This window comes from Oceaniglobus roseus (assembly GCF_002869745.1).
In the GTDB taxonomy this organism is placed as follows: domain Bacteria; phylum Pseudomonadota; class Alphaproteobacteria; order Rhodobacterales; family Rhodobacteraceae; genus Oceaniglobus; species Oceaniglobus roseus.
This window is the reverse complement of record NZ_PNOS01000017.1, coordinates 1-81,227: the sequence shown is the minus strand read 5'-3', so window position 1 is coordinate 81,227 and position 81,227 is coordinate 1. Positions and strand designations below refer to the sequence as shown.

The window sequence follows — 81,227 nt, the reverse complement described above, 5'->3', positions numbered from 1 at the left end:
CTTTCGGCGCCGTGGCCGGACACGCGCGGCGGTCAATGGGTCCTGCGGAAGTAACCCGGGCCGGCGCGCGCCGGTGTAGGCGGGGATCCCGGCCATTCCTCAGGGCTCGGTCCAGTAGCGCCGGTTGCTCTCCCACATCTTCTCGCCGATCAGGCAGTCGTAGCCCTGGGGCGTCACTCCGCTGTACTGCGCCTTCTGCGGCACCGCCACGGGCGTGCCGACAAGTTCCAGCACCAGCTTGCGGCGCACGGCCTCGGCGAACTGCGCCCAGTCGGTGACGGGGATCGCGAAGGCGCCGGGCCCGCCGATCACGCAGTTCAGGTAATACTGGTCCAGATCCTCGAGGCTCCAGCGGTCGTAGCGGCCGCCTTCGGTCATCAGCGGCAGTCCGTTGATGATCAGCCCCTGCGCCAGCGCCGCGTCGCGGGCGGGCAGCACCGGCCCGCCCTCGTTGTTCGGCCCGTCGCCGGAGATGTCCATCACCCGCCGCAGGCCCCGGAAGCCGTTGTCGCGCAGGCTGCGCGCGCCGAAGTCGATGGCCCCCGAGAGCGAGGTGCGCCGCATGGTCAGGCTGAAGGTGGCGGTCAGGCTGTCGGCGAAGGCGCGCGCGTCCGCCTCGTCCTCGAGGAGCATCCAGTCCACGACCACCCGCTGCGAATGCGACCCCGCCCATTCGACATAGGAGACCGCGGTGCGCCCGAGGAGTCCGTTTCGCACCGCCTCGATCACCGTCGGCGACAGGATCGCCTCGGCATAGCCGCGCCGCTGGATCTCGAGTTCGGTCGGCGACATCGAGCGGGAGACGTCGACCAGCAGCAGAAGCTCCACGTCCACCTCGACCTCCTGTGCCCGGGCGGGAAAGGCGGCGACCAGCAGGAGGATCATCAGACCGAGAACGCGCATGGCGTCAGGGTGACACAACCCCGACGCCTGTAAAGTCACAGAAAGGTCAGAGAGGCAGAAGGCCGCTCAGAAGCCGACGTCGTCACGCCCGTCGTTCTGCCAGGGTTTCACCAGGTTGCCGAAGCGGGTGAAGCGGCCCTCGAAGGACAGGTCCACCGTGCCGATGGGCCCGTGGCGCTGCTTGCCGATGATCACCTCGGCGCGGCCGTGCAGCCGCTCCATCTCGTCCTGCCAGGCGGCGACCTTTTCCAGTTCGTGATCGCCGGGCTTCTCGCGCTCCTTGTAGTATTCCTCGCGGAACACGAACATCACGACGTCGGCGTCCTGCTCGATCGACCCCGATTCCCGCAGGTCCGAAAGCTGCGGCCGCTTGTCCTCGCGGCTTTCCACCTGGCGGGAGAGCTGCGACAGCGCCACCACGGGGATGTTCAGCTCTTTCGCGATGGCCTTCAGCCCCATGGTGATCTCGGAAATCTCGTTCACCCTGTTCTCGCTGCGACCCGTGCCGCGCACCAGCTGCAGATAGTCCACGAAGAGCGCGTCAAGCCCGTGGGTCCGCTTCAGCCGCCGCGCGCGGGCGGCAAGCTGGGCGATGGGGAGGGCAGGCGTGTCGTCGATGAACAGCGGGCAGGCCTCGAGGTCCTTCGCGGCCTGCACGAAGCGGCGGAACTCCGTCTCGTTCATGTCGCCGCGGCGGATCTGCTCGCTCGGCACCTCGCTCGCCTCGGACAGGATCCGCGCGGCCAGCTGCTCGGCGCTCATCTCCAGCGAGTAGAAGCCGACCACGCCGCCATCCACCGCCCCCTCGGTGCCGTCGGGCAGCCGACCGCGCCGGTAGGCCTTGGCGATGTTGAAGGCGATGTTCGTGGCCAGCGACGTCTTGCCCATCGAAGGCCGCCCGGCGAGGATCAGAAGGTCGGACTTGTGCAGGCCGCCGAGCTTCTTGTCGAGATCGACGAGCCCGGTGGACACGCCCGACAGCCCGCCCTCCCGCTGGTAGGCGGCGTTGGCGACGTTCACCGCATCGGTCACGGCGCGCAGGAAGGACTGGAACCCCTGGTTCGCCTGGCCCGCCTCGCCGAGCTTGTAGAGCCGCTGCTCGGCCTCGACGATCTGCTCCTTCGGCTCGCTCTCCACGTCCACCTTCGCGGCCTTGGCGCTGATGTCGCGGCCGAGGCTGATCAGCTCGCGCCGGATCGCGAGGTCGTGGATCATCTGCGCATAATCCTTCGCCGCGAAGCTCGAGATCGCGGCGCCGGCAAGGCGCATGAGATAGGCGGCGCCGCCCAGTTCCTTCAGCCCCGGATCGTCCTCCATGAAGGCCTTCAGCGTCACCGGCGAGGCCAGCGCGTTCTTCGCGATCCGGCTCGCCGCGATCTCGTAGATGCGGGCGTGGACGGGGTCGTAGAAGTGCGTCTCGTTGATGATCGAGGCGACACGGTCGAAGATGTCGTTGTTGGTGAGGATCGCGCCCAGCAGCTGCTGTTCGGCCTCGATGTTGTGGGGCAGGGCTTCGGCCGCCGCCTCGGCGTCGCGCCCCGTCGCCTCCAGCGCCGCGATCCTGACCGTCGATACCTCGTTCATGCCACTGCCCCCGATTCTGGTCCTGCCCAACGTGTCCGCGGGTCATAGAATCCCGGCCGCGGACCCTGCAAACTGTATGTTTCTGTGGACAAGTCCCGGGGCCGCGCGCACCGCCAGACCTTGCGTCGAATCGGGCGCGGCCGTCAACATCTGCGCCCGGCGGACCACCTGACGTTGCGAAAATGGTGCAGCGTCCCGGCGATGGGGAGGGGCGGAGATCAGTCCTTGCGCCGCGCCTCCTGCCAGGCGCGGGGCTGGCGCAGGAAGGACTCGACCTCCTCCAGGGTGGCGGCGTCGAAACTGCCCTGCGCCCGCGCCTCGGCCAGCACGTCCCACCAGGTGCAGAGGTGATGCAGCCGCACGCCGTGCCCCTCCAGCGTCTCGAGCGTGCCCGGGAAGATGCCGTAGTAGAAGACGACCGCCGTGTGCGCGCAGCTCGCCCCGGTCTCGCGGATCGCGTCGACGAAGGACAGCTTGCTGCCCCCGTCCGTCGCAAGGTCCTCGACCAGCAGCACCCGGTTCCCCTCGGTCATCACGCCCTCGATCCGGGCGTTGCGGCCGTATCCCTTCGGCTTCTTGCGCACGTAGGTCATCGGCAGCGCCAGCCGCTCGGCCATCCAGGCGCCGAAGGGGATGCCGGCCGTCTCGCCGCCCGCCACCACGTCGAAGGCCTCGAACCCCGCGTCGCGCATGACGGTGCAGGCGAGGAAGTCCATCACCGTGCCGCGCACCCGCGGGAACGAGATCAGCTTGCGGCAGTCGACATAGACCGGGGCGGGCAGGCCCGAGGCGAAGATGTAGGGCGTCTCGGCGTTGAAGTTCACCGCGCCGATCTCCAGCAGCATCCGCGCCGTCAACTGTGCCATGTCCTCCCGCGCCGGAAATCCCGTGGGTATCATGCCGTTCTCCATCGTTGCGAACCCGACGCACACGATCGCCCGTCACGCGCCGCGCCCTGTCTTCTTCTTTGCACAAATACTCCCGCCGGAGGCGTCCGCACCCTCAGCCCTCGACACGCCAGTGGAGGGGAAATCCCGGATCGAACATCGTCACGACACCGTCCTCGGTCAGGATGCCGGGCGGATAGCGCACCGGCTCGCCCTTGCTCAGCACGATCCGCGCGTCGTTCGGCTCCACCCGGTAGAAGGCCGCGCCGTGGAGCGAGGTGAAGCCCTCCAGCCGCTCCAGCGCGCCCTCCCGCTCGAACATCTCGGCGAGGATCGACAGGGTGTTCGTCGCGGTGAAGCAGCCCGCGCAGCCGCAGGGCATCAGCTTGGCTGCGTCGAGATGCGGCGCCGAATCGGTGCCGAGGAAGAAGCGCGCCTCGCCCGAGGTCGCCGCGGCGACCAGCGCCTTGCGGTGCACCTCGCGCTTGGCCACCGGCAGGCAATAGTAATGGGGCCGGATGCCGCCCGCGAGGATGTGGTTCCGGTTGATGACCAGGTGATGGGTGGTGATCGTCGCCGCCAGGTCGTCGCCGCCGTCGCGCACGTAGTCGACGGCGTCGGCGGTGGTGATGTGCTCCATCACGACGCGCAGGCCGGGGATGTCGCGGCGGATCGGATCCAGCACCCGCTCGATGAACACGGCCTCGCGGTCGAAGATGTCGACCTCTGGATCCGTCACCTCGCCATGGACGCAGAGGGGCAGGCCGATCTGGGCCATGTTCTCCAGCACGCGGCGGACCTTGGTGAAGTCCTTCACCCCGCTGGCCGAGTTGGTGGTCGCCCCGGCGGGATAGAGCTTCACCGCCGTGACCAGCCCAATCTCCGCCGCCGCGCGCAGGTCGGGCACCTGCGTGTCCTCGGTCAGGTACAGCGTCATCAGCGGCCGGAAGTCCGAACCACGGGGCTTCGCGGCGAGGATTCGGTCGCGGTAGTCGGCGGCGTCGGCGGCGGTCACCACCGGCGGCACGAGGTTCGGCATCACCAGCGCGCGGGCGAAGTGACGGGCGGTTTCCGGCAGCACGGCCTTCAGCATCGCGCCGTCGCGCAGGTGCAGGTGCCAGTCGTCAGGGCGGCGGAGGGTCAGGCGGTCCATGGTCCCCCGCTACACAATGCCCGGGGCGGATTCCAGTGGCCTTTTCGCCGCCGCCTGCCGTTCCGCCCGCCCGCTGCCCAAAAAACGGGCAGCGCCTCCGCCGCCGCCGCCCGCGACGTCGAAGGACACATCGCCGCCCTTGCTGCCCCCCGCGCCGCCCGATTAGCGTGGGGCCGAACGGAGACCCGATGCTCGACAACGCCACGACCGACCTGCCGAAACTCCAGCGCACCCGCGGTGCGGCGCGGGTGCGCCTGGATGCCGCCGGGCTCAGGGACCTGCACCAGAGCGGCTCGGCCAAGGCGATGCTGCCGAAGATGCACGGCGCGCCGCCCGAGGTGGTGTTCCTGAACACCGCGGGCGGGCTGACGGGCGGCGACCGGATGCACTTCGCGCTGAACCTCGGGCCGGGCGCCCGTGCCACCGGCACCACCCAGACGGCCGAGCGCGCCTATGCCGCCCGCGACGAGGTGGCGGAGGTGACGGTGGACCTCGACCTCGGGCGGGGCGCCCGGCTCGACTGGCTGCCGCAGGAGACGATCCTGTTCCAGTCCGCGCGCCTGTCCCGCCGCACCACGGCGCAGCTCGCCGCCGAGGCGACGCTGCTGATGGCCGAGACCGTCGTGCTGGGACGCACCGCCATGGGCGAGACGCTGACGACGCTCGACTTCACCGACCGCCGCCGCGTCCTCAGGCTGGGCCGCCCGGTGCTGATCGAGCCGCTGCGGATCACCGGTGCCGACCTTGCCGCCCGAGGGGCCGCGGGGCTCGACGGGGCTCTCGCGCTGACGACGGTCGCGCTGGTGTCCGAGGGTGCCGAGGATGCGCTCGGGCCGGTGCGCGACATCATCGGCGAGGCTCCGGGCCTCGCCGCCTCCGCCTGGGACGGCAGGCTCATCGTGCGCGCGATGGGGCGCGACGCGCTGGCGCAGAAGCGGCGGATCGCCGCCATCATCGAACGGCTCCGGGGCGCAGCCTTGCCCCGGGTCTGGCAGGTCTGAGAAGAAGAAGGAGCGGGGATGAACCTCTCACCCAGGGAAAAGGACAAGCTGCTGGTCAGCGTCGCCGCGATGGTGGCGCGGGGGCGTCTGCAGAGGGGCGTCAAATTGAACCACCCCGAGGCCATCGCGCTGATCACGGACTATGTCGTCGAGGGCGCCCGCGACGGGCGCAGCGTGGCCGATCTGATGGAGGCGGGGGCCCATGTCGTTACCGCCGATCAGTGCATGGAGGGGATCGCGTCGATGATTCACGATGTCCAGGTCGAGGCAACCTTTCCCGACGGCACGAAGTTGGTCACCGTACACCATCCGATCCGCTGACCGGATGGAGAGAGCAAAGGAGCACACCCGTGAAACCGATCCTCGACGTCCTCAAGGCCATCCTGAGCGGCCCCGCACCCCAGCCCGTCCGCATCCCGATCCCGGTGAAGGTGCGCCGGTGAGAAACGGACGCCCGCGGGCGGCCCGCCCATGCCTCGCGTGAGCCATGGAGCTGCCGCCCGCGGGCCCGCTGAGCGACCGCGACTTCCGTTTCGCGGCCCAGCAGTACGCGCAGTATTTCGCGCGGATCACCGGGATGCAGTCCGAGCGCGAGGTCTGGATCCGGCACTCGGTCATCGCCACCTTCGCCTTCTTCGGCTGGATCGCGGTGAACCGGGACAACGTCACCGACACCTTCATGCTGGACATGGTGCAGGTCCAGCTGATCTATTTCCTGCCGCTCGCCTTCAACCTGGGCGGCGGCCTGCGCTTCTTCTTCATCCAGCGCGACATCAACCGCCATACCGATTTCCTGGTGGCGATGGAGCGCGACATCCTCGCCCTGCCGCCCGGCCTGGCCGAGGCGGCCCATGGGCGCGGCATCCGCGACCGCCACTGGCACGCCCCCTCGATCTGCTACTGGGTCGCGATCTGCCTTCTGTCGGGCCTCGCCGGGGCGGTCCTGAGCTTTCACATCCAGTTCTGAGGAGAGGCCGATGATCCCCGGCGAAGTGATGACCATGGCGGGTGAGATCACCCTGAACGCAGGCGCCGCGGCGATCGAGCTCGACGTCGCCAACACCGGGGACCGGCCGGTGCAGGTCGGCAGCCACTACCATTTCGCCGAGACGAACCGCGCGCTCGACTTCGACCGGGAGGCGGCGCGCGGCATGCGGCTGGACATCGCGGCGGGCACCGCCGTACGCTTCGAGCCGGGCCAGACCCGTTCCGTGCGGCTGGTCTCCTATGGCGGGCGGCGCCGCGTCATCGGGTTCAACCAGGCGGTGATGGGCGATCTCTGACGCCTTCACGCCGCCGCAACAGGGGAGTGAGAGACCATGTGCGATGCCTGCGTGATCGGTGCGGTGAAGGAGCGAATGCTCAGCCGCCGCGACTTCTTCCGTGCCTCCGCCGCCGTCGGCGCCACCGCCGCCGTGGGCGGCCTGATCTCGGCGCCCCCGGCGCTTGCCGCGGGCCACGGCAGCGTCATGGACCTGACCCACACGCTCGATGCCGATTTCCCGACCTTCTTCGGCGTCCCCGGCATCTCGATGAACAAGAAGTTCAGCTTCGACAAGGACGGCTTCAACCTCTACGAGATGACGATCAACGAGCATACGGCGACCCACATCGACGCGCCGCTGCACTTCTCGGCCGACGGCATCTCGGTGGACGAGATCCCGGTCGGCAACCTCGTCGCGCCGCTCTGCAAGGTCGACGTGGCCGCGAAGGCGGCCGAGAACGCCGATTACCAGCTCACGCCCGACGACCTGAAGGCCTGGACCGACGCCAACGGCGAGATTCCGGACGGCGCGGTGGTCGCGCTCTATTCCGGCTGGGCCGAGAAGCTGGGGAGCGACGCCTTCGCGGGCCGCGACGGCGAGGGCAAGCTGCACTTCCCTGGCTTCCACCCCGAGGCGACGGCGATGCTGCTGGAGACCGGGGCAGGGGCCATCGCCGTCGACACCCTGTCGCTCGACCACGGACCCTCGCCCGACTTCGCGACCCACTATGCCTGGCTGCCAGCGGGGCGCTACGGGATCGAGTGCCTCGCGGGCCTGGCCGATCTTCCGTCGGCGGGCGCCACGATCATCGTCGGCGCGCCGAAGCACCGCGGCGGCACCGGCGGCCCGGCCCGCATCTTCGCGATGGTCTGATGGGACGGGTGGTGACCCTTGCGGCGGGCCTCGCGCTCGCCGCCCCGCTCGCCGCCGCCGCCGAGGACTGCGCGCGGTATCAGACGCAACTCGACATCAACATGTGCACCATGGGCAACTGGGAGGTGTCGGATGCCGAGCTGAACAGCGTCTGGAAACGCCTGAAACCGCGGGCCGATGCCGCGGGCTGGGGGCAGGCGCTGCTGGACGAGCAGCGGGCCTGGCTCAAGCGGCGCGACGCGAAATGCGAATCCGAGCGCGACGATTTCGCCGGCGGCTCCATCGCACCGACGATCTACTGGAGCTGCATGGACGACATGACCCGCGCCCGCACCGCCCAGCTGAGGGCGATGTTCTGATGGCCACCCTCCCGCTGCTGGACGATGCCGACCTGTCTCCCGAGGCAAGGGCCGTCTTCGACGACATCCGCGCCACCCGCGGCAGCGATTTCGTCAACAACTTCTGGCGCGCGCTGGCCCACGATCCGGCGCTGCTGAAGGCGACGTGGGAGCGGCTGAAGACGGTGATGGGGCCGGGCACGCTCGATCCGCTGACGAAGGAGCTGGTCTACATGGCGGTGTCGATCACCAACAGCTGTCCCTATTGCGCCCATTCCCACACCGCCGCGGCGAAGGCGAAGGGCATGACCGAAGCGCAGTACGGCGAATTCCTGGCCGTGCTCGCCATGGCGAGCCAGACCAACGCGCTGGCCACGGCGTTGCAGGTGAAGGTCGACGATGCCTTCCTGGCCTAGCCTCTGCCTCGCGATCCTCCTGCCGCTCGCGGCGACGGCGCAGATCTCGACGCCCGAGCCGCCGCCGGCACCGCTTCAGCCCCTCGCGCCCCCCTCGGCGCTGTTTCCGCCCGGTCCGCCACCGGACGGGCAGCCGCCTGCGATCAACCGCTGCGGCGCCCTGCCGACCCAGATGGAGGCGACCGCCTGCGCCGACCGGGCCTACCGCGATGCCGATGCGGCGCTGAACGCCGCCTACAGGGCGGCCATGGCGACGGCCGAGAGGCTCGGCACCACCAACGGCGTCGCCGCCACGACGATGCTGCGGGACGCGCAGCGCGCCTGGATCCCGTTCCGCGACGCCGCCTGCGCCGCCGAGGCGCAGCTTGGGGCAGGGGGGACGATCATGGGCCAGCTCACGCTCGAATGCCTCGCCCGCCTGACCCTTGCGCGCACCGACGACCTGCGCCTGTTCGCGGCCGGTCTGTGAGCGGAGCGCTTGAAATTCCGGCACTGCTTCCATCGCATGTCCCCATGCCGTGGAACCCCCTTGCCGCCGCCGCGTTCGGAGACGATGCTGCGCCGCAGCAAGCGGATGCGCCCGCCTTCGGCCCCGGCCCCAGGCAGCGCACCCATGCTCCAGACAAGGTGTGCCCGATGCCCCGAAATGCCCGATGCGCCAACCTCTTCTCCGCCTGGTTCAATACCGCCCGGATGCTCTCCGAGGCGCAGACCGTGATCGCCTACCGGATGCTCGGCATGGCCGGGCTCTGGGCCGTCGCGCCGTCCGAGAACCACCGGATGCTGGCCGAGAAGGCCCCGGCGCTGATGGCCTCCTCCTTCGCCGCGACGCAGGCGATGATGGCGGGCAAGCGGCCCGACCAGATCCTCGACGCCGCGGTGAGGCCGCTCGGCCAGAAGACCCGCGCCAACGCCCGCCGCCTGTCCCTCCGGGGGCCCACCCACCGCTGACCCGACGAAGGAGCCGCCATGCCCGCCACGATCTCCCGCGCGACCTATGCCGACATGTACGGCCCCACCACCGGCGACAGGGTCCGGCTGGCCGACACCGACCTCGTCATCGAGGTCGAGCGTGACCTGACCACCTACGGCGAGGAGGTGAAGTTCGGCGGCGGCAAGGTGATCCGCGACGGCATGGGCCAGTCCCAGGCGACCCGGGCGGACGGCGCCATGGACACCGTCATCACCAACGCGCTGATCGTCGACCACACCGGCATCTACAAGGCCGACGTGGGCCTGCGCGACGGGCGGATCGCGAAGATCGGCAAGGCGGGCAATCCCGACACCCAAGGAGGCGTCGACATCGTCATCGGCCCCGGCACCGAGGCCATCGCGGGCGAGGGGCGGATCCTGACCGCGGGGGGCTTCGACAGCCACATCCACTTCATCTGCCCGCAGCAGATCGAGGACGCGCTGCACTCGGGCGTGACCACCATGCTCGGCGGCGGCACCGGACCCGCCCACGGCACGCTTGCCACGACCTGCACTCCGGGGCCCTGGCACATCTCGCGGATGCTCCAGGCGGTGGACTCGGTGCCGATGAACCTCGGCTTCTCGGGCAAGGGCAACGCCTCGGACCCTGCCGCGCTGGTCGAGATGGTGAAGGCCGGGGCCTGTTCCATGAAGCTGCACGAGGACTGGGGAACCACCCCCGGCGCCATCGACTGCTGCCTCTCGGTCGCCGACGACATGGACGTGCAGGTGATGATCCACACCGACACGCTGAACGAATCGGGCTTCGTCGAAAACACCATCGCCGCCATCGGGGGCCGCACGATCCACGCCTTCCACACCGAAGGGGCCGGCGGGGGCCATGCGCCCGACATCATCAAGGTCTGCGGTCTGCCGAACGTGATCCCGAGTTCGACCAACCCCACGCGCCCCTACACGGTGAACACGCTGGAAGAGCATCTGGACATGCTCATGGTCTGCCACCACCTCGACCGCTCGATCCCCGAGGACGTGTCCTTCGCCGAAAGCCGCATCCGCAAGGAAACCATCGCGGCCGAGGACATCCTGCACGACGTGGGTGCCTTCTCGATCATCGCGTCGGATTCGCAGGCCATGGGCCGGGTGGGCGAGGTGCTGATCCGCACCTGGCAGACCGCCGACAAGATGAAGAAGCAGCGGGGGCGCCTGCCCGAGGAACAGGGCGACAACGACAACGTGCGGGTGAAGCGCTACATCGCCAAATACACGATCAACCCCGCCATCGCCCACGGCGTCTCGCGCCACATCGGCAGCGTCGAGGTTGGCAAGCGCGCCGACCTCTGCCTCTGGAATCCCGCCTTCTTCGGCGTGAAGCCCGAGATGGTGCTGATGGGCGGCATGATCGTCTGCGCCCAGATGGGCGATCCCAACGCCTCGATCCCGACGCCCCAGCCCGTCTATTCCCGCCCGATGTTCGGCGCCATGGGCCGCGCCGTCGATCACTGCGCCGTCACCTTCGTCTCGGCGGCGGCCGAGGCGGAGGGCGTGCGCGGGGCGCTCGGGCTGAACAAGCAGACCCTCGCGGTCGAGAACACCCGCAGCATCGGCAAGGCCGACATGGTGATGAACAGCGCCACGCCCGAGATCGAGGTGAATCCCGAGACCTACGAGGTGCGTGCCAATGGCGAGCTTCTGACCTGCGAGCCCGCCACCGTGCTGCCCATGGCGCAGCGGTACTTCCTGTTCTGACGTCATGGAGCGCGGAACGGCACATCCTCGGGCGGCGACCGCGGCCCTTGCCCGGACAATGGGCGGAACTGGAATGAACAACTTCAAAGCCTTGCACGCCATGCAATGCCGCGATGCAGCATCGGGTGTACTCATGTCAGCAACACTGTCCTACCTTGAGGCCAACGGAAGCAGAGGCTTCACAGGCCGCAAGGAGCAGTTCAATGACCTACACCGCACACGCCCCGCACGCCCATGCCCATGCCCATGCCGACGCGCCGCGTCTCGGCGTCCTGGGCTGGATCAGGACTCTCGGTCAGAGCTTCGGCACCGCCGTCATGCTGTCCCAGCAGATGCGCGCCCGTCAGGCGCTGATCCAGACGCTGCACGGCAAGGACGATGCCGAGCTGAAGGCCCTGGGCATCAGCCGCGACGGAATCAACGCCCACGTCTACCCCGAGCTTTTCGGGAAGTGATCCGCGCCACGGGGCGGCCGGCATGAGCCAGCTGCCCCGCGCCACCCGCATCGTGCCCGCCCCGGAGAAGGCGCAGGATCACATCGCGCTCGACTACGACGCGCGTTTCCTGCGCCGCAAGCGCCTGACCACGGCCGCCGGGCTGTCGTTCCTGCTGGACCTGCCGGAGACCGTCAGCCTGACGGAAGCGGACGCGCTGGAACTGGACGACGGCACCATCGTCGCCGTCCGTGCCGCCCCCGAGCCGCTGATCGAGATCACCGCCCCCGACCTCGCCCGGCTCGCCTGGCACATCGGCAACCGCCACACCCCCTGCCAGATCGAACAGGATCGCCTGCTGATCCGCGAGGATCACGTGCTGGCCGCGATGCTGGAACGGCTGGGCGCATACCTGCACCGGATCGAGGCGCCGTTCCGGCCCGAAGGCGGGGCCTATGGCCACGGCCGGACGCTCGGCCACGATCACGGGCCGGAACCGGGACACCACCATCACCACCATGACTGACGCGGCGCTGCTGACCCTCACCCAGTGGCTCTCCCCGGCCTTCCCGCTGGGTGCCTTCGCCTATTCCCACGGGCTGGAGCAGGCCGTCGCCGCGGGGCAGGTGACATGCGCCGGCGACCTCGCGCGCTGGCTCGACCGGATCCTGACCTGCGGTGGCGGTCTCGCCGACGCGACGCTCCTTTGCGCCACGCTCCGGGGCGAAGACACGGCGGACACGGCCCGCGCCCTCGCCACCTCCCGCGAACGCCGGGACGAGACCGAGGCCCAGGGCACCGCCTTCGCGCGCACCGTCACCGCCCTCGGCACGCCCGTGCCCGAGGGGCTTGCCCTGCCGGTCGCCGTGGGGATCGCGGCGCGCGGCCTGCCGCTGCGCCCCGAGCGGATCGCCGCCCTCTACCTCCACGCGATGATGGCGAACCTCGTCTCCGCCGCCGTCCGCTTCGTCCCCCTCGGCCAGACCGAGGGGCAGCGGGTGCTGGCCGACCTGCACGCGGCGATCCGCGACACCGCCGCCCGCGCCGCCACACTCGAACTGGACGACATCACCGCCTGCGTCCCCGGCGCCGACCTGGCCGCGATGCTGCACGAAACCCTGCCCGTGAGGATCTTCCGCACATGACCTCCGACCAAGCCACCGCCGCCGCCCCGGCCCGGGCTTCGCACAACGGCCCCCTGCGCGTCGGCATCGGCGGGCCCGTGGGCGCGGGCAAGACGACGCTGACGGCGCACCTGGCGAAGGCACTGTCGCAGGACCTGTCCGTCGCGGTCATCACAAACGACATCTACACCCGCGAGGACGCCGAGTTCCTGATGCGCGCCCAGGTCCTGCCCGCCGAGCGGATCCGCGGGGTCGAGACCGGGGGCTGCCCCCACACGGCGATCCGCGAGGACGCCTCGATCAACCTGGCCGCCGTCGCCGAGCTGCGCGCGGCGCTGCCGGACCTTGACGTGGTGCTGATCGAGAGCGGCGGCGACAACCTGGCGGCCACCTTCAGCCCCGAACTCGCCGACCTCACGATCTATGTCATCGACACCGCGGCGGGCCAGGACATCCCGAGGAAGCGCGGCCCCGGCCTGACCCGCTCGGACCTGCTGGTGGTCAACAAGACCGACCTCGCCCCCCATGTCGGCGTCGACCCGGCGCTGCTGGAGGAGGACACCCGCCGTGCCCGCGGGGCACGGCCCTTTGTCATGGCGTCCCTGCGCGAGGGGCGCGGGGTCGCCGAGATCGTCGCGTTCCTGCGCGCCGAAGGCGGGCTCTGAGCCGCGTCGCCCGGGCGTTGCGCGGGCGGACGGGGCGGGACGCCTCCGGCGGGAGTATCTGGGCAAGGAAGAAGCTGGCAGCGTGCGGCGAGGCCCGCGTCAGGTCGCGGAGCCTCCCGGAGCCCGGTCGACGGGGCGGCTTCGGGCGGGGGGCAGCGTCTGGCCCTGCTCGGCGAGGCGCGCCTCAAGATGTTCCAGCCGCTTGGCGAAACGCTTGCGCCCCGTGCGTTCGGCCACGTTGCGCACCGCCAGCGCCTCGAGCAGCAGGCGGTTCTTCTCGATGAGCCGCGCGGTCAGCCGCCGCAGGTAGGCCGGATCGTCCCGCCGCGCCTTGCGCAGCGTGCCGTAGAACGACGGCCCGTCGAGGCTGCCTTCCATCGCCATGCCGATGATCTCGTCCAGGATGCCGAGCTCGGCCAGGGCGGCGGGGAGCGGCGCGCCGGGATCGCGCACGAACAGCGGTTGCACCCGCTCTCCGGCCACGGCCCCCGCCTGCGCAAGGTCCTGCGGCTGGGCCGGGTCCAGCACCAGGTGCACCGCCGCGGCCACGGCGAGGCTGGCGGTGTCCGGCGCATAGCGGCCGCCGACCTGCGCCCCTTCGGGCAGGCCCAGGCGGGGATCGTCCACCGGACCCGCGCCGTCGAGCCCCACGAGGGGCGCTATGGCGAGGATCCGGCTCATCGGCGCGGCGAGCGCGTAGGACAGCGCGGCATGGCCGCCGCAGCCCTCGCCGTAGAACAGCACGTCGTCGAACTGGTCCAGCAGCGTGCCGTCCACCAGCGCGTCGAAGAAGGTGACGATCTCGGGCGCGCGGAACAGCGAGGGCCGGCGGGAGGTGACGACGAGATGCGACCACGCCATGTCCTCGACCAGCCCGGCAAGGCGCGAGCGGCGGGATTTCAGCGCGATGGCCGGATCCGTCTCGATCTCGAAACTGACCAGCAGGGCGGGGCCCTCGCGGCGGAACGAGACGAAGTGGTCCGGCGTCAGCGCATAGGCGAAGGCGTTGAGCGTATCCACGCTCCCCGGATCGTCGTCGTCGTCATCCTCGTCCAGCAGGTCGCCTTCCGTCTGGTCCATCACGTCTGTCGCTTTCGTTGTCCGGTCTGTCGTCCCGATATGGGGGCGTCGGCGTAGCATCGCACCCTATCCGCCTGTCATTAAGATCAAACTTGGTCATTTTCTGGTTCCGGCGGACTCCCGCCAGAGGCCGGTGCCTAGATCCAGTCGAGGTTGATGTGGCCGAGCCGCGGATCCTCCGAGACGGTCTTGCGCAGGGCGCGGAACCGGTCGCGCAGGTCACGGAACTTGCGCTCGTGGGTCTCGGCGACAAGGCAGCGCACGCCGGCGGACAGATCGCCGCCGACCATCGCCTCGAGGATCTCCAGCTCGGCCCCCTCGATGTCCATCTTCACGAAGGCGACCGGGCCGCGCGCGGCCGACTCGCGGCGCAGGATCTCGAGGAAGTCGAGGCAGGGCACCTCGATCCCGTTCCGCGCGTCGATGGCGCGCCCGCCGTCGAGGATCGTCGACTTGACCGAGGCGCCCTCGGGGTTGGCGTCGAAGTTCTCGGCCCGCATCAGCGTGACGGTGCCCGCCCGTGCCGCCACCGCCGCGTTGACCAGCGTGACGTTCGGGGTGTCGGCGAAGCGCTCGGCCAGGCGGGCGAAGGCGAAGGGGTCGGGTTCGTAGGCGACGACGTCGGCGCCGGTGGCGGCCAGTTGCGCTGTGACCACGCCCATGTTCGCCCCGCAGTCGAGCGCGAGGTCGCCGGGTTTCAGCATCGCGCAGACCCCCCGCAGGAAGCCCTCGGCCCCGGCCTTCCTGAGGTTGCGCTTCTGGCGGCGGATCAGCTTCTGCGCCTGCCGCTCGGCCTTCGAGGCGGGCGCGTCGGCGGCCTCTGCCTCGCCCGTCGCCGGGGTTTCCGTGGCATCCGTCATGGCAGCCTCATGCATAGTGGCCCTGGATGGGCGGGGAATAGGGGGGCGCCTCCAGCGGCTTGCGGCAGGCGTAAAGCAGCATCTGCGGCCCGCTGAACGCCATCTCGCCGCCGCGGTGACGGCCCGTCGGATCGGGGATAGGCACGATCTTGCGGGGGTGGCGGCGGGCGACCACCGACACCTCCAGCATCTCGTAGCCCCGCGCATGGTGCCAGTAGCGCCAAGGCACGTCGGGGCCGGTCTGGAAGAATCCGTGGCCGAACCAGCCGTCGCAGGCGACATAGGACAGCATCACGCCGCCGGGCTTCAGCATCGCATGGCAGCTGTCGAGCGCCTGGGCGATGTAGAAGATGTGCTCGGTCGTGCCGCCGTCGATCACCACGTCGAAGGCCTCGTGCAGGGACGCGGGGACGGGGCGGTTCAGATCGCGGATGTGCTCCGCGCCTTCCTTCGCGGTGAAGTCCATCGCCTGCATCGCGGGATAGCCGAGCGCGGCGAACAGCGTCTCGGTGAAGCCGTCGGGCTGGGTGATCTCCTCCCGGCTCAGCCGGAAGCCGTGAAGCGTCGCCGCGGCGACGAAGCGGTCCAGGGTGCGTTCGGGCATGTGGATCCTCTGCCGCCCCAGGATCAGCCCCGTGCCGGTCGCCGTGACGTGGCGGGCGTTGCGCGCGAGGAACATCGCCGGGATCAGGCTGACGCCCATCTGCACCTCCCCTCACGCCGTTTCGGACCGGTCCTCGGTGTCGGTCAGCCGCCGCACGAAGGGCACGCCCACCTGTTCCCGCAGGATGGCCCGGGCCGTCTTGTGCATCCCGATCTCCTTCAGCACCCCGTTGTTGCGGTAGTGCACGGTGAAGATCGTGCGGTCATCGGGCAGCGGCTCGCCCCTTATCTTGCCGCCCATGATGTAGTGCTGTTCCTCGGGCAGGATGTTCCAGTCGAGCCCGGCCCGCCGGATCGCCACCGGCAGGCTCATCTGGTCGAGGTAGGGGCGGCGGTTCTCCAGTCCCTCGTCCCGGTCGAGCGTCCTGGCCGTGTCGTACCAGACATCCGGGAAGCGCTGCGCCCCGTTCTCCGGAAAGACGACGAGGCCGGCGCTGAAATAGGGCACCACCGGCTCGGTCGAGCGGCGCATGAGGTGCAGCCGTTCCTCGGGCACCGGCATGTCGAAGGCGCCATAGATCCGGTCCCAGATGCTCTGCTCGGCCCAGGTCATCGAGGCCGCCATGGAGCAGGAGACATGGCCCGCCCTGGCGATGTTCTCGGGCACGTTCGGCGCCAGGAACAGGACGTCGGAATCGACGAAGGCGGAAAACTCCGAATCGCGCGGCTGCATCGCGGCGATGATCTTGTTGCCGTGGGGATAGTCGGTGTCCCACATGCCTTCCGTCACCATCGGCCGCAGCTCGGCGCCCATCATCTCGTGCGCCTTCAGCACCGAGGGATGCAACTCGTCCCACCTGTGCGCCGGGCAGTACCCGACCGCCGCCACCTCCGGCCCCCAGGTCTTCCGCAAGGAGGCCAGCAGGGTGCAGGCGAAGATCTGGTAGTTCGGCGGCTCGACGATATAGGCGAAGGTCAGGACCGGACGCGCCATCCGTCAGTCCTCCAGCGCCAGCGCGGGGTCCACCCCGGTCTGCCTCGCCATCCGCCAGGCATAGGAGTTCTCGAGCGGCACGTTCTTGCGCCACCAGGGGCGGGTGCCGTTGGTATAGAGGTGCACCGACAGGGTGTTGTCGGTGATCCAGCCCTCGACCCGGCCGTGGGGGTCGTAGAAGATGTCGTTCAGCTGGAACGGCACCGGGTAGAGGTATTCGGGCGTCATCGCCTTCTCGTAGTCGCCCGTCTGCTGGGCGAACCAGGTGAAGGCCTGCGGTCCGAAGGCCGTCCGCTCGGCGTTGTAGATCTTCACCGCGTGGGGCAGCGATTCGTCCTGGCGCGCCAGCCGCTTCTTCTGGTTCTTGTTAAACCAGGGCGGCGCGGGGGGCAGGTTGTCGTAGTAGTCCAGCAGCGCGTCCATCAGCGCCCCCTGCTGCGGGATCTTCACCACGCCGCAGTTCAGCGCCCCTCGAAACCCGTGCCCGGCATAGATATGGTCGATGTCGTCGGGAAAGGGGCGATGGCAGAAGGCGTCGCAGTCGATCCAGATCTCGTCGGTCTTCCGGATCATCTTGTAGCGGAACACGTTCGACAGGAACGAGGCAGAGGTGGCCGCGACGACCTCGCGGTTGATCTCCATGATGTCGGACGCGGGGCGCACGATCACGCCCTCGGGCACGTTCTCGACCGTGTCTGTGCAGTAGAGCGTCGTCGGATGGCCCTGCTGCACGTGGGACAGCAGGCAGACCTGGTTCAGGTACTGCAGCCGCGTGCCGATCCAGAGCGAGGCGACCGGGCGCCGTTCGGGACTTGCCATTCTTGCCTCTCGATCCGCAGGCCGTGGGAAAAGCCCGCATCGGTTTCTTGTTTTGCCACAACCCTGCCCGAAAGCCCTTGTATTGTCACGGCGGACACGCCGGTTGTCTCCGGCGATCCGACGTTGGTATGGTGAAGAAAAATGAAAATTTCAGGGCAGGGGACCGATATCTTGCAGGCTTCCGCGCCATGAACGTCCGCAGCCATCCGGCCCTGCCGCAGAAGAACGTCAGCCGCCACGGCAAGGTCACGGCCGTGTCGATGATGAAGGACGAGGGGCCCTTCGTCCTCGAATGGGTGGCACATCACCTGACCGTCGGCTTCACCGATCTCGTGGTCTACACCAACGACTGCTCCGACGGCACCGACGACATGCTGATCCGGCTCGAAGAGCTTGGGCTCGCCCATCACCGCCGGAACGTGATTCCGAAGGGGATCAAGCCCCAGCCCTCGGCGATCAAGCACGCGCAGGTCGAACCGCAGGTGACGGACAGCGACTGGGTTCTGGTCTTCGACGCCGACGAGTTCCTGTCGATCCGCCACGGCGACGGCTCGCTCGACGGGCTGATCGACGGGATAGAGGCGCAGGGCGCGAACGGCATGGTCATCACCTGGCGGATCTTCGGATCGGGCGGCGTGGTGGACTGGTCTCGGGACTTCGTGACCGAGCAGTACCTCTGCGCCGCCCCGCCGATGTGGAACAAGGGCTGGGGGGTCAAGACGCTGTTCCGGTTCGACCCCGAAGCATGGAAGCTCGGCATCCACCGCCCGAAGATGAAGAACAAGGTGCTCGACACCGATTATCCGAACACCATCAAGTGGCTGAACGGCTCGGGCCGCGAGATGGAGGCGTATTTCAAGTTCCGCGGCTGGCGCTCGATCGTCAGGACCGTGGGCTACGACTGGGCGCAGATGAACCACTACGCGGTGAAGTCGATCGACAGCTACGCGATCCGCAAGTTCCGCGGTAACGTGAACAACAAGAAGGACAAGTACAACGACGGCTACTGGAGCTTGCAGGACCGCAACGAGGTGCGCGACGAGACGATGCTGCGCTACTCCGACCGCCGCCGCGCGATCTTCGAGGGGCTGCTGACCGACCCCGTGCTGCACCGCCTCCACTTCGCCGCGGTCGAGCGGGCCGAGGCGCGGCTGGCCGAGTTCAAGGGCACGCCCGAATACGACGCCTTCGTCGCGCAACTGAGGGCGGCAAGCGCAGTGCCGATCACCCGGGTCGAGGCCAGGCCGCCGCAGGAGCGCGACCCCGAGAAGATCGCCGCCAAGATGAGCGACGTGGAAAAGCGCGTGGGGCTGGAGCGCGCGGCGGAGAAGGAGAAAACCGCCGAAGCGCGGATGATCGCCCCCGTTGATGCCTACGTGCGGGGGAAGCCGGACCTGTCGCAGTCGCCGCCGATGGAATGGCACCCGAACCACACGATGGAGCTTCCGGCCGATCCGCGCCTCTTCACGCCGCCCGCGCTGCTGAACGTCGAGGCCGGGAAGTTCGAGCGCAACCTGGCACGGAACCTCTCGGGCCTGCTGCCCGAAGGCGCGGTGCTGAGCGAGGTCGGGGCAGGGGTCGGCTTCCTCTCGGGCCACCTGGCGAAGACGCGGCCGGACGTGACGCTTTATGTCCGCGAGCCCGACGAGGCGCTGCACCGCAGCCTGACGGCCATATGGGCCCGGAACGGCATCATTCCCGGCGGTCGGCTGCACCTCTCTGCCGAGCCCCTGGCAGATCCCGCGGCCCTGGCCGACCATGTGACCGGAACCGCCCCCCGGGTCCTGATCCTCGGCGATCCCGCGATCACGCCGGCGCATCTTGCGGCGCTGGCGGCGCCGGTGCCGCCGGTCCTGATCCTGAACGCCCGCCTCTGGTGCGAGGTCTTCGCGCAGCTCGACAGCTTCGAGGCCGTGCTGGCATCGCTCGGCTACCGGACGCGCCTGCCGCTCGACCCGATGCTCTGCGGCGCCTGGACCACCCTGGCGGAGAAGGGCGCATGAGCGCCGCCGTCTCGGTCTTCTTCATCACCGAAGGCGCGCACCTGACAGCCCAGGGCCTGCTGCTTGCCTCCTCCCTGCAGGCCCATAATCCCGGCCGCTACCGGCTGATCGCCTATTGCCCCGACCGTCCCGGCGCGCCCCCCATGCCGGAGGCGGCGCGGGAGGCCTTCTCCCGCCTCGGCTGCGACCTGCGCGCCCTGCAGATCGACGACGCCGCCTGGAAGAAGCCCTATCCCCACGGCAACAAGCTGTTCGCCTGCGCCGCGCCGCGCGAGACCGAAGGGCACGTCTTCCTCGACACGGACATGGTCTGCGTCGCGCCGCTCGATCTCGAGACGCGCCTTCATCCCGGTGCGCTTTCCGTCGTCCCCGAAGGCACCCCGAGCTGGGGCAAGAAGAACGACCGCTGGGACCGGGTTTATGCCCATTTCGACCTTCCCATGCCTGCGGACCGCGTCCGGCTGACCCGCAAGAAGCGGATCGAGTTCCTGCCGTACTTCAACGCGGGCTTCGTCGGATTTCACAGCGATTTTAAGGCGGAGAAGTCCTTTCCTCAGCTCTGGATCGACACCGCGAGGGAGATCGACTGGAACGTGAAGGTGGCGCTGAAGCGCCCCTGGCTCGACCAGATCGCGCTGCCGGTGACGCTGAAACGCTTCGGGCTGGCCTATGAGGTGCTGCCCGACGCCTACAACTTCTCGATCTCGGACCGCGCATTCGAACCCGACGCCAACCCCCTGATCCTGCACTATCATTCCTTCCGCTACGGCCCCCTGTGGCCGCAGTTCAGGGCGGAGATGCAGCGCATGAAGGATACCCTCGGCCCCGCCCGCATGGCCGCGCTGGAGCCGCTTTACAAGGACTACTGGGATCACCCGGACGCAGCGGCATGAGCCGCACCGTGATCGTCACCGCCATGCGCAACGAGGCGCCCCACCTGCTGGAGTGGATCGCCCACCACCGCGCGCTCGGGGTCGAGGATTTCCTTGTCTATTCAAACGATTGCACGGATGGCACCGACACCATCCTGGACCTGCTCGCCGCCGCCGGGATCCTCCACCACGTCCGGAACCAGGTGCCGGAAGGCCGGACGCCCCAGTGGTCCGCCTTGGCCCAGGCCGCGGGCCATCCCCTCTATGCCGAGGCCGAGTGGGTCGCCTGCATCGACTGCGACGAGTTCCTCAATCTCCGCCCGCCTCTCAAGGATTTCTCGGCTCTCATCGCCGCCGCCGATGCCGACGCCATTATCCTGCCCTGGCGCCTTTTCGGCCACAACGGCCATGCCATGCCGCCCGCATCCCTGACCACCGAGGCCTACACCCGAGCGATCCCCGAAAATGCACTCTATCCCGCGCTTTCGCGGTTCTTCAAGACGCTCTACCGTCGCGGGTCATTCGGCAAGCCGGGGGTGCATCGGCCCAAGTCTTTGGTGACGCATGCAAAATGGGTCGACGGCTCGGGCCGGGCGCTGCCGGAGAGTTTCGCCGCGTCGCAGGGCCAGATCATGCTCTGGGGCGGGCCGCTGGCGACCGATCTCGTGCAGCTGAACCACTATTCCGTGCGCTCCGCCGGGGATTTCCTGTTGAAGCGCGCCCGCGGCCTGCCGAACCACACCGACAAGGCAATCGACCTGACCTACTGGGTCGAGCGCAATTTCAACAGCGTTGAGGACACCTCGATCCTCTCCCGGACCGAGGCCACGAAGGCAGAGCTTGACCGGCTCCGCGGCCTGCCGGGCATCGCCGCGGCCGACCATGGGGCCCGTGAAACCGCGCGGACGGAGATCAACCGCCTGCTGTCCGACCCCGAAACGGTGCAATTCTTCGGCCGCCTCCTGCTGGCCGCGGGCAGCGCGCCGCCGCCGCCCGACACGGCGCGGCGGCTGGTGGCGCTCTACCGGAACGCGCTCAGGCCGGAGTGACGTCCAGCCGGGCGAGGCCGTGGAAGTGGTAGATGTCGCCATAGCGCGGCGGCGCCGCCAGCCGCAGCTTCGGGCAGCGGTCGAACAGCACCCTCAGCGCGATCTGCAACTCGAGCCGGGCGAGCGGCGCGCCGACGCAAAAATGCGGCCCCGCGCCGAAGGCCATGTGGGCGGGCGCGCCCGTGGCGAAACGCTCGGGCCGGAACTGCTCCGGCGCATCGTAGACGGCGGGATCGCGGTTCGCTGCGCCGAGCAGGCAGGCCACCCGGTCTCCCCGTGCGAAGGCGTGGCCGAACAGCGTGACCGGCTCATAGACCCAGCGGGTGAACAGGTGCAGCGGCGGATCGAAGCGCAGGATCTCCTCCGCGGTTTCCGCGGCCTTCGCGGGGTCGAAGGCCACGCCGGTCTCCAGCAGCGTCTTCACCCCGTTGCCGAGGCTGTGCACCGTCGCCTCGTGGCCCGCGTTCAGCAGCAGGATGCAGGTCGAGATCATCTCGTCCGGCGAGAGCCGCGCGCCATCCTCCTCGGCCGCGATCAGGTGGGTCAGCAGGTCGTCGGCGGGGCGCGACCGGCGCGCCTCGATATGGGCGCGCAGGAAGCCGGCGAACTCCGCCGCCGCGCGGTCCGCCTCCTCCTCCTCGGCGCGGGTGCGCCCGGCGCGGTACATCGCCACCATCGCGCCCGACCAGGCCAGGAGCTGCGCGCCCATGCTGTCGGGCACGCCGAGCAGCCGGGCAATCACCGTCACCGGCACCGTGCGGGCATAGGCCGACAGAAGCTCGACCTCGCCGCCGAAGCCATCGATCAGCCGGTGGCACAGCGCCTCGATCTCGGGACCGAGGCCCGCGATCCGGCGCGAGGTAAAGGCCCGCAGGACCAGACCGCGCAGCCGGGTGTGGCGGGGCGGCTCCAGCTCCAGCATGGAATGGGCCTCGACGGCATAAAAGGCCTCGGTGTGGGGCGCGACCGGCTCGGCGCATTCGGGCGGCGCCTCGCGTCCCAGCCGACGGTCGCGCATGATGGCGGAGACGGCGGCGTGGCTGGTGGCGGCGGGCAGGCCGTAGTCCTCCCAGAAGACGATATCGCCAAGGCCGCGCGCCCGGTCGTAGGCGGCATAGGGCGACTGGACGAAGGCGGGATCGGCGGGGGACTGGCTGAAGCGTTCCATGCCTCCCCTTAGGACGCGGCGGCGGCGCTGGCAATCGCGCGCCGTGGCCCTAGTCTTGGCCGGACGGACAGGGGAGGCGAGGCATGGAGATTGCGGTGATCGGCGCGGGGCTTGCGGGGCTCGTCGCGGCGCGGCGGCTGGCGGATGCGGGGCAGGAAGTGACCGTCTTCGACAAGAGCCGCGGCCTGGGCGGGCGGCTGGCGAGCCGGCGGCGCGAGGGCTGGGCCTTCGATCACGGTGCGCCGGGTGTCGATCCGGCGGGCAGCGGGCTTTCCGCCTGGCTGGCGGAGGCCGAGGCGGCGGGGGCTGCGGACCCCACGGGCAGCGCGCCGAACACCCACCGCGGCCTGCCGGGGATGAGCGGGCTGGTGAAGCCACTGGCCGAGGGGTTGGAGATCCGGCGCGAGGTGACGGTCGAGCAGGTGCTGACGCAAGGCGCGGGCTTCCGGCTGGTCGCGGCCCATGGGCAGGAGCTGGGCCGGTTCGACCGGGTGATCTCGGCCATTCCGGTGGTGCAGGCGCGCCGGGTGCTGTCGGGCGTCCTTGGCGGCAACGGCGTCGGCGCGCTCGAGTCCGTCGTGATGGATCCCTGCTGGACCCTCATGGCGGGCTGGACGGTGGATCCGAAGCCGAACGCACCCGCCACGGCGGAGCCCTTCGCGGCGATCCTGCGTCAGGACCGCGGCCGCCCGGTCTGGGTCGCCCATGCCAGCCCCGGCTGGAGCCGCGCGCATCTGGAGCAGGAGGCCGAGCGCATCCGCCCGGTGCTGCTGAACGCGCTCATGGCGCAGCTTGGCACCACCACGCTGCCCGCGATCGCCATGGCCCACCGCTGGCGCTTCGCCCGCACCGCGCGTCCGCTGGGCCGGCCGTTCCTCTCCGAAGCGGGGGGCAGGGTTCTGGCCGGGGGCGACTGGGCGCTCGGGCCCCGGGCGGGTCATGCCTGGGCCAGCGGCGCGGCGATGGCCGAGGCGCTGCTGGCGTGAGGGGGCTTCCCGCCGCGCGGACCTTGGGGTAGGCAGCGCGCCATGGCCCTTCCGCTCAAGACATTCGCCGACGCGATGCAGCACGGCTTCGACACCGTGATCGACGTCCGCTCGCCCTCGGAATACGCCGAGGACCACGTGCCCGGCGCGATCTCGCTTCCCGTGCTCAGCGACGCGGAGCGGGCGAAGGTCGGCACGCTCTACAAGCAGGTCAGCGCCTTCGACGCCCGCAAGATCGGCGCCGCGCTGGTGGCCCGCAACGCCGCCGCCCATATCGAGGGACCGCTCGCGCACCACGACGGCGGCTGGCGGCCGCTTGTCTATTGCTGGCGGGGCGGGCAGCGGTCGAACAGCTTCGCCTCCATCCTGACCCAGATCGGTTGGCGGGCCGAGGTGATCGAGGGCGGCTATCGCAGCTACCGCGCCACCGTGAAGGCGATGCTCTACGACGATCCCTTTCCCTGCCCGGTGGTCCTGCTCGACGGCAACACCGGCACGGCGAAGACCGAGCTTCTGCACCTCGCGGCGGCGCGGGGGGTGCAGATCGTCGACCTGGAGGGGCTTGCCAACCACCGCGGCTCTCTCTTCGGCGACCGGGGGGAGCAGCCGGGGCAGAAGGGGTTCGAGACGAGGCTGGCCGAGGTCGTCGCGGGGCTGACCCCCGGCGTGCCGGTGCTGATCGAGGCGGAGTCGAGCAAGGTGGGCCAGCGGATCGTGCCGCCCTCGCTCTGGGCCGCCATGCGCGCCGCGCCGCGGATCGAGATGCAGGCGCCCATGGCGGCGCGCGCCGCCTACCTGCTGCGCGCCTACAACGACTATCCGCCGGGCTCGGTCCGGCTGCACGAGACGCTTGGCGCGCTCCGGCGGCTCCAGGGGGCCGAGCGGGTGGCGCGCTGGCAGAAGATGGCGCAGGAGAACGACCTGCTGACCTTGGCGGCCGAGCTGATGGAGCACCACTACGACCCCCGCTATGGCCGCGAGCGGGGCGAGCCGGTTCGCCTTGGGGTGGTCGAGGCCGGGACGCTGGACGCCCAAGGGCTTGAGCGGGCGGCCGACCGGATCGCGGCGCTGATGCCGAAGGGCTGATCGGCCGCGACTGTCCCGCCGCGCTCAGAGCACGGCGATGAAGGGCGCGCCCTCAACGATCCGCCCGATCCGGACCGCCGCGTATCCCTCCTGCCGGAGCCGTTCCAGAAGCCCCTCGACCGCCTCCTCCGGCACCGCGGCCAGCAGCCCGCCCGCGGTCTGCGGATCGAACAGCAGTTCCGCCTCCGCCCGGTCGGGCAGGGTCATGGCCGAGGCAAGGCCGCGGTTCTGGGGGTGGAGGGTCGAGCGCACGCCCTGCCGCGCAAGCTCGGCCGCGCCGTCCATGAGCGGCATGTCGTCCAGCACCAGCTCGGCCGCGCAGCCCGAGGCGCGCAGGATCCCCATGAGGTGCCCCGCCAGCCCGAACCCCGTGACGTCGGTCATCGCCCGCGCGGACGCCTTCAGCACCCGCGAGGCCGCGCCCTGGCTCTGCTGCATCGCCGCCAGCGCACCGGCGACCCACGGGCCGCGGGCCGCAAGCGCCATCTCGCCCGCAAGGATCGTGCCGCTGCCGATCGGCTTGGTCAGGAGCAGCGCATCGCCGTGTTGCGCGCCCGCCAGCGTCACCGCCCGGTCGGGCAGCCCGGTGACGGTGAAGCCGAGGCTCAGCGCCTCGCCGATCATCGTGTGCCCGCCCGCGATCTCGGCCCCCTCGGCGCGGAAGACGCCGGAGGCGGCGCCCATGATCTCGGCCATCATGTCGGCGTGGATCTCGGGGGCAGCGCGGGGCAGGATCACGGTCGCCAGCGCCGCCTGCGGTTCGGCGCCCATGGCGAAGACGTCGCCAAGGGCGTGGACCGCGGCGATGCGCGACAGCAGCGCCGGATCCTCGGTGAAGGCGCGCAGGTGGTCGGTGGTCAGCACCTGTTTCGCGCCGCCGACGGAGAGGATCGCCGCGTCGTCGCCCGGCGCGCTCTCGACATCGGCGCGGCGCACCGGGGGCAAGGCGGCCAGCGCCTCGCGCAGGCCCGCCTGACCGAGTTTCGAGCCGCAGCCGCCGCACATCGGCTTGCCGCCGTTCAGTGCCGCCTCCATGCCTGCCGCGCGGAAGGCGGGCAGGGCCGGGGGCTTCATCGTCGGCAGGTCGGCAAGGCGGTCCATGAAGGCGCGGTCGATCCGGTCCTTCCAGCGCCACAGCAGCCGCCCTTCGAGGCGCAGGCCGAACTTGTCCGCCACCGCCGCCTTCTCGCCGAGCGAGATCAGCTTGAGGTAATCCCTCTGCGGCCGGTAGGGGCGCGGACTTCCCGCCCCGAGCGCGGCGCAGATGTTGTCGTAGAGCACCGGCGCCTGGCGCACGGCGAAGACGCCCGCCTTGGGCCGCGGCGCGTGGTCCATGTGGGCGCAGTCGCCCACGGCGAAGACGTCGGGATGCTCCACGGTCGCGAGGGTCGGGCCGACGCGCACGAAGCCGTCCTTCAGCGCGACCCCCGTCCGGGCGAGCCACCCGTGGGGCCGCGCCCCGGCGGCGCCGGTGGTGAAGGCGGCGGGGATGCGGCGGCCGTCGGCCAGGGTCAGCCCCCCGGCGTCGAGCCGTTCGACCTTCGCCTCTTCCAGCAGCACGATCCCCATGGCCGCGAGCCGCGCGCGCAGCGCCCGTGCCGCGCCGTCCCCGATCCCCGTCAGCGCCGCCCCGGCCTCGATGACGTGGACCGGCCCGACCCGGCCCGCCGCCTGCCGCGCGCCGTGCACCATGGCCATCGCCAGCTCGACCCCCGCAACCCCGCCGCCGATCACGGCAAGGCCCCGCCCGGCCAGCGCGGGATCGGCGCGCAGGCGGTCGAGGTGGGCGGACCAGCCGCGGGCAAAGGTCTCCAGCGGCTTCGCGGCGGTGGCGTGTTCGGCGAAGCCCGGCAGGTCGGGCATCCCGGAATGGATGCCGATGTCGATCGAGGCGACGTCGAAGCGCAGCCGTCCCCGGCCCGCCACGGTGACATGGCCCGCCTCCGGGTCCATCGCCTCGGCCCGGCCGAGGATCAGCCGGGCGCCCGCGAAGCGCGCGAGGCGGACGAGGTCGATCTCCAGCTCTTCCCGCGTGTAGTGGCCGGCGACGAAGCCCGGCAGCATCCCCGTATAGGGCGCGGTGGGGCCGGGGTTGATGACGGTGACGCGTGTGCCGGGCAGCGGCTTCATCCCCCATCGGCGCAGCAGCAGGGCATGGGCATGGCCGCCGCCGACCAGCAGCAGGTCGCGGGTCAGGGGCAGGAGGGCGGCGGGCATCGGCATGGGCGGCTCGGGTCTTCGGCTACGGGCTGGCGCCTCAGTAGAACGGTTGGCGGCGAAAGGCGAGGCGGTCGGCCCCGTGCGCCCCTGCCCAGGGGCTCAGGGCGCGATCCAGCCGCCCGCGAAGCCGTCCGCGGCGGCGAAGCGGGCGCGGCGGTGGCGGTCTGCGCCGAGGTGCAGCATGTCGATCTCGTCGACCCTGCCGACCAGCACGGCGAAGCGGTCGCGCGAGACGCCGGGCGCATGGTCCTCGGGCGCGGCGAGGGGGGCGCCGGGCGCAGGCTCCCCGCCATAAGCCTTGCGCGCCGCTTCCGGGATCCGTGCCCAGCGGTCGGCCACCGCGTCGCCGGTCAGGATCCGCACCGACAGGCGCAGGCGCAGCTGCACCTTCGGGTCCGGTGCGTAGAACCCCAGCGTGGCAAGGGGATCGCGGGCCAGCTCAGCCACCTTGTCCGAGGCGCTGTCGGTGTGGACCTCGACCTCCGCGAGATCCCGCGCGGCGCGGCGCAGGACGACCCACCGCGCCTCGGCCCCGCCCGCGCGCCCCGCCGTCGCCAGAACGCCCGTGCGGCAGGGCGCAGAGGCGTTGGCAACGCCCTCCTCCAGCAGCCGCCAGGCGCGATCCAGCCAGGCGGCAAGGGCATGCTCAGTCATATCCCGTCATCTCCAGGTAGCCGCGCCCGCCTTCGCTGCCCTCGATCGTCACCGGGCCTTCCCAGTAGGGCACGCTGGTCGCCATCCAGGCGTCGCGGTTCAGGGCGGCGATCGTCACGTCGAGGTCCCGCGCGGGCAGTTCCACCCGCCATTCCACCGGCACGGTGCGCCCCTGCACCGCATGGCGATCAAGCGGCGTCATCCGCAACGCGCCGTCGGGATAGGGGGTCGGGGTGCCGTCCGGCGCGATCCAGGTCGCGGAGGTGAAACCGCCGCTGCCTTCGCGCAGCACGAAGCCCATCAGCTTGGCGCCGCTGTCGAAATGCAGGCTGATCCAGTCCCACCCCTCCTGCGTCGCGTCGAGAAGCTGCGAGGACCATTCCCGGTCGAGCCAGGCCTGCCCCGTCACCTCGACCGCGCCATCCGGCAGCGCCAGCGTGCCGGTGACGCGGTAGAAGGGCTGCGAGTAGTAGCGGCTGGCCTGTCCGCTGGCCGATTTCACCGAATAGCCGCCGTCGCCCTGCGCCACCAGCGGGCCCTCGGCGGCAAGCTGCAGGTCGTAGCCGAAATCCGGCCCCTCGGCGTTCAGGCGCACGTGGTCGATGTCCGGCCCCTGCATCCGCCACTCGTCGATCCAGGCGTCGAAGCCCTTTTCCAGAGACACGCCGGCCTGCCCGGTGCCGCCGCGCCCGCGACGTTCGGCGACGAAGTGGCGCTCGGGGGTGGTGAGGGCGGCGTGGCCCATCCAGCCCTCAGCGCTGCTCCACCCGGGCCCGAGGTCGGCCCCGGGCTTCAGCGCGGTGCGGAACAGCGTCCACTGGATGCCGTAGGGCGTGCCGTCGGCGCCTTCGAGGTTGGCGGTGACGTACCACCATTCGATGCGGAAGCCCGGGTGGGGGCCGTGATCCTTTGGGAAGGCGAAGGGGCCGGGGGCGGGCATGGCATAGCCCTCGGCGGCCTGTCCGAGGTTGGCGAAGCCCTGGGCGCGGGCCTCGGGGACGGCGGCCAGCAACAGGAGGAGCAGGAGGAGGCAGGCACGGTGCAGGGGCCGGAGATTCGTGGCCATGGCGTCATCTCTCATGGGCGAACACCTGCAAGAGCCGCGCCGGGGGGATGCGCGCAATGGAAAGGGCGGGCCAGAGGGCGGCGAGGCCCGCGGCGGCGAGCGAGAGCGCGCCGAGCACGACCCAGTCGGAGGGGAACAGGAACAGCGGCAGCTTCCAGCCGAAGGCGGCGACGTTGATGACCGCGAGCAGCACCCAAGCCAGCAGCAGCCCCACCGGCAGCGCGCAGAGCATCGTCAGCCCCGCCAGCACCAGCGCCCGCACCAGTTCCAGCCGCGCAAGCCCCCGACGGGTGACGCCAAGCGCCCAGACCGGGGCAAGCTGCGGCAGGCGCATGGCCGAGAGCGTCAGCAGCGAGGTCAGGATCGCGAAGCCCGCCACCGCCAGCGTCAGCACGTTGAGCGCGCGGGAGACGGTGAAGGTGCGCTCGAACACCTGGATCGAGAACGCCTTCAGCGCCGCCTGGTCGACGATGTTCTCCGCGGACAATCCGAAGTCCTGCGTCAGCGCGCGGGTCAGCCCGGCCACCTCGCCACGCGGCAGGCGCAGCCCGAAGCGCAGCGCCTCGACCTCGGGGAACCGGTCGCGCAGGGCGTCGAGGCCCATCAGCACCTGGCCCAGCGGATTGCCGTAGTCGGAGTAGACGCCGACGACCGGGGCCCCGGGCCAGCCGGGCAGGGCGATGGTGCCGCCGCTCCAGGTGTCGGTGCGACGGGCGAGCTGTTCGTTGATCAGCACGCCGTCGCCCGCCGCGACCCGGTCCCAGACGTCGGGCAGGCGGTCGATCAGGGGCCAGTTGTCGCGGTAGGTCGGATCGTCGGCGACGCCGTAGATTTCGCCCGGCAGGCCCGCGATCCGGGCGTCGGTGTTCATGATCGGCAGGATCGCCTGCACGCGGGGGGCAAGCCAGCCGGTCAGCCGCTCGGCCTGCTCGGGGTTGTCGGCGGTGACGTAAAGCTCGCTCGCCAGCCGTTGATCCAGCCAGCCGGTGAAGGGCAGCCGGAAGCTCGACACCATGGTGCCGACGCCGATGTTGGCGGCCAGCGCCAGCAGCAGCGCCATCAGCGCCAGCGACAGGCCCGGCAGCTGCTGGCGGGTGTCGGCCCAGAACCACTGCGCCAGGGGCCGCTTCGCCAGCCGCGCGCCGATCCAGAGCGCGCCGTAAAGGACGAGCGGCAACGCCAGCGCCGCGGCGATCAGCAGGGCGCCGAGCATCACGAAAGCGGCGATCAACCCGCTGCCAAGCCATATCGTCAGCCCCGAGAGCGCCGCGAGGCCGAGCGCGGCCAGCCCCTGCCAGACCAGCCCTGCCTCGCTGGCCCTGGCCCAGGCGCGGGGCTGGGCGGGGGCGAGCAGGGGCAGCCGCGCCACTTGCCAGAGCGACGACAGCGCGGCAAGCGCGGTGCCGAGCACGGCGATCCCGAGGCCGGTCAGCCACCAGACCGGGCGGATGCTGAGCGTGCCCTCGACCGAGGCGCCGTAGAGGCCGCGCAGCGTCGCCGCGACGTCCGGGATCAGTGCCGAGGCGACGAGGTAGCCGAGCGCGATCCCCGCGGCCCCGGCGATCAGCGCGAAGACCAGAAGTTCGGCCAGCAGCAGCCAGAGCAGGGTGGCCGCGGGCAGGCCGAGGGCGCGCAGGGTGCGGAACATCGGGCGGCGCTGCTCGAAGGCGAGGCCGATGGTGCCGCGGACGATGAACAGGCCCACGGCGAAGGAGAGCAGGCCGAAGGCGGTGAGGTTCAGGTGGAAGCTGTCGGTCAGCCGCGCCATGTCGGCGCCGGTCTGGGGCTGTTGCAGCGAGAGCCCGGGCGCGACCTCGTCCAGCGGAGGACGGTTCCCCGGCTGGCCGTCGAGCAGGACGAAGCGCGAGAGTTGCCCGTCGAGCCCCAGCAGCGCCTGCGCCGCGGGAATGTCGGCATAGGCGATGCCGGGGGCGACGCCCTCGACCTCGATCAGCGGCGGCAGCTCCGGCCCGCCGATGCGCGCCGCCGTCTCGGGCGAGACGATCAGCCGTCCGGGCAGGCCGAGGAAAGCCGGGTCCAGCGCGTCGCCCGCCGCACCTTCGGGCAGGTCGCCCCCCGGCAGGGTGAAGGGATCGACGCCGAGGATCCGCAGCGACCCGCCCGCGGTCTCCACCCGCCCCTCGACCAGCGGCGTCACCAGCCAGCCGGCGCGGCGCAGCGCCGCGAACAGCGCCTCGTCCATGGGCGTACCGTCGGCCCGGGCGAGCGACGGGCGCGGCGTGGCGCCGAGCGCCCCGGCGGCGCGGTCGTAGCTGGCCCGCGCCTCGGCGTTGATCGCCTGCACCCCGGACCACAGCGCCGTCGCCGTGGCGAGGCCGAGGAGCAGCGTCAGAAGCTGGAACGGCCGCCGCCGCCAGTGCGACAGCAGCGCGACAAGGGCCGCCCGTCTCATGCGCGCCTCATGCCCGGATCGCCCCGCGTTCGAGGTGCAGCTGCCGCTCCATCCGCTGCGCCAGCCGGCTGGAGTGCGTGACCATCAGCAGCGCCGCGCCGGTCTCGGCCACCAGGTCCAGCATCAGGTCCAGCACCCGCTCGCCCGTCTCCTCGTCGAGGTTGCCGGTGGGCTCGTCCGCCAGCACCAGCGCCGGTTTCGCGGCGAGGGTGCGGCCGATGGCGACCCGCTGCTGCTGGCCGCCCGAAAGCTGCTCGGGGTACTTGCGGGCGTGTTCGGCCAGCCCCAGCCGGTCGGTCAGGCGCGCGGACCATGGGGCATCCTCGCGGCCCGCAAGGCGCGCCTGGAAGGCGATGTTGGCCGCGACGGTGAGGGAGGGGATCAGGTTGAACTGCTGGAACACCACGCCCACCTTGCCGCGCCTCAGCGCCGCGCGGCCCCTGTCGTCCTCGGCCGTGACGTCGGTATCGCCGATCACGATGGTGCCGCTGTCGGGCCGGTCGAGTCCCGCGACGAGGTGCAGGAGCGTGCTCTTGCCCGACCCGCTCTCGCCCGTCAGCGCCATGGTCGCGCCGCGCTCGAGCGACAGGCTCACGCCCCGCAGCACCTGCTGCACCTCGCCGCTGGAGCGGAACGTCTTCTTCAGATCGCGAACCTCGAGCACCTGTCACCCCTTGCCTCGTGCCGGCTCACCTAACCCGTTCGCCCCGTGATGGTAGGGGTAGGAGAGGCGCGGGCGCGTGACCGATGGCCGCGCGGCCCTACCGCGCCAGCGCCCGGTACTGTCCGGCGGCAAACACCAGCGGCGTGCCCACGCCGGTGCTGACCCGCAGCACCCGGCCCAGCACGATGGCGTGGTCTCCGCCGTCGTGGACCGCGTGGCGGCGGCATTCGAAGCGGGCGAGGCAGCCCTCGATCAGGGGCGTGCCGTCCGCGCCCTCGATCCAGTCGAGGTGGTCGAAGCGCAGCCCGTCGCGCACGAATCCGTCCGACAGGTGCGCCTGTTCCGAGGACATGACGTGGATCGCGAAATGCTCGGCCTCGACGAAGGCGTCGAAGCGGCGCGAGGCGCGGGCGGGCGACCAGAGCACCAGCGGCGGGTCGAGCGAGACGGAGGCGAAGCTGTTGGCGGTGATCCCGAGGGGGCCGACGGGCGATTGCGTCGTCACCACGGTGACGCCGGTCGCGAACTGGCCGAGCGCATCGCGGAAGGCCCGGGCCGTGTCCGGTCCGGGAACGAACTCTTCGCCGCCCCCGGACATCAGGGAACCTCGTGGCCCAGGGCGTGGGTGTAGAGCTCGAACCAGGTCTGGCGGTCCATCTCGACCTTCCCGGCCTCGCCGAGCGCCTCGATCCGGCCGAGGTTGTTGGTGCCCATCACCGGCAGGATCCGCGCGGGATGCGCGAGCAGCCAGGCGACGGCCACCGCCGCCATGTCGACGTCGTTCTTCTTCGCCAGCGCCGCGAGAGCGGTCCGGAGCTTTCCGTGGCCGCCCTTGCCGGTCATCAGGCTCCCGCCGCCAAGGGGCGACCATGCCATCGGGGCGATCCCGCGCTCCTGCAGGAAGGCGAGGTCGCCGTTCGTGAGAGGCTTGGTGTGGCCGAGGCTGAGCTCGATCTGGTTCGTGACGAGCGGCGTCTTCATCGCCGATTGCAGCAGCGTGAAGTCGTGGGGCCGGAAGTTCGACACGCCGACCGCGCGCACCTTGCCCGACGCCACCAGGTCGTCCAGTGCACCGCCGGTCTCCCCAGGGTCCATGAAGGGATCGGGACGGTGGATCAGCAACAGGTCGATGCGCTCGATCCCCATGAGGCGCAGCGAATGCTCCACGCTCGCCTCGATGTGGGCGCGGGAGGTGTCATAGTGCTTGACCCGCGCCTTCGCGTGACGGCCCGCGGGCGCGACGATGCCGCATTTCGTGACGATCTCGATCCGGTCGCGCAGCTCGGGCGTCAACGCCTTGCCGAGGATCTCTTCCGCCATGTAGCCGCCGTAGATGTCGGCCTGGTCCATGGTGGTGATGCCCTGCTCAAGACAGGCCTCGACCTTGGCGCGGACATGGTCGGGGCCGGTGTCCTTGGCATCGCCCAGTCGCCACATCCCGTAGACGATGCGCGACAGGCTGAGCTCCGGCGTCAGGTCGATGCGGTCGAGATGGGTCATCAGCGGCGGTCTCCTGCCCCGAGGGGGGTCATCGGTGTCTGGTCGGGCACACGCCCGTAGACGTGGGGCAGCGTACAGGTTTTCAAGTGCGGCATCACCCGTTTGCCGAAGGATCTGCATTCGTCAAGGTGGGGATAGCCGGAAAAGATGAAGGCGCGGATGCCCATTTTCCGGTAGCGCTCGATCTTCTCCAGCACCTGTTCCGTCGAACCGACCAGAGCCGCGCCGCAGCCCGAGCGCGCGCGACCGATCCCGGTCCAGAGGTGCGGCTCGACATAGCCGAACCGGTCGGCGAGTTCGCGGGCCTGTCGCTGGTGGGCGACGCCAAGGGAGATGGAATCGTGCGCCCGGTCGCGGATCAGCTTGCCGTAGTCGTCGTCGAGCCTGCTGACGAGGTATTCGGCGTATTCCCGCGCCTCCGCCTCGGTGTCGCGGACGATCATGTGGACGCGCAGACCGTAGTCGAGCGTTCTCCCATGTCTTTCAGCGACCTGATGGACGTCCTTCATGCGCTGCTTCAACTGCTCCTCGGGCTCGGGCCACATGAGGTAGACGTCGCAGTGCTGGCCGCAGAGTTCCAGCGCGTCCGGAGAGTAGCCGCCGAAATAGAGGAGCGGGCCGCCGGTCTGGTAGGGCTTCGCCGGATCGGTGGAAACATCCTTGAAATTATAGACCTGGCCTTCGTAGTTGATGCGGTCCTGCGTCCAGGCCTGCTTCAGGATCTCCACCACCTCGCGCGAGCGCTGGTAGCGGAAGCGGCTTTCGGCCACCTCGCCTGGGAAGTCGGAGGAGATGACGTTGAGCGTCAGCCGTCCTTCAAGCATGTGGTCGAGCGTCGCGACGGTGCGCGCCAGCATGATCGGCTGCATCTCGCCGCAGCGGATCGCGGCCAGCATGTTGATCCGGCTCGTGATCGGCGCGCAGCCCGCGACGAAGGTCAGCGTGTCCTGGCCCACCTGATAGGAGGAGGGGCAGAGGATGTTGCCGAAGCCCTGCGCCTCGGCCTCCTTCAGGATCGCGCTGCAATGCGCCCAGGAGGATTTCAGCGCGGGGTCGGGGACGCCGAGGAACTGGTAGTCGTCCGAGCAGAGCGCGGCGAACCAGGCGATTTCGCTGGCGTCGAGATCGGCGGAGGTCACGGGCACGACGGTCATTCTCTGGCTCCCAGCGGTGCGGCGGATTTCCCCTTGCCTAGCACCGCCGACCAAGTGCATCAATGGTGTATCAATTCCGCCAGCACGATGATGCCCGACCCGAACTCTCTGCCTCTCTACCGCCAGGTCAGCGACATCCTGCTGCGCGACATCGCCGCCGGACGGCTGCTGGAGGGCGAGCGGCTGCGCCCCGAGCGCGAGATGGCGGCGAGTTACCGCGTGTCGGTCGGCACCCTGCGCAAGGCGCTGGCCGACCTGACGGCGCGCGGACACCTGGAGCGGCGGCAGGGCTCGGGCAACTACGTCCGCCACACGCGGGGGGTCGGCGGCGTCTACGCCTTCTTCAGGCTGGACCTGCTCGGCGGGGGCGGGCGGCCCACGGCCGAGGGGCTGGACGTCCGGCGCATGGCGAAGCCCGCCGATGCGCCCGAGTTCGGCCCCTCGTCCGAGGCGCACCGGATCCGGCGGATCCGGTCGCTGTCGGACATTCCCTGCGTGGCCGAGGAGATCTGGCTGGACGCCTCCTGGGCGGAGGAGGTGACCGGGGAGGATATCGCCGGCGCGCTCTACCTCTTCTACGCCTCCCGCCTCGGGCTTCGGATCGCGCGGGCCGAGGACCGGGTGGGCATCGGCGAGATGCCCGACTGGGGCACGGCGGCGGGGCCCGCCGCGGGCGCGCCCTGCGGCTTCGTCGAGCGGATCTCCTGGGACCAGCACGGGCAGCGCGCCGAGTACTCGCGCAGCTGGTTCGACCCTTCGAAGGCGCGGTATGTCGCGCGGATGCAATAGGACGTTAAATGGTTGATACCGTTCACTATGGCCTGATCGGCTGCGGCATGATGGGGCAGGAGCACCTGAGGAATCTCGCCCTGATCCCCGGCGCCAGCGTCTCGGCGATCTACGAACCCGACCCGATCATGGCCGCCGCGGCCAAGGCGGCCGAGCCGCACGCGAAGATGTGTGCCTCGCTGTGGGAGCTGCTGTCCCATTCGCCGCTCGACGCGCTGGTCGTGGTCAGCCCGAACCACATGCACGCGGCACAGCTGGAGGAGATCGCGGCCCGCCGGCCGCTGCCGCTCCTGATCGAGAAGCCGCTGTTCGTGTCGGAGGCGGAGGGCGAGCGGGTGATGGAGATCGGCCGAAGCTACGGCGCGCCGATCTGGGTGGCGATGGAATACCGCTACATGCCGCCGGTGCAGACCTTCCTCGCCCGGGCGGAGGCGGCGACGGGCGGCGTGAAGATGCTGACGATCCGCGAGCACCGCTTTCCGTTCCTGACCAAGGTCGGCAACTGGAACCGGCTGAACCGCAACACCGGCGGCACGCTGGTCGAGAAGTGCTGCCACTTCTTCGACCTGATGCGGCTGATCCTGAAGTCCGAGCCGGTGCGCGTCATGGCGAGCGGCGGGCAGGAGGTGAACCACAAGGGCGAGGTCTATGGCGGGGAGGCGGCCGACATCTGGGATTCGGCCTATGTCATCTGCGACTTCGCCTCCGGCGCGCGGGCGATGCTGGAACTCTGCATGTACGCCGAGGGCGCACGGTTCCAGGAGGAGATTTCCGGCGTCGGGCCCGCGGGCAAGATCGAGGCGATGGTGCCGGGGCCGGGCCGGTTCTGGCCGCCCCACCTCGGCAGTCCGCCGGTGCCCCAGGTCGTCGTCTCGCCCCGCCACCCGAAGGGGCCCGAGGTTCTGGAGATCCCGGTCGATCCGGGGCTGCTGATGGCGGGGGACCACAACGGGTCGACCTTCTACCAGCATGCGCGGTTCAACGCGGTGGTGCGCGGGGAGGGGACGGTGGAGGTGTCGCTTCGGGATGGCGCGCAGGCGGTGCGCATGGGGCTCGCGGCGCAGGCGGCGGCGCTGGAGGGGCGTGTCGTCACGCTCTGAACCCTGCGCCTGCGGCGGGCGGGTCAAGGGGGCATTCTGCCCCCTCTGGCCCTGCGGGCCATTCACCCCCTGAGGATATTTGGAAAGCAAAGATGGGGGGTGGGGTCTCTGGTGTGCCGGCCGGAGCGGATGGGCGGCTTGCGTCACTTCGTGTCGGAAACGGGCGTTTGTGCGGCCGGGGCGGCGGCTAGGGTGAGGCCAGCCGGAGAAGGAGCGCGCCCATGAAGAGCCATGCCAGAGTCGTCGTGATCGGGGGCGGCGTCGTCGGCTGCTCGGTGCTGTACCACCTGACGCGCTTCGGCTGGAGCGACGTCGTGCTGCTGGAGCGTTCGGAGCTGACGAGCGGGTCGACCTGGCACGCGGCGGGGGGCATGCACACGATCAACGGCGATCCGAACGTCGCCAAGCTGCAGAAATACACGGTCGATCTCTACAAGGAAATCCAGGAGTACAGCGGCCAGGACATCGGGTTGCACATGACCGGCGGCGTGATGCTGGCGGCGACGCCCGAGCGGTTCGACTGGCTGAAGTCGATCCTGGCCAAGGGGAAGTACCTGGGGCTGGACGCGCAGATGATCACGCCGGACGAGGCGGCGGAGCTGTTTCCGCTGATGGATCCCTCGCAGTTCGTCGGCGCGCTCTACGACGAGGTGGAGGGGCACCTGGACCCCTACGGCACCACCCATGCCTATGCGAAGTCGGCGAAGAAGAACGGCGCGGAGATCGAGCTGCACACCAAGGTGGAGTCGCTGGAGCAGCTGCCCGACGGGACCTGGAGGGTCGTGACCGACAAGGGCGACATCGTCGCCGAGCACGTTGTCAACGCCGCCGGGCTCTGGGCGCGGGAGGTGGGGCGCATGGTCGGCCTCGAGCTGCCGGTGCTGGCGATGGAGCACATGTACCTTCTGACGCAGGACATGCCGGAGGTGGCGGAGTTCAACGCGGCGAAGGGGCGCGAGATGCTTCACGCCGTGGATTTCGACGGCGAGCTGTACCTGCGCCAGGAGCGCAAGGGGATGCTGATGGGCACCTACGAGAAGGCCTGCAAGCCCTGGTCGCCCAGGGTCACGCCCTGGGACTTCGGGCACGAGCTGCTGGAACCGGACCTCGACCGGATCGCGCCCTCGCTGGAGGTCGGCTTCCGGCATTTCCCGGCCTTCGAGAACGCCGGCATCAAGCAGGTCATCAACGGGCCCTTCACCTTCGCGCCGGACGGCAATCCTCTGGTCGGGCCGATCCGCGGCCTGCGCGGATTCTGGTCGGCCTGCGGGGTGATGGCGGGCTTCAGCCAGGGCGGCGGCGTCGGCCTCGCGCTGTCGCAGTGGATGGTGAACGGCGATCCGGGGCTGGACGTCTTCGCCATGGATGTCAGCCGGTTCGGCGACTACGCGACGCTGTCCTATACCAACGCCAAGGTGCAGGAGAACTATGCGCGCCGCTTCTCGATCCGGTTCCCGAACGAGGAATTGCCCGCCGGGCGGCCGCTGAAGACCTCGCCGATCTACGATCTGCTCAAGGCCGAGGGGGCGCAGTTCGGGGCGTCGTTCGGGCTGGAATCGGCGCTCTGGTTCGCGCCGGAGGGGGTGAAGGACGGCTTCTCGTGGAAGCGGTCCACGGATTTCGAGCATGTGGGGGCCGAGGTGCGGGCGGTCAGGACCGGGGTTGGGATCATCGAGACCACCGGCTTCGCGAAGTATTCCGTGACGGGGCCGGGGGCGGAGGCCTGGCTGGACCGGCTGCTGGCGGCGAGGATCCCGGTACCGGGGCGGATGGTGCTGGCGCCGATGCTGAAGGAGAGCGGTCGCCTGATCGGGGATTTCACGCTGGCGAACCTCGGCGGCGGGAACTTCTTCGTCTGCGGATCCGGCGCGGCGGAGGAATATCACATGCGCTGGTTCGAACGGCACATGGACCCGGGCGTGACCGTCACGGCCCATGGCGCGGGTTTGTGCGGTGTCTCCATTGCAGGGCCCAAGTCGCGGGAATTGCTGGCGAAAGTGACCGGCGCGGATGTCGGGAACGAGGCGTTCCGGTTCATGGACATCAAGCGGATGGACGTCGGCATGGCGCCCTGCACGGTGGGCCGGGTGAGCTTTACCGGGGACCTCGGCTACGAGATCTGGATGGGGCCGGAATACCAGCGGCATGTCTACCTGGCGCTGAAGGAGGCGGGACAATCCCTGGGATTGAAGGACTTCGGGCTGCGGGCGCTGAATGCGCTGAGGCTCGAGAAGGGCTTCGGCGGCTGGGCGCGGGAGTACCGGCCGATCTATTCTCCCTGGGAGGCGGAACTGGGGCGGTTCGTCGCGCTGGACAAGGAGGCCGATTTCATCGGGAAATCCGCCGCCTCCGCGCTGAAGGCGGAGGGCGGCAGGATGCGGTTGCGGAGCTTCGTCGTGGAGGCGGAGGAGGCCGACGTGATCGGGGACGAGCCGATCTTCCAGGGCGACGACGTGGTCGGCTGGGTGACGTCGGGGGGCTTCGCCCATGGCTCGGAGGTGTCGGTCGCCATGGGCTATGTGCCGAAGGAGATGGCCGAGCGGGCGGAGGGCTGGGCGGTCGAGATCCTCGGCTCGAAGCGGCCCGCGCGGCTGCAGCGGGTGGCGCTGTTCGATGCGAACGGGGCGGCGATGCGGGCCTGAGGGCCCCGCTGCGCCGCACGACGCGGGAGGGGCGCCTGATGGTTGGCGGTGCCCGCGCCGGTCCGGGGGGCGGTTGGCGCGGCCCCGAGCCTGTGCCAAGGTGGCCTTGTGGTTTCCGCGGTCTGGGAGGGTAAGGCGATGTTTCTGGGGCTGGATGTCGGCACCTCGGCGGTGAAGGCGGTGCTGGTCTCGGAGGAGGGGGTGCTCCGGGCCCAGTCCTCGGTGCCGCTGACGCTTCAGACCCCGCGCGCGCACTGGTGCGAGCAGGACCCGGCGGCGTGGTGGGCGGCGGTGGTTGCCGCATGCCGGGAGCTGGCGGCCGCGCATCCGGCGCTCTGGGCGGCGGTGAAAGGGATCGGGCTCAGCGGGCAGATGCACGGGGCGGTGCTGCTGGACCGCGCCGGCGCGGTGATCCGTCCCGCGATCCTGTGGAACGACAGCCGCGCCCATGCCGAATGCGAGGCGATGGCGGAGGCGGATCCCACCCTGGGCGAGACCGGCGGCGCGCCCGCGCTGCCGGGGCTGACGGCGCCGAAGCTTCTGTGGTTGAAGACGCATGAGCCGGAGGCGTTCGGGCGCATCGCGCATATGCTCTTGCCGAAGGATTACATCGGACTGCGCCTCCACGGGCGTCACGTCACCGATCACAGCGATGCCGCCGGGACGCTGCTCTACGATCAGGCAGCGCGGGCGTGGTCGGCACCGCTCTGTGCGCTGGCGGGGGCCGAGGCGGGGGGGCTGCCCGAGATCCGGGAAAGCGCCGGAGAGGCCGGGCGGCTGACGGGAGGGGCGGCGGCGGAGCTGGGACTGGCCCCCGGCCTGCCGGTAACGGCGGGGGCCGGGGATACCGCCGTGGGCGCCGTCGGGATCGGCGCGGTGGCGGCGGGCGACGCGGTGCTGTCGGTCGGCACGTCCGGGCAGCTGTTCGTGCCGACGGCGGATTACCGGCCCGCGCCGGGGTCGGTCGTGCACAGCTTCGCCCATGCGGTGCCGGGGCTCTGGTACCAGATGGCGGCGATGCTGAACGGGGCGCGGCCGATGGCGTGGTTCTCCGAGACCGCGGGTGTCGGCGTGGGCGATCTGCTGGCCGAGGCGGCGGAGGCGCGCGAGGCGCCGCTGTTCCTGCCCTATCTGACGGGCGAACGCACGCCCCATGGCGATCCGCACATCCGGGGCGGCTTCTTCGGAATCGGCACCAATACGACGCGGGGACAGATGATGCGCGGCGTGGTGCAGGGCGTCGCCTTCTCCTTCGCCGACGGGGCCGAGGCGCTGGCGGCCGGTGGCACGCGGCCGCGGTCGTTCCTGGCGGTCGGCGGCGGCACGCGCAGCGACCTGCTGATGCAGACGATCAGCGACCTCCTGGAGGTCGAGATCGCGCGCGCGGCCGGTGCGGCCGCGGGCCCTGCCTTCGGCGCGGCGCGGCTTGCGGCGGTGATGACCGGCGCGGCCAGCTGGGGCGATCTGGCGGTGCGCCCCGGGATCGAGAGGAGCTTCCGGCCCGACGCGTCGAGGAAGGCGTTCCTGTCGGAAAAGCTGGCGGCGTTCCGCCAGCTTTATGCGGCCCTCAAGGGGCTTCGCGTGCCTCAGGCGGCGGCGACTTCCTCGGGCGGCTCCTTGGCGCCGGTCATGAAGGCCACCGCGTCCGACATCGTGTAGTCGTTCGGGCGGATCACGCAGAGCCGCTTGCCGAGGCGGTGGATGTGGATCCGGTCCGACACCTCGAACACGTGCGGCATGTTGTGCGAGATCAGCACGATCGGGATGCCGCGCGAACGGACGTCCTGGATCAGCTCCAGCACCTTGCGCGACTCCTTGACGCCGAGGGCGGCCGTCGGTTCGTCGAGGATGATGACCTTCGAGCCGAAGGCGGCGGCGCGGGCCACGGCGACGCCCTGCCTTTGCCCGCCCGACAGCGTCTCGACCGCCTGGTTGATGTTCTGGATCGTCATCAGCCCGAGGTCGGACAGCTTCTCGCGCGCGATCTTCTCCATCTTCTTCTTGTCGAGCATCCTCAGGTACTTGCCCGTGAAGCCCTCGCGCCGGATCTCGCGGCCCATGAACATGTTGTCGGCGATGGACAGCGCCGGCGACATGGCGAGCTGCTGGTACACCGTCTCGATCCCGTGGTGCCGGGCGTCGAGGGGGGAGGAGAAGCGGACCTTCTTGCCTTCGAGGAAGACCTCGCCCTCGTCCGGCACCACGGCGCCCGAGACGGCCTTGATGAGCGAGGACTTTCCGGCGCCGTTGTCGCCGATGACCGCGAGGATCTCGCCCGGGTAGAGCTCGAAATCGCAGTGGTCGAGGGCGGTCACCTTGCCGTAGCGCTTGACCAGGTTCTTGCCTTGCAGGATGGGTTGCACGTTGCTTGCCATGATTACACCGACACCTTTCTGATCCACTGGTCGACGGCGACAGCGCCGATGATGAGCACGCCGATAAGGAGGTAGGTCCACTGGGCATCGGCGCCGAGCAGGCGCAGGCCCAGGGTGAAGACGCCGACGATCAGCGCGCCGAACAGCATCCCCATGATCGAGCCGCGCCCGCCGAAGAGCGAGATGCCCCCGATCACCACGGCGGTGATCGACTCGATGTTGCCGAGCTGGCCAGAGGTGGGCGAGACCGAGCCGATGCGCCCGATCAGGGCCCAGCCCGCGAAGGCGCAGATGAGGCCCGAGAGCATGTAGACGGACATCAGGATCTTCGTCGTCTGCACGCCGGAAAGTTCCGCCGCCTCGACGTCGTCGCCCACGGCATAGACGTGGCGGCCCCATGCCGTCTGCCTCAGGACAAAGGCAAGCCCGATGGCGAGGAGCAGCATGAAGATCACCCCGATGGTGAGGCGGGCGCCTGCGACATCGAAGGTGATGCCGAAGAGTTGCAGGAGCGGGGCCTCGGCCTCGATCTCCTGCGCGCGGATGGTCTCGTTGGCGGAGTAGAGGAAGTTCGCGGCCAGCACGATCTGCCACATGCCCAAGGTGACGATGAACGGCGGCAGCTTCATCTTCGACACCAGCCAGCCGTTGACCGCGCCGCAGGCGGTGCCGATGGCGAGGCCGCAGAGGATCGAGATCGGGGCGGGGATGCCGTAGCGGAAGGTGAAGGTGCCCATGATCACCGAGGAGAAGACCATGATCGCACCCACCGACAGGTCGATGCCCGCGGTGAGGATGACGAGGGACTGCGCGGCGCCGAGGATGCCGACGATCTGCACCTGCTGCAGGATCAGCGTCAGCGCGAAGGGCGAGAAGAACTTCGAGCCGAGCAGGGCGCCGAAGATCAGGATCGACATCACCAGCACGATCAGCGGCACCAGCGACGGCGTCTGGTGCAGCGCGTGCTGGATCTTGTGGACGATGCCCTTCCGCGTGTCGGTGAAGGCGGCGACGGTCGAGGGACTGCCGGAGAGCGAGGATTCGTAATCCTGCCCCTTCGAAGCTGTGTCGGTCATGGGATCCTCCCGGTTTGGGCCGTTGATCGGTGCGCCCTTGGTTCGGCGTCTTCTGGCAAGTCTAGGCGAAACGGGCGCGATTCGCCGAGAAAGGGTTGCCGGGGCTGGGGGCCGCCGGTGCGGCGGGCGCGGAGCTCGGGCGCCGTGTGGCGGTGTTCGCCGCTGCCGGCGGGCTGGGCCGGGCTGAAGCTCGGCCTGCCCGACTGCGCCAGGCTGAAGTGCGGGGCGCCGCGCCTCCCTGAGACGGGCGCCCCGCGACGGGCATCAGCCCCAGCAGAGGTCCTTGCCCTCGGCGACCGAGATCGAGTCGACCCCCTCGGCCGGCTTGTCGGTGACGAGCGCCACGCCGGTGTCGAAGAAGTCCTTGCCCTCGGTCGGCTGGGGCAGGGTGCCGTCCTTGGCGTAGGCGGCGATCGCCTCGATCCCGAGCGAGGCCATCTTCAGCGGGTACTGCTGCGAGGTGGCGCCGATCACGCCGTCGGCCACGTTCTGCACGCCGGGGCAGCCGCCGTCGACGGAGACGATCAGCACGTCCTTCTCGCGCCCGATGGCCTTCAGCGCCTCGTAGGCGCCGGCGGCGGCGGGTTCGTTGATCGTGTAGACGACGTTGATCATCGGATCCTTGGCCAGCAGGTTCTCCATCGCCTTGCGGCCGCCTTCCTCGTTGCCGGCGGTCACGTCATGGCCGACGACGCGGGGATCGGTCTCGTCACCCCACTTGTTCGGATCGCCGAGTTCGATGCCGAAGCCCTGCAGGAAGCCCTGGTCGCGCAGCACGCCGACGGTCGGCTGGCTCACGGCGAGGTCGAGCATCGCGATCTTCGCGTCCGCCGCGCCATCGCCGAGGGTCGCCTTGGCCCACTGGCCGATCAGCTCGCCCGCCTTGAAGTTGTCGGTGGCGAAGGTGGCGTCGGCGGCATCGGCCGGGTTCAGTGGCGTGTCGAGCGCGATCACGACGAGGCCCGCGTCGCGCGCCTGCTGCACCGAGGAGACGATGGAGGAGGTGTCGGAGGCGGTGATCAGGATGCCCTTGGCGCCGTCGAGGATGCAGGTCTCGATCGCCGCGACCTGGGTCTCGTGGTCGCCGTCGACCTTGCCGGCGAAGCTTTTCAGCTCGACGCCCAGTTCCTTGGCCTTCGCCTCGGCGCCTTCCTTCATCTTTACGAAGAAGGGGTTGGTGTCGGTCTTGGTGATCAGGCACGCCTTGACCGAATCGGCGGCGAAGGCGCCTGTCGTCGCGGCAAGCATCACGGCGGTGCTGGCAAGTAGTGTTCTCATGGTATAAACCTCCCTAGGTAGTATTGCGGCACAAGGTCGTCCGCTCTGACGTGTCGACCGGATGCGTTGCCCGGCGATGTCGCAATATGACGACGAAACCGCAGCGACGTCAATAAATAAATCAGATTGATTTATTAATGGGGTCCGTGCATTCTCGGTCACGGAGGAATGACCCATGCAGGACATGACGATCGGCCCCCAGGTGGTCGCGGCCGGGGTCAACCAGGCCCGCGTCCGCGATCACAACGAGCGGATCGTGATGACCATCATCCAGCGCAACGGCGGTCTGCCGGGGATCGAGATCGCGCGCCGCTGCGGGCTTTCGCCGCAGACGGTGTCGGTGATCCTGCGCAGCCTCGAGGCCGACGGCTTCCTCGAAAGGGGCGAACCGCTGCGCGGCAAGGTCGGCAAGCCGAGCGTCCCGATGCTGCTGCATCCCGACGGCGTGCTGTCGGTCGGGCTCAAGATCGGGCGCCGCAGCGCGGAACTGGCGCTGCTCGACTTCCTCGGGCAGGTGCGCTTCTCGGCCCAGACCGCCTATGCGCTGCCGCTCCCCGGGACGGTGTTCGGTTTCCTGCGGAAGGGGCTTGCCGAGATTCACGACAGTCTGACGCCGAAGCAGCGCCAGCGCATCATCGGCATCGGCATCGCCTCGCCCTTCGAGATCTGGAACTGGCACGACAGCCTCGGCGCCAGGCAGGAAGAACTCGACGTCTGGCGCGGCCTGTCCTTCGCCGAAGAAGTGGCCAAGTTCAGCGACCTGCCGGTGCATGTCGAGAACGACGCGACCGCCGCCTGCCGGGCCGAGCACGTGTTCGGGCTGGGCAGCAGGATCGGCGATTTCGCCTATTTCTTCATCGGCTCCTTCGTCGGCGGCGGGATCGTCCTGAACCAGTCGGTCTATGACGGCCGCCAGAGCAACGCGGGCGCCTTCGGCTCGATGCCGGTGCGCGGGCCCGACGGGAACACCTGTCAGTTGATCGACACCGCCTCGCTCCACCTGCTGGAAAACCGCCTACGCGGGATCGGGGTGAACCCGGGGCGGCTCTGGACGCGCCCGCAGGACTGGTCGGGCTTCGATGCGGCGGTGTCGGACTGGATCGGCGAGGCCGCGGCCAGCCTCGCCGCGGCCGTGGTCTCGGTGATCAGCGTCATCGACTTTGCCGATTTCGTGATCGACGGCGCGATGCCGCCTGAGGTGCGGGCGCGGCTGGTGGAGGAAACCCGCCGCCACCTGCTCCGGCAGGACCTGCGCGGACTGGCGCTGCCGGAACTGCACGAGGGCACGGTGGGCGGCGATGCCCGCTCGATCGGCGCCGCGGCGGTGCCGGTCTTCTCGCGTTTCCTGCTGAACAGCCACGCCGGCTATATCTAGGACCGGCCGTGCCCCCGTGGTGCGGACCTGGCCGGACCTGTCGATCCTTCAGTCGCCGCCCGCGCCCGGGGCCCGGACGGTGCGCGCAGGGTCACGGCAACAGCGCCCTGACCGCCTCCCGCGCGCCGAGGGAGGTCAGCCGCGCATAAGCGTCGCGCAGGGGCGCGGCGTGGTCGCGGGCGAAGTCGCGGGGGAAGATGCTCTCGACCCCGAGCAGCGCCTCGACCCGCGCCGTCCCGGCCGCGCCGTCGCAGAGGCCGCGCAGCCGGTCCGCCAGCGGGTCGCGCACGTCGATCGGCTGGCCGTCGAGCCCGATGCCGCCGACATAGTGCATCCACGCCGCCACGGCGAGGCAGAGCCCGGGCGCCTCGCGGCCCGCCTTCCGGTTCTCGGCCAGGGTGCCGAGGATCCGCTGGGGCAGCTTCTGGCTGCCGTCCATGGCGATCTGCCAGGTGCGGTGGCGGATCGCCGGGTTCTCGTAGCGGCGGAACAGCGCCCTGGCATAGTCCGCGAGGTCGGTGTTCTCGGGCGGTGTCAGGACGGGGATGATCTCTTCCGCCCAGAGGTGCTTCACGTAGGCGGCGAAGACCGGGTCGGCGGCGCAGGCGGCGATGGTCTCGTGCCCCGCGAGGTAGCCGAGGTAGGCCAGGGACGAATGGGTGCCGTTCAGCATCCTCAGCTTCATGTGCTCGAAGGCGGTGACGTCCTGCACCAGCTCGGCGCCGACCTTCTCGAGCGCCGGGCGGGCGTCGTCGACGAAGCTGTCCTCGATCACCCACTGGCGGAAGGGTTCGTGCATCACCGGCGCGCGGTCGTCGCGTCCGGTCAGACCTGCCACGGTCTCGATGTCGTCCGCCTTCGTGGCGGGCACGATGCGGTCGACCATGGTGGCGGGGAAACGCCCCTCGGCCGCGATCCAGTCGGCGAGGTCCGGGTCGATCCGGCGGGCGAGGTCGAGGGCGATGCCCTTCACCAGCGCGCCGTTGCCCGGCAGGTTGTCGCAGGTCAGCACGGTGAAGGGACGTCCGCCCGCGGCACGGCGGCGCTGCAGCGCGCGCACGAGGTAGCCGGGGGCGGACTTCGGGAGGTCATGCGCGAGGTCGTGGGCGATGTCGGGATGATCGGTGTCGGGCGCGCCGGTGGCGGGGTGATGGCAATAGCCCTTCTCGGTGACGGTCAGGGTAACGATTCTCACCGCCGGGTCGGCCATCCGCGCCAGCACCGCCTCGGGATCCTCGGGCGCGACCAGCACCTCCGTCACCGCCTCGATCACCCTGGGTCGGGTGCCCTCGGGGGCCAGTTCGACGGCGGTATAGGCGCCTTCCTGCGGGGCGAGGGCGTCGCGGGTGGCGGGGCTTTTCAGCGAGACGCCGATGATGCCCCAGTCACCGCCCGCCCGTTCCATCGCCTCGGCGATGTAGACGGCGCCGTGGGCGCGGAAGAAGGCGCCGAGGCCGAGGTGGACAATGCCGGTCCTCGGGCGGGGCCGCGAGGGCGCGAGGCGGGGGAGATTATCGGGCAAGCCAGCCTCCATCGACGCTGAGGATCGTTCCGTGGATGTACTTCGCCGCCGGGGAGGCGAGGAAGACGGCGGATTCCGCAATGTCCTCTGGCTGCCCCCAGCGGCCCGCCGGGATGCGGTCGAGGATCGCCCTGCTGCGCTCGGGGTCCGCGCGCAGCGCCTCGGTGTTGTTGGTCTCGATATAGCCCGGGGCGATGGCGTTGACGTTGATGCCCTTCGCCGCCCATTCGTTCGCCAGGAGCTTCGTCAGCCCCGCGACCCCGTGCTTGGACGCGGTATAGGCGGGCACGCGGATGCCGCCCTGAAACGACAGGAGCGAGGCGATGTTGACGATCCTGCCCTCCGCCTTCCGGGCCAGCGCGGCCCTGGCGAAGGCCTGCGAGGTGAAGAACAGCGCCTTCAGGTTCACGTCGATGACCGCGTCCCAGTCCTCCTCGCTGTAGTCGGTGCTGTCGGCGCGGCGGATGATGCCGGCGTTGTTCACGAGGATGTCGACGGGTTCGGCCGCGAAGACGTCCTTCGCCGCCATCGGATCGGCGAAGTCGAGTTTCATCTCGCGGGCGTCCTCCATCATCGCGACCGTCTCGGCGCAGGAGGAGCGGCCGGCGCAGATCACGCTGGCGCCCGCGCGACCCATGGCCAGCGCGATGGCCTGGCCGATGCCAGTGTTCGCGCCGGTGACGAGGGCGGTCTTTCCGTCGAGCGAGAAGGGGGTCATCTGAGGTCCTCCATGGCGGCCATGTCCATGTCCGTGTAATCGACGTTGTCCCCGGCCATGGCCCAGACGAAGGTGTAGGCGCCGGTGCCGCAGCCCGAGTGGATCGACCAGGGAGGCGAGACGACGGCCTCCTCGTTCGCCATGACGACGTGGCGCGTCTCGTCGGGCCGGCCCATCAGGTGGAACACCCGGGCATCTTCGGCAAGGTCGAAGTAGAGATAGGCCTCCATCCGCCGGTCGTGGGTGTGGGCGGGCATGGTGTTCCAGACCGAACCTTCGGCAAGCTTCGTGTAGCCCGCGACAAGCTGGCAGGACTCCATCACCTCGGGGTGGACGAATTGGAGGATGGTGCGCCTGTTGGCCGTCTCCTGCGCGCCGAGTTCCACCTTCCGCGCCGCGTCGGGCCGGATCAGGCGGGTCGGGCAGGTGCGGTGGGCGGGGCAGGACAGGATGTAGAACCGCCCCTCGCCCGAGAAGCTGACGGGGCCGGAGCCCATGCCGAGGGAGAGGACATCGCCATGCTCCATGGCGAAGTCGTCGCGCGCGCTGACCTTGCCGGAACCGCCGATGTTGACGATCGCCATTTCGCGCCGTTCGAGGATCGTGGGGGTGCCGCACTCGGCAACGTGGTCGAGGGTGAGCGTCGCGCCGCCGGGCACCGCGCCGCCGACGATCATCCGGTCGTAGTGCGTGTAGCAGAGGCGGATCTCGCCCGCGCGGAACAGGTCGGGCATGTGGAAGTGGCGCCGCAGGGCGGCGGTGTCGAAGCCTTTCGCGGTTTCGGGGTCGATGGCGTGGCGGGTTTCGACATGGAGCATGGGAAGCCTTTCAGAGGAAATCGTCGCGGCGGGGGGTGAAGGTGTCGATCAGGACGCCCGCCTCGGTGCAGCGGCAGCCGTGTTCGGCGTCCGACGGAATCACGAAGCTGTCGCCGGGGCCGACGGCGATCTCCTCGCCCGCCACGGTGAAGGTGAAGCGGCCCGACTGGACGTAAGTCGCCTGGACATGGGGGTGGCGGTGCAGCCTGCCCTCGGCGCCCTGCTCGAAGGTGAAGGAGACGACCATCAGCTCGGGGCTGTCCGACAGCACCTGCCGGGTGACGCCGGGATCGGCCGGGACGGGGGGGTAACGGTTCAGCATGGGGGCCTCAGCGGAACAGGGAGGGCAGCCAGAGCGACAGCGCCGGGATGTAGGTGACGAGCATCAGCGTGGCGAAGGCGGCGCCGTAGAAGGGCCAGATGGTGCGCACGGCGTCCCAGATCGGGATCCGCCCCACCGCGCAGCCGACGAAGAGGACCGCCCCGACAGGCGGGGTGCAGAGGCCGATGCCGAGGTTCAGGATAAGGATGACGCCGAAATGCACCGGGTCGACGCCGAAGGCCATGGCCACGGGCAGGAAGATCGGCGTGGTGATGACGATCAGCGGGCTCATGTCCATGAAGGTGCCGAGGATCAGCAGCACCACGTTCAGCAGCAGCAGGATCACGATCGGGTTGTCCGAGACGTTCTGGAGCGCCGAGACCATCATCGCCGGAACGCGGGTGTAGGCGAGCAGCCAGCCGAAGGCCGCGGCACAGCCGATCACCATGAGCACCATGGCGGTGGTGCGCACGGCGGCGAAGGTCGCCTCGATGAAGTCCCTGAAGGAGAGGGACCGGTAGACGAAGAACGTCACGAGCAGGGCATAGACCACCGCGATGTTCGAGGACTCCGACGCCGTGAAGATGCCCGAGCGCACGCCGCCGAAGATGATCGCGACAAGGATCAGGCCCGGCGCGGCCGAGACGAACAGCGCGCCCATGGCGGCGAAGCCCGGGAACGGATCGGTCGGATAGCCGCGGCGGCGGGCGACGACATAGGCGGCGATCATCAGCGACAGCGCCAGCAGCAGCCCCGGCAGGATCCCGGCGGTGAAGAGGTCGGCGATCGAGATCTTTCCGCCCGCGGCGATCGAGTAGATGATCATGTTGTGCGAGGGCGGGAGCATCAGCGCGATGATCGACGAGGTGACGGTGATGTTCACCGCGTAGTCGACGCCGTAGCCCCGCGCCTTCATCTGCGGCACCATCAGCCCGCCCACGGCCGAGGCGTCGGCGGCGGCCGAGCCCGAGACGCCGCCGAACATGACCGAGGACAGCACGTTGACCTGGCCGAGCCCGCCGCGGAAGTGGCCGACGAAGGCGCCCGCCAGCGCCACGAGGCGGCGGGCGATGTCGCCCCTCACCATCAGGTCGCCGGCATAGATGAAGAACGGGATCGCCATCAGCGCGAAGACCGAGACGCCGGAGTTCAGGCGCTGGAAGACAACGACCGGGGGCAGGCCGAGATAGGCGATGGTGGCGAAGCTGGAGACGCCGAGGCAGAAGGCCACGGGCGTGCCGATCAGCAGCAGGAAGACGAAGGAGCCGAAGAGGACGTAGAGTTCCATGGGGTCAGTCCTCGATGGGATCGTCGCCGAAGCGGGCGGTGGGAAGCCCGGCGGCGCGGCGGGCGACACGCTCGAGCGAGAAGAGCACGATCAGCACGCCGCCGCCGACCAGCGGCAGGAAGTCGAAGGCGCCGGAGATGCCGAGGGAGGGAAGCTGGTTGCCGGCGGTCTTGGCGGCGAGTTGGGAGCCGAACCAGATCATCCCCGCGCCGAAGCCCGCGACGGTGAGGTCCGAGATGGTGTAGAAGGTCATCTTCACCCCGTGGGGCACCATGTAGAGCAGCACGTCGAAGCTGAGGTGGTAACCCTCGCGGATGCCGACGGCGGCGCCGAAGAAGATGAACCAGCCCATGATCATGACCGAGGCGGGCTCGGTCCAGACGATGCTGTCGTTCAGGACGTAGCGCCAGAAGACCTGGGCGGCGATGAACACGGTCATCAGCACGAGCCCGATGCCCGCGACCCAGAGCGCGAAGCGCGCGATCAGGCCGGTGGCGAGGGCGACGGATTTCAGGGTGTCTTGCACGGGGGGTGCTTTCCTGTGGACGGTCGGACGAGCTTTGCGAGGTCAGGACGGAGAGGGAACGGCGGAGATGTCCTGCCCGGTTTCTACACCGGGCAGCCCCCGATCGCCCCCCGGGCGGGGGCTGCCCTCTGTTCGGAGCGTCGGCGGTGCAGGCTGGTAGGCTGTGCGCTGCCCTCCATGCCGAGCGGGGGCGGTGCAGGCTGTCAGCGTCTGCGCTGCCATCTTGGCGGTTCGGATCGCAGGACGGCAGCGCAAGGCAGAATTACTCAGTTGCCTGAATGTCTTCCACCATCTTCTTCAACTTGTCCGAGGTGACGTACTTCTGGTAGACCGGCTTCATCGCCTCGATGAACGGGGTCTTGTCGATGTCGGTCACGATCTCGACGCCCGAGGCGCGGACCTTCTCCTCGGAGGCCTTCTCGCGCTGTTCCCAGAGGTCGCGCATCACGGGGACCGAGTCCTTCGCGGCCTGCTTCACGATCTCCTGGTCCTCGGGCGACAGCTTGTCCCAGGCCATCTTCGACATCACCAGCACTTCCGGCACGATCAGGTGCTGGTCGAGCGTGTAGTACTTGGCGACCTCGAAGTGGCCGGAGGATTCGTAGGACGGCCAGTTGTTCTCGGCCCCGTCGATGACACCGGTCTGGATCGAGGAATAGACCTCGCCATAGGGCATCGGGGTGGCGTTGGCGCCGAGGGCGGCGACCATGTCGACGAACATGTCCGACTGCATCACGCGGAACTTCATGCCCGCGAGGTCCTCCATCGACTTGATCGGCTTCTCGGAGTTGTAAAACGAGCGCGAGCCGCCGTCGTAGAAGGCGAGGCCGATCAGGTCGTGGTCGGCGAAGGCGTCGAGGATCTGCTGGCCGACCGGGCCGTCCATCACCTTGTGCATGTGCTCGACCGAGCGGAAGATGTAGGGCAGGGACGGGACCTGCGTTTCCTCGATGATGTTGTTGAACGGCCCGAGCGAGACGCGGTTCATGTCGATGACGCCGAACTGCGTCTGCTCGATCGTGTCCTTCTCCTCGCCGAGCTGGGCCGAGTGGAACACCTCGATGCAGAGGCGGCCGTCGGTGCGCTCTTCCAGCATCTCGCCCATCTTCTGGACGGCGACCACGGTCGGGTAGCCCTCGGGGTGGGTGTCGGACGAGCGCAGCGTCGTCTCGCAGGCGAAGGCGCCCGTGGTCAGCGCGGCGGAGGCCAGAAGGGCCGCCGTGAGGGTCTTCAGTTTCATTGTCGTTCCTCCCTGGGTGTGGCTGTCAGAGCCGGTAGGCTTGTTTCGCAAGCCGGTACGCGAGGTCTTGTGCGACCTCGTAGGCCTCGCCCTCGTCCAGCCGCCCGGTGGCGGTGAGCGTGGCGAGATAGGCGCAATCCACGCGCCGCGCGACATCGTGGCGGGCGGGGATCGAACAGAAGGCGCGGGTATCGTCGTTGAAGCCGACGGTGTTGTAGAAGCCCGCGGTCTCGGTGACGGTCTCGCGATAGCGGCGCATCCCCTCGGGGCTGTCGAAGAACCACCAGGCGGGGCCGAGCTTCAGCGCCGGATAGACCCCGGCGAGGGGGGCGAGTTCGCGAGAGAAGGCGGTTTCGTCGAGCGTGAACAGGATGACGGAAAGACGCGGATCGGTGCCGTGGGCGTCGAGCAGCGGCTTCAGCGCGCGGACGTAATCGGTCTGCGTGGGGATGTCGAAGCCCTTGTCGCGGCCGAACTGCGCGAAGATCTGCGCCGAATGGTTGCGGAAGCTGCCCGGATGGATCTGGAGCACGAGGCCATCGTCGATGGACATGCGCGCCATCTCGGTCAGCATCTGGCCGCGGAAGGCGTCGGCTTCCCCGGGGGTGCAGGTGCCCGCCAGCGCCTTGGCGAACAGCAGCGCCGCCTGGTCCTGCGGCAGGTTCTCGGTCCGCGCGGTGGCGTGGCCGTGGTCGGACGAGGTGGCGCCGAAGGAGATGAAATGTGCCCGCCGGTTCCGGTGGGCGGCGAGGTAGCCCTCCCAGGTGGCGGTATCCTCGCCGGTCATCTCGCCCAGCTTCGCCACGTTGTCGGCGAAGCCCGGGAACTCGGGGTCGACCACGGCATCGGGGCGGTAGGCGGGGATGACGCGGCCGGACCAGCCCGACTCGCGGATCATCCGGTGCCAGGGCAGGGGGTCGATGGCGCTGTCGGTGGTGCTGATCGCCTCGATGTTGAAGCGTTCGAACAGGGCGCGGGGGCGGTAGGCCTCCTGCGCCAGGCACGCCGAAAGCCGGTCGTAGATCGCATCGGCGGTGTCGGCGTTCAGCCGCTGCTCCACGCTGAAGACGTTTTCCAGCGCATGGTCGATCCACATGGCCGAGGGGGTGGCGCGCAGCAGGTGATAGTTCTCCGCGAAGAGGCGCCAGATGGCACGCCCGTCGGTCTCGACGGCGCCGCCGTCCGCCCGCGGCACGCCGAGACGCTCCAGCGGGATGCCTTGCGAGAACAGCATGCGGAAGACATAGTGATCCGGCGTCACGAACAGCTGCGCGGGGTCCGGGAAGGCCGCGTTCTCGGCGTACCAGCGCGGCTCGGTGTGGCCGTGGGGCGAGAGGATCGGCAGGTCCTTCACCGTCCCGTAGAGCGCGCGGGCCAGGCCGCGGCTTCGCGGATCGAGCGGGAACAGGCGGTCGGGATCGAGACGGGGCATCGGTGTCCTTCGCGGTCGGCACGGGGGCGAAAAAGACTTGGCTTTTCCGGTCGCCTGAAACTAGTATGTTAGTATGCCAAGCCTGTCAATCCGGCTTAGAGAGGACCCCAGATGCTGTCACAAGAGCCCGCGAAGACTGCCGCGCTGGCGCAGATCGAGCCGGTGGCGCGGGCCTCGATCTCGGACCGGGTGTTCGACGCGCTCTACCGTCAGGTCCTGTCGCTGGACCTGCCGCCGGGGGCCAAGCTGTCGGAGGCCGACGTGAGCCGCCAGATGGGCGTGTCGCGCCAGCCGGTGCGCGATGCCTTCTATCGCCTCTCGAAGCTCGGCTTCCTCATCATCCAGCCGCAGCGCGCCACGACCGTCAGCCAGATCTCGGCCCGCGACGTGTTCCGCGCCCGCTTCATCCGCACCGCGATCGAGGTCGAGATCGTGCGCCGCGCCTGCGAGAGCCTCGATCCCTCGGGCATCGCGGTGCTGGAGCGGCTGATCGAACAGCAGCAGGAGGCCATCGACGCGGGCGACAAGCGGCTGTTCCACCAGCTTGACGATGCCTTCCACCGCGAGGTCTGCGCGCTGATCGGGCTGGGCTTCTCCTGGGACGTGATCCGCGAGAACAAGGCCCATACCGACCGGGTGCGCTTCCTGTCGCTGGCCTTCGCCTCGCAGACGGCCTGCGACGACCACCGCCGGATCCTCGACGCGCTGAAGGCGCGCGACAAGGACGCCGGCGAGGCGGCGGTGCGCCAGCACCTGAGCCGGATCGAGGGCATCGTGGAGCGGCTGAGGGCCGACAACCACGCCTGGTTTGCCGAGGAGGAGTAAGGGGTGAAACGGTTCGTATCGGTGGGCGAGTGCATGGTGGAACTCGCCCCGTCATCCGAGGCGGGGCTCTATGCCATGGCCTTTTCCGGGGACACGTTCAACACGGCCTGGTACGCGCGCGGCGTGCTGCCCGCGGACTGGACCGTGGACTATGTCACGGCGGTCGGGTGCGACGGGGTGTCCGGGCGGATGCTGGATTTCGCGCGGGACAGCGGGATCGGCACCGGTCACGTCGCGCGGATCGAGGGACGGACGCTGGGGCTGTACCTGATCGAGCTGAAGGAAGGCGAGCGCAGCTTCGTCTACTGGCGCGAGCAGAGCGCGGCGCGGTTGCTGGCGGAGGATCCGGCGCGGCTGGCGGCGGCGTTCTCAGGGGCGGACGTGGTGTATTTCTCGGGCATCACGCTGGCCGTGATCGGCGCGGAAGGGCGGTCCAACCTCCTGTCCGAGGTCCGCCGCGCGCGGGCGGCCGGGGCGCTGGCGGTGTTCGATCCCAACCTGCGGCCCCGCCTCTGGCCCGACACGGAGGCGATGTGCGCGGCGGTGATGGAGGCGGCGGCGGTCTGCGACATCGCGTTGCCCTCCTTCGACGACGAGGCGCAGCATTTCGGCGATGCCGACCCCGAGGCTACGGCATCGCGCTATGCCGGGGCCGGGGCGTCCATGGTCGCGGTGAAGAACGGCGGCGGCGCGGTGCTGGTGCGCGGCAGGCTCGGCGATTCGCTTTTCGAGCCGGACCCGGTGGCCGAGGTCGTGGACACGACGGCGGCGGGCGACAGCTTCAACGCGGGGTTCCTGGCGGCGCACCTCGACCGCGCGCCGGACAGGGCGGCGGCTGAGGCGGGGGCGAAGCTGGCCGGGAAGGTCATCGGCGGGCGCGGCGCGCTGGTGCGGGCGGCGCGCGACGGGACCTGAGGCAACACCAGGCGGCGCGACTTCGGCGTTGCGGGCAACTGCCCGCGCGTTGGGCTTTTGACACATGAGCCGTTTTCGCGCACAAATTTCACCGGTGCGGGGAGGGCGAAGATGGCGGAGCAGGGCAAATCGGCAGAGGCGGGACGCATCGAGGGCGGCCGTCTGGACGATGCGGCCCGGGCCGGCTGGCTCTACTATGTCGCGGGCAACACCCAGGACGAGATCGCGAAGAAACTCGGCGTCTCGCGCCAGTCGGCACAGCGGCTGGTGTCCCTGGCGGTCAGCGAGCGGCTGATCAAGGTCCGGCTCGACCATCCCATCGCCCGCTGCATGGAGCTGCGCCAGCGGCTGATCGACCGCTTCGGGCTCGGCATCTGCGACGTGGTGCCTTCCGATCCCGGCGCTCCGGGGCTGATGGCGGGGATCGCGGGCGCGGGCGCCTCCGAGATGGAGCGGCACCTGAAGTCCGAGGCGCCGCGCATCATCTCGCTCGGCACCGGGCGGGCGCTCCGCGCCTGCGTCGAGCAATTGCGCCCCATGGCCTGCCCGCAGCACCGGATCGTGTCGATGCTGGGCAACATGATGTCCGACGGCTCGGCCACACCCTACAACGTCGTGATCCGGCTGGCCGAACGGGTGCAGGCGCGGCATTACCCGATGCCGCTGCCGGTCTTCGCCCGCAGCGCCGAGGAACTGGCGATCCTCCACGCGCAGGAGCCGGTGCGCAACACGCTCCGCCTCTGCGAGGAGGCGGACATCGCCTTCGTCGGGATCGGCAACGTCAGCGGCGCGGCGCCGCTGCTGGAGGACGGTTTCGTGACCCGCGACGAGCTGCGCGCGCTCGAGGCGCAGGGCGTGGCGGGCGAGATCACGAGCTGGCTGTTCGACCGCGAGGGGCAGGTGCTGCAAGGCGGGCTGAACGCCCGGGTGCTGAGCCATCCGCTGCGCGCCGATCCGCCGCGCCCCGTGGTCGGCATCGCGGGTGGACCCGCGAAGGTCACGGCGGCGCAGGCGGCGCTGCGCGGACGGCTGATCAACGGGCTGATCACCGACGAGGCGACGGCGGAGATGATCCTCGCGGGCTGAGGTTTTCGGTCGCCGGGGCCGGGCGGCGCGAAACTGTCATGCGCTAACAGGGATCACGGTTGACACGAATCGCCAAGTGCGTGAGTAATTGCCCACCGAAATGGCTTTTGCCCGGATCGGGCATTGGGAGGATTACATGAAAAGACTGAACCGCGCCCTGTTCGGCGCTACGGCTCTTTGCACCCTCGCGGCGACTGCGGCATTCGCGCAGGACACGACGCTCACCATCGCCACCGTGAACAACGGCGACATGGTGCGGATGCAGAAGCTGTCCTCGGACTTCGAGGAGAAGAACCCGGGCATCAAGCTCGAGTGGGTGGTTCTGGAAGAGAACGTGCTGCGTCAGCGCGTCACCACCGACGTCGCCACCAAGGGCGGCCAGTACGACGTGATGACCATCGGCACCTACGAGGTTCCGATCTGGGGCAAGCAGGGCTGGCTCGTCTCGCTGAACGACCTGCCCGACAGCTATGACGTGGACGACCTGCTGCCCGCGATCCGCGGCGGCCTGACCGTCGACGGCGAGCTTTACGCCGCGCCGTTCTACGGCGAGTCCTCGATGGTGATGTACCGCACCGACCTGATGGAGAAGGCAGGCATGGAAATGCCGGCCGAGCCCACCTGGGACGACATCAAGAAGGCCGCCGAGGCCATGACCGACAAGGAGAACGAGGTCTACGGCATCTGCCTGCGCGGCAAGGCCGGCTGGGGCGAGAACATGGCCTTCCTCACCGCCATGTCCAACAGCTTCGGCGCGCGCTGGTTCGACGAGAACTGGAACCCGCAGTTCGACAGCCCCGAGTGGAAGGAGACGATCGACTTCTACCTCGACCTGATGAACAACTACGGTCCTCCGGGCGCGTCCTCGAACGGCTTCAACGAGAACCTGGCGCTGTTCCAGCAGGGCAAGTGCGGCATGTGGATCGACGCCACCGTCGCCGCCTCCTTCGTGACCAACCCGAACGACAGCGAAGTGGCCGACAGCGTCGGCTTCGCGCTGGCGCCCGACAAGGGGCTCGGCAAGCGGTCGAACTGGCTCTGGGCCTGGTCGTTGGCGATCCCGGCAGGCACCGACGCCGAGGACGCGGCGAAGAAGTTCATCGACTGGGCGACCTCGAAGCAGTACCTCGAGATGGTGGCCGAGAAGGAAGGCTGGGCGAACGTTCCGCCGGGCACCCGCAAGTCGCTGTACGAGAACCCCGAGTACCAGAAGGTGCCGTTCGCCGAGATGACGCTGGAGTCGATCAACGCGGCCGACCCGACGAACCCGACGGTCGACCCGGTGCCCTATACCGGCGTGCAGTTCGTCGCGATCCCCGAGTTCCAGGGCATCGCCACGGCGACGGGCCAGCAGTTCTCGGCGGCGCTGGCCGGCACCACCTCGGCGGATGACGCGCTGGCGGCCTCGCAGGCGCTGACCGAGCGGGAAATGAAGCGGGCCGGTTACATCAAGTAACCTCTCCTCCCCGTGGACCGGCCCGACTTTCGGGCGGGCCGGTTCCATCCCTCTCCTGCAATTCCTGGGTGGCTCCGATGGCGACGCAGCATTCCCGTGCGGCGGCACGGTTGATGATTTCCCCGGCCGTTCTCCTGCTTCTCGCATGGATGATCGTGCCGCTGGCGATGACGCTCTATTTCTCCACGCTCCGCTACAACCTGCTGATGCCGGGCGCCAATCCCTTCGTCGGCTGGGAGAACTACCACTACTTCCTGACCGATCCCGCCTTCACCACGGCGCTGGTCAACACCCTGCTTCTGGTGGGCGGCGTGCTGGTCATCACGGTGGTCGGCGGCATCCTCCTCGGGCTGCTCCTCGACCAGCCGTTCTGGGGGCAGGGGATCGTGCGGATCCTGGTGATCGCGCCGTTCTTCGTGATGCCGACCGTGTCGGCGCTGGTCTGGAAGAACATGTTCATGAACCCGGTGAACGGGCTTTTCGCCTACCTGTTCAAGGCGGTCGGATTGCAGCCCTTCGACTTCCTCGCCCAGGCGCCGCTGGCCTCGATCATCCTGATCGTCTCCTGGCAATGGCTGCCCTTCGCGACGCTGATCCTGCTGACCGCGCTGCAGTCGCTGGACAGCGAACAGCTGGAGGCGGCGGAAATGGACGGGGCGGGCTTCTTCTCGAAGTTCTTCTTCATCATGCTGCCCCACCTCGCGCGGGCGATCACCGTGGTGATCCTGATCCAGACAATCTTCCTGCTGTCGATCTTCGCCGAGATCCTGGTGACGACGAACGGCGGACCCGGCCTCGCCTCGACCAACCTGACCTACCTCGTCTACGCGCAGTCGCTGTTGCAGTTCGACGTGGGGCTCGGGTCGGCGGGCGGCATCGTGGCGGTGATCCTGGCGAACATCGTCGCGATCTTCCTGATGCGGATGATCGGGAAGAACCTCGATGCCTGAGCTTGCGGCGCGCGCCGGACGCCTCCGGCGGGGGGTTCACGGCGTCCCGGAAACGCTCCGGGGGAGCGTTTCAGCCGGGAACGGGCGGAGCCCGATGGGACTAGTTTTCAAACGGAGGGTCGGCTGATGGCACGGGCCGTTTCGACGCAGAGGAAGGCGCTGGTCACCGTGGTGGCCTGGGTGATCGGGATCGTGATCTTCTTCCCGATCCTCTGGACCATCCTCACCTCGTTCAAGACCGAGGCCGAGGCCATAGCCTCGCCCCCGTCGTTCCTGTTCTTCGACTGGACGACCGAGAACTACGGCGAGGTGCAGGCGCGGTCGGACTATTTCCGGCACTTCTGGAACTCGGTCATCATCTCGGTCGGCTCGACCGTGCTGGGGCTGATCATCGCGGTGCCGGCCGCCTGGGCCATGGCCTTCGTGCCGGGCAAGCGGACCAAGGACGTGCTGATGTGGATGCTCTCCACCAAGATGCTGCCGCCGGTGGGGGTGCTGATCCCGATCTACCTGCTGTTCCGCGATACCGGGCTTCTGGACACGCGCATCGGGCTTGTCGGGGTGCTGACGCTCATCAACCTGCCGATCATCGTCTGGATGCTCTACACCTACTTCAAGGAGATCCCGGGCGAGATCCTGGAAGCCTGCCGGATGGACGGCGCGATGCTGAAGGAGGAGATCCTCTACATCCTGACGCCCATGGCCGTTCCCGGCATCGCCTCGACGCTGCTTCTGAACGTCATCCTTGCCTGGAACGAGGCGTTCTGGACGCTGAACCTGACGGCCGCCAAGGCGGCGCCGCTGACCGCGTTCATCGCGTCCTACTCGTCCCCCGAGGGGCTGTTCTATGCCAAGCTTTCGGCGGCCAGCACCATGGCCATCGCCCCCATCCTGATCCTCGGCTGGTTCTCGCAGAAGCAGCTTGTCCGGGGCCTCACTTTCGGAGCCGTGAAATAACATGGGCAACATCACTCTCAGCAAGGTCACCAAGAGCTTCGGCGACGTGCAGGTCATCCCGCCGCTGGACCTCGACATCCGGGAAGGCGAATTCGTGGTCTTCGTCGGCCCCTCCGGTTGCGGCAAGTCCACGCTGTTGCGGCTGATCGCTGGGCTCGAGGATGTCACCTCGGGCGAGATCCGGATCGACGACCGCAACGCGACCGAACTGCCGCCCGCCAAGCGCGGGCTGGCGATGGTGTTCCAGTCCTATGCGCTGTACCCGCACATGTCGGTGAGGAAGAACATCGCCTTTCCGCTTCGCATGGCGGGGCTCGACAAGGCCGAGCAGGACCGCAAGGTGGAGGCGGCGGCGAAGGTTCTGAACCTGACCGACTACCTCGACCGCAGGCCGGGGCAGCTTTCGGGCGGGCAGCGCCAGCGGGTCGCCATCGGGCGGGCCATCGTGCGCGAACCGGCGGCGTTCCTGTTCGACGAGCCGCTGTCGAACCTCGACGCGGCGCTTCGTGTCGGGATGCGGCTGGAGATTTCCGAGCTGCACGAGCGGCTGAAAACGACGATGATCTACGTCACCCACGACCAGGTCGAGGCGATGACCATGGCCGACAAGATCGTCGTGCTGAGGGCCGGCAACATCGAGCAGGTGGGCTCGCCGCTCGAACTTTACCACAAGCCGAGGAACCTGTTCGTCGCGGGCTTCATCGGCTCGCCGAAGATGAACCTGATCTCGGGCGCCGAGGCGGCGAAGCACGACGCGAAGCACATCGGCATCCGCCCCGAGCATCTGAAGGCCAGCAAGGAGAGCGGGGTCTGGAAGGGCCGGGTGGGCGTGTCCGAGCATCTGGGCTCGGACACCTTCATCCACGTCCACGACACCGGCCTTGCCGTCGGAGAAGAGGACATGGTCACCGTGCGCTGCGACGGCGAGATGGACGCCCGCCACGGCGACACGATCTGGCTGACGCCGGACATGGAGCGGCTGCACCGGTTCGACGACAAGGGCCTCAGGATCACCTGAGCCTCCCTGCCGCCCGCGCTTCCTGCCGCCCGGCCCGCCGGGCGAGGGCGGCACCGACTCCGCCGCATCGCCGCGGCGGTCCCATCCCGTGAAACGAAGGAGCCATCCCGTGCCCTTGTCCCTCAATTCCGAAGCCCTGACGAAGCTGCCCGACGGCGTGGAAGGCCCCGCCTATGACCGCGCCGCGCTGACGCCCGGGATCCTGCACATCGGTGTCGGCAACTTTCACCGTGCCCACCAGGCCTGGTATCTCCACCGCCTGTTCAACACCGGGAAGGGCCACGACTGGGCGCTGATCGGCGCGGGGATCAAGCATTTCGACCAGGCGATGCGGGACCGGCTGGAGCCGCAGGACTGGCTCTCGACCGTGGTGCAGCTGGACCCCGAGGGGCTGTCGGCCGAAGTGACGGGGGCGATGGTGGATTTCCTGCCGGTGGACCCCGCCGCCATCGTCGCGCGGCTGGAGGATCCGGCGATCCGCATCGTCTCGCTCACCGTGACCGAGGGGGGCTATTTCCTGAACGCGGCCGGTGGGTTCCAGGGCGATCATCCCGACATCCGCGCCGACGCCGCCAACCCGGAGGCGCCGCAGACGGTGTTCGGGGTGCTGATCAAGGCGCTGAAGGCGCGGCGCGACGCGGGCGCCGCGCCCTTCACCGTGCTCTCCTGCGACAACCTGCCGGAGAACGGCCATGTCGCGCGGCAGGCGGTGCTGGGCCTCGCGCGGGAAAGCGACCCGGGCCTGGCCGACTGGATCGAGGAGAACGTCGCCTTCCCCTGCGGCATGGTCGACTGCATCACCCCGGCGACCACGCAGCGCGAGCGCGACATGGTGGCGGAGAAGTTCGGCATCGCCGACGCCGCCCCTGTGATCTGCGAGCCGTTCCACCAGTGGGTGCTGGAGGACAGGTTCCCCCAGGGCCGCCCGGCGCTGGAGGAGGTCGGGGTCGAGTTCGTCGACGATGTGGTGCCCTACGAGCTGATGAAGCTCAGGATCCTGAACGCAGGCCACGCCGCGATCGCCTATGTCGGCGCGCTGCTCGGCCATCACTTCGTGCACGACGCCATGGGCGACGCGGAGGTGCGGGATTTCCTGCTGGCGCTGATCCGGCGTGAGGCGATCCCGACGCTTTCGCCGATCCCCGGCGTGGATTACGAGGCGTACCTCAGCAAATGCGCCGAGCGGTTCAGCAACGCGGCGGTCGGCGACACGATCCCGCGGCTCTGCCTTGACGGGTCGAACCGGCAGCCGAAGTTCGTCCTGCCCACGGTGCGCGATGCGCTGGCGAAGGCCCTGCCGGTCGATGGGCTGGGGCTGGAGGTCGCGCTCTGGTGCCGCTACTGCGCCGAGACGGCGGACCCGGCCAGCGGCATCACGCTGGAGGACGAGCGGGCGAAACAGCTGCAGGCGGCGGCGCTCGCGGCGAAGGAGGATCCGGCGGCGTTCCTGGCGCTCTCGGACGTCTTCGGCGACCTGGCCGCGGCGCCCCGTTTCGTCGAGGCCTTCTCGGCATCGCTGCGGCGGCTCTGGCAGGACGGGGTGCGCGAGACGGTGCGCGTCTACGCGGGCTGAGGGTTGCGGGGGCGGGCGATCTGCGGTTGGGTCGCCCGGCAGCAAGAGGAGAGCGCGCGATGAAACGGTCCGAGGTCAACGAGATCCTGCTGGCGGGGGATGCCTTCATCCGCTCCTTCGGCTTCGTCCTGCCGCCCTTCGCCTACTGGACGCCCGGGCGGATGCGCGAGGCGGCGGGCAGCGACATCCACAGGCGCGGCCTCGGCTGGGACATCACCGACTATGGCGCGGGCCGGTTCGACGAGATGGGACTGTTCCTGTTCACCACGAGGAACGGCGACGTGGGCGACCTGGGGCAGGGGCGCGGCATGCTCTATGCCGAGAAGATCATGATCACCCGCGAGAACCAGCTCTCACCCATGCACCGCCATAACGTGAAGGCCGAGGACATCATCAACCGCGGCGGCGGCACGCTGATCATCGAACTCTTTGCACCGCTTGCGGATGGAGGGATCGACCGCGACTCGCCGGTCACGGTGCCTTCGGACGGGATGCCGGTGACGCTGCCCGCGGGCGGCCACCTGCGCCTCGCTCCGGGCGAAAGCGTGACGCTGATGCCCGGAGTCTGGCACGCCTTCTGGGCCGAGGGGGGCGACTGCCTGGTGGGCGAGGTCTCGACCGTCAACGACGACCGCACCGACAACGTGTTCGAGCAGGACATCGGCCGCTTCTCGACCATGGAGGAGGACACGGACCCTGTGCACCTCCTCGTCTCGGATTACTGAGCGCGGACCACGGCCAGCGCCCGACGCGGGGCCGGATGCGAAACGGGCGGACCCATGGGATCCGCCCGTTGCCGTATCTGCTGCGCCGCAGGGGCGGCGCGCGAGGCTCAGTTGGCCTCGGCGTTGATCTTCTTGACCGCTTCGAAACCCGCGGTGAAGCCGCTGAGCGACACCGTCAGGTTCACCTTCTGGTCGGGGGCGGCGGCGGGCACCAGCGTGACCGTGGCCTTGGCGCCGGCCTTGAAGGCGGCGACGTCGGCATTGGTGAAGCCGATGCGCGCGAAGCAGCCCGTGGGGGTGCAGAAGGTGTAGGGATAGCGCTTGGTCGCGCCGCCATCGACGGCAAGGGTCAGCTGCTGGGTCAGCAGCGTTTCCAGCGGGGTGATGACGGTGGCGCCGGCCGCAGCCTGCTGACCTTCGGGCAGGGCGAACATGCTGATCTCGGCCACCGGGTTGCCCTGCTCGTCCTGGAGCAGCTGGTAGAGCTGGCAGGGGTCCTTCTGGCCCTCGCCCGCACGGATGCAGCGCACCTGCCAGTCGCCGTGTTCTTCCTGCACGTAGGTCGAACCGGGGCCTTCGGCGTTCTCGGCACCCACTTCGGTGCCCATGTCGAGGTCGGCAGGGGCGCCGGGCTGGGCCGGCGGCTGCGTGCCGCCCGCCGGAGCCGCCGCCTGGTCGCCGGTCTGGGCCGGGGCCTCGGGCGCGGGGGTGGCGGTGTCGGTCGACGGGGTGGCGGGCTCGGTCGTGGTCTGCGCCGAAGCGATGCCGCCGACGGCGATCAGGGCGGCGGCGCTCAGGCTTCTCAGGAAATGGGGCATGTCTGTTCCATTGCTCGGCTTCGTATTGCGGGGCCGTTTACCATGGACCGGCGGCAGTGTCAGGGGGGCTTTTCTCCGATGGGCGGAGCTGCGTCCGGACATGAAAAAGGGCCCGCGGAACGGGCCCTTCTCTCTGTCTTCTCTCCCTGCCGGACTGGCCGACTTATCTATTGCCGTGACGTTATGAGAAGCACTCACACCCGTCAACAGGGAAAATTTCAAGATTTTCCGCTTTGCCGCGGCATGAAAAAGGGCCGCACCCGAAAGGGCGCGGCCAGTCCAACAGGGAGGATACCGGCACCCGTCCGCAATGGATGAAAGCCGGTGAAAGCACTCTGGCACCAGAGCGTTAATATTGTACTTTCAACCGAAAGCTCGGGGAGGCAAGGCGTGACGGACAGCATCTTCATCGGCGGCGGCGGGCCGGAGTACGGCGAACCGCAGACCTTGCTTCTGGGCCAGGCCAACCGCCACGGGCTGATCGCGGGGGCCACGGGCACGGGCAAGACGGTGACGCTGCAGATCCTGGCCGAGGGGTTCTCGGCGGCGGGGGTGCCGGTGTTGCTTTCGGACGTGAAGGGGGATCTCGCGGGGCTCGCCCGGGCGGGGTCAGTGGAGTTCAAGCTGCACGATGCCTTTGCGGCGCGCGCGGCGAAGATCGGGCTTCACGACTACGCCTACCGCGCCTTCCCGGTGACGTTCTGGGATCTCTTCGGCCGCTCGGGCCACCCGGTGCGCACCACGGTCGCCGAGATGGGGCCGCTCCTGATCTCGCGGATGCTGGACCTGACCGAGGCGCAGGAGGGCGTCGTCAACATCTGCTTCCGCGTCGCCGACGAGGAGAAGCTGGCGCTGCTCGACCTGAAGGACCTGCAGGCTCTGCTGGTCTGGGCGGGGGAGAACGCGAAGGACCTGTCGCTGCGCTATGGCAACGTCTCGACCGCCTCGATCGGCGCCATCCAGCGCCGCCTCCTGGTGCTCGAGAACGAGGGCGGGGCCGAGCTGTTCGGGGAGCCCGCGCTGGCGCTGTCGGACCTGATGCTGACGGATGAGAGCGGGGCGGGGCGGATCAACATCCTGGATGCCGGGCGGCTGATGCAGGCGCCGCGGCTCTATGCGACGTTCCTGCTGTGGCTGCTGTCGGAGCTGTTCGAGGAGCTGCCCGAGGTCGGCGATCCGGAGAAGCCGAAGCTGGTCTTCTTCTTCGACGAGGCGCACCTGCTGTTCGACGACGCCCCGAAGGCGCTGGTCGACAAGGTCGAGCAGGTGGCGCGGCTGATCCGCTCGAAAGGGGTGGGCGTCTACTTCGTCACCCAGAACCCCGCCGACGTGCCCGACGACGTGCTGGGCCAGCTCGGCAACCGGGTGCAGCACGCGCTGCGGGCGTTCACCGCGAAGGACCAGAGCGACCTTCGGAAGGCCGCGCAGACCTATCGCGACAACCCCGATTTCTCGACCGAGGAGGCGATCCGCGAAGTCGGGACGGGGGAGGCCGTGACCTCGATGCTGGAGCGCAAGGGTGCGCCGGGGGTGGTGCAGCGGACGCTGATCCGCCCGCCGTCCTCGCAGCTCGGGCCCATCTCCGAGATGCAGCGGGCCGAGGTGATGGCCGGGTCTCCGGTGACGGGGAAGTACGAGGCCGAGGTGGATCGCGAGAGCGCCTTCGAGATCCTGCAGGCGCGCGCCGCGGCGGCGGCGAGGGCGGCGGCCGAGGCCGAGGCGAGGGCGGATGCGCAGGAGGTGGGCGAGCGCGAGTTCCGCAACGCCCGCCGCTACGATCCGGGCGCTTCGCGCGCGCAGCCCCGCAGCCGCCGGGCGCCGCCGAGCCTCGGCGAGCAGATGACGAAGATGGTGGTGAAGGAGCTGACCGGGACCACCGGACGGCGGATCGTGCGCGGCATTTTCGGGACGCTCTTCAAGGGGCGATGACGGAGGCGGTGCCGACCGGGGTGCGGAGGGCCCGGTTTCCTCTAGGAAACCGGACCATTTTCCTTGAGGAAAATGGGGTGTCGCGCGAGGCCGGACGTGGTTCTCCGGGAAGGCGCCGGAGGGCGGAGCCGGGCGGCTCCGGTTTCCTAGAGGAAACCGGTCCATTTTCCTCAAGGAAAATGGGCGCTCCGCGGTGATGGAGGGCCCATGCCGCAGGGTCAGCCGAGCAGTGCCTCCACCTCGGCGCGGGTCGGCATGCTGTCGGCGGCGCCCTTCCGGGTCACCGAGATGCCCGCGGTGGCGCAGCCGAAGCGAGCGGCCGCCACCGGATCGAGGCCGCGGGCCAGCGCCGCGGCGAAGCCGCCGTTGAAGGCGTCGCCCGCGCCGGTCGTCTCGGCCACGGGGCCCGGCGCCATGGCGGGCAGGTGGACGTCCTGGCGTCCGTCCGACAGCAGCACGCCGCGGCTGCCGAGCGTGACGATGGCGGCGCCGACGCCGCGCGCCCGAAGGGCCGCGGCCGCGCGCTTCGCGTCCTCCAGCGTCTCGACCCGGATGCCGGTCAGCCCCTCCGCCTCGGATTCGTTCGGCGTGATCCAGTCGCAGCAGGCCAGCAGCTCGTCGGAGAGATCGGTGGCGGGGGCGGGGTTCAGGATCGTCGTGACACCCGCGCCGCGGGCGATCTGCAACCCGCGCAGCGCCGCGTTGAGGGGCTGTTCGAGCTGCGTGACGAAGACGCCCGCGCCCTCGATCAGGGCGCGGTTCGCCTCTAGGTCCGACTGCGAAAGGTCGGCCGCGGCGCCGGGGCAGACGATGATCGCGTTGTCGCCCGTCGCCTCTTCCAGGAAGATGTAGGCCGCGCCGGTGTAGCTGTCGGCGTGCTGCGTGACGGCCGGGGTGATCCCGGCATCGCGCCAGAGGGCCAGCGCCATGTCGGCAAAGGCGTCCTGCCCGAGGCGCGTGATGAAGTGGACGTCGCCCCCGGCGCGCGCGCAGGCCACCGCCTGGTTCGAGCCCTTGCCGCCGGGCCCGAGGGTGAAAGCGGAGCCGAGCAGCGTCTCGCCCATGTTCGGCTGGCGCGGCGCGCGGAAGCTGGTGTCGGCGGCGAAGACGCCGAGGATGACGACGGGTTTTCCTTCGGACATGGCTGGGCTCCTACTGCGCGTCGGGGGCGATGACGCCCTTCCTCAGCATGAAGCAGCCGTAGAAGCGCCGTTCGCCGGTGCGGATCACTGTATGGGCGGTCTTCGCCATGTCGTAGAATGCGAAGCGCTCGACGCCGGTCATGGGCCGCGACCGGCCTTCGGCGGCGTCGATGGCCTGCTGCACCTCGCGCTGGACCTCGGGGATCTCGCCCGGGGCATCCACGACTTCCATCCGGGCCGCGAAGTCGTCGACGAAGGTGTCGAGGGGCAGGAGGGTCAGCACCGCCTCGACCGCCTCGGCCGAGGTGAGGTTCGGCATCGCGAGCGCGCGGCCGGTATGGGTCGCGCGCGCGACCGAGTCGGCGGGGAAGTTCGTGTCGACCAGCACCAGCATGTCGCCGTGGCCCATGGAATGCAGCGCGTGCAGCACATCGGCCCCGAGCCGCGTGTCGATCCCTTTCAGCATGGATATCCCCCCGTTTGCCTCTGGCGCGACCTTAGGGCGGCGCCCTGTGCGGGTGCAAGCGGGTGTCGCGCGAGGAGGGGGGAAGTGGTGGGCGACCTTGGAATCGAACCAAGCGTGCGTCTCCGCGAGGGAGTTACAGTCCCCTGCCACACCTTGCGGCCTGTCGCCCACTTCCCGGGCGTTCCCGCTCCGGTGGGACGCGGGATACCGGGGCGGCGCGGGGCCGTCAAGACGGAAATCGAGATCGCTTTGCGTCGGTCCCCTGTACGGCCCGCCGGCGTGGGAGGAGAGTGCGGGATGCCTCCGGCGGGAGTATTTTCGGCAAAGAAGAAACAGGGGCAGCCTCCGGGGTGGGGGCCGTGCTGGTCTCGGGGCGCGATTGGCGCTAGGGAGCCTGCGTGCAACAGCGGGGCCGGGCGATGAAGAAGCCGAAGTGGGTGATCGAGAAGGAGCGCGGAAAGCGCGCGGCGGCGGCCGAGACCGTCTGGCTGTTCGGGCTGCACGCGGTGCGCGACGCGCTGATGAACCCGGCGCGGCAGCGGCTGCGGCTGGTGGTGACGAAGAACGCCGCCGACAAGCTGGCCGATGCCATCGCCGAGGCGGCGATCGAGCCCGAGATCGCCGATCCGCGGAAGTTCCCCGCGCCGCTCGATCCCGGCTCGGTCCACCAGGGGGCGGCGCTGGAGGTGAAGCCACTGCACTGGGGCAGTCTCGAGGAGCGGTGCATGGGCGTGCCCGGGCGGCGGCCCGTCGTGCTGCTGCTGGACCGGGTGAGCGATCCGCACAACGTGGGCGCGGTTCTGAGGAGCGCGGAGGTCTTCGGCGCGCTGGCGGTAATCGCACCCGCGCGGCATTCGGCGCCCGAGACCGGGGCGCTGGCAAAGACCGCCTCGGGCGCGCTGGAGCGCCAGCCCTATCTCAGGGTCACCAACCTGTCGGACGCGATGGAGCGGCTGCGCGCCATGGGCTACCTGCTGATCGGGCTCGACGGCGAGGGCGAGTGTACGCTGGCCGAGGCGGTGCCGACGGGCGGGCAGGCGGTGGCGCTGGTGCTGGGCGCCGAGGGGCCGGGGATGCGGGAGAAGACGCGCGAGACCTGCGATCTGGTGGCGCGGATCCCGGCGGCGGGCGGCTTCGGCTCGCTCAACGTGTCGAACGCGGCCGCGGTGTCGCTCTATGCCACCGCGCGGGCCTGACGGAATCACCACGTCGTGAGCCCATGTTCACGAAACGGCGACCGGCTCTTTTGCGGCGCCGAGTGCTTCCCATATCACAGTCAGGACGCGGGGCCGGAACTCCCTGCATCAAGTCCTTCACTGTCCCTCGTTCCGAACTCGCGCCCGGACATGTTGTGCCGGGCGCTTTTTTGTCCGAAGGTCCGGCCATGGACTATTCCGACGACCTTCTCCGCTCGATCCTGAAATCGGTGCGCCGCATCGCCTGCGTGGGCGTGTCGATGAACCCGGTGCGGCCCAGCTATTACGTCGCGCGCTACCTGTCGCTGAAGGGCTTCCATGTCACGCCCGTCAATCCGGTCCATGCCGGGGAGCGGCTGTTCGGGCGACAGGTGGTGGCGGATCTCTTCGCGGTCGAGGGGGAGGTCGACATGGTCGACATCTTCCGCCGTCCCGAGCATGTGCCCGCCCTCGTGGACGAGGCGCTGGAGCGGTTTCCGAATCTGAAAGTGGTCTGGATGCAGATCGGCGTGACCCATGCCGAGGCGGCGGCGAAGGTAGAGGCGCGGGGGGTGACGGTGATCCAGGACCGCTGCCCGAAGATCGAGTACCAGCGGCTGTTCGGCGAACTCCGCATGGGCGGGTTCAACACCGGGGTGATATCTTCCAGACTGTAAGGCTGGGGCCGCCGCGGGGTTGGTCCGCGGCGGCCGGATCGCGTGGCCTCAGAACGTCCGCTTGTAGGCGAGGCTTGCGGTATAGCCGTGGGCGCCGCTCTGCCCGACGGAGGTGCCGGCGGTGAGGCTGAGGAAGGCGTTCGGCCCGAGGTCGCGCACCACCGAGGCGGAGATGTAGCCGTAGGTGCGGTCCGGGCGCGGCGCCGATACGCCGCCGAGCGTGTTCGCGTCGGGGCCGAGGAACACCGTCAGGGGGCCGTCGCTGAGGTCGTGCTCGATCGAGCCGCGCAGGTTGAACTTCCACTCCGGCAGGCTTTTCGGCGAGAAGATCGCCGAGAGGCCCGCGGTGATCCGGTTCGACTTGTACTCGGTCTTGCCGAAGGCGAGGCTCGCCGCGCCCGCCGATTCGGTATAGCCGTCGATGGTGACGACCTCGTGGGTGTACTGGGCGAAGGGGTTCAGCAGCACCGTGTCGCCGAGCGGCAGGAAGGCGCCCGCGCCGATCCGTGCGAAGCGGTAGTCGCCGCCGGTCTCGCCCCGGTAGGTCTCGGTCGCGGGGCCGAGGGCGAAGGAGCGGGTGATGTCGTTGACGTCGATGGTGCCCGCGCCGAGGGCGGCGTTCAGGTAGAAGGCCTTGGACAGCGCCACCTGGCCGAAGATGGCGCCGACGACGAGGTTCGAATCGAACCCGCCCGCGCCGTTGTCGAAGTCCACCTGCCCGCGGTCGAAGCTGAGGCCCGCGCCGATCGTGGCGTTCGGCAGCACCGGCACGTCGAAGCCGATCTTCGCCACCTGGGTCTTGCCGGAGAGGCCGGGCGTCACCTGCTGGGCGTCGGCGCCGTAATCGCCGAACTCGACGCTGCTGAAGAAGTCGATCTGACCGACCTCGCGGCGCAGACGCTCGCCGTTCGGGCCGGTGTAGAACAGCACCGTGGGGTTCAGGCGGTTCTCGATCGACAGGCTCTGCTGGCGCAGGGCGGTCAGGATGGCGACGGGGATCACCCCGGTCTGGGTCGCGGCCTGGAGCCCGGCGAAGGCGGCCTGGCCGAACAGCGCCTGGGCGGCGGTGGTCGGGTGGACGCCGTCGGCGAAGATTCGAAGCTCGCTGTCGGGGCTGGCGTTCAGGCCCTGCACGCAGTTCAGCGCGCTGCCGGGGCAGGCGGGGATCACGGCCGCGCCGGGGGCGGTGAAGCCGTATTTCGCCGGATCCGCCTCGACCGCGCCGAGGAGCCGCTGCGAATCGACGATGACGGCGCGGCCCGCGATGGCGGAGGTCAGCTGCGCGTTGAACGTGTTGCCGAGGCCGGTCAGCAGGGCGGCGGCCTGGGGGGTGCCGCTGAGACCGGCGGGCGTGGTGCCGATGTCGGGCACGGTGACGACGATCACCGATTGGGCGCCCGCTGCGCGGACGCGGGCGACCTGGGCCGCAAGCTCGGTCGCGGCCTGGGCCATGTTGGCGGCGGCCTGTTCCGGCGTGATCGCCATGGCGCCGACCGCGCCCGCCTGGGTGAAGACGTCGTTGGCACCGCCCCAGAGGATCACGAGGTCGTTGGCCCCGAAGCTGGGCGTATCGGCCAGCATCCGGTCGACCTGCGCGACGATGGGCAGCGTGGTGATGCCGCCGGGCACGGTCTGGCCGACGCCGTTCGGATCGCTGACCCGCGCGCCGCCCTGGGCATAGTTGGTGCCGCCGACCTGCACTTCGGGCAGGCCCGCGAGGGGCACGGCGCTGTAGACGTTCGGCGCGAGTGGCACGCCGAGGCGGGCCGCGATGATCTCGGCATAGGTGCGGGACGAGCCGTCGGGCGCGTTCGTCAGGAAGCGGTAGTTGATGTTCGGCAGCGCCCCTCCCGACGCGGCCTGCACCGCCTGGCTGTAGGTGCCGCCGTCGCTGAGGCTGTCGCCCAGAACGAAGACCCGGTCGAAGCGCAACTCTTCCGCCGATGCGCCGGTCATGCCGACGCAGAGCAGGGCCGCGGCCGCGGCGCCCATGCGTGTTCTTTTCACTCTTGTCCCTCCCCGTGCGGATGCCTGTGCATCCCGTGGGGTCAGACTGGCGCGAAAAGTGTTATGTGTAAATCTGGCACGGCGCCGAGGTCCGTAACGTCAATCGGCGCCGTCCGGTCCCCCGGAGACCGGCCATTGCCAGAGGCCGCTGCCCTGCTGTTCGAGCGCGCGGTAGAGCACCATCTTGTGCACCTCGTCCGCGCCGTCCACCAGCCGCGCCTGCCGGGCATAGCGGTAGATCCATTCCAGCACCGTGTCCTTCGAATAGCCCCGCGCGCCGTTGATCTGGATCGCCCGGTCGGCGGCCTGGTGCAGAAGGTTGGCGACATGGATCTTCGCCATGGAGATCTCGGTGCGGGCATAGCTGCCCTGGTCCAGCGCCCAGGCGGCGCGGGCGACCAAGAGGCGCCCGGTGTCGATCCCCATGGCAAGGTCGCCGAGGGCGATCTGGATGCTCTCGCGCTCCGCAAGGCGGATGCCGAAGCCGGTCCGCTCGGCGGCATAGGCAGCGGCGATCTCCATGCACCGCCTGGCGAGGCCGAGCCAGCGCATGCAGTGGGTCAGGCGCGCGGGGCCGAGGCGCGTCTGCGTCACCTTCAACCCGCGCCCGACACCGCCCAGCACCGCGTCGCCGGGCACCCGAAGGCCGTCGAAGCGAAGCTGGCAGTGGCCGCCGTGTTCCTCTGGGCCCATGATGGGAATGCGGCGGGTGATCTCCCACCCGGGCTGGTCCTTGTGGAACAGGAAGGCGGTGAGGCCCGCGCGCGGATCGTCCGAGGTGCGGGCGACGAGGATGAAATGGGCGGCTTCCTCGGCGCCGGTGATGAACCATTTCTCGCCGTGGATCACCCAGTCGTCGCCGTCCGGCGTCGCCGTGGTGCGGATCATCGAGGGGTCCGAGCCGCCGCCGGGCGCGGGTTCGGTCATCGCGAAGGCGGACCGGACCTCGCCCCTCACGATCGGGGCAAGCCAGCGCTCCTTCTGGGCGTCGGTGCCGAGCATCGAGAGGACCATCATGTTGCCGTCGTCGGGCGCGGCCGAGTTGAACACGGCGGGCCCGAAGATCGAGCGGTTCATCGCCTCGTAGCAGACCGCCATGCCGACGCGGGAGAAGCCGCGCCCGCCGTCCGCCTCGGGCAGTTGCAGGCACCAGAGGCCCTGCGCGCGCGCCTCGGCGCGGAGTTGGTCGAGGAGGTCGAGGCGGATGTTCTCGCCTTCGCCGAAGTTCGCCGGATCGTCCTCCAGCGGCAGCACGCGCTCGGCCACGAAGGCTGCGATGGCGGCGCGGGTGGCCTCGAGGGAGGGGGAGATCGAGAAATCCATGGGCGGGCCTTCGGCTGGTGCGGACTTGGCGCAGTCTGGCAGCGCGCGGCGGGGCAGGGAAGGGGGTGCGCGTCAGGCGGCGTCCTTCGCGGTGTCCGCGGTCTCCTCCCTTGCCCGTGACGGAGTCGTGCGCAGGATCAGGATGAAGGGCAGGATGCAGAGCACGGCGATCATCAGGACGTGGAACGTGTCGGTGAAGGCCAGCATCGTCGTCTGCCGCCGGACCTCGCCCACCAGCGTCGCCAGCGCCTGCGCCCGGTCGCCGAGCGCCGCCGTGAGCCGGTCGAGGGTGCCGTTGAAGATCCCGTTGCCCGGCGTCAGCGTCTCGGACAGGCGCGCGAAGTGGAACTCGTCGCGCCGCGACAGCATCGTCTGGCAGAACGAGATGCCGAAGGCGCCGCCGACGTTGCGGAAGAGATTCAGCATCGCCGACGCCTTGTCGGCATCCCCGGGCGCGAGGCCGACATAGGCGACGTTGGTGATCGGGATGAACAGGAACGGCAGGCCGAGCGAGATCCAGAACCGTGCCATGGAGGCGTCGAAGAAGGTGCTCTGGGTCGAGAAGTTGGACAGGTTCCAGAACGCGAAGGCCTGGAGCGCGAAGGCGGGAAAGAGCACCATCCTGACGTCGAGCCTGCTGACCGCGATGCCCGAGACCGGCATCATGAGGATCGCGATGGCGCCGCCGTAGGTCAGGGCGAGGCCCGCAAGATAGGGGCTGTAGCCGAAGACGCCCTGGAGCATCTGCGGGATCAGCTGGATTGTCCCGAAGATCAGGATGCCGAGGATCATCATCATCGCCACGGCGATGGCGAGGTTGCGGCTCTGGAACAGGAGCGGCAGGGGGACGATGGGATCGGGGTGGTTGAACTCCCAGATCAGCATCGCGCCCAGGCCCGCGACGGCCAGCGCGGTCATGGCGACGATCAGCCCGGAAGAGAACCAGCCCTCGGATTCGCCGCGGTCGAGCATGATGAGGAGCGCGCCGAGGCCCACCACCATGAACAGGAAGCCCTGCCAGTCGAAGCTGAGGCCCTTCCTCAGCCTTGCCTGGCGCTCCTCCACCAGCGTGTCGGACTCGACCGTGAAGGCCTGCACCAGCACCAGCGCGAGGATGCCGACCGGCACGTTCAGCAGGAACAGCCAGTGCCAGGACAGGCTGTCGACCACCGCGCCGCCCACGGTGGGGCCGAGGATCGGGGCGATGACGATGACGATGCCGAAGGCGGCGAAGGCCATGCTGCGCTTCTCGGGCGGGAAGCTGTCGGCCAGCATCGCCTGTTCCACCGGCGCCAGACCGCCGCCGCCGACGCCCTGCAGCACCCGCGCCGCCAGCAGCATCCCGAAGCTCGGCGCCAGCGCGCAGGCGAGGGAGGCGAGGGTGAAGAGCAGGATCGACAGCAGGAAATAGCGCTTGCGCCCGATGGCGCGGGACAGGAATCCGCTGATCGGGATGATGACGGCGTTGGCGACGAGGTAGGTCGTGACGAGCCATGTCGCGCGTTCCGGCGGGACGCCGAGGTTGCCCGCGATCTGCGGCAGGGCGACGTTGGCGATCGAGACGTCGAGCACCTCCATGAAGGTCGGCAGGGAGATGCAGGCGGTCATCACCCAGGGCCCGACGCGCCCCGCGGCCGAGCGGGGAAGATCGGCCGCCACCTCAGTTATCCGACAACGCGACGGTGACGACGACGGACATGCCGGGGCCGATGGCATAGCCTTCGGGTTTCGGATCCGTCCAGGCGATGCGCACCGGAACCCGCTGCACCACCTTCACGAAGTTGCCCGAGGCGTTCTGCGGCGGCAGCAGCTGGAACGCCTGGCCCGCGCCGGGCTGGAGCGAGTCGATGGTGCCGTGGAAGTCGACATCGGGGAAGGCGTCGACGTGGATGTCGACATCCTGTCCGGGCTCGAGCGCGGCGATGTCGGTCTCCTTGAAGTTGGCGGTCACGTAGAGGTCGTCGGGCACCAGCGCCATGATCTGCGCGCCGGGGCTGACGAAGCTGCCGAGGTTGACCGACCGCTGGGTGACGGTGCCCGCGATCTGCGCCTTGACGGTGAAGCGCGACAGCGTCACCTCGGCCAGCTGCACTTGGGCCTTCGCCTGCTGCACCCCCGCCTCCGCCGCCTGGAGCGCGGCCTCGGCGGCGGCGACCTTGGCCTTCGCCCCGTCGAGGGCCTGCGCCGCGCCGGTGGCCTCGGCCTCGGCCGCTTGTGCCGAGGTGCGCGCGTCGAGCAGCTGCTGTTCGCTGATCGTGGTCTCTCCGGTGCGGCTCGCCAGTTCGTCGTACCGTTTAGCCAGCGCGGCGGCGTCCTCGGCCTTCACCCGAGCGGCGTCGAGCGCGCTCTGCTGCGACTTCACGGCGCTTTCGGCCTCCTGGAGCCCGGCCCTTGCCTGCGCCACCTCTGCCTCGGCGGCGGCGCGGGCAGCCTTTGCCTGTGCCAGCTGCGCCTCGGCCTCCGACGACTCGAGGCGCGCCAGCACGTCGCCCGCGGCGACATGGGAGTTCGGCTCGGCCTCCAGCGCCACTACCTGCCCGGAGACCAGGGGCGCGACTTGCACGATGTCGGCGCCGACATAGGCATCCTCGGTCGAGGCGAAGTTCTCGGCACGGTAATACCACCACGCGCCCCCGGCCACGCCGGCGACGACCAGCACCGCGGCGAAGGCGAGAAGCCCCAGCTTGCGCCTGCGGGACATCCCGCTGTCGGAGTCGTCGGAAGGGTCGCCGTTCCTGTCGTCGTCAGCCATGATCCTGCCCGTTGCAATTCTCGGGGCTGGTCGGCGGTCGCGGCCCTCCCACGGGGATGGTTCTAGGGCGATGCCGCCGTGCAGCACCCGCCCGCCCGCCCGGAACCGCCGGCGCCCTCGCGCGGCGGTTGCCCTCCGGACCGACCACGAGGACGGGCATGGCCTCAGGGCAGCTCCAGCAGCGTGACCTTCGTGCCCGATGCTCCGGTGTCGCGATCCCGCGCGGGCGCGACGGCGGTCGTCGCTGTCGCCCCGAGGCTGCTGCCCAGCGTGGTGACGGCCTCGGCTGGCTTCACGGTGCCCGCCGCGCCCCTTCGCGGCGCGAGGGCCGCGGCGACAAGGGCTTTGCCGTCCGTCTCGCCCGCGGGCCAGAGGTAGAGCACCGCGCCGGCGTCCGGGGCGACCAGCGTCGCCTGCGCCGGTATGCCCGCCCGGAAGGCCGGCGCCACGGCGGCCTCGGGCGACGGGCGGTTCGTGAGGTCTGCGCGGAGCGCGGCGAGAAGGCTCGCGGGGCCGGGCACCGGCGCCGGGCTCCAGCCGGTGCCTTCGAGGCGCTGCACGAGTTCGGGCAGCGCCGGGCCGACCGTGACGAGGGAAACGGGCGGCATCGGATCGCCGACGAGGGTGGTGACGCGGGTGGCGAAGGTGCCCTCGGCGATGGCTGCGCCGGGATCGGTGAACTCGCGCGTCTCGGGGGGTATGGACGGCGCCTCGGTCGGAACGTCGGTGGCGGCAAGCCCGAGGGCCCCGGCCAGCGCCACGGCGAAGACGGCGAGGGCGAGGCGCGGACGCGCTTTCGGGGGAGCGCCGCGCCGGGCGCGCAGCATTTCCGCGACGGCGACACCGATCACCAGCCAGATCGCCCCGACCAGCCAGCCGTTCAGCACATCCGTCAGGTAATGTTCGTTGAGGTAGAGCCGGGTCGCGCCGATGGTGGCCGCCACGGTCACGGCCCCGACGATCGCCGCGGTCGCGCCGATCAGCCGCTCGCGCCAGGCCAGCGCGAACAGCGTGCCGTAGAGCGCCGCGGAGATCGCCGCGTGGCCCGAGGGGAAGCTGTGGGAATGTTCCGAGAAGAACATCAGTTCGGGCCGGCTTCGCCCGAAGGCGAGCTTCAGGAGCGTGACGGTCGCCGCGTTCCCGAGCACCGTGACCGCAAAGCCGACGGCCGCCGCGCGGCGCCCGGCCACGAGGAAGGCAAGCGCCGCCCCGACCGCGACGAGGGTGGCGACCGGCACATGGCCCGCCTGGGTCAGCCAGCCCGCGATCCTCAGCCCGAGGGGCGTCCAGAAGGCGTGGATGAGGGCCGAAAGCCGCTCGTCCGTCTGCGCCACGTTGGGCGAGAAGGTCAGGTCCAGCGCGCCGTCGATGAACACCGCGACGAGGTAGAGCAGCAGCGCGGCAACGCCGGTGGCGAGCAGACCGCCGCCGTGGGAGGTATCGAGACGGCGAGCGAGGAACGCCGAGACGCGGGGGTGGCGCGCGGCAAGGCGGCGGACGGCGGGCCGCTCGCCGACGAAACGGGTCAGCGCGTCGAGGGCGGCCAGGAATGCGGGCAGCCCGCGCCGCAACGCGCGCACGGCGATCCAGACCAGCAGGACGAAGACCGCGAACAGCGCGAGCGGCAGCGCGATCCGGGGCAGGTAGGGCCCCAGCCGGGCCAGCACGTCGCCCGCCGCATAGCCGAGCGCGACGTGGACGGCGGCATAGAGGAGCGCCGCGACGACGTTCCAGAAGCTGAACCGCCGGTGTTCCATCCCCGAGAGCGCCGCCGCCAGCACGGTCAGTCCCGAGACCGGCCCGAGGAAGCGGCCGATGACGACGGCGCCGCCGCCGAAGCGGCGCACCAGGGCCGCCGCGCGCTCGAAGGCGGGTCCGCGCCGGGGCAGGCGGCCTTCGAGCCAGCGCGCCGAGACGAAACCGAGCTCTCCGCCGAGGATCGCGCCCGCGGCGACGAACCAGAAGAGGTCGAGGGCGTCGAGCTGCCCGAGCCGCACCAGCACCCCTCCGGCGTCCACGACCAGCGATCCGGGCGTGATCACCCCCGTCACCCACCAGGCTTCGAGAAACGAGAACAGCCCGACGATCCAGTAGGCCCAGACCCCGAGGGACCCGAGCGTGGGGACGATCTGGGATGCGAAATCGGACATTGCCTCTCCTTGCCTCGGGTGCGTGGCCGTTCTGGCCCGTCCCGCCTCTGCGCTCAATGCGCGGGGACGGCCCCGCGATCCCTGGCGCAAGGCTTCATCCCTGCGACGCCTCGCCGGGACGGTGTCGGATCGGCGGCGTGACCGTCGAACATCGTGACGCTATGCTCAAGTAGGCGCCGTCCGGGCGCGGATCGAGGCCGAGGCACAGATCAAGGCGGCCCGATCAAACACGCGGGCCGGAGCATCTGGGCCTAAACGTGTCGAAGGCCCTTCCGCTGCTGCAGATTTCTGAATGTTCGCTTCCCGCCTCTGTCGTCTATCGGCGGAACGAAGCGCGGACATCCGCGGCCGTGCCGCGCATGAGGAATTGAAGCCAACGCTCGGTAATCGTTCGACGCTTTCCGCCTTGGGGACTGGGAAAGTGGCGGAGAGACAGGGATTCGAACCCTGGGTGGGCTTGCACCCACAACGGTTTTCGAGACCGCCCCGTTCGACCACTCCGGCACCTCTCCGCGATCGACGTGCGCTCGTCTAATCCGTCGCTCGCGCGGGTGCAACAGGTTTTCGCGGCCGCCGGTTGCGAATATTTGAGCGGCAGTGGGGCGAACGGCCCTTGGCACTCCGGCGGCGAGACCCTAGCCTGACGCCAGCGCGCCACGTGGCGCTTCGGGCGCCGCGCCGACGTCGAGACCGCGTAAAGACCCTTCTCCGAGAGAGTGCCATGCTCCGCCTCTGCCTTGCCGCTGCCGTGACCCTTGCGACCAGCCTGCCGCTCCGCGCGGCAAGCCCGGAGGAGGCGCAGAGGCTCTACGACGCCCTGTCCATGCCCGAGGTCGTCGGGATCATGCAGCAGGAGGGGATGACCTATGGCGACGACCTGCGGGACGAGCTGTTCCCGGGCCGGGGCGGCGCGGCCTGGGACGCCGTCGTCGCGTCGCTCTACCAGGCGCCGGCGATGGAAGAGCTGGTGCGCACGCGCTTCCTCGCCCTGCTGGCCGATGTCGACGTGGCGCCGCTGATCGACTTCTTCACCTCCGACCTCGGCAAGCGCATCGTGCGCCTCGAACTCGAGGCGCGGCGCGCGCTGATCGACAAGGACGTCGAGGAGACGGCGAAGGACGTGCTGGCCGAGATGCGCCAGCGCGGCGATCCGCGGCTCGACCTGCTGGAGCGCTTCATCGATGCCAACGACCTGGTGGATTCGAACGTCGTGGGCGCGATGAACTCGAACTATGCCTTCTATTCCGGGCTGCTGGCGGGCAACGCCTTCGACGGCACCATGTCGGACGAGCAGGTGCTGGCGGATGTCTGGGCGCAGGAGCCCGAGATCCGGGCCGACACGATCGACTGGGTCTATGCCTATCTCGCGCTCGCCTACCAGCCGCTGAAGGACGCCTCGCTGGTCGAATACACCGAGCTCTCGGAGTCGGAGCCGGGGCAGGGGATGAACCAGGCGATCTTCGGCGCCTTCGACGAGATGTACGTCACCATCTCGCGCGCGCTCGGCCAGGCGGCGGCGCAGTTCATCGCGGGCGAGGACCTGTAGTCAGACCTTCTCCTGCGTGTGGCGCGCCAGTTCGGCGCGGGCGACCTGGCGGCGGTGGACGGCGTCGGGGCCGTCGGCCAGGCGCAGCGTGCGCAGGTGGGTCCACTGGCGGGCGAGCGGCGTGTCCTGGCTGACGCCGGCGCCGCCGAACATCTGCACCGCCATGTCCGTCACCTTCAGCGCCACGGCGGGTGCCACCACCTTCACCTGCGAGATCCAGGGCGCCGCCGCACGGGCGTCGCCCTTGTCCATCATCCAGGCGGCCTTCAGGCACAGAAGCCGCGCCTGTTCGATCTCCATCCGCGCCTCGGCGATCAGGTCGTGGTTCGCGCCGAGCTGCGCCAGCGGCTTGCCGAAGGCCTCGCGGGAGAGCGCCCGGCGGCACATCAGCTCCAGCGCCTTCTCGGCCTGGCCGATCGCCCGCATGCAGTGGTGGATGCGCCCGGGGCCAAGCCTGCCTTGCGCGATCTCGAATCCCCGCCCGACGCCCAGCAGCAGGTTCTCCTTCGGCACCCTCACATCGGTATAACGGATGTGGAAATGCCCGTGCGGAGCGTCGTCCTGGCCGTAGACCTGCATCGGCCGCAGCTTCTCGATCCCCGGGCTGGCCGCATCGACGACGACCATGGAATGCTGCCGGTGCTTCGGCCCGTCGCCGCCGGTCCTGACCATCACGATGTGCACCGCGCAGCGAGGATCGCCCGCGCCGCTGGCCCACCACTTCTCGCCGTTCAAGAGCCAGTGGTCGCCCCCGTCCTCGCAGCGCATGGCGATGTTGGTGGCGTCCGAGCTTGCCACCTCGGGCTCGGTCATCAGGTAGGCCGAGCGGATCTCGCCCGCGAGGAGCGGCGCGAGCCATTTCTCCTTCAGCGCCTCGGTGCCGTAGCGGGCGAAGACCTCCATGTTGCCGGTGTCGGGGGCGGAGCAGTTGAAGACCTCGGCGGCCAGGTGGCTCTTGCCCATCTCCTCGGCCAGATAGGCGTATTCGACCGTGGTGAGCCCCTTGCCCCCGGCGTCCCCGGTCAGCCAGAAATTCCACAGGCCCCGCCCGCGCGCCTTCGCCTTCAGCCCCTCCAGGATCTCGGTCTGCCGGGGGGTGAACTGCCAGCGGTCGCCGACCCCGACCTCGGCCAGGAAGGCTTCGTCCAGCGGCGCGATCTCATCGGCGATCATCGCCCTGACCGCCTCCAGCAGCGGGGCGAGGCGGTCGGTCGGGCCGAGGGGCATGGTCATCGAGCGGTCCTCCAAAGACACAGGGCGAGGATGATCCAGCCACCGCGATCAATCAAGGGATTGCGCAATCCCGCGGCCTCTCTACTAATTGCGCCATGTCCGATGGGATGGTCAGCGGTCCGGAGGCGCTTGGCGCCTGGCTTGAGGCGGAGGTGCCTGAAGTCGGCCGCGTGCTGCGCATCGTCAAGTTCGACGGCGGCCAGTCGAACCCGACCTACCGGGTCGAGGGGACCGGCCGGACGCTGGTGCTGCGCACCAAGCCGCCGGGCAGGCTGCTGAAATCCGCGCACATGGTCGAACGGGAGTTCCGCGTGATGGCCGCGCTCGAAGGCAGCGCCGTGGCGGTGCCGCGGGTGCTGAAGCTGGTGGAGGACGGGCAGCCGCCACTGGGCCGCGCCTTCTTCGTGATGGAGCATCTCGACGGACGCATCTTCTGGGATCCGGCGCTGCCCGATGTCGAGCCACACCGCCGGTGGGAAATCTACGACGCGATGAACAGCACGCTGGCCGCGCTGCACCGGGTCGACCCGCAGGCGGCGGGGCTTGGCGATTTCGGCCGTCCCGGCGACTATTTCGCGCGCCAGACCGCGCGCTGGACCTCGCAATACCATGCGTCCTGCGAGAGCCCCTCGGACGACATGCTGGCGCTGATCGGCTGGCTGGAAGACAACCAGCCGGGCGACGACGGGCAGGTGGCGCTGGTGCACGGCGACTACCGGCTCGACAACCTGGTGTTCGATCCGGTCGGCCCCGAGGTGATCGGCGTGCTCGACTGGGAACTGAGCACGCTGGGCCATCCGCTCGCCGATCTGGCCTACCAGTGCATGCAGTGGCGACTGCCCCACGCGGGCGGCATGCGGGGCCTCGGCGGGATCGACCGCGCGGCGCAGGGGCTGCCGGACGAGGCCGAATACGTCGCCGCCTATTGCAGGCGGCGGGGCCTGCCGGGGATCGAGGGCTGGACCTTCTTCCTCGCGTTTTCCTTTTTCCGCCTCGCGGCGATCCTCGAAGGCGTCGTGGCGCGGGCGCGCAGCGGCAATGCCTCGAACCCGGAAAAGGCGCGCGCCTATGCCGCCTCGATCCCGGTGCTGGCGGCGATGGCGGTGGACCTGACACGAAAGGGCGCAGCATGAGCGACGTGCGGATGACGGTCGAGGATGGCGTGGCGGTCCTGACGCTGGATGCGCCGCCCACGAACACGCTCGACGCGCCGCTCTGCACGGCGCTGGCCGAGGCGCTGGAGAAGGCCCTTGGCGACGACCTGGTGCACGCCGTGATCCTCGCGGCGGAGGGGCCGGAGTTCTCGACCGGCACGGCGCCCGGCTGGGACGGGGCCGGGCTGCGCCGCCTCGTCGCCCGGATCGGGGCGGCGGGCAAGCCGGTGATCGCCGCGCTGCACGGCCGGGCCGAGGGCGACGGGCTGGAGCTGGCGCTGGCGGCCCATTACCGCACCGCCACGCAGGGCGTGCGGCCGGCGGGGCCCGGGATCG

At 69.8% G+C, this 81,227-nt stretch carries 77 protein-coding genes and 2 tRNA genes; 39 read left to right on the top strand and 40 right to left on the bottom strand.

Annotated features, from left to right (window positions below):
* Window positions 1–99: 99 nt before the first annotated feature.
* The 4 genes from A7B20_RS10505 to pyrC all read right to left on the bottom strand — a co-directional run bounded on the left by A7B20_RS10505 (window position 100) and on the right by pyrC (window position 4,527).
* Window positions 100–903: a DUF1194 domain-containing protein gene (locus tag A7B20_RS10505; protein WP_102108530.1), complete on the bottom strand. Its 804-nt coding sequence runs from the start codon at window positions 901–903 to the stop codon at window positions 100–102.
* Between the two features lie 66 nt (window positions 904–969).
* Window positions 970–2,487: a replicative DNA helicase gene (locus A7B20_RS10500; protein WP_102108529.1), complete on the bottom strand. Its 1,518-nt coding sequence runs from the start codon at window positions 2,485–2,487 to the stop codon at window positions 970–972.
* 218 nt (window positions 2,488–2,705) lie between these two features.
* Window positions 2,706–3,386, bottom strand: coding sequence for an orotate phosphoribosyltransferase (locus tag A7B20_RS10495; RefSeq protein ID WP_102108538.1), 681 nt, complete (start codon window positions 3,384–3,386; stop codon window positions 2,706–2,708).
* 103 nt (window positions 3,387–3,489) lie between these two features.
* A complete protein-coding gene (pyrC, locus tag A7B20_RS10490) occupies window positions 3,490–4,527 on the bottom strand; it encodes a dihydroorotase (protein WP_102108528.1) in 1,038 nt (345 codons plus the stop codon).
* A gap of 188 nt (window positions 4,528–4,715) precedes the next feature.
* Between pyrC and A7B20_RS10485 the strand changes: the two genes are divergently transcribed.
* From A7B20_RS10485 to ureG, 14 genes are all read left to right on the top strand, one after another.
* Window positions 4,716–5,528, top strand: a complete 813-nt coding sequence (locus tag A7B20_RS10485; protein ID WP_102108527.1) for an urease accessory protein UreD — start codon at window positions 4,716–4,718, stop codon at window positions 5,526–5,528.
* A gap of 18 nt (window positions 5,529–5,546) precedes the next feature.
* Window positions 5,547–5,849, top strand: coding sequence for an urease subunit gamma (locus tag A7B20_RS10480; protein WP_102108526.1), 303 nt, complete (start codon window positions 5,547–5,549; stop codon window positions 5,847–5,849).
* 166 nt (window positions 5,850–6,015) lie between these two features.
* Entirely contained in the window at window positions 6,016–6,495 is a 480-nt protein-coding gene (locus tag A7B20_RS10475; RefSeq protein WP_102108525.1) for a hypothetical protein, read from the top strand.
* 10 nt (window positions 6,496–6,505) lie between these two features.
* Window positions 6,506–6,811 carry an urease subunit beta gene (locus A7B20_RS10470; RefSeq protein ID WP_102108524.1) on the top strand — a complete coding sequence of 102 codons (306 nt, stop codon included), beginning with the start codon at window positions 6,506–6,508 and terminating at the stop codon, window positions 6,809–6,811.
* A 36-nt stretch (window positions 6,812–6,847) separates the two neighbouring features.
* Window positions 6,848–7,666: a cyclase family protein gene (locus A7B20_RS10465; protein ID WP_102108523.1), complete on the top strand. Its 819-nt coding sequence runs from the start codon at window positions 6,848–6,850 to the stop codon at window positions 7,664–7,666.
* On the top strand, window positions 7,666–8,025 hold the full coding sequence (locus tag A7B20_RS10460; RefSeq protein WP_102108522.1) for a lysozyme inhibitor LprI family protein: 360 nt from the start codon (window positions 7,666–7,668) through the stop codon (window positions 8,023–8,025). The genes A7B20_RS10465 and A7B20_RS10460 overlap by 1 nt, the downstream gene beginning before the upstream one ends.
* Window positions 8,025–8,420: a carboxymuconolactone decarboxylase family protein gene (locus tag A7B20_RS10455; RefSeq protein ID WP_102108521.1), complete on the top strand. Its 396-nt coding sequence runs from the start codon at window positions 8,025–8,027 to the stop codon at window positions 8,418–8,420. Before A7B20_RS10460 ends, A7B20_RS10455 begins: the two co-directional genes overlap by 1 nt.
* Window positions 8,404–8,889 carry a lysozyme inhibitor LprI family protein gene (locus A7B20_RS10450; protein WP_102108520.1) on the top strand — a complete coding sequence of 162 codons (486 nt, stop codon included), beginning with the start codon at window positions 8,404–8,406 and terminating at the stop codon, window positions 8,887–8,889. Before A7B20_RS10455 ends, A7B20_RS10450 begins: the two co-directional genes overlap by 17 nt.
* A gap of 167 nt (window positions 8,890–9,056) precedes the next feature.
* On the top strand, window positions 9,057–9,371 hold the full coding sequence (locus tag A7B20_RS10445; protein ID WP_245866800.1) for an antifreeze protein: 315 nt from the start codon (window positions 9,057–9,059) through the stop codon (window positions 9,369–9,371).
* 18 nt (window positions 9,372–9,389) lie between these two features.
* Window positions 9,390–11,099 (top strand): urease subunit alpha, encoded by a 1,710-nt coding sequence (ureC, locus tag A7B20_RS10440; RefSeq protein ID WP_102108519.1) that lies wholly within the window; start codon window positions 9,390–9,392, stop codon window positions 11,097–11,099.
* Window positions 11,100–11,302: 203 nt separating this feature from the next.
* The gene (locus A7B20_RS10435; protein ID WP_102108518.1) at window positions 11,303–11,554 is read left to right on the top strand and encodes a hypothetical protein; all 252 of its coding nucleotides are present in this window, start codon (window positions 11,303–11,305) and stop codon (window positions 11,552–11,554) included.
* Between the two features lie 22 nt (window positions 11,555–11,576).
* Window positions 11,577–12,059, top strand: a complete 483-nt coding sequence (ureE, locus tag A7B20_RS10430; protein WP_102108517.1) for an urease accessory protein UreE — start codon at window positions 11,577–11,579, stop codon at window positions 12,057–12,059.
* Complete coding sequence (locus A7B20_RS10425; RefSeq protein WP_102108536.1) at window positions 12,052–12,678, top strand: urease accessory protein UreF; 627 nt, start codon at window positions 12,052–12,054, stop codon at window positions 12,676–12,678. Before ureE ends, A7B20_RS10425 begins: the two co-directional genes overlap by 8 nt.
* Complete coding sequence (ureG, locus tag A7B20_RS10420) at window positions 12,675–13,322, top strand: urease accessory protein UreG (RefSeq protein ID WP_102108516.1); 648 nt, start codon at window positions 12,675–12,677, stop codon at window positions 13,320–13,322. Before A7B20_RS10425 ends, ureG begins: the two co-directional genes overlap by 4 nt.
* A 99-nt stretch (window positions 13,323–13,421) precedes the next feature.
* Here the strand turns inward: ureG and A7B20_RS10415 are convergent, their stop codons facing one another.
* From A7B20_RS10415 to A7B20_RS10395, 5 genes are all read right to left on the bottom strand, one after another.
* Window positions 13,422–14,402, bottom strand: coding sequence for a hypothetical protein (locus A7B20_RS10415; RefSeq protein WP_102108515.1), 981 nt, complete (start codon window positions 14,400–14,402; stop codon window positions 13,422–13,424).
* Window positions 14,403–14,539: 137 nt separating this feature from the next.
* Entirely contained in the window at window positions 14,540–15,262 is a 723-nt protein-coding gene (locus tag A7B20_RS10410; protein ID WP_102108514.1) for an FkbM family methyltransferase, read from the bottom strand.
* 7 nt (window positions 15,263–15,269) lie between these two features.
* Window positions 15,270–15,965, bottom strand: a complete 696-nt coding sequence (locus A7B20_RS10405) for a hypothetical protein (protein ID WP_102108513.1) — start codon at window positions 15,963–15,965, stop codon at window positions 15,270–15,272.
* A 12-nt stretch (window positions 15,966–15,977) separates the two neighbouring features.
* Window positions 15,978–16,859, bottom strand: a complete 882-nt coding sequence (locus A7B20_RS10400; protein ID WP_102108512.1) for a hypothetical protein — start codon at window positions 16,857–16,859, stop codon at window positions 15,978–15,980.
* 3 nt (window positions 16,860–16,862) lie between these two features.
* The gene (locus A7B20_RS10395; protein ID WP_102108511.1) at window positions 16,863–17,678 is read right to left on the bottom strand and encodes a hypothetical protein; all 816 of its coding nucleotides are present in this window, start codon (window positions 17,676–17,678) and stop codon (window positions 16,863–16,865) included.
* Between the two features lie 188 nt (window positions 17,679–17,866).
* On the opposite strand from A7B20_RS10395, the gene A7B20_RS10390 reads away from it, so the two are divergent.
* The 3 genes from A7B20_RS10390 to A7B20_RS10380 are packed head-to-tail and all read left to right on the top strand — an operon-like array spanning window position 17,867 to window position 21,602.
* Complete coding sequence (locus A7B20_RS10390) at window positions 17,867–19,681, top strand: glycosyltransferase family 2 protein (protein ID WP_245866797.1); 1,815 nt, start codon at window positions 17,867–17,869, stop codon at window positions 19,679–19,681.
* Complete coding sequence (locus A7B20_RS10385; protein WP_102108510.1) at window positions 19,678–20,574, top strand: hypothetical protein; 897 nt, start codon at window positions 19,678–19,680, stop codon at window positions 20,572–20,574. Before A7B20_RS10390 ends, A7B20_RS10385 begins: the two co-directional genes overlap by 4 nt.
* On the top strand, window positions 20,571–21,602 hold the full coding sequence (locus A7B20_RS10380; protein ID WP_102108509.1) for a glycosyltransferase family 2 protein: 1,032 nt from the start codon (window positions 20,571–20,573) through the stop codon (window positions 21,600–21,602). The genes A7B20_RS10385 and A7B20_RS10380 overlap by 4 nt, the downstream gene beginning before the upstream one ends.
* Here A7B20_RS10380 and A7B20_RS10375 read toward each other — a convergent pair.
* Window positions 21,589–22,770 carry a cytochrome P450 gene (locus tag A7B20_RS10375; protein WP_102108508.1) on the bottom strand — a complete coding sequence of 394 codons (1,182 nt, stop codon included), beginning with the start codon at window positions 22,768–22,770 and terminating at the stop codon, window positions 21,589–21,591. The two genes, A7B20_RS10380 and A7B20_RS10375, sit on opposite strands and share 14 nt — an antisense overlap.
* An 83-nt stretch (window positions 22,771–22,853) precedes the next feature.
* On the opposite strand from A7B20_RS10375, the gene A7B20_RS10370 reads away from it, so the two are divergent.
* Together A7B20_RS10370 and mnmH are read left to right on the top strand one after the other, a co-directional pair.
* Window positions 22,854–23,756: an NAD(P)/FAD-dependent oxidoreductase gene (locus A7B20_RS10370; RefSeq protein ID WP_102108507.1), complete on the top strand. Its 903-nt coding sequence runs from the start codon at window positions 22,854–22,856 to the stop codon at window positions 23,754–23,756.
* Window positions 23,757–23,798: 42 nt separating this feature from the next.
* Window positions 23,799–24,842 (top strand): tRNA 2-selenouridine(34) synthase MnmH, encoded by a 1,044-nt coding sequence (gene mnmH / locus A7B20_RS10365; RefSeq protein WP_102108506.1) that lies wholly within the window; start codon window positions 23,799–23,801, stop codon window positions 24,840–24,842.
* Between the two features lie 24 nt (window positions 24,843–24,866).
* On the opposite strand, the gene selD is transcribed toward mnmH, so the two are convergent.
* The 8 genes from selD to A7B20_RS10325 all read right to left on the bottom strand — a co-directional run bounded on the left by selD (window position 24,867) and on the right by A7B20_RS10325 (window position 34,513).
* On the bottom strand, window positions 24,867–27,065 hold the full coding sequence (gene selD / locus A7B20_RS10360) for a selenide, water dikinase SelD (protein ID WP_342747251.1): 2,199 nt from the start codon (window positions 27,063–27,065) through the stop codon (window positions 24,867–24,869).
* 96 nt (window positions 27,066–27,161) lie between these two features.
* The gene (locus A7B20_RS10355) at window positions 27,162–27,716 is read right to left on the bottom strand and encodes a pyridoxamine 5'-phosphate oxidase family protein (protein ID WP_102108505.1); all 555 of its coding nucleotides are present in this window, start codon (window positions 27,714–27,716) and stop codon (window positions 27,162–27,164) included.
* Window positions 27,709–28,782 (bottom strand): lipocalin-like domain-containing protein, encoded by a 1,074-nt coding sequence (locus tag A7B20_RS10350; RefSeq protein WP_172960994.1) that lies wholly within the window; start codon window positions 28,780–28,782, stop codon window positions 27,709–27,711. The genes A7B20_RS10355 and A7B20_RS10350 overlap by 8 nt, the downstream gene beginning before the upstream one ends.
* A gap of 4 nt (window positions 28,783–28,786) precedes the next feature.
* Window positions 28,787–31,195 carry an FtsX-like permease family protein gene (locus A7B20_RS10345; RefSeq protein WP_102108503.1) on the bottom strand — a complete coding sequence of 803 codons (2,409 nt, stop codon included), beginning with the start codon at window positions 31,193–31,195 and terminating at the stop codon, window positions 28,787–28,789.
* Between the two features lie 7 nt (window positions 31,196–31,202).
* On the bottom strand, window positions 31,203–31,859 hold the full coding sequence (locus tag A7B20_RS10340; RefSeq protein WP_102108502.1) for an ABC transporter ATP-binding protein: 657 nt from the start codon (window positions 31,857–31,859) through the stop codon (window positions 31,203–31,205).
* Between the two features lie 97 nt (window positions 31,860–31,956).
* Window positions 31,957–32,457 carry a flavin reductase family protein gene (locus A7B20_RS10335; protein WP_102108501.1) on the bottom strand — a complete coding sequence of 167 codons (501 nt, stop codon included), beginning with the start codon at window positions 32,455–32,457 and terminating at the stop codon, window positions 31,957–31,959.
* On the bottom strand, window positions 32,457–33,359 hold the full coding sequence (locus A7B20_RS10330) for an aldo/keto reductase (RefSeq protein ID WP_102108500.1): 903 nt from the start codon (window positions 33,357–33,359) through the stop codon (window positions 32,457–32,459). The genes A7B20_RS10335 and A7B20_RS10330 overlap by 1 nt, the downstream gene beginning before the upstream one ends.
* Entirely contained in the window at window positions 33,359–34,513 is a 1,155-nt protein-coding gene (locus tag A7B20_RS10325; protein WP_102108499.1) for an LLM class flavin-dependent oxidoreductase, read from the bottom strand. Before A7B20_RS10325 ends, A7B20_RS10330 begins: the two co-directional genes overlap by 1 nt.
* 90 nt (window positions 34,514–34,603) lie before the next feature.
* Between A7B20_RS10325 and A7B20_RS10320 the strand changes: the two genes are divergently transcribed.
* From A7B20_RS10320 to xylB, 4 genes are all read left to right on the top strand, one after another.
* The gene (locus tag A7B20_RS10320) at window positions 34,604–35,302 is read left to right on the top strand and encodes a GntR family transcriptional regulator (protein WP_102108533.1); all 699 of its coding nucleotides are present in this window, start codon (window positions 34,604–34,606) and stop codon (window positions 35,300–35,302) included.
* Between the two features lie 8 nt (window positions 35,303–35,310).
* Window positions 35,311–36,402 carry a Gfo/Idh/MocA family protein gene (locus A7B20_RS10315; protein ID WP_102108498.1) on the top strand — a complete coding sequence of 364 codons (1,092 nt, stop codon included), beginning with the start codon at window positions 35,311–35,313 and terminating at the stop codon, window positions 36,400–36,402.
* A gap of 221 nt (window positions 36,403–36,623) precedes the next feature.
* Window positions 36,624–39,044, top strand: a complete 2,421-nt coding sequence (locus A7B20_RS10310; RefSeq protein WP_102108497.1) for a GcvT family protein — start codon at window positions 36,624–36,626, stop codon at window positions 39,042–39,044.
* A gap of 138 nt (window positions 39,045–39,182) precedes the next feature.
* On the top strand, window positions 39,183–40,703 hold the full coding sequence (gene xylB, locus A7B20_RS10305; RefSeq protein ID WP_102108496.1) for a xylulokinase: 1,521 nt from the start codon (window positions 39,183–39,185) through the stop codon (window positions 40,701–40,703).
* Here the strand turns inward: xylB and A7B20_RS10300 are convergent.
* From A7B20_RS10300 to A7B20_RS10290, 3 genes are all read right to left on the bottom strand, one after another.
* Window positions 40,631–41,419, bottom strand: a complete 789-nt coding sequence (locus A7B20_RS10300) for an ATP-binding cassette domain-containing protein (RefSeq protein ID WP_102108495.1) — start codon at window positions 41,417–41,419, stop codon at window positions 40,631–40,633. The genes xylB and A7B20_RS10300 overlap by 73 nt on opposite strands.
* Window positions 41,420–41,421: 2 nt before the next feature.
* Entirely contained in the window at window positions 41,422–42,495 is a 1,074-nt protein-coding gene (locus A7B20_RS10295) for an ABC transporter permease (protein ID WP_102108494.1), read from the bottom strand.
* Between the two features lie 264 nt (window positions 42,496–42,759).
* On the bottom strand, window positions 42,760–43,773 hold the full coding sequence (locus tag A7B20_RS10290; protein WP_102108493.1) for a sugar ABC transporter substrate-binding protein: 1,014 nt from the start codon (window positions 43,771–43,773) through the stop codon (window positions 42,760–42,762).
* Window positions 43,774–43,948: 175 nt separating this feature from the next.
* Between A7B20_RS10290 and A7B20_RS10285 the strand changes: the two genes are divergently transcribed.
* A complete protein-coding gene (locus A7B20_RS10285) occupies window positions 43,949–45,148 on the top strand; it encodes an ROK family transcriptional regulator (protein ID WP_102108492.1) in 1,200 nt (399 codons plus the stop codon).
* Window positions 45,149–45,239: 91 nt separating this feature from the next.
* Here A7B20_RS10285 and A7B20_RS10280 read toward each other — a convergent pair whose 3' ends face one another.
* The 8 genes from A7B20_RS10280 to uxaC all read right to left on the bottom strand — a co-directional run bounded on the left by A7B20_RS10280 (window position 45,240) and on the right by uxaC (window position 53,014).
* On the bottom strand, window positions 45,240–46,682 hold the full coding sequence (locus A7B20_RS10280; protein WP_102108491.1) for a mannitol dehydrogenase family protein: 1,443 nt from the start codon (window positions 46,680–46,682) through the stop codon (window positions 45,240–45,242).
* Window positions 46,660–47,388 (bottom strand): 2-dehydro-3-deoxy-D-gluconate 5-dehydrogenase KduD, encoded by a 729-nt coding sequence (gene kduD / locus A7B20_RS10275; RefSeq protein WP_102108490.1) that lies wholly within the window; start codon window positions 47,386–47,388, stop codon window positions 46,660–46,662. Before kduD ends, A7B20_RS10280 begins: the two co-directional genes overlap by 23 nt.
* The gene (kduI, locus tag A7B20_RS10270) at window positions 47,385–48,206 is read right to left on the bottom strand and encodes a 5-dehydro-4-deoxy-D-glucuronate isomerase (protein WP_102108489.1); all 822 of its coding nucleotides are present in this window, start codon (window positions 48,204–48,206) and stop codon (window positions 47,385–47,387) included. The genes kduD and kduI overlap by 4 nt, the downstream gene beginning before the upstream one ends.
* Before the next feature lie 10 nt (window positions 48,207–48,216).
* Window positions 48,217–48,528, bottom strand: coding sequence for a cupin domain-containing protein (locus A7B20_RS10265; protein ID WP_102108488.1), 312 nt, complete (start codon window positions 48,526–48,528; stop codon window positions 48,217–48,219).
* Window positions 48,529–48,535: 7 nt separating this feature from the next.
* Window positions 48,536–49,816 carry a TRAP transporter large permease gene (locus A7B20_RS10260; RefSeq protein ID WP_102108487.1) on the bottom strand — a complete coding sequence of 427 codons (1,281 nt, stop codon included), beginning with the start codon at window positions 49,814–49,816 and terminating at the stop codon, window positions 48,536–48,538.
* Window positions 49,817–49,820: 4 nt separating this feature from the next.
* Entirely contained in the window at window positions 49,821–50,342 is a 522-nt protein-coding gene (locus A7B20_RS10255; RefSeq protein ID WP_216641189.1) for a TRAP transporter small permease, read from the bottom strand.
* A 262-nt stretch (window positions 50,343–50,604) separates the two neighbouring features.
* Complete coding sequence (locus A7B20_RS10250; protein WP_102108486.1) at window positions 50,605–51,582, bottom strand: TRAP transporter substrate-binding protein; 978 nt, start codon at window positions 51,580–51,582, stop codon at window positions 50,605–50,607.
* 25 nt (window positions 51,583–51,607) lie between these two features.
* Entirely contained in the window at window positions 51,608–53,014 is a 1,407-nt protein-coding gene (gene uxaC, locus A7B20_RS10245) for a glucuronate isomerase (RefSeq protein WP_102108485.1), read from the bottom strand.
* Between the two features lie 111 nt (window positions 53,015–53,125).
* Here uxaC and A7B20_RS10240 point away from each other — a divergent pair, with 111 nt between their 5' ends.
* The 9 genes from A7B20_RS10240 (at window position 53,126) to A7B20_RS10200 (ending at window position 62,519) form a co-directional block, all read left to right on the top strand.
* Window positions 53,126–53,839: a GntR family transcriptional regulator gene (locus A7B20_RS10240; protein ID WP_102108484.1), complete on the top strand. Its 714-nt coding sequence runs from the start codon at window positions 53,126–53,128 to the stop codon at window positions 53,837–53,839.
* A 3-nt stretch (window positions 53,840–53,842) separates the two neighbouring features.
* Window positions 53,843–54,754: a sugar kinase gene (locus A7B20_RS10235; RefSeq protein WP_102108483.1), complete on the top strand. Its 912-nt coding sequence runs from the start codon at window positions 53,843–53,845 to the stop codon at window positions 54,752–54,754.
* 111 nt (window positions 54,755–54,865) lie between these two features.
* Window positions 54,866–55,840: a sugar-binding transcriptional regulator gene (locus A7B20_RS10230; protein ID WP_102108482.1), complete on the top strand. Its 975-nt coding sequence runs from the start codon at window positions 54,866–54,868 to the stop codon at window positions 55,838–55,840.
* A 136-nt stretch (window positions 55,841–55,976) separates the two neighbouring features.
* Window positions 55,977–57,296, top strand: a complete 1,320-nt coding sequence (locus A7B20_RS10225) for an ABC transporter substrate-binding protein (protein WP_102108481.1) — start codon at window positions 55,977–55,979, stop codon at window positions 57,294–57,296.
* Window positions 57,297–57,373: 77 nt separating this feature from the next.
* Window positions 57,374–58,246 (top strand): carbohydrate ABC transporter permease, encoded by an 873-nt coding sequence (locus A7B20_RS10220; RefSeq protein ID WP_102108480.1) that lies wholly within the window; start codon window positions 57,374–57,376, stop codon window positions 58,244–58,246.
* Between the two features lie 126 nt (window positions 58,247–58,372).
* Window positions 58,373–59,203, top strand: a complete 831-nt coding sequence (locus tag A7B20_RS10215; RefSeq protein WP_102108479.1) for a carbohydrate ABC transporter permease — start codon at window positions 58,373–58,375, stop codon at window positions 59,201–59,203.
* A gap of 1 nt (window position 59,204) precedes the next feature.
* Window positions 59,205–60,221 carry an ABC transporter ATP-binding protein gene (locus tag A7B20_RS10210; RefSeq protein WP_102108478.1) on the top strand — a complete coding sequence of 339 codons (1,017 nt, stop codon included), beginning with the start codon at window positions 59,205–59,207 and terminating at the stop codon, window positions 60,219–60,221.
* A 109-nt stretch (window positions 60,222–60,330) separates the two neighbouring features.
* Window positions 60,331–61,794, top strand: a complete 1,464-nt coding sequence (locus A7B20_RS10205) for a mannitol dehydrogenase family protein (protein WP_102108477.1) — start codon at window positions 60,331–60,333, stop codon at window positions 61,792–61,794.
* 59 nt (window positions 61,795–61,853) lie between these two features.
* Window positions 61,854–62,519: a D-lyxose/D-mannose family sugar isomerase gene (locus A7B20_RS10200; protein ID WP_102108476.1), complete on the top strand. Its 666-nt coding sequence runs from the start codon at window positions 61,854–61,856 to the stop codon at window positions 62,517–62,519.
* A gap of 107 nt (window positions 62,520–62,626) precedes the next feature.
* On the opposite strand, the gene A7B20_RS10195 is transcribed toward A7B20_RS10200, so the two are convergent.
* Window positions 62,627–63,337 (bottom strand): invasion associated locus B family protein, encoded by a 711-nt coding sequence (locus tag A7B20_RS10195; RefSeq protein WP_102108475.1) that lies wholly within the window; start codon window positions 63,335–63,337, stop codon window positions 62,627–62,629.
* Window positions 63,338–63,727: 390 nt separating this feature from the next.
* Between A7B20_RS10195 and A7B20_RS10190 the strand changes: the two genes are divergently transcribed.
* A complete protein-coding gene (locus A7B20_RS10190; protein ID WP_102108474.1) occupies window positions 63,728–65,266 on the top strand; it encodes a helicase HerA-like domain-containing protein in 1,539 nt (512 codons plus the stop codon).
* Window positions 65,267–65,484: 218 nt separating this feature from the next.
* On the opposite strand, the gene rbsK is transcribed toward A7B20_RS10190, so the two are convergent.
* The 3 genes from rbsK to A7B20_RS21245 all read right to left on the bottom strand — a co-directional run bounded on the left by rbsK (window position 65,485) and on the right by A7B20_RS21245 (window position 67,043).
* Window positions 65,485–66,408 carry a ribokinase gene (rbsK, locus tag A7B20_RS10185; protein WP_102108473.1) on the bottom strand — a complete coding sequence of 308 codons (924 nt, stop codon included), beginning with the start codon at window positions 66,406–66,408 and terminating at the stop codon, window positions 65,485–65,487.
* A 10-nt stretch (window positions 66,409–66,418) separates the two neighbouring features.
* Window positions 66,419–66,874, bottom strand: a complete 456-nt coding sequence (locus tag A7B20_RS10180; protein ID WP_102108472.1) for an RbsD/FucU family protein — start codon at window positions 66,872–66,874, stop codon at window positions 66,419–66,421.
* Window positions 66,875–66,959: 85 nt separating this feature from the next.
* A tRNA-Tyr gene (locus A7B20_RS21245) sits at window positions 66,960–67,043 on the bottom strand.
* Window positions 67,044–67,293: 250 nt separating this feature from the next.
* On the opposite strand from A7B20_RS21245, the gene rlmB reads away from it, so the two are divergent.
* Complete coding sequence (gene rlmB / locus A7B20_RS10175; RefSeq protein WP_102108471.1) at window positions 67,294–68,070, top strand: 23S rRNA (guanosine(2251)-2'-O)-methyltransferase RlmB; 777 nt, start codon at window positions 67,294–67,296, stop codon at window positions 68,068–68,070.
* 188 nt (window positions 68,071–68,258) lie between these two features.
* Window positions 68,259–68,726: a CoA-binding protein gene (locus A7B20_RS10170; RefSeq protein WP_102108470.1), complete on the top strand. Its 468-nt coding sequence runs from the start codon at window positions 68,259–68,261 to the stop codon at window positions 68,724–68,726.
* A 48-nt stretch (window positions 68,727–68,774) separates the two neighbouring features.
* On the opposite strand, the gene A7B20_RS10165 is transcribed toward A7B20_RS10170, so the two are convergent.
* The 6 genes from A7B20_RS10165 to A7B20_RS10140 all read right to left on the bottom strand — a co-directional run bounded on the left by A7B20_RS10165 (window position 68,775) and on the right by A7B20_RS10140 (window position 77,470).
* Entirely contained in the window at window positions 68,775–70,733 is a 1,959-nt protein-coding gene (locus tag A7B20_RS10165; RefSeq protein ID WP_157937652.1) for an autotransporter domain-containing protein, read from the bottom strand.
* 99 nt (window positions 70,734–70,832) lie between these two features.
* Entirely contained in the window at window positions 70,833–72,056 is a 1,224-nt protein-coding gene (locus tag A7B20_RS10160; RefSeq protein WP_102108468.1) for an acyl-CoA dehydrogenase family protein, read from the bottom strand.
* A gap of 72 nt (window positions 72,057–72,128) precedes the next feature.
* Window positions 72,129–73,715, bottom strand: coding sequence for a DHA2 family efflux MFS transporter permease subunit (locus tag A7B20_RS10155; protein ID WP_216641188.1), 1,587 nt, complete (start codon window positions 73,713–73,715; stop codon window positions 72,129–72,131).
* Between the two features lies 1 nt (window position 73,716).
* Window positions 73,717–74,808, bottom strand: a complete 1,092-nt coding sequence (locus tag A7B20_RS10150) for an HlyD family secretion protein (RefSeq protein ID WP_102108466.1) — start codon at window positions 74,806–74,808, stop codon at window positions 73,717–73,719.
* Between the two features lie 164 nt (window positions 74,809–74,972).
* Entirely contained in the window at window positions 74,973–76,958 is a 1,986-nt protein-coding gene (locus A7B20_RS10145) for a bifunctional DedA family/phosphatase PAP2 family protein (protein ID WP_102108465.1), read from the bottom strand.
* Window positions 76,959–77,380: 422 nt separating this feature from the next.
* Window positions 77,381–77,470 (bottom strand) — tRNA-Ser (locus tag A7B20_RS10140).
* 209 nt (window positions 77,471–77,679) lie between these two features.
* Here A7B20_RS10140 and A7B20_RS10135 point away from each other — a divergent pair.
* The gene (locus tag A7B20_RS10135; RefSeq protein WP_102108464.1) at window positions 77,680–78,504 is read left to right on the top strand and encodes a DUF2059 domain-containing protein; all 825 of its coding nucleotides are present in this window, start codon (window positions 77,680–77,682) and stop codon (window positions 78,502–78,504) included.
* Here A7B20_RS10135 and A7B20_RS10130 read toward each other — a convergent pair whose 3' ends face one another.
* A complete protein-coding gene (locus tag A7B20_RS10130) occupies window positions 78,505–79,737 on the bottom strand; it encodes an acyl-CoA dehydrogenase family protein (protein ID WP_425437148.1) in 1,233 nt (410 codons plus the stop codon).
* Between the two features lie 95 nt (window positions 79,738–79,832).
* Here A7B20_RS10130 and A7B20_RS10125 point away from each other — a divergent pair, with 95 nt between their 5' ends.
* Together A7B20_RS10125 and A7B20_RS10120 are read left to right on the top strand one after the other, a co-directional pair.
* Window positions 79,833–80,870 (top strand): phosphotransferase, encoded by a 1,038-nt coding sequence (locus A7B20_RS10125; RefSeq protein ID WP_102108463.1) that lies wholly within the window; start codon window positions 79,833–79,835, stop codon window positions 80,868–80,870.
* Window positions 80,867–81,227, top strand: a 361-nt coding sequence (locus tag A7B20_RS10120) for an enoyl-CoA hydratase-related protein (RefSeq protein WP_245866793.1), incomplete at its 3' end; no start/stop codon positions are given. The genes A7B20_RS10125 and A7B20_RS10120, both read left to right, overlap by 4 nt.

Excerpts from the sequence above, each read along its gene's own strand:
- A7B20_RS10505 (WP_102108530.1), bottom strand. The coding sequence starts at position 903 with ATGCGCGTTCTCGGTCTGATGATCCTCCTGCTGGTCGCCGCCTTTCCC.
- A7B20_RS10500 (WP_102108529.1), bottom strand. The coding sequence starts at position 2,487 with ATGAACGAGGTATCGACGGTCAGGATCGCGGCGCTGGAGGCGACGGGG.
- A7B20_RS10495 (WP_102108538.1), bottom strand. The coding sequence starts at position 3,386 with ATGATACCCACGGGATTTCCGGCGCGGGAGGACATGGCACAGTTGACG.
- pyrC (WP_102108528.1), bottom strand. The coding sequence starts at position 4,527 with ATGGACCGCCTGACCCTCCGCCGCCCTGACGACTGGCACCTGCACCTG.
- A7B20_RS10485 (WP_102108527.1), top strand. The coding sequence starts at position 4,716 with ATGCTCGACAACGCCACGACCGACCTGCCGAAACTCCAGCGCACCCGC.
- A7B20_RS10480 (WP_102108526.1), top strand. The coding sequence starts at position 5,547 with ATGAACCTCTCACCCAGGGAAAAGGACAAGCTGCTGGTCAGCGTCGCC.
- A7B20_RS10475 (WP_102108525.1), top strand. The coding sequence starts at position 6,016 with ATGGAGCTGCCGCCCGCGGGCCCGCTGAGCGACCGCGACTTCCGTTTC.
- A7B20_RS10470 (WP_102108524.1), top strand. The coding sequence starts at position 6,506 with ATGATCCCCGGCGAAGTGATGACCATGGCGGGTGAGATCACCCTGAAC.
- A7B20_RS10465 (WP_102108523.1), top strand. The coding sequence starts at position 6,848 with ATGTGCGATGCCTGCGTGATCGGTGCGGTGAAGGAGCGAATGCTCAGC.
- A7B20_RS10460 (WP_102108522.1), top strand. The coding sequence starts at position 7,666 with ATGGGACGGGTGGTGACCCTTGCGGCGGGCCTCGCGCTCGCCGCCCCG.
- A7B20_RS10455 (WP_102108521.1), top strand. The coding sequence starts at position 8,025 with ATGGCCACCCTCCCGCTGCTGGACGATGCCGACCTGTCTCCCGAGGCA.
- A7B20_RS10450 (WP_102108520.1), top strand. The coding sequence starts at position 8,404 with ATGCCTTCCTGGCCTAGCCTCTGCCTCGCGATCCTCCTGCCGCTCGCG.
- A7B20_RS10445 (WP_245866800.1), top strand. The coding sequence starts at position 9,057 with ATGCCCCGAAATGCCCGATGCGCCAACCTCTTCTCCGCCTGGTTCAAT.
- ureC (WP_102108519.1), top strand. The coding sequence starts at position 9,390 with ATGCCCGCCACGATCTCCCGCGCGACCTATGCCGACATGTACGGCCCC.
- A7B20_RS10435 (WP_102108518.1), top strand. The coding sequence starts at position 11,303 with ATGACCTACACCGCACACGCCCCGCACGCCCATGCCCATGCCCATGCC.
- ureE (WP_102108517.1), top strand. The coding sequence starts at position 11,577 with ATGAGCCAGCTGCCCCGCGCCACCCGCATCGTGCCCGCCCCGGAGAAG.
- A7B20_RS10425 (WP_102108536.1), top strand. The coding sequence starts at position 12,052 with ATGACTGACGCGGCGCTGCTGACCCTCACCCAGTGGCTCTCCCCGGCC.
- ureG (WP_102108516.1), top strand. The coding sequence starts at position 12,675 with ATGACCTCCGACCAAGCCACCGCCGCCGCCCCGGCCCGGGCTTCGCAC.
- A7B20_RS10415 (WP_102108515.1), bottom strand. The coding sequence starts at position 14,402 with ATGGACCAGACGGAAGGCGACCTGCTGGACGAGGATGACGACGACGAC.
- A7B20_RS10410 (WP_102108514.1), bottom strand. The coding sequence starts at position 15,262 with ATGACGGATGCCACGGAAACCCCGGCGACGGGCGAGGCAGAGGCCGCC.
- A7B20_RS10405 (WP_102108513.1), bottom strand. The coding sequence starts at position 15,965 with ATGGGCGTCAGCCTGATCCCGGCGATGTTCCTCGCGCGCAACGCCCGC.
- A7B20_RS10400 (WP_102108512.1), bottom strand. The coding sequence starts at position 16,859 with ATGGCGCGTCCGGTCCTGACCTTCGCCTATATCGTCGAGCCGCCGAAC.
- A7B20_RS10395 (WP_102108511.1), bottom strand. The coding sequence starts at position 17,678 with ATGGCAAGTCCCGAACGGCGCCCGGTCGCCTCGCTCTGGATCGGCACG.
- A7B20_RS10390 (WP_245866797.1), top strand. The coding sequence starts at position 17,867 with ATGAACGTCCGCAGCCATCCGGCCCTGCCGCAGAAGAACGTCAGCCGC.
- A7B20_RS10385 (WP_102108510.1), top strand. The coding sequence starts at position 19,678 with ATGAGCGCCGCCGTCTCGGTCTTCTTCATCACCGAAGGCGCGCACCTG.
- A7B20_RS10380 (WP_102108509.1), top strand. The coding sequence starts at position 20,571 with ATGAGCCGCACCGTGATCGTCACCGCCATGCGCAACGAGGCGCCCCAC.
- A7B20_RS10375 (WP_102108508.1), bottom strand. The coding sequence starts at position 22,770 with ATGGAACGCTTCAGCCAGTCCCCCGCCGATCCCGCCTTCGTCCAGTCG.
- A7B20_RS10370 (WP_102108507.1), top strand. The coding sequence starts at position 22,854 with ATGGAGATTGCGGTGATCGGCGCGGGGCTTGCGGGGCTCGTCGCGGCG.
- mnmH (WP_102108506.1), top strand. The coding sequence starts at position 23,799 with ATGGCCCTTCCGCTCAAGACATTCGCCGACGCGATGCAGCACGGCTTC.
- selD (WP_342747251.1), bottom strand. The coding sequence starts at position 27,065 with ATGCCGATGCCCGCCGCCCTCCTGCCCCTGACCCGCGACCTGCTGCTG.
- A7B20_RS10355 (WP_102108505.1), bottom strand. The coding sequence starts at position 27,716 with ATGACTGAGCATGCCCTTGCCGCCTGGCTGGATCGCGCCTGGCGGCTG.
- A7B20_RS10350 (WP_172960994.1), bottom strand. The coding sequence starts at position 28,782 with ATGGCCACGAATCTCCGGCCCCTGCACCGTGCCTGCCTCCTCCTGCTC.
- A7B20_RS10345 (WP_102108503.1), bottom strand. The coding sequence starts at position 31,195 with ATGAGACGGGCGGCCCTTGTCGCGCTGCTGTCGCACTGGCGGCGGCGG.
- A7B20_RS10335 (WP_102108501.1), bottom strand. The coding sequence starts at position 32,457 with ATGTCCGGGGGCGGCGAAGAGTTCGTTCCCGGACCGGACACGGCCCGG.
- A7B20_RS10330 (WP_102108500.1), bottom strand. The coding sequence starts at position 33,359 with ATGACCCATCTCGACCGCATCGACCTGACGCCGGAGCTCAGCCTGTCG.
- A7B20_RS10325 (WP_102108499.1), bottom strand. The coding sequence starts at position 34,513 with ATGACCGTCGTGCCCGTGACCTCCGCCGATCTCGACGCCAGCGAAATC.
- A7B20_RS10320 (WP_102108533.1), top strand. The coding sequence starts at position 34,604 with ATGCCCGACCCGAACTCTCTGCCTCTCTACCGCCAGGTCAGCGACATC.
- A7B20_RS10315 (WP_102108498.1), top strand. The coding sequence starts at position 35,311 with ATGGTTGATACCGTTCACTATGGCCTGATCGGCTGCGGCATGATGGGG.
- A7B20_RS10310 (WP_102108497.1), top strand. The coding sequence starts at position 36,624 with ATGAAGAGCCATGCCAGAGTCGTCGTGATCGGGGGCGGCGTCGTCGGC.
- xylB (WP_102108496.1), top strand. The coding sequence starts at position 39,183 with ATGTTTCTGGGGCTGGATGTCGGCACCTCGGCGGTGAAGGCGGTGCTG.
- A7B20_RS10300 (WP_102108495.1), bottom strand. The coding sequence starts at position 41,419 with ATGGCAAGCAACGTGCAACCCATCCTGCAAGGCAAGAACCTGGTCAAG.
- A7B20_RS10295 (WP_102108494.1), bottom strand. The coding sequence starts at position 42,495 with ATGACCGACACAGCTTCGAAGGGGCAGGATTACGAATCCTCGCTCTCC.
- A7B20_RS10290 (WP_102108493.1), bottom strand. The coding sequence starts at position 43,773 with ATGAGAACACTACTTGCCAGCACCGCCGTGATGCTTGCCGCGACGACA.
- A7B20_RS10285 (WP_102108492.1), top strand. The coding sequence starts at position 43,949 with ATGCAGGACATGACGATCGGCCCCCAGGTGGTCGCGGCCGGGGTCAAC.
- A7B20_RS10280 (WP_102108491.1), bottom strand. The coding sequence starts at position 46,682 with ATGGAGGCTGGCTTGCCCGATAATCTCCCCCGCCTCGCGCCCTCGCGG.
- kduD (WP_102108490.1), bottom strand. The coding sequence starts at position 47,388 with ATGACCCCCTTCTCGCTCGACGGAAAGACCGCCCTCGTCACCGGCGCG.
- kduI (WP_102108489.1), bottom strand. The coding sequence starts at position 48,206 with ATGCTCCATGTCGAAACCCGCCACGCCATCGACCCCGAAACCGCGAAA.
- A7B20_RS10265 (WP_102108488.1), bottom strand. The coding sequence starts at position 48,528 with ATGCTGAACCGTTACCCCCCCGTCCCGGCCGATCCCGGCGTCACCCGG.
- A7B20_RS10260 (WP_102108487.1), bottom strand. The coding sequence starts at position 49,816 with ATGGAACTCTACGTCCTCTTCGGCTCCTTCGTCTTCCTGCTGCTGATC.
- A7B20_RS10250 (WP_102108486.1), bottom strand. The coding sequence starts at position 51,582 with ATGAAACTGAAGACCCTCACGGCGGCCCTTCTGGCCTCCGCCGCGCTG.
- uxaC (WP_102108485.1), bottom strand. The coding sequence starts at position 53,014 with ATGCCCCGTCTCGATCCCGACCGCCTGTTCCCGCTCGATCCGCGAAGC.
- A7B20_RS10240 (WP_102108484.1), top strand. The coding sequence starts at position 53,126 with ATGCTGTCACAAGAGCCCGCGAAGACTGCCGCGCTGGCGCAGATCGAG.
- A7B20_RS10230 (WP_102108482.1), top strand. The coding sequence starts at position 54,866 with ATGGCGGAGCAGGGCAAATCGGCAGAGGCGGGACGCATCGAGGGCGGC.
- A7B20_RS10225 (WP_102108481.1), top strand. The coding sequence starts at position 55,977 with ATGAAAAGACTGAACCGCGCCCTGTTCGGCGCTACGGCTCTTTGCACC.
- A7B20_RS10220 (WP_102108480.1), top strand. The coding sequence starts at position 57,374 with ATGGCGACGCAGCATTCCCGTGCGGCGGCACGGTTGATGATTTCCCCG.
- A7B20_RS10215 (WP_102108479.1), top strand. The coding sequence starts at position 58,373 with ATGGCACGGGCCGTTTCGACGCAGAGGAAGGCGCTGGTCACCGTGGTG.
- A7B20_RS10210 (WP_102108478.1), top strand. The coding sequence starts at position 59,205 with ATGGGCAACATCACTCTCAGCAAGGTCACCAAGAGCTTCGGCGACGTG.
- A7B20_RS10200 (WP_102108476.1), top strand. The coding sequence starts at position 61,854 with ATGAAACGGTCCGAGGTCAACGAGATCCTGCTGGCGGGGGATGCCTTC.
- A7B20_RS10195 (WP_102108475.1), bottom strand. The coding sequence starts at position 63,337 with ATGCCCCATTTCCTGAGAAGCCTGAGCGCCGCCGCCCTGATCGCCGTC.
- rbsK (WP_102108473.1), bottom strand. The coding sequence starts at position 66,408 with ATGTCCGAAGGAAAACCCGTCGTCATCCTCGGCGTCTTCGCCGCCGAC.
- A7B20_RS10180 (WP_102108472.1), bottom strand. The coding sequence starts at position 66,874 with ATGCTGAAAGGGATCGACACGCGGCTCGGGGCCGATGTGCTGCACGCG.
- rlmB (WP_102108471.1), top strand. The coding sequence starts at position 67,294 with ATGAAGAAGCCGAAGTGGGTGATCGAGAAGGAGCGCGGAAAGCGCGCG.
- A7B20_RS10170 (WP_102108470.1), top strand. The coding sequence starts at position 68,259 with ATGGACTATTCCGACGACCTTCTCCGCTCGATCCTGAAATCGGTGCGC.
- A7B20_RS10160 (WP_102108468.1), bottom strand. The coding sequence starts at position 72,056 with ATGGATTTCTCGATCTCCCCCTCCCTCGAGGCCACCCGCGCCGCCATC.
- A7B20_RS10150 (WP_102108466.1), bottom strand. The coding sequence starts at position 74,808 with ATGGCTGACGACGACAGGAACGGCGACCCTTCCGACGACTCCGACAGC.
- A7B20_RS10145 (WP_102108465.1), bottom strand. The coding sequence starts at position 76,958 with ATGTCCGATTTCGCATCCCAGATCGTCCCCACGCTCGGGTCCCTCGGG.
- A7B20_RS10135 (WP_102108464.1), top strand. The coding sequence starts at position 77,680 with ATGCTCCGCCTCTGCCTTGCCGCTGCCGTGACCCTTGCGACCAGCCTG.
- A7B20_RS10130 (WP_425437148.1), bottom strand. The coding sequence starts at position 79,737 with ATGACCATGCCCCTCGGCCCGACCGACCGCCTCGCCCCGCTGCTGGAG.
- A7B20_RS10125 (WP_102108463.1), top strand. The coding sequence starts at position 79,833 with ATGTCCGATGGGATGGTCAGCGGTCCGGAGGCGCTTGGCGCCTGGCTT.